The sequence below is a fragment of the Specibacter sp. BI4 genome, assembly GCF_056680095.1.
The window spans coordinates 2,809,812-2,925,154 of the sequence record NZ_CM155265.1; the positions used below are offsets into that span (position 1 = coordinate 2,809,812).

Sequence of the window (115,343 nt, forward strand, 5' to 3'; positions counted from 1 at the left end):
AGCAGCCTCGCCACCAACACGGCCCCGGACGCGCCGTACGGGTGGCCCAACGCCAGCGCCCCGCCGTCGCGGTTGAAAAGCGCTGGATCAAGGTCCAGGAGATCTGCGGTGGCCAGCACCTGGGCGGCAAAAGCCTCGTTGAATTCGATCAGCCCGCCGCGCAGGCGCTCAGATGTGAGCCCCGTTCGCTGCATCAGCCCCCGGGTGGAATGGGCTGCCCCGACACCCAAAAGCGCGGGGTCATTGCCGGCCGTGAAACTGTCCTGGAAGACCAGGCCGTGCGACAGGCCCCCCGCGGCGGCCATGGCCCTGGCCCGGGCCAGGGTGGTCACCACCACGATGGCGGCACCGTCGCTGTAAGGGCAGGAGTTGCCCGCCGTGACGGTCCCACCGGGCACGAACGCTGCCGGGAAACGGGCCATGAGTGCGGGCGTGAGATGTTGACGCGGGCCCTGGTCGGCAGCCAGCCCGGCGAAGGGCACGAGCTCACCGGCGAACCGTCCGCGGCCTGCAGCACTGGCGGCCTTCGCGTGGCTTTCCAGCGCATAGGCGTCCTGCCGCTGCCGGGTGATGCCGTAGTGGGCGGCCACGTTTTCCGCCGCCTCCCCGGCGTCGGGGTCACCTGATGCCAAGGGGGCGAACTGTGCCCGTTCGAAAAACTCCAACGATCCGTCCCGGGCCCGGTGTGCCCGCGCCGGGGCGGTGCTGATGCTCTCCACTCCCCCGGCCAGGTACAGTGCGCCCGCGCCAGCCTGGACGAGGCGGCAGGCCAGCACAACAGCCTCCAGGCCCGAGCCGCACTGCCGGTCGACAGTCAGGCCCGGCACGGAGTTGGGCAGTCCCGCCGTGAGTGCCGCCAGCCGGGCCACATTGCCGCCCCCGCCTGTTGCGTTGCCCAGGACAATATCGCAGATCTCCGCTGGCTGGATCCCGGCTTCGGCAACGACGGCGGCGATGACGGCCGCGGCGAGTTCATGGGCGCGGTGGTTGCGGTAGGGGCCGTTGGCTTTTGCCGTGGGCAGGCGCTTGGCGAGGACGACCACGGGTGTGTTGTCGTGGGCGCGTGATGGTGGACTACTGGATGCGCCGGGCACGGGGGTCTCCTGCCTTGATCCATTGGGCCAGCATGCTGCGGCTGATCTTGCCGCTGCCGGTGAGCGGCAGGGACGCCAGCTCAAAGTATTGGCTGGGTCGTTGAGCCGCCGGCAGCAGGGACGCTGCCCGGCGTATCTCGGGCAGCCGGCCGTCCGGCGAGTGGATCCCGGCAACCACCCGCTGGCCGCGCACTGCATCTGCCACTCCGGCGACGACAACTGTGAGGCCCGCACAGCCCGACGCCTCCGTGAGCAGCTGCTCAACAGGGTGGGGATAAACATTGGTGCCGGAGGTGATGATCATGTCACTGGCCCGGCCGGCGAGGTGCAGGTTGCCGTGGTCGTCCAGCCAGCCCTGATCATGGACAGTGTGCCACGGGGCTGCATCCGCCGGGGCGGAGCCCTCCGGGCCTGTATCGGGCAGGGATGAGTACGCCAGGCCGTCGTCGCCCCACGCATACCCGCTGCAGACATAGGGGCTTTGGACATGGACGCCGCCTTGCTGTCCGGGCGCCGCAGCCAGGCCGTCCGGCTGCCGGATGCTGATGCGAACGCCGGGGAAGGCGGACCCGACCCCGCTGCCCTGTGTGTCCTGCGCGGTTGCTGCCGGCTCCAGGGTGGAGGCGGCCACAAAGCCCAATTCGGCGGCCCCGTAGTACTGCTGAATCCGCGCATTGGGCGCCCACTCGCGGGCCAATTCCGGGGTGCCTGCGTTCAGGGAGGAGCCGGCACAGACGATCGAGCGAAGCTGCCCGCCGGACTGTCCGGTCGCCAGGCCCCGGGAGGCGATGAGCTCCAGAATGGTCGGCACCAGCACCAGCCTGTTGACGGGGTGCGCTCCCATGGCCCGCAGCGCTGCGGCGGGACTGAACCGGGCCAGGCCCACATGGGTGCCCCCGGCAAACCAGGACTCTCCCATGGCATACAGGTTCATGCTTGCAGCCATTGGTCCAGGCGCCAGTGTGACGGATTCCCGGCCAACGTCAAAGTATTCGGTGCTCCGCAGGAACGACTCCCGCCAGGAAGCGGTGTCGCGGGCAAACGCCTTGGGCAGCCCGCTGGTTCCCGATGAGAGGCCCAGGAGAAAGGGTTCGGCCCCAACCCTGCCGTGCGGTTCCCGCTGCCCCTGCCAGAGTGCCGCTGCGTCCGCCAGCTCCTGGCGGATGCTGTCCGGCCAGGCCGCATCCAGAACCATGGCTGTTCGCCCGTGCAGCAGGGCGGCACAAAACTCGACGGCCAGCTGCGTGCTGTCCGGAACATCGATCACCGCCACTCCGGACGCCGCCGGGCCGATGGTTTTGGCGGCAAGGAGCAACTGGGCGTAGCCGAGCCGCTGTTCGCCCACGACGATGGCAGGGCGGCCATCGGCAGCGGCGGCCCAGTATTTGAGTTTGTCGATGAATGGCATTGGCTTCATCGTAGATGAAATCGTCGGCACACCCGTGCGGCTGCAGGAGTTTTGGCCACGAAACCCGGGGTTGCGGTTACTCTATTGTCATGACTTTTAATGAAGGTGCCAGGCTGGACCCGTCGCAGGCCGAAGACCGGAGGGGCCGTGGCGGAATGGGGCGCGGCGGCAAAGTTGGTTTGGGCCTGGGCGGCGGCATCGTGGTGCTCATTGGCGGGCTGCTCGGCATCAACCCGGACCTGCTGACAGCAATCCTGGGTGACGGCGGGGACCAGCCGGCGATTGAGCAGTCGGGGTCAGCCCTGGAGAGCTGCCAGACTGGCCAGGACGCCAACGACCGCCTTGACTGCCGCATCCTCGGCACGGCCAACTCCCTCAACAGTTTCTGGCCCGGCTACCTGGACCAATATGGCGTGCAGTATTCGGTGCCCAAGACAGTGATCTTCTCCGACGGCGTCGACACAGCGTGTGGCGCGGCCACCTCAGCCGTCGGGCCGTTCTACTGCCCGGGCGACAACAAGGCCTATTTTGACCCCGACTTCTTTAGCCAGCTGGAGACCCAGTACGGTTCCTCGGGCGGTCCGTTGGCACAGGAGTACGTGGTTGCACACGAATTTGGCCACCACATCCAAAACCTGACCGGCACCATCGGCAAGGCACAGCAGGACCCCCAGGGCGCCCAGTCGGCCGCCGTCCGCACGGAGCTGCAGGCCGACTGCTATGCGGGCATTTGGATGCGTTATGCCTCATCCCAGCCGGCGCCCGGCAGCAGCGAGCCGTTCCTGAAACCGTTGGTGCAAAGCGACCTCAACGACGCCTTGTCAGCGGCCTCGTCCGTGGGCGATGACAGGATTCAGGAGGCTGCCACCGGCCGGACCAACCCGGAATCGTGGAGCCACGGCTCAAGCGAGCAGCGCCAAAAGTGGCTCTACACGGGCTACGAAAACGCGGACCTTGCCGCCTGCGACACCTTCGCCGTCCCCGAGGTGTAGCCCAGCAGCGCAAGCCGGCATCCCGCCGTCGTCCATTAACCACAACTGGCCCGCACTTGTGGTCGCAAAACGCCGTGAAATCACGTGTTTTACGACCACAAGTGCGGGCCAGTTGTTTAAAGCGGGATGCTTGAGACTAGATGTTGAAGCCGAGGGCCCGCATCTGGTCGCGTCCGTCGTCCGTGATTTTTTCCGGTCCCCACGGCGGCATCCACACCCAGTTGATGCGCCATTCGTCAACGATCGGGCCAAGGGAGTTCTCCACTTGTTCCTCGATGACGTCTTGCAGGGGGCAGGCCGCCGTGGTGAGCGTCATGTCCAACAGCAAGGCGCCGTCCTCGCCGTAGCGCAGGCCGTAGAGCAGGCCCAGGTCAACGATGTTGACGCCGAGCTCGGGGTCAATGACGTCCTTGAGGGCTTCCTCAACGTCTTCGAGGTCAGTTGGGCCGGCAACGACGGCTGCGCTTGTTTCACTGATGTCAGTCATGATTCCTTCTTAGCGGTGGTTGAGTTGTGCAGCTGCTAGGCCGTAGCCGACTCTGCAACCAGGTAGCGGTCGTAGCCTTCGGCTTCCAAGCGGTCAGCCAGCTCCGGGCCGCCCTGTTCGGCGATGGCGCCGTCGACGAACACGTGGACAAACTGGGGCTTGATGTAGCGCAGGATGCGCGTGTAGTGGGTGATGAGCACGGTGCCGAGGCCACCGGCTTCGATGGCGCGGTTTACGCCTTCCGCAACAACCTTCAACGCGTCAACGTCAAGGCCCGAGTCGGTCTCGTCCAGGACGGCGAACTTGGGCTTGAGGAGTTCCAGCTGAAGGATCTCGTGGCGCTTCTTCTCGCCGCCGGAGAAGCCTTCGTTGACGTTGCGCTCAGCGAACTCGGGCTCAATGCGCAGCTGCGCCATGGCAGCCTTGACATCCTTCGTCCAGGTGCGCAATTTGGGAGCTTCGCCGTCAACGGCCGTCTTGGCTGTGCGCAGGAAGTTGGTCATGGTGACGCCGGGGATTTCCACCGGGTACTGCATGGCCAGGAACAGTCCTGCACGGGCACGCTGGTCAACTGTCATGGCCAGGACGTCTTCGCCGTCGAGGGTGATGGAGCCGCTGTCGACCGTGTAGCGCGGGTGGCCGGCAATGGTGGCTGCCAGGGTTGACTTGCCGGAACCGTTGGGGCCCATGATGGCGTGGGTTTCGCCGGTGTTGACTGTCAGGCTGACGCCCTTGAGGATCGGCTTGACGCCCTGCTCGGTCACAATGCTGACGTGCAGGTCCTTGATTTCCAGAGTAGACATACTCTATTTTCTCCTAAAAAGTGTGTTGGCGGTGCTTGCAGGGAACGCTGTTACTGCGTGCTGACACCGTTAAGAATGTTGGTGACGTCCACATAGACGTCGCTGCCTTGAAGGCTCAAGGCAAAGACGGGCACGGGTTCGAATGCCGGCAAGGTCAGCGGCTGGCCTGTTTTCAGGTCAAAGGAGCTGCCATGTGCCCAGCATTCAAGTGTGCCGTCCTCCACGTCGCCTTCGCTCAAGGAGATCTCTGCGTGTGAGCAGGTGTCCCCGATTGCGTGCAGTTCCCCGTAGGAGTCCCGCACGACGGCGATGGGGTAATCGTCGACCTCGACCAGCAAGGCTGACTTCACCTGGACGTCGCTGTCTTGGCAGACAATGACGCCGGCGGGCGTGGAGGATTCGCTCATTGCGGTGTCGCTGCCAATTCGCGTTCCACGGAGTCGCGCAAACGCTCTTCGAGCGCGGGAACCCGGATGCTCTGGATGACCTCGTTCAGGAAGCCGCGCACGACCAGGCGGCGGGCATCTCCCTCTTCAATGCCGCGGGCCTGGAGATAGAACAGCTGCTCATCGTCGAAGCGGCCGGTGGCACTTGCGTGTCCGGCGCCCTCGATCAAGCCTGTCTCAATTTCCAGGTTGGGCACTGAATCGGCACGTGCACCCTGGGTCAGGATCAAGTTGCGGTTCAGCTCGTACGTGTCGGTGCCTTCAGCCTCGGCACGGATCAGCACATCGCCAATCCAGACCGCGTGTGCACCCTCGCCCTGCAGGGCACCCTTGTAGGTGACGCGTGACTTGCAGTGCTTGGTGGAGTGGTCAACGAACAAGCGCTGTTCCAGGTGCTGGCCGGCATCTGCAAAGAACAGGCCGTTCATTTCGACATCGCCGCCGGTGCTGGTGTAACGGGCAGACGGCGTGGTGCGCAGCAGGTTGCCACCGAGGTTGATGACAACGTGCTTGACCTTGGCGTCGCGGCCCACTGAGATGTGTTGGGCGCTTGCGTGCACTGCGTCGTCGTTCCAGTCCTGGATGCTGACAACGGTGAGGTTGGCGCCGTCCTCGACAACGACCTCGACGTTCTCGCTCAACACGGCGGTGCCGCGGTGGTCAAGAACGACAACACCTGTTGCAAACTTTTTCGCCTGCACCACAATGTGGGCTGCGGCCGGGGTGTCGCCCTGGCCTGTCAGCGTCAAGGTCGTGACATTGTCTGCCGTGCCGGCGAACTCGGCAGGCAGAGTCACAATAGTTGCTTCCTTGAAGTTTTCCCATGCGGCGGCAGCCACACGGTCCTCAGGGATGCCTGCCGTGCCAATGCGAGCGTCGTCGCGGCCCACGGTCTCAACCGTCACGCCGTCGGGCTTGGAAACCTCAACGACGGGGGCGGGGCCAGTGAGTTCCTGGCCCTTGATGCCCACCCGGTCCAGACCACGCAGGCGCTTGAGCGGTGTGAAGCGCCAGTCCTCTTCACGGCCGGTGATGGCCGGAAAGTCAGCCAGCTTGTAGGAGGTCAGGCGGCCGGCGCGTGAGCTGTCCGGGACGCCGACGCCGCCACCATGGCTGTCTCCGCCGTGGCTGTGGGCCTTGGCGGCGCTGCCGCCAAGTGGACCCGACTCGGGGTTGATCTCGGAGAGGCTCTCGCCTTCCTCGGTCATGCCCTTGATGAAGTCCTGCGACCAGACCTTTGAATCTGTTTCTTGTTCTTGCGTGAGCTCGGTCATTTAGCCGACGGCCCCTTCCATCTGCAGTTCAATCAGGCGGTTCAGTTCAAGTGCGTATTCCATGGGCAGTTCCTTGGCGATCGGCTCGATGAAGCCGCGCACAATCATGGCCATGGCCTCGTCCTCAGGCATGCCGCGGGACTGCAGGTAGAACAGCTGCTCTTCGCTGACCTTGGAGACGGTGGCCTCGTGGCCCATGGAGACGTCGTCTTCACGAACATCAACATAGGGGTACGTGTCGGACCGTGAAATGGTGTCCACCAGCAGCGCGTCGCAGCGGACGGTGTTGGCCGAGTGGTTTGCACCCTCACGGATCTGCACCAGGCCGCGGTACGCCGCACGTCCGCCACCGCGGGCAACCGACTTGGAGATGATGGACGACTGCGTGTTCGGCGCAATGTGCACCATCTTGGAGCCGGTGTCCTGGTGCTGGCCTGCGCCGGCAAATGCCACCGACAAGGTTTCACCCTTGGCGTGCTCGCCCACAAGGTACACGGCCGGGTACTTCATGGTGACCTTGGAGCCGATGTTGCCGTCGACCCACTCCATGGTGGCGCCTTCGTGGGCAATGGCGCGCTTTGTCACCAGGTTGTACACGTTGTTGGACCAGTTCTGGATGGTGGTGTAGCGAACGCGGGCGTTCTTCTTCACCACAATTTCGACGACGGCGGAGTGCAGCGAGTCCGAGGTGTAGATCGGTGCCGTGCAACCCTCGATGTAGTGCACGTAGCTGCCCTCGTCGGCGATGATCAGCGTGCGCTCAAACTGGCCCATGTTCTCGGTGTTGATGCGGAAGTAGGCCTGGAGCGGGATCTCCACGTGGACGCCCGGGGGGACGTACACAAAGGAACCGCCGGACCAGACAGCCGTGTTCAACGAGGCGAACTTGTTGTCGCCAATGGGGATCATGGTGGCGAAGTATTCCTGGAAGAGCTCCGGGTATTCGCGCAGGCCGGTGTCGGTGTCGGTGAAGATGACACCCTGGGCTTCCAGGTCCTCACGGATCTGGTGGTAGACCACTTCCGACTCGTACTGGGCCGTGACGCCGCCGACGAGGCGGTTGCGCTCAGCCTCCGGGATGCCAAGCTTCTCGTAGGTGTTGCGGATGTCTTCCGGCAGCTCTTCCCACGTGGTCGCCTGCTTCTCCGTGGACCGTACGAAGTACTTGATGTTGTCGAAGTCAATGCCCGACAGGTCCGCACCCCAGGTGGGCATGGGCTTGCGGTCGAAGTACTTCAGGCCCTTCAGGCGCATGTCCAGCATCCACTGGGGTTCACCCTTCTTGGCCGAGATGTCGCGGACAACCTCTTCGTTCACGCCGCGTCGGGCGTTGTCGCTGGTCTCGTTTTTGTCCGACCAGCCGAAGGCGTAGTTTCCCAGGCCTTCAAGCTCGGGGTTTGCTTCGAGGATGTGGTTGATCGTGGTGTCTTCGACAGCAGTCTCCGCGCCTACATCCTGCGCTATTTGATCCGTCATCACGGCCTTTCTTGCTGATGGTTGGAAATTAGGTTCGCCGGGCGTTGGTTGCCCGTCGGAACGATTGATGCCGGCGTGCCGGGGGCTCGCACCAGCTTCGCTGGCAAAACCCTTGGTGGTGGGCTGCCAGCCGGCACGGCACCAAGTTTGCGCACCACGGCACGACCGGTGGGCACATGTGTGGTGCACACATGCCCGCCGCTGGCCATGGTGGAAAGCCGGCGCACGTCGACCCCGATGAGCCGGGCAAACACCTGCGTTTCGGCATCGCAAAATTCTGGGAAGGAACTGGCAAGTTCCTGGATGGGGCAGTGGCCCTGGCACAACTGTTCCGCTGCCATGGCGGTGCCCGGGTTCAGCGAATTCGAGGTGGCCACAAAACGGTCCTTGTTCAGCGCCGCGGCGAGGGCCTTGGACCTGGCGCCAACATCCGTTCCGGCAGCGTCAACCACAGGCTGGTACTTGGCCTCCATTTTGGCAAACCGGCGCTCGGCAAATTCAACAACACCGATGTCGCCACGGGTGCCGGCAATCTCGCCCAGCGCCAACTTGGCGATTTCCAGGTAATCGTCACCGATTTCGGTTTGTCCGCGCCGGGAAACCACGTACCTGCGGGCAGGGCGGCCGGCACCGCTCTTGGCGTTGCTGACAAGCTTGACCTCGATGAGGCCTTCCCGGGTCAAGGTGTCCAGGTGCCTGCGGACGGCTGCCGGGGTCAGGCCCAGCAGGGTGCCCAGTTGCGCTGCACTGACAGGGCCGTGTTCCAGGACGGCGGTCAATACGCGGTCGCGGGTACGCTCGTCAGGTTCAACGGCGGAGTTTATCGCCGGCTCAACATGCTGACTCATTAACACCTCCACGCAATTGAAAGAAGCTACAACAATACACAACACAAGTATGCCGTAATTGGATACCCGGTGCCACTAAGGTGAGCCTACCCACGGTCCTGCCCGTTGCGGCCAAGCACCCAACTCCGTCGCGTACAATAGCCGCGTGACAAAGACACTTTCCCCTGCCCTGGAAATCTCCGGGCTCATCAAGGACGTGGGACCCCTGCCGGCACTTGATGGCCGGATGAAACGCATCGTTTCCAACATTAGCCTGAAGGCGCATTTTGGTGCAGTCACCGCGCTGCTTGGTGCCAACGGAGCAGGCAAAACGACCACCATCGAGTGTGCCCAGGGCCTGCAAACCCGCACCGGTGGCAGTATTTCGCTGCTGGGCCACGACCCGCAAAACGCCGACGCCGGGCTGCGCGCCCGGGTTGGCGTCATGCTCCAGGACGGGGGGCTGCCGCCTGCCGCCCGCCCGGTGGCACTTTTGCGCCACGTTGCGGGCCTCTACGCAAACCCGCTCAGTGTTGATGCGCTGGTCGACAGGCTCGGCATCGGTGAGTTCTCCGACACAAACATCCGCCGTCTCTCGGGAGGCCAAAAGCAGCGGGTCGCACTGGCGGCAAGCCTCCTGGGCAATCCGGAAGTGCTCTTTCTCGACGAGCCCAGCGCGGGTCTCGACCCCCAGTCGCGGCTCATGGTGTTTGAGCTGATTCGGGAACTGCGTGACAGCGGCAAGGCCATCGTCCTCACGACCCACCTGCTGGATGACGCCCAGCGGCTTGCCGACTACGTCTACATCGTGGACAAGGGCGAGTCGGTTGCGCAGGGCACCGTGCAGGAATTGCTGGAGCAGTCGACGGCGGCCCTCAACCGGCGGGTCATGACATTTGAGGCTGTGCCGCAGCTTGACCTGTCGCCACTGGCCCGTTCAGGCTTGTCCTGCACCGAGACCCGCCCCGGCAGCTACGCACTTGCCGGCAAGCTTGAACCGGCGGACCTGGGCCGCTTCGGTTCCTGGTGCGCACAGCACGCCATCATGCCAACCTCTGTCCACCTGGCGTCCCAATCACTTGAGGATGTCTTCCTGGCGATATCCCGCGGGGAACCGGCCGCCGCAATGCCGGAAACCGCCACGAAACCGGAAGCCATGGGGATTTCATGAGCACGCTCTTTCACGATGCACCGGCGGGCCGGGCCGCCACCCTCCCACGCAGAATCATCAATCAAGGCAAGTATGAGGCCGGGACGATGCTGCGCAACGGCGAACAGCTGGTGCTCATGGTTGTCATGCCGCTGCTGGGGCTGCTTGCACTGGTTGTCACTCCCCTGCTTGACGGCATGGGCCATCCCAGGGTCGCCATTGCCACGCCGGGCATCCTTGCCCTGTGTGCGCTGTCAACGGCGTTTACCGGGCAGGGCATCGCCACCGGGTTCGACCGCCGTTACGGCGTGTTGCGCTTTCTCTCCACAACGCCGCTGGGCAAGGGCGGCCTGATTGCCGGCAAGGTCATTGCCGTGTTGGTGGCGTTGGGCCTGCAGGTCGTGCTGATCTCCACCGTGGCAGCGTTCATGGGCTGGCGCCCGCCGCTGGCCGGTGTGCTGCTGGGCATCCCCTTGCTCGTCCTGGGGGCTGCGGCGTTCACCGCGCTTGGCCTGCTCATTGCAGGCACGGTGCGTCCGGAGGCAACCCTTGCCATCACCAACCTGGGCTGGATCTTGTTTGCGGCCGTGGGCGGGATCGTGCTCCCCGCCGGGAAGTTCTCCAGCACGCTGGACGGCTTCGTGCAATGGCTCCCCTCCGGCGCACTGGGCAACCTCATGCGGGCAGCCCTGATCGAAAGCCGGCTGGACGTGTGGGGGCTTGTAGTTTTGCTGGCATGGGCAGTGGTTGCGGCCGTCGCAGCAGTCAAGTGGTTCAAATGGAATTGAAAGGCGTCACAGAAGTGAGTCAAAACAGTGCACGATTGCAAACCACCTTGCGAAACGTTGCCGAGAGGTTGCCCACCAGCATTACCCCCGCGATCAGGCGCCTCGCGGTGGGCTCGCTCATCGGCCAGGGTGTGCTCATCGTTTCCGGCGGCGTCGTGCGTGTCACGGGCTCGGGCCTGGGCTGCCCCACCTGGCCCAAGTGCACGGACGAGTCCCTGACCAACACCGCCGAGATGGGCATCCACGGGTTTATCGAATTCGCCAACCGCACGCTCACCTTCGCCCTGGCCGCCGTCGGCCTTGCCCTGCTCGTGCTGCTGTGGAACCTGCGCAAGGAACGCAAGGAGCTGTTCTGGCTGGCCTTTGGCCTGCTTGCCGTCATTCCCGCACAGGCAGTCATTGGCGGCATCACCGTGCTGACGGGCCTCAACCCCTTTGTGGTGAGCCTGCACTTCCTGGTCTCGGCCGCGTTGGTTGTCGTGTCCATGCTGCTCGTCAACCGGGTTTACGGCAGGACAGGCACGACGGCGCCCACCAACCTTGCGCGCCCCGCCCGCCCGGTCCGGCAGCTCAGTGTTGTCGCCGCCGCCGCCAGCTATCTGGCAGTTGTGCTGGGCACGCTGGTGACCGGGTCCGGTCCGCACTCGGGCGATGCCACGTCCCCCCGCATGGGGCTTGACGGTTACCTGGTGACGCGCATCCATGTGGTGCCCGTGTACGTCCTGGTGGCTGCAGCACTGCTGCTTGTCATCCTTGTGTGGCGCAACGGCAGCGGGGACATGATGCGCCACGCCGCGATCCTGCTCTTTGCCTCGGTGCTTGTGCAGGGCTTCATCGGCTACTGGCAGTACTTCACCGGCATCCCGATCCTGCTGGTCATCGCCCACATGGCCGGTGCCTCATTGATGTTGGCCGTGGGAACGAACATCGTCGACGTGGCGCTGCGCCGCGGCTCGGACACCATCCCGGCCAAGTAGCCACCGCCACCAACCAAGCCCGGTGCGTCCGCCTGAAAGGCCGACGCGCCGGGCATTTCCATTGCTATGCGAGGTGTTGCGGCAAGCGCGTGGTTGTTGCAGGCGGGACCCCGCCGCCGGTGCCGCGGTGCGCTGCCGCAGTCCTTATAGGGACAGTCCTGGTGGGGACAGTGCCGGCTGGGACGGTCTTGGTATGGACCGACCGTGCTGCAAACACTGCACAAAGACACACCGCGGGCATAAGAAAAGCGGCCGGCGGCCTCTCCTGGGAGGGGCGGCCGGCCGCCGCCGTGCATCAAGAACGTGTCAGCCCATCAGGGCCGAACCAACGAACGGATCCACGGCCAGGGAAAGGAACACCAGTGTCAGGTAGGAGATGGAGGCGTGGAAAACCTTCATGGCGTTCTTCTTTGTGACGAGATCCTTCTTGGCATTGTTGTACAGGGTGTGGGCCTCGACCAGGAACCAGGCACCTGCGGCGGCCGTGACCACCGTGTACACGATCCCGGCCCCGCCCAGCGGAACCATCAGCAGTGAACAAACAACCATGGCCCACGTGTACAGCACCACCTGCACGGCAACTGTGCGTGATCCGGCGACCGCACCGAGCATGGGCACGTTGACGGCGTTGTAATCGTCGCTGTAGCGCATCGACAGCGGCCAATAGTGCGGCGGCGTCCACAGGAAAATGATCATGAAGAGTATGACGGCGGGCCACTGCACGGTGTTGGTCACTGCGGCCCAGGCGATCAGCACCGGCATGCAGCCGGCGGCACCGCCCCAGACAATGTTCTGTGAGGTGCGGCGCTTGAGAATGAGCGAGTACACCACCACGTACAGGAAAATGGCGCCGATGCCGAGCATGCCCGTCAACGGATTGATGCTCCACAGCAGGGCCACGGCCAGGACGGTGAGGATCCATGAGAAGACGAGAGCTTCGCGTGGCGTAATGACGCCGGTGACAAGGGGCCGCTTGGACGTGCGGTTCATGATCTTGTCGATGTCGCGGTCAATGTAGCAGTTGAAGGCGCCTGAGGCGCCGGCGGCCAGCGCACCGCCGACCATGGTGGCGACCATGAGCCAGAGACTGGGAACGCCTGACCTGCCGGCGAAACCATGTGCATAAAACATGGTGGGCAAGGTGGTGACCAGCAGCAGTTCCACGACCCGAGGTTTTGTCAGGGCCAGATATCCCTTGGCCTTTTCCGAAAAGCCAATGGAAACTTTTGGCGAAGTTTCAACAGCCGGGGTATGAGTTGCACTCACGTGTAATGTCACCATGTTTTCATTGTTGATTCAGCGCAGGTTATTCATTCTGCGCTGCCGGCCCGGTCCAATGCAGGATTGCCCTTGCGGCATTGCCAACGCACGGGACGGAGCTCCTGCCATCATACCCGTTTATGCCCGCACAGCACTAAATCCGCTTAAGTCAAGGCGCGGTGTTTGTGTACTCAACAAATGAAAATCAATCACGCTTGTGGCGCCAACTCGTGTAACTTTAGAAGCGCCTGGCCTGGTGGGTTCAAGCAGTTCCCCGAACCCACAGGACTAAGCTTGATCCAGAGCTTGACTAAGCTGGAGCAGCACCCTGGGGCAGGGCCCGGGAACCAGCAGTCGCCGCTGGAATATTGAGTTTCGCGCATGTTTACCCTGCACTTGCAGCATTTATGCCCATAACGAGAGGGACCCGTCAGTGTCACATCAGGAATTGCCAACGTTCACCTGGACCGCCAACGATCAGCGTGCGGTGGACACCGCCCGCATTTTGGCCGCCGACGCTGTTGAAAAGGTTGGCAACGGCCACCCCGGCACAGCCATGTCACTGGCTCCGGCCGCGTACCTGCTGTTCCAGAAGGTCATGCGCATCGATCCCAAGAACCCGGACTGGATTGGCCGCGACCGCTTCATCCTCTCCCCCGGCCACACCTCGCTGACACTGTATGTGCAGCTGTTCCTGTCCGGCTACGGCCTGGAAGTGTCGGACCTTGAAGCGCTGCGCACCTGGGGGTCGCTGACCCCCGGCCACCCCGAATACAAGCACACCGCAGGTGTTGAAATCACCACCGGCCCGTTGGGTCAGGGCCTCGCCTCGGCCGTCGGTTTCGCTTACTCACAGCGCCGCATGCGCGGCCTGATGGATCCCGATGCCGCAGCGGGCACCAGCCCCTTCGACCACACCGTCTGGGTCATTGCCTCCGACGGCGACCTGCAGGAAGGCGTGACCAGCGAGGCTTCCAGCCTGGCCGGGCACCAAGAGCTGGGCAACATGGTTGTCATCTACGACTCCAACCACATTTCCATTGAAGACGACACCAACATCGCCTACTCCGAAGATGTACTCAAACGCTACGAGGCCTATGGCTGGCACGTGCAGCGTGTTGACTGGACCAAAACCGGTGAATACGTCGAAGACGTTGCCGAGCTGCACGCAGCCCTGGCCGCCGCCAAGGCTGAGACGGGCAAACCGTCAATCATCTCCCTGCGCACCATCATCGGGTTCCCGGCACCGAAGAAGCAGAACACCGGAGGCATCCACGGCTCCGCACTGGGCGCCGCTGAGGTTGCTGCCGTCAAGGAAGTCCTTGGCTTTGACCCGGAAAAGCACTTCGACGTGGAGCCCGCCGTCCTGGACCACACCCGCCAGCTGGTGGACCGTGGCGCGGCAGCCCGCGAAGAGTGGAACACAGGCTTCGAAGCCTGGAAATCCGCCAACCCGGAAAATGCTGCACTCCTTGAGCGCATCGAAAAGAAGGAACTGCCTGCCGGCTGGGAAGAAAACCTGCCCGTCTTCGAAGGCGGCAAGGACGTTTCCACCCGCGCAGCCTCAGGCAAGGTCCTGAACGCCATTGGCGGAGTGCTCCCGGAACTGTGGGGCGGCTCCTGCGACCTCGCCGGTTCAAACAACACCACGATCGAGGGCTCCGGCTCCTTCGTGCCGGCGTCCAAGCAGACCGACACGTGGTCCGGCGGCCCCTACGGCCGCGTGCTGCACTTCGGCATCCGCGAGCACGCAGCCGCATCCATCGTCAACGGCATCCACCTGGGCGGGCCAACACGCGCCTTCTCTGGCACGTTCCTGATCTTCAGTGACTACCAGCGCCCCGCCATCCGCCTTTCGGCGCTCATGGGTGTGCCGTCCATCTACGTGTGGACGCACGACTCCATCGGCCTGGGCGAGGACGGCCCCACGCACCAGCCCGTTGAGCAGCTCGCCACACTGCGTGCCATTCCCGGACTGGATGTTGTCCGCCCCGGCGATCCCAACGAGGTGTCGGCTTCCTGGAAGAAGATCCTGGAAACCAAGGAAAACCCGGCCGGCATTGTGCTGACCCGCCAGAACATCCCCACCTACCCGCGTGGCACCGGTGCAGCCACGGCAACCGAGTTTGCAACGGCTGACCTGGTCGCCAAGGGTGGATACGTCCTGGCTGAGGCAGTGACCGACGGCGCGGTCGTCACCCCCGCGGTGATCCTGATCGCCACCGGCTCCGAGGTCCAGCTTGCCGTGGAGGCCCGCGAAGCACTGGCAGCCGAAGGCGTCGCAGCCCGCGTGGTCTCAATGCCGTGTGTCGAGTGGTTCAACGCCCAGCCTGCCGAGTACCGCGAGCAGGTCCTGCCGGCTGCAGTCAAGGCCCGAGTCTCCGTGGAGGCGGGCCTGGCCTTGGGCTGGCGTGAATTCGTCGGCGATGCAGGCCGTTCCATCTCGCTGGAACACTTCGGCGCTTCTGCCGACTACAAGGTGTTGTTCAACGAATTCGGCATCACCACCGAAGCCGTCACCGCCGCTGCCAAGGATTCCCTGGCCGCCGCGAACGTCTAACAGCCATTGGCTGCCGGGCAGCCGCACCCGCGGCTGCCCGCATCATTTTTTCATGAACACCTTCCCGCTGCCGCCAGCGGCTGCCACCGGCCACCGGCGGCAGCGGGAATGGAACAGCTCGCCTGCCATGCTGAAACAGGCAGTGCTGAATTTCCCGGCACCGACAGATGCAGGGCCTGAATCCCAAGGAAGTAGCAAAATGACTAATTCAACTCCCACCGCCGCACTCTCCGCCGCAGGCGTCTCCATCTGGCTGGACGACCTTTCCCGCAGCAGGATCAGCAGCGGCAACCTGTCGGCCTTGATCGCCGAGAAAAATATTGTTGGCGTGACCACCAACCCCAGCATTTTCGAGGCCGCCATCACCAAGAGCGATGACTACAAGCCCGAGCTGAAGAAGTTCTCCGCCGCAGGCATCACCGCCGAAGAAGCAGTCTTTGAACTCACCACCGCCGACGTTGCCGACGGTTGCGACCTGTTCGCCCCCATTGCCGAAGCCACCAAGGGCGTCGACGGCCGCGTGTCCATCGAAGTTGACCCGCGCAAGGCCTGGGACACCGACGGCACCTTCGCAGAAGCCAAGCGCCTGTACGCCAAGGTCAACAAGAAGAACGTCTACATCAAGATCCCGGCAACACTTGAGGGCCTTGAAGCCATCACCTCCACCCTGGGTGAGGGCATCAGCGTCAACGTGACCTTGATCTTCTCCCTCGACCGCTACCGGGCCGTCATGAACGCCTTCATCAGCGGCCTTGAACTGGCCAAGGCAAACGGCCACAACCTGGCCGACATCCATTCGGTGGCGTCGTTCTTTGTTTCCCGCGTCGACCTGGAAATTGACGGCCGCCTCGATGCCATCGGCACGCCGGAAGCTGCCGCACTGAAGGGCAAGGCCGGCCTGGCCAACGCCCGACTGGCCTACCAGGCCTTCGAGGAAACCTTCTCCTCCGAGCGCTGGGCCCTGCTGGCCGACGCCGGCGCACTCCCCCAGCGTCCGCTGTGGGCCTCCACCGGCGTCAAGAACCCGGCCTACCCCGACACGCTCTACGTCACTGAGCTCGTCGCCGCCAACGTGGTCAACACCATGCCGGAGAAGACCCTGGATGCCACCTTTGACCACGGTGTCGTCACCGGAGACACCATCACCGGCACGTACGAAGAGTCCAACGCACTGCTGAACACACTTGAAGGCCTGGGCATCTCCTACACGGACGTTGTCGGCCAGTTGGAGACGGAAGGCCTCGACAAGTTCGTGTCCAGCTGGAAGGACCTCCTGAGCCACGTCCAGGACGCACTCGACGCAGCCGGCTCGGAAGGCTGAACCACAATGACATCACTGGCATTTGCGGCCACAGGCGCCGCACAAGCGGCCGGCGCCAAACATCTGATGACGCTCGTTGCAGACCAGGTGGCCTCACGGATCTTCGCCAAGGACGCCACCTTGTGGGGTCCCGACGCTGAAGCCGAGTCGGCCATCCGTCTTGGCTGGGTCGAGGCGCCGGAAGTCTCCGCCCCCCTGGTGGATCAGATCACCGCGTTGCGCGATGAACTGCGCGCCGAAGGCGTCAACCACATCGTGCTGTGCGGCATGGGCGGGTCATCATTGGCCCCCGAAGTCATCGCGGCAACGGCAGGCGTTGAGCTGAGCGTCCTTGACTCCACCAGCCCCGACCAGGTCCGTGCCGCCGTCGGCGACAGGCTGGCCACCACGGCAATCGTCGTATCCTCCAAGTCGGGTTCGACGCTGGAAACAGATTCCCAGCGCCGCATCTTCGAGCAGGAGTTCACGGCTGCGGGCATTGATGCCAAGTCGCGCATCATCATCGTCACCGATCCCGGGTCCCCGCTGGACGGCTCGGCCCGCGAGGCCGGCTACCGCAAGGTCTTCAATGCAGACCCGCACGTCGGCGGCCGCTACTCAGGGCTCACAGCCTTTGGCCTGGTCCCGGCAGGCCTGGCCGGCGTCGACATTGGCGCGCTGCTAGAGTCTGCCGAGGAGGCAGCCGAAATGCTGCGCGACGACGACGTTGACAACGTGGGCCTGCGCCTCGGCGCAGCCCTGGGCGGAACCTCGCCGCTGCGCAACAAGGTTGTCATCGTTGACGAGGGTTCGGGCATCGCCGGATTCCCCGCCTGGGCCGAACAGCTCATCGCCGAATCCACAGGCAAGATCGGCACCGGACTGCTCCCGGTTGTGGCTGACCCCACCTCCCCCGAGGTGACGGGCGGTGCCTCCGACGTGTTGGTGGTGCGGCTTGTCTCAGGAGACGCCGACGTCGAGCTTCGCGAGAACGAACTCAGCATCTCCGGCGACCTTGGCGCCCAGATGATGGTGTGGGAATTCGCCACCGCCGTCGCGGGGCGCCTGCTGGGCATCAACCCCTTCGACCAGCCCGACGTGGAGGCTGCAAAGTCAGCAGCCCGCGGCCTGCTGGACACGACGCCGGCAGCCACCCCTGCACTGTTCACCGACGGTGCCGTTGAGGTCCGCACGGCAAACAACGACGCCGGATGGCTGGCCGGGGCGGCAACGCTCGAGCAGGCCATCACAGCCTTGGCAGGCACCCTGCCCGGCGACGGCTACTTGAGCGTCCAGGTCTACCTCGACAGGCTGGCCAACGCCCCGCTGGAGCAGGTCCGGAACGAGTTGGCACAGCTGACCTCACGTCCCGTCACTTTCGGCTGGGGACCCCGGTTCCTCCACTCGACGGGGCAGTTCCACAAGGGCGGCCCGGCCGTCGGTGTGTTCCTGCAGGTCACGGGTGCGGCAGCGGAAGACCTGGCCATCCCTGACCGCCCCTTCAGCTTTGGGGAGCTGATTGCGGCCCAGGCCGCCGGCGATGCCGCTGTGCTGGCCGACCATGGACGTCCTGTACTGCGCCTGCACTTCACTGACGTGGCTGCCGGCGTTGCCCAACTCCAAACTGCGGTGGCCGCACTTGCCGGCCTCCACTTAGACGCATAAGGCTGCCGCCCAACAGATGCCCACCTCTGACACAACACACACTGAAAACCCGCTTCGGGACAACCGCGACCGGCGGCTGTCCCGGGTGGCGGGCCCGTCTTCCCTGGTGCTCTTTGGAGTGACAGGGGATTTGTCGCGCAAGAAACTCATGCCGGCCGTGTACGACCTGGCCAACCGCGGCTTGCTGCCGCCGAGTTTCGCCCTGGTTGGTTTTGGCCGCCGGGCATGGTCCGACGAGGAGTTTGCGGCAGAGGTCAAGGCCTCTGTGCAGGCCCATTGCCGCACCCCCTTTGATGAGTCCGTGTGGCACCAGCTGCGCGAAGGCATCCGGTTTGTCCAGGGCGAGTTTGATGACGACGACGCCTTTGAACGGTTGAAGTCGACGCTTGCCGAGCTTGACGAAACGCGGGGAACACGCGGAAACCACGCGTTTTACCTGTCCATCCCGCCCAAGGCCTTCGAGCAGGTGTGCCGCCAGCTCTCCGGGCACGGCCTGGCGCAGGCCGTGGAAGGGAGCTGGCGCCGGGTTGTCATCGAGAAGCCCTTTGGCCACGACCTCCAGTCGGCCCGGGACCTCAATGACATTGTGGAATCGGTGTTCCCGCCGGATGCTGTCTTTAGGATTGACCACTACCTGGGCAAGGAAACTGTCCAGAACATTTTGGCGCTGCGCTTTGCCAACCAGCTCTTTGAGCCGCTGTGGAACGCCAACTATGTTGATCATGTCCAGATCACCATGGCTGAGGACATTGGCACTGGCGGGCGTGCCGGCTATTACGACGGCGTCGGGGCTGCCCGCGACGTCATCCAGAACCACCTGTTGCAGCTGCTTGCGCTGACGGCCATGGAGGAGCCCATCTCCTTCAACGCCGAACACCTGCGTGCGGAGAAGGAAAAGGTGCTGGCGGCGGTAAAACTGCCCGAGGACCTGTCAACGCACTCCGCACGCGGCCAGTTTTCCGGCGGGTGGCAGGGCGGGGAGCACGTGCTCGGCTACCTGGAGGAGGAAGGCATTCCTGCCGACTCCACCACGGAGACCTTTGCGGCCGTGCGCCTTGACATCCACACCCGCCGCTGGGCAGGGGCGCCGTTCTACCTGCGCGCCGGAAAGCGGCTTGGCCGCCGCGTCACGGAGATCGCGGTGGTTTTCAAGCGTGCACCAAACCTGTTGTTCACTGACCATTCCGACGACGATTTCGGCCAGAACGCCGTCGTCATCCGGGTCCAGCCCGACGAGGGCGTGACCATCAGGTTCGGCTCCAAGGTGCCGGGCACGCAGATGGAAGTCCGCGATGTCACCATGGACTTCGGCTACGGGCACGCCTTCACCGAGTCCAGTCCCGAAGCCTATGAACGGCTGATCCTGGATGTGTTGCTTGGTGAACCGCCGCTGTTCCCGCGCCATGAAGAAGTCGAACTCTCCTGGAAGATCCTTGACCCGTTCGAGGAATTCTGGGCGGCCGAGGGCATCCAGCCCGAAAGCTACAAACCCGGTAGCTGGGGCCCGGCCTCGGCGGATGAGCTTTTGAAGCGCGACGGAAGGACGTGGCGGCGACCATGATTGTCGAACTGCCCAACACAACCACTTCCAAGATCACCAAAGAGATCGTCAAGATGCGCGAGCAGGGCGGCGTCGTCACCCTGGGCCGAGTCTTGACCCTTGTGGTGATCACCCGGAACGGCCTGGAGGAAGAGGCCATCGCGGCTGCCAACCTGGCCAGCCGGGAACACCCGTGCAGGATCATCGTCCTGGCGGCGGGCTCGGACACCGAGGAAACCCGCCTTGACGGCGAGATCAGGGTGGGCGGCGACGCCGGAGCCTCCGAGGTCATCGTGCTGCGGGGCTACGGGGAGTTGGCCGCTGAGAACGAGTCAGTGGTCTCCGCGCTGCTGCTGCCCGATGCCCCGATCGTGGCCTGGTGGCCCAATGGGGCGCCGGAGACACCGAGCCAGTCGCCGGTGGGCCGCATCGCCCACCGGCGCATCACCGACTCCGCCAACGCGGCCGATCCGCGGGAGGCCCTCAGGCACATTGCTGACACCTACGCGGCCGGGGACACCGACCTGGCCTGGACACGCCTGACCAACTGGCGCATCCAGCTTGCGGCAGCGTTGGAGAAGTACGACGGCGGGGACCCCATCACGGGCCTGGAAGTTGAGGGCGCCAGCGACTCGCCCAGCACGCTGTTGCTGGCGTCGTGGCTGCACAGGGCACTTGACGTTCCCATCACAGTCATCGAGGACCCCCGCGGCACCGGCATCCGCACAGTTGTCATTGAGCGTGAAGATGGCACCGTCAAGCTCACCCGCCCGGGTGCCACCGAGGCCATCCTGACCCAGCCCGGCCAGCCCGATCAGCAAATCTCGCTGCCGCGCCGTTCCCTGCAGGACTGCCTCGCGGAGGAATTGCGCCGTCTTGACCCCGATGAAGTATTTGGTGAAGTTGTCACTGAAGGCTTGAAAAAGCTGTTGGCAGAAGAAAAGGTTGTTCAGTCATGAGCTCCAATGTCCGCATCACACCGCACCCGTCCTTTGACGTCCTGGCTGCCACCACGGCCGCCCGGCTCATCACCCGGCTGCTCGACGTCCAAAGCGAACGTGGCGAGGCCACAGTTGTTTTGACCGGGGGCAGCGTCGGCATCGCCACCCTGCGCGAGGTGGCCCAGTCCCCCGCCCGGCTGGCTGTTGACTGGAGCAAGGTCAACTTCTGGTTTGGCGACGACAGGTTCGTTGCCACGGATTCGCCCGACCGCAATGCCGGCCAGGCCGCCGAGGCGTTGCTGAACCACATTCCTGTAGATCCGCAGCGCGTCCACGCCATGGCCGCCTCGGACACGGTTGCCGATCTTGAGGAGTCGGTGGCGTTGTACGCGGCCGAGCTCGCCGCGGCGGCAAGGGAAGAGTGGGAGAACGACGACGATGCCACCGGCGACGAGGCGCCGGCCGTGCCGCGCTTTGACGTACTGCTCCTGGGCCTTGGCCCGGACGCGCACATTGCCTCGCTGTTCCCTGAAATGGCTGGCATTCGCACCCGCGGGGTCCCCGTCGTGGGGGTCAGGAACTCACCCAAGCCTCCGCCGTTGCGCGTTTCATTGACACTGGAAACGATCAACTCGGCACAGGAGATTTGGATTGTGGCAGCCGGCGCCGACAAGGCGGCTGCAGTTGGCCTCGGCCTGGCCGGTGCCAGCGAAGTCCAAGTGCCGGCGTCCGGCGCCCACGGGCTCAACAAGACGATGTGGCTGCTCGATGAGGCCGCCGCCGCGAAGGTCCCCGCGGAGCTGCTGCGCCGCGAACGCTGATCCGCACTGAACGCCGACACGCACCGAACGCTGCCGTCCAGCAGGATTGCCGCAGTTTGACTGAAATGCCATGGTTGCCACCAGGGCGCTTCAGTCGAACTGCGGCTTTTTTCATGCACTCCGGGATTCGGCCCGGAACCGGTTGTTCACCACGGCAGCAGTGGGGTTAATGATCTGGCCGGGACTGGCCGGGCAACGCAATGGTCCCGCCCGGCGTGTGCCGGACGGGACCATTGCGATGCTGTACTTGCTGTGCCTGTTCTTGCCGTCCAGGGAAAAGCGGGGTGGTGATTAACCGCCGACGTTTCCGTAGGACATGATCAGGCCCAGGCCGATGATCACGACTCCCCAGACAAGGCCGAGGACCACCGTGAAGCGGTTGAGGTTGCGTTCTGCCACACCGGAGGAGCCCAGGTTTGAGCTCATGCCGCCACCAAACATGTCCGACAGACCGCCGCCACGGCCCTTGTGCAGCAGGATCAACAGGGTCAGCAGCAAGCTGGTGACACCCAGAAGGATCTGCAGGGCGATTTGAAGTGTTTCCACGAGGGGCCTTTCAGCATGGTGACGATGCGGCTCAATATTGAGCACCAAAGAGTTTGTGCGTGCCGGACAGTTGCTGCCTGATGGCGTTGACAACGTGTCCGCAGTCAAGTCTAGCCGTGTCCACCCGCACATTGCGAATGGACACGGCCAGCGGGAGGGCGTGGAGACTAGTTCGTGACCAGGTGGCTTTCAAAGCGTGCGATGCTGGCGAATTCGCCGGCATCGAGGCTGGCGCCGCCAACGAGTACACCGTCGACGTCGCGCTCTGCCATGATGGCACCAACGTTGTTGGCCTTCACAGAACCGCCGTAAAGCAGGCGCGTCTTGGCAGCGGTTTCGCCGTCAAAGAGTTCGGTCAGCTCGGCGCGGATGGCGGCACACATTTCCTGTGCGTCTCCCGGGCCGGCAACTTCGCCCGTGCCGATGGCCCAAACGGGCTCGTAGGCAATGACGAGTGTGGCTGCCTGCTCGGCGGTCAGGCCGGCTACGCCGCCACGAACCTGCTCCAGGGTGTGCTCAACGTGGGTCCCGGCCTTGCGGATCTCCAGGCCTTCGCCCGCGCACAGGACAGGTGTCACGTCGTTGCGGAACGCTGCCTTGACCTTGGCGTTGAGCAGTTCGTCGTCCTCGCCATGGATACTGCGGCGTTCGCTGTGGCCGACAAGGACGTAGGCGCAGCCTAGCTTGTTCAGGAACGCGCCGGAAATGTCGCCCGTGTAGGCGCCGGAGTCCTGGTCAGACAGGTCCTGGCCGCCGTAGGCGAGCTTGAGCTTGTCACCCTGGACAAGTGTCTGCACGCCGCGGAGGTCGGTGAACGGCGGGAAGACTGCAACTTCCACCCGGCTAAAGTCGTGGCGCGCGTCGGACAGGGTCCATGCGAGCTTTTGCAGCAACGTGATGCCCTGGACGTGGTCCATGTTCATCTTCCAGTTGCCGGCAATCAGCGGCGTCCGGTCAAAATTACCGTTGGTTGAAGTTGTCATCGTCATCTCGATTCTTGCGTAACTTAAATACAACTGGTTTAAATCAGCGCCAAAGAGTCTTTGGCGAAAGTGTGCCTGCTTTTAAACTGTTTCCGTAAAACCATGCGAAAGGTGGCGGCAGGAGTACCTGCCGCCACCCCTTGCATTTAGCGGTCCAGGGCCAAAAGTCCCGGGAGTTCCTTGCCTTCAAGGTACTCAAGGCTTGCGCCGCCGCCTGTTGAGATGTGGCCGAATGAATCGTCGGCAAATCCCAGCGAACGAACTGCAGAGGCAGAATCGCCTCCGCCCACGACAGTGAAACCACCGTTGCCGGTGTTGGTGCTCAGAGCCTGGGCAACGGCCCGGGTGCCTTCGGCAAACGCCGCAAACTCAAACACGCCCATGGGACCGTTCCAGAAGACTGTCTTCGCGCCCGCAATGGCTTGCGCAAATGCAGCACCGGAAACCGGACCAATGTCCAGGCCGAGACCCTTTTCACCAAAGCTGCTGGCCTCGATGGCATCAGCGGCGACAACCTCGTGGGCGGCGTCGGCTGAGAAGCCTGCGGCCACGACGACGTCGGACGGAAGGACAAAGGTTGTCCCGGCCGCTTCCGCACGTGTCAGGTAATCCTTGACAACGGGAATCTGGTCAACTTCCAGCAGCGAGGCGCCAACCTTGTGGCCCTGTGCCGCGAGGAAGGTGAACAGCATGCCGCCGCCAACCAGGATGGAATCAGCCTTGCCGATCAAGTTGTCAATCACCGCCAACTTGTCAGAGACCTTCGATCCGCCCAGAACAACAACGTAGGGCCGTTCCGACTCGGTGGTGAGCTTGCGCAGCACCTCAAGTTCCGTCCGGACCAGATCGCCCTGGTAGGACGGCAGGACCTTGGCAATGTCAAAGACGCTGGCATGCTTGCGGTGGACGGCGCCGAAGGCGTCATCCACGTAAGCGCCGTTGGTGCCCGTCAACGCGGCGAGCTCGGCAGCGAAAGCCGCCCGTTCGCCGTCGTCCTTGGACGTTTCGCGGGCATCAAAGCGCACGTTTTCCAAGACCAGGACCGAGCCGTCAGCCAGGCCGGCAGCGGCGGCTGTTGCTGCCGGACCGGTGGTGTCGGCGGCCAGGGTTGCGTTCAGGTTCGGGGCCAGTTCGGCCAAACGTGCCACGGCCGGGGCCAGGGAGTATTTGGCTTCCGGGGCACCCTTGGGCCGGCCCAGGTGGGCGCTGACCAGAACACGGGCACCGGCGTTGGCCAGGGCCGTGATTACAGGGATTGACGCCTTGATGCGTCCATCGTCACTGACGTTAGAGCCGTCGAGCGGCACGTTCAGGTCACTTCTGACCAGTACGTACCGCCCGCGGACACCTTCATCGATGAGTTCGCTGAGGGTGTGAAGAGTCATTGGCTTTTGGCCTTAGAGCTTGGAAGCTACGAGCTCGGTCAGGTCGACCAGGCGGTTGGAGTAGCCCCACTCGTTGTCGTACCAGGAAACAACCTTGACCTGGTTGCCGATGACCTTGGTCAGGCCAGAGTCAAAGATCGACGACGACGGGTCGCCAACGATGTCCGAGGACACGATCGGGTCTTCGGTGTACGTCAGGTAGCCGGCGAGCTTGCCTTCGGCAGCTGCAGCCTTGTAGGCGGCGTTGACTTCCTCAACGGTGACCTCGCGGCTCACAGTTGCTGTCAGGTCGGTTGCCGAACCCGTGGGGACAGGTACGCGGATGGCGTAACCATCGAGCTTGCCCTTGAGCTCCGGGAGAACCAGGCCGATGGCCTTGGCGGCACCCGTGGAGGTCGGGATCATGTTGATGGCTGCACCGCGTGCACGACGAAGGTCGTTGTGGGGGCCGTCCTGCAGGTTCTGATCGGCAGTGTAGGCGTGGACGGTGGTCATGAGGCCACGCTCCAAGCCGAAGTTGTCGTTCAGGACCTTGGCCAGCGGGCCGAGGCAGTTGGTGGTGCATGATGCGTTGGAGATGATGTGGTGCGCAGCCGGATCGTAGAGGTCGTCGTTGACGCCCAAAACGATGGTGATGTCTTCATCGGAAGCCGGAGCCGAGATAAGGACCTTCTTGGCGCCTGCATCAATGTGCTTCTGGGCGGCGGCAGCCTTGGTGAAGAAGCCGGTTGATTCGATGACGATGTCAACGCCCAGCTCGCCCCAGGGGAGGTTTGCGGGATCGCGCTCAGCCAAGACGGTGATGGTCTTGCCATCAACAACGAGGTGGCCGTCTACAACCTCAACGGAAACGGACAGGCGGCCGTTTACGGAGTCATACTTGAGCAGGTGTGCCAGGGCCTCGGGGCTGGTGAGGTCGTTGACAGCAACAATCTCAATGTCCGCACCCTGAGCCAAAGCTGCGCGGAAGTAGTTGCGGCCGATGCGGCCGAACCCGTTAATACCAATACGAGTAGTCACTTAGTTCTCTCCTTGGTGTCCTTGCGGACACACGTAGTCAGGCTGAAGGTCTGCTTCAACCATTATTTCCCGCACGACGTTGGGCAGAGATTCTTACTTGGCGCGGATCGACAAGAGCGCGCCGTGATCTATATTACGTTCCATGGCGCCCGCCCCGTTAATCAAGCGGAGCGGGCGTCCACATATTGGTCATGCCTGCCGGCGCAAGCCGGCAGCACGGCTTTGGCGCAGCTTACGGCAGGATCAGTGAGCTGGCGTTCTTGCGGGCAGCTTCGAAACGCTTGGACACGTCGGCCCAGTTCACAATGTTCCAGAAAGCCTTGACGTAGTCAGCCTTGACGTTGACGTAGTCGAGGTAGAAGGCGTGCTCCCACATGTCGAGCATGAGCAGCGGTGTGGTGGCAACGGGAATGTTGCCCTGCTGGTCAAAGAGCTGCTCGATGAGGATGTTGCCGCCGAGGCCTTCGTAGGAAAGCAGTGCCCAGCCGGAACCCTGGATGCCCATGGCTGCGGCCGTGAAGTGTGCACGGAACGCGTCAAAGGAACCAAAGGAGTCGTCGATGGCAGCCGCAAGCTCACCTTCAGGCTTGTCGCCGCCTTCAGGGGAAAGGTTGTTCCAGAAAATGGAGTGGTTGGTGTGGCCACCCAGGTTGAATGCCAGGTCCTTGGAGTACTTGGCCACGTTGGCGAAGTTGTTGCTCTCGCGTGCTTCGGCAAGCTGGTCAAGGGCCAGATTCGCACCTGCAACATAAGCCGCGTGGTGCTTGCTGTGATGCAATTCCATGATGCGGGCGGAAATATTGGGCTCCAGGGCAGCATAGTCATAGCTGAGTTCCGGAAGTGTGTACTTGGTCACGGTTCCTCCATTGCGATTCTTCTGTGGGTTTGCCGGCGGTGGATATCCGGCACGGGAAGGCCGTCCTTGCGGGCGGTCTTGCCCCTCTACTCTTTCATACTAGGCTCGTTAGCCGTCGAGCATGTCGAAAGTGACATTGGACTCAGTGCCCGGAATGCCTAAATCCTTGGCTTTTTTGTCAGCCATGGCGAGCAGCCGCCTGATGCGCCCGGCGATTGCGTCCTTTGTCAGGGGCGGATCGGCCAACCGGCCCAGCTCGTCAAGGCTGGCTTGTTTATGCGCAACGCGCAATGCGCCGGCGTACTTGAGGTGGTCCGGGACGTCGTCGCCAAGGATCTCAAGGGCGCGCTCAACCCGGGCACCGGCTGCGACAGCTGCCTGGGCCGAACGGCGCAGATTGGCGTCGTCGAAGTTGGCAAGGCGGTTTGCGGTGGCCCGCACCTCCTTGCGCATGCGGCGTTCCTCCCACACGAGGAAGGTGTCGTGGGCGCCCATGCGGACAAGCAGTGCACCAATGGTGTCCCCGTCGCGGATGACAACCCTGTCGATCCCCCGCACGTCGCGGGCCTTGGCTGAGATGTCCAAACGGCGGGCGGCCCCGACCAGGGCCAGCGCGGCTTCGGGGCCGGGGCAGGTGACCTCCAGGGCTGATGAGCGGCCCGGCTCGGTCAATGACCCGTGGGCCAGGAACGCCCCGCGCCAGACCGCTTCGGCGTCGGCGGTTGAACCGTTCACGACAGCCGACGGCAGGCCGCGCACGGGGCGGCCACGGCCGTCGAGGAGGCCGCTCTGCCGGGCCAGGGCTTCGCCGTCGCGCACCACGCGCACCACGTAGCGGCTGCCACGGCGCAGTCCCCCGCCGGAGACAACGACGATCTCGCTTTGGTGCCCATACATTTCGGCGATTGCTGCGCGCAGCCGCCTGGCGGTGGCGGCCGTGTCGACCTCGGCCTCAATGACAATGCGTCCGGAGATGATGTGCAGTCCCCCGGCAAAGCGCAGCAGCGTCGAGACTTCAGCCTTGCGCACCGAGGACTTCTTGACATCAAGTCGGGACAATTCCTCTTTTACGGCTGCAGTCAGCGCCATGTTTCAGCCTTCACTTTCACGTACGTTAGTGGTCCCCAAAAATATCCCGATATGCAGCTGCCAGCCGCAAAGGATCATGAACGGGGGTGCCGCTGGAACTACCAACCATACCGAACACCACCTCCGCACCGATCATCGCGGCAGCTTCTGTGAATTCGGCAACATCGGCAATTGACTGCGGATCTGCCAGCACAACATCCACTGTGAACTCGGGTGCGTAGCGGGAGATGACGCGGAGGTGGTCTGCGGCACTCATGCCGGTGGCCTCCAGGTCATTTACATCAAGGTTCATGGTGAGCAGCCGCCTGGCCTGGGTGGTGCACAGGGCCTCCCGCATCTCCGGCAGGAGCAGGTGGGGCAGCACCGAGGTGTACCAGGACCCCGGGCCAAGAACGACCCAGTCGGCGCCGTGAATGGCCGCAACCGCCTCAGCACATGCCGGCGCATTTTGGGGCATCAGGCGCACATTCTCAACTTCACCGGCCTTGGCCAGGAGGGACTGGCCCCGGATCAGCGGGCCGGGGGTGCCATTGTTCTTGACCCGCCCCTCAATGGTCAACGGGACGCTGGCCATGGGCAGGACCTCACCCCGTGCACCGAGCAGGGCCCCGGCCCAGCGCAGGCCGGCAACGGTGTCACCGAGCAGTTCCCACAGGGTGACAATGAGCAGGTTGCCCAGCGCATGGTTGTCAAGGGATCCGGCAACACCCTCACGGGAGGTGAAGCGGTGCTGCATGACGTCCCGCCACGTCCGGCCCCAGTCGGTGTCATCGCACAAGGCCGAAAGGGCCATGCGCAGATCGCCCGGGGGCAGCACACCCAGCTCTTCGCGCAGGCGGCCGGAGGAACCGCCGTCGTCGGCAACCGTGACAACAGCCGTGACGTTGCCGGTGAGCAGGCGCAGTGCTGACAGTGATGCGGCAAGGCCGTGGCCGCCACCCAGTGCGGCAACCCGCACGCCGGCCTCGGGGCTCGACAACTTGGAAGCCGTTGGAACGATCGGCAGAATCCCTGTGTACATGCTTATTCCCGGCCCAGGTCGCGGTGCCGGATGCTCGTGGTGACGCGGGGCAGCTGGCTCAGGCGCTTGGCAAGTTCGATGGCCACGGCAACCGAGCGGTGCTTGCCGCCGGTGCAGCCGATGGCGATGGTTGCGTAGTGCTTGTTTTCCCGCCGGTAGCCGTCCAAAACCGGTTCCAGGGCGTGCACGTAGCGGTCCACGAAGTCTGCGGCACCATTGTCGTTGAGCACAAAGTTGCTCACGGCCTCGTCCTGCCCCGTGAGCGGGCGCAGCTGTGGGATCCAGTGCGGGTTGGGGATGAAGCGCACGTCGGCAACGTAGTTCGCGTCAACCGGCAGCCCGTACTTGAAGCCGAAGCTCATGACTGTCAGGCTCAGAACCACGGGGCCTGATTCAGAGAAAAGCTCGGTGACGGCGGTGCCGAGCTGGTGGACATTCATGACGGAGGTGTCAAGGACCATCTCCGCCTGGGACTTCATTTCAGCCAGCAGCACCCGCTCCGAGGCAATGCCGTCGAGAATGCGGCCGTCCTGCTGCAACGGGTGCGGGCGCCTGCCCTGTTCAAAACGACGCACCAGCGTGTCATCGCTCGCGTCGAGGAAGAGCACACGGTAGGCCACGCCCGCGGCCGAGAGGGCATTGAGCGACTCCCGAATGTCGGCGAACAGGGCCTTGCCCCTGACGTCAACAACAACTGCCAGTTTGGGCAGGGCTGCCGGCATGCGTGAGACCAGGTCGGCCAGCATGCCAAGCATCTGCGGGGGAAGGTTTTCAATGACGTACCAGCCATGGTCTTCCAGGGCGTTGGCGGCGGTGCTGCGGCCGGCTCCGGACATGCCGGTGACGACGAGGAGCTCTGGTTGGACCGGTTTGATCGGGGTCAACGGCCCGGCGCCGGAGGTGGTGATGTCCTGTTGTTCGGTCATTGCTGTTCCCTGTCGGTTGTTGGCTTGGTCACGGGGGTGGTCTTGACCCCCACCACGTCTACCCTCTAAGCCTAGCGGCCGCGGGGCCCCGTGCGCGCGAAGCGCGTATCGGGGAGGGTGCTAGTCAAGAACTTCGCCTGTGGTCATGTTCACTGCCGGTGCGGATTCCGTTCCGGTGGCATCACCGGCATGGACGACGTCGTAAATCGCCTGGGCAAGGACGGGACCGACACCCTTGGCCGCCACGAGGTCCTCGACAGTTGCAGCGCGCACCTTTTTCAGCGAGCCAAAGTGTGCCAGCAACGCCTTTTGCTTGGCCGCGCCCATTCCTGGCACCTGATCCAGCACCGAAGCCGTCATGGCCTTGCCGCGTTTGGCCCGGTGGAAGGTGATGGCAAATCTGTGGGCTTCATCGCGGATGCGCTGCAGCAGGTACAGGCCTTCCGAGGAGCGCGGGAGGATCACGGGGAAATCGCTGTCCGGCACCCACACTTCCTCGAGCCGTTTGGCCAGGCCCACCACAGCCACGTCGACGATGCCCAGGTCGGCAAGCGCCCGGGAGGCGGCGTTGACCTGGGGTATGCCGCCGTCGACCACCACGAGGTTGGGCGGGTAGGCAAACTTGGACTTTGGCAGTTCGCCCTGTTCGTCCACACCCGCCGGCACAACTTCTGCGCGGACGCTGCCATCCGGACCACCGGCGCCGGCTGGAGGGTGCGCCGTGATTTCGCCACTCGCGGACACGGACTGTGCCCTGGTTTCCTTTTCGGACAGATAATTGCGGAACCGCCGGGTGATGACGTCGTACATGGAGGCCGTGTCATCGATGGCCGCTTCGCCAGTGATGGCAAACTTCCTGTACTCGCTCTTTTTGGCCAGCCCATCCTCCACGACGACCATGGAGGCCACGACGTTGGTGCCCTGGACATGGGAGATGTCGTAGCACTCAATGCGCAGCAGGGGCATGGGCAGGTCGAGTGCCTCCTGGAGCTCCTGCAGTGCCAGTGACCTGGTTGTCAGGTCGCCTGCGCGGCGTGACTTGTGCAGGATCATGGACTGCCGGGCGTTCGTCTGGACGGTGTCCATCAGTGCCGCCTTTTCGCCGCGTTGGGGCACCTTGATGGAGACGGGCCCCTGGCGTAGTTTGCCGAGCCACTGGGTCAGGTCCGCATGGTTGGTGGGCAGCTCGGGTAGCAGAATTTGGCGGGGTATGGCGTCCTGTTGCTGTTCCTCGGCACCGTAGACCTGTTGCATCAGGTGTTCCCACAGCTCGGCGTCGGAGGCGTCCTCAACCTTTTCAACAACCCAGCCCCGCTGGCCCCGGATGCGTCCGCCTCGGACGTGAAACACCTGCACCGCTGCTTCCAGGTCATCTTGTTCCACGGCGAAGATGTCGGCGTTGGTGTCTTCCGTCAGGACCACGGAGTTGCGTTCAAAAACCTTGCGCAGCGCGATGATGTCGTCCCGAACCCTGGCGGCCTGCTCATAGTCGAGTTCCGCGACGGCGTCGGCCATCCGCTTTTCCAGCGTGCTGATGAAGCGCTTGGCCTCGCCGCCCATGAAGTCGCAAAAATCCTGGGCAAGGGCCTTGTGTTCCTCGACGCTGACACGTCCCACGCACGGGGCAGCACACTTGTCGATGTAGCCAAGCAGGCAGGGACGGCCGCTGCGTTCGGCGCGCCGCAGCACGCCCACGCTGCAGCTCCGCACGGGAAACACCCGCAGCAAGGTGTCCATGGTTTCCCGGATCGCGCCGGCCGTGTACGGCCCAAAGTACTTGGTCCCCTTGCGCCGCTCCCCCCGCATGACCTGCACCCGCGGGAACTTCTCGCTCATGGAGACGGCAAGGTACGGGTAACTTTTATCGTCCCTGAAGGCGAGGTTGTACCGGGGCGCGAATTCCTTGATCCACGTGTATTCCAGCTGCAGTGCCTCAAGCTCGCTGCCGACAATCGTCCACTGCACACTCGCCGCGTGGTGGACCATCGCGTGGGTTTTAGGCAGCAGTGTTGCGGGGTTGGCGAAATATGAGTTCAGGCGGGAGCGGAGATTCTTCGCCTTGCCCACATAGATGATGCGCCCATGTTCGTCACGGAAGCGGTAAACGCCCGGGTCCGTGGGAATTTCACCCGGCTTGGGCCGGTAACTTGCTGGATCTGCCACTATTCCATTCTAGGCTCGGCCCGCAGGTGCGGAGGACGGTGCTCGCAGGCGGGGACTATTCGATGCTGGGGCTTTGGTTGTATTTGCTGCTGCGTTCCTGACCCGTCAGTTCGGCGATCGCATCCATGATCGTGTCGGTGGCGTGCCGCCTGGCCGGGAGCGAATGGTCAGGTCCGGTCTTGTCAAAGTACAGCGGCTTGCCAAAACGCATGGTGAAGTTTGCCGGTGTGAATGTTTTCTTGCCGGCAGGCTGCAGCTTTTCGGTGCCGATCATGCCGACGGGGACCACGGGCGCCCCTGTCGTGAGGGCCAGCCAGCCAACACCGGTCCGTCCCCGGTAGAGAATGCCGTCGCGGGAACGGGTGCCTTCAGGGTAAATGCCGACGGCCTCGCCGCGGCCCAGGATTTCAAGCAGCGTCTTCAGCGCCTGCACACTGGCTGCCTGTTCACCCCGCTCCACAGGAATCGAATGCACCGACTCGAAAAACGTTTTCATCAGCTTGCCCTTGACGCCCTTGCCGGTGAAATACTCCGCCTTGGCAAAGAACGAAACGGGCCGGGGTGTCAGCGCCTGCACAATCACCGAGTCAAAGAACGACAGGTGGTTGGGCGCCACGATGAACGGCCCGTCCGTCGGAACGTTCTCGAGGCCCTCTACGGTGGGCCTGCACAGGGCGCCGATGGTGCCGCGGGTGAGCACCCGGGTCAGGTCATAGAGCGCCACGGGCTGCCTCTCCGGGCTCGCCAGTAAGGCGTGCGTGGACAGCTGTTGCCATGGCGGATGCCTGGGGGCCGGCCGCTCCGTCAGTTTTGGCCAGTTCGGCGGCAAGCTCGCCGGCTGTATGCACGACGGCGGCAACTCCCGCCGCCGCCAACTCGCCTTCAGCGGCGAATCCCCAGGAGACCCCGATGCAGCCGAGGCCGTTGCTGCGGGCGCCGAGGACGTCCTGGTGCCGGTCCCCCACCATGATGGCGCCCAAAGGTGCGGGTGCGTCGCCGGCAGGGGCTGCGGCAGTGGTGGCTGGAGCCCCGCTGGAAAGTGATGCCAGGGCGGACAGTGCGGCGGCGATGATTTCGGCCTTGCCCGGGCGGTAGCCGGGGTCGCCGGGCATGAGTGTCTCGTCGGCGTGGGAGCCGCGGATCACCTGGAACAGCTCGGCCAGGCCGTGGTGGGCCAGCAGCTTCTTGGCCAGCGGCTCGGGCTTTTGCGTCGCCACGGCCAGCGGGACGCCGTCGGACTTGAGCTGCACAAGCAGCTCTCTGACGCCCGGATAGACAACTGACATCGCCATGCCCTGCTCGCCGTACCACTGCCTGTAGGCTGCGATGACGCCGTCCACCTTGGCCGGCGGAACGCCGATAATGCTGACCAGCCCGTCGGCGAGCTTCGGGCCGATCATGGCGTTGAGGACCTCGTCGGCGGGGATGGGCAACCCCATTGCGCCCAAGGCATGTTCAATGCCGCCGGTGATGCCGCCTGCCGGGTCAACAAGAGTCCCGTCCAGGTCGAAGAGGACAGCGGTACGGGGACCGTCGGAAATGAGGGCAGGGGCAGTAGTCACGTCCATAGTTTCTCACGGCCTGCCCCAACCCCCACTCATCCATGCTGCGAGAGGCATATTTCCGCACCCTGGCAGGGTGCTGCCACCCTGCATCCCAGTCCCGGATCCAGTTTGCTGTTGTTGGCCGGGAGGTCGCTTTCCGGGGCGTTTTTCGTCCAACAACTGCACACTGGATCTTGGGGAGGGGCGCTGGAGGCTTTAGCGGGGGGGGGCTGTCACGGGGCCAGCACCTCACGCAGGAAGTCGGCCGTGTAGCTCTCGCCGCTCTTGGCGACCTTTTCCGGGGTGCCGGTGGCGATCACGCGGCCGCCGCCGGTGCCGCCGTCCGGGCCCAGGTCAACAACCCAGTCGGCGCTCTTGATCACGTCGAGGTTGTGTTCAATCACGATGACGGTGTTGCCCTTCTCGACAAGCCCCTGAAGCACGAGCAGCAGCTTGCGGATGTCCTCAAAGTGCAGGCCGGTGGTCGGCTCGTCGAGCACGTAGATGCTGCGGCCGTTGGAACGCTTCTGCAGTTCGGCGGCAAGCTTCACGCGCTGCGCCTCGCCGCCTGAAAGCGTCGTTGAGGCCTGCCCCAGCCTGACGTAGCCAAGTCCGACGTCGACCAGCGTGCGCAGGTGCCGGGCAATCGGCGTGAAGGCGGCGAAGAAGTCGGCACCTTCCTCGATGGGCATGTTCAGGACGTCGGCAATGGACTTCCCCTTGTAGTGCACCTCAAGGGTTTCGCGGTTGTAGCGGGCGCCGTGGCACACCTCGCAGGGCACGTACACGTCAGGCAGGAAGTTCATCTCGATCTTCAGTGTGCCGTCGCCTGTGCACGCCTCGCAGCGCCCGCCCTTGACGTTGAAGGAGAAGCGGCCCGGCTGGTAGCCGCGCATCTTCGACTCATTCGTCTCCGCGAAGAGCTTGCGGATGTTGTCAAAGACGCCCGTGTACGTGGCCGGGTTGGAGCGCGGAGTGCGGCCGATCGGGCTCTGGTCAACGTGGACCACCTTGTCGAGGTGCTCCAGGCCGTCAACGCGCAGGTGGCGCCCGGCGACCTGCTTGGCCCCGTTGAGCTTGTTGGCGAGAACCTTGTACAGGATCTCGTTGACAAGTGTCGACTTGCCGGAGCCGCTGACACCGGTGACGGCTGTCAGGACCCCCAACGGGAACTTCACATCAATGTTGAGCAGGTTGTTTTCCCTGGCCCCGACGACGACGAGCTCACGCTTTTTGTCGTACTTGCGGCGCTTGGCGGGCAGGGCGATGCTCTTGCGGCCCGACAGGTAGTCGCCGGTCAGCGAGCGGGTGTTGGCCAGCAGCCCGGGCAGGGAGCCTGAGTGCACGACTTCGCCGCCATGCTCACCGGCACCGGGGCCGATGTCAACGATCCAGTCGGCTTCCTTGATGGTGTCCTCGTCGTGCTCAACCACTATCAAGGTGTTGCCCAGGTCGCGCAGCCGGGTCAGCGTCCCGATCAGGCGGCGGTTGTCGCGCTGGTGCAGGCCGATGGACGGCTCGTCCAGGACGTACAGCACGCCCACCAGGCCCGAACCAATCTGGGTTGCCAGGCGGATGCGCTGGGCCTCGCCGCCCGAGAGCGTGGCCGAGGCCCGCTCAAGGTTGAGGTATTCCAGGCCGACGTCCAAAAGGAACTTCAACCTCGCCTGGATCTCCTTCAGGACCTGGCTGGCGATCTGGGCCTCGCGGCCGGTCAGCACCAGGTTGGAGAGAAACTCAAAGCAGTCGCGCATTGACAGCGCACAGACCTCGGCAATGGATTTGCCGTTGATCAGCACCGACAGTGATGCCGGGTTCAGGCGTGCACCGCCGCAGGCGGGGCAGGGAATCTGGCGCATGTACTCTTCGTACCGGTCACGGGCCGAGTCCGACTCGGTTTCCATGTGCTTGCGCTGGATGTACTGGACGGCACCCTCAAAACCGGTGCTGTATTTGCGTTCGCGGCCAAAGCGGTTCTTGTACTGCACCACGACCTTGTGGTCCTTGCCGTACAGGATGGCCGTTCGGGCGTCGGTGTCCAGCTTGTTCCACGGGGTTTCCAGCCTGAAGTCCAGGTCCGCGGAAAGCCCCTCCAGCAGCCTGTTCCAGTACTCCGTGGTCGCCGTGCCCAGCGACCACGGGGCAATGGCGCCCTCACGCAGGGACAGGAACGGGTTGGGGACGACGAGCTCCTCGTCTACCTCAAGTTTGCTGCCGATGCCGCTGCAAGCGGTGCAGGCGCCGAACGGGTTGTTGAAGGAAAATGACCTCGGCTCGATCTCGTCGATGGCCAGCGGGTGCTCGTTGGGGCAGGCGAGGTTCTCCGAGAAGGAACGGATGCGGCCCGGATCGTCGGTCTCCAGGTCAACCAATTCGGCCAGGATGCGGCCGTCGGCCAGGCCCAGCGCGGTTTCCACCGAGTCGGTGAGGCGCTGCTGGATGCCGTCCTTGACCACGAGGCGGTCAACAACAACCTCGATCGTGTGCTTGAACGTCTTCTTCAGCTTGGGCGGATCCGACAGCTGGACCTGTTCGCCGTCGACCTTGGCGCGGGAGTAGCCCTTGGCCGTGAGTTCCTTGAACAGCTCGACAAATTCGCCCTTGCGGTCCCGCACCACGGGTGCCAGGACCTGGAAGCGGGTGCCTTCCGGCATTTCCAGCAGCTGGTCAACGATCTGCTGCGGCGTCTGCTTGGCGATGGGCTCCCCGCACACGGGACAGTGCGGCGTGCCCACGCGCGCCCACAGCAGGCGCATGTAGTCGTAAATTTCGGTGATGGTGCCCACGGTTGAGCGCGGGTTCTTCGACGTCGACTTTTGGTCGATGGACACCGCCGGCGACAGGCCCTCGATGAAGTCAACATCGGGCTTGTCGACCTGGCCAAGGAACTGCCGGGCATAGGCCGACAGAGACTCGACGTAGCGGCGCTGGCCCTCGGCAAAGATGGTGTCGAAGGCCAAGGAGGACTTGCCCGAGCCCGACAGGCCGGTGAACACAATCATGGCGTCGCGGGGCAGGTCAAGATCGACGTTGCGCAAGTTGTGCTCGCGGGCGCCCTTGACAACCAGCCGCGACAGATCGGGGCGTTGGACAATTTCAGGGGTTACAGACTGGGCCATTGTTTCCTTCACATCACTGGCTGCCACACCGCCGGCGGATCATCAATGGCCGTCCGCGGCGTGGCACTGGCACGGCCGCAAGTCCGCCGTGCGTTGCATTCATTCGCTAGTATAATCGAAAGTTCGTTCGAACGTGTGCCCTAAGGGTGCTGACTGTGGATGGCGTCAATTACGTTCAAGGGCTGCCGTGACAATGCGCAGGGCCTGCGTCTGGGGCACACCAAGTTCACGCACGACGGCGGCGAAGGAGTCCGCCGCGGCGGCCACCTGGGCGGCAATCTTGTCCCCTCCCGAGGCGATGGCCGTGCCGCTGCGGCCGGCGGTCACCACGATGCCGGCCTGTTCAAGTTCGCGGTAGGCCCGGGCCACTGTATTTGCGGCCACGCCGAGGTCTGTTGCCAGCGCCCGGACCGAGGGCAGCTTGGTGCCAACAGCCAGTTCACCGGACGAGGCCAGATCCAGCACCCGCAACCTGACCTGTTCGAAAGGCGGCACCGTCGACTCCGTATCGAGATGCCAGCGGCGCATCAATATATCCATGGCATTCATGCCTGACCCACCTCTTCCACCATCGGATCCCCGAATTGGCTCATGTACAGATCGTAGTAGAAACCTTGGCGGGCCAACAGCTCAGCGTGGCTGCCTTGTTCAATGATCCGGCCGTGGTTCATGACGAGGATCAAGTCCGCGTCCCGGATGGTTGAGAGCCTGTGGGCAATGACAAAGCTAGTCCGGTTGGCTCGCAGCCTGTTCATGGCCTGCCGGATCATCACCTCCGTGCGTGTGTCCACCGAGCTGGTGGCTTCATCCAGGATCAAGATGCCCGGGTTTGCGATCCAGGCCCTGGCAATGGTCATGAGCTGGCGCTGCCCCTGGCTCAGCCCGCCGCCGTCGTCAGTCAGGACGGTGTCATAGCCGTCAGGGAGCGAACGCACAAAGTGGTCGACATGCGTGGCTTCGGCGGCCTCGACGATGTCTGCCTCGCTGGCCCCCAGCCGGCCATAGGCCAGGTTGTCCCTGATTGTGCCCCCGAAGAGCCAGGCATCCTGGAGGACCATGCCGAATTGGCTGCGCAGGTCTTCGCGGGTCAGGTGCGCGGTGTTGACGCCATCCACGGTGATGGTGCCGGAGTCAATCTCGTAGAACCGCATGAGCAGGTTCACCAGCGTCGTCTTGCCCGCACCCGTGGGGCCCACGATGGCGACCGTTTCGCCGGGCTCCGCCACAAGTGACAAGTCCTTGATCAGGGGCTCCCCGGGACTGTAGCCAAAGTTGACGTGGTCAAACACGACCCGTCCGGCTGGTTCCCCGAGCCGGGCGGCAGGGCTGTGGTCAGGGGTTTGCTCCCGGGCATCCAGGAGCTCAAAGACGCGCTCGGCCGATGCCACGCCGGACTGCAGCAGGTTGATCATGCCGGCCAGCTGGGCCATGGGCTGGCTGAACTGGCGGGAATACTGGATGAACGCCTGGACGCTGCCAATCGTCAGGGCACCCTGGGCCACCTGGATGCCGCCCAGCACCGCAACCACCACATAGTTGAGGTTGGCGACAAAGTTGGTGCCTGGCATGATGATGCCGGAGATGAACTGCGCCTTGGCGCTTGATTCGTACAGGTAGTCATTGGACTCCCTGAACTTTTCAATGGCTGCGTCCTGTTGGCCGAAGGCCTTGACGATCTCATGTCCCGTGAACATCTCCTCCACGTGCCCGTTCAGGTCCCCGGTGCTCTTCCACTGGGCCGCGAACTGCACCTGCGAACGCTTGGCCACCAAAACCGTCATCACGGCAATGATGGGCACCGCGAGCAGGGAGATGCCGGCCAGGATCGGGGAAATGGAAAACATCATGGCCAGCACGCCGCACACGGTGAGCACGGCGATCAGGATCTGCGTCAGCGTTTGGTTCAGTGTTTGGGAGAAGTTGTCGATGTCATTGGTGACCCGGGACAGGACGTCGCCACGGGATTCCTGCTGGAAGTGCGACATGGGCAGGCGGTTCAGTTTTTCCTCAATGTCCCGGCGCAGCCTGTACATGGCCCGCTGGACAATGCCGGTGGTGATGTACCCCTGGGACCAGTTGAAGAAGAATGCGGCCACGTACAGGCACAACACGATGGTCAGCACGGCACCGAGCGCCTGGAAGTCAAGACCCTGGCCCGGGACCACGTTCATGGCCGAGAGCATGTCGGCCAGCTGGCCCTGGCCGTCGGCGCGCAGTGCCGCCACGGCCTGGTCCTTCGTGGTGCCGGCCGGGAACTGTGCAAGCATTTTGCCCACGACGCCGTCAAAAATGATGTCTGTCGCCCGGCCAAGGACCTTGGGGGCCACGACGGACAGGCCCACGGAGACGGCTGCCATGACAACGACGGCGGCCATGCGCATCTTGTCGGGGGCCATGAGGCGCAGGATCCGTTTGAGGCTGGGGCCGAAGGACAACGCTTTTTGTGGCGGGCCGCCGCGCCCTCTCATCATGCTCATGCGGGGCTCCCCTGGCCTTCGGTGGCGTCCTCTGTGTTCAGTTGGGACGTGACGATCTCCTGGTAGGTCGGGCATGTTTCCAGCAGTTGTTCGTGCGTGCCCTGGCCCACCAGGCGCCCTTCGTCCAGCACCAGGATGTTGTCTGCGTCCTTGATGGTGCTCACGCGCTGGGCGACGACAAGGACGGCTGCGTCGCGGGTGACGGGTTTCAGGGCCGCCCGCAGTTTTGCATCGGTGGCGTAGTCGAGGGCGGAGAAACTGTCATCAAACAAGTACACCGACGGCCGGGCCGCAATGGCGCGGGCTATGCACAGGCGTTGGCGTTGTCCGCCGGAGACGTTCGAGCCGCCTTGTTCGATGGGGGCTTCCAGGCCCTGCGGCATTTCACGCACAAAGTCTGCAGCCTGTGCCGTTTCCAGGGCGTCCCACACCTGTTCATCGCTTGCCTCGGGGTTGCCCATGCGGACATTGCTGGCCACGGTGCCCGTGAACAGGTAAGCCCTTTGCGGCACCAGCCCAATGGAGCCGCGCAAGGTGGCCAGCGTGACTTCCTTGATGTTGTGTCCGCCCAGCTCGATGGCCCCCTCCGTGCTGTCCAGGAGCCTGGGGATGAGGTTCACCAGCGTGGACTTGCCGCTGCCGGTAGAGCCGATGACCGCCGTCGTGGTTCCCGGGCCTGCACTGAAGCTGACGCCGGACAGGACGGGATCCTGGGCGCCCGGGTAGCTGAAGGCGGCGTTGTCGACGCGGAGCCGCCCGCCGAGCCTGTCGAGGGAAAGCGCCCCGGGGGCGTCAACCACGCTGGCCTCGGTGTCCAGGACTTCGGTGATGCGTTCGGCGCTGACGGCAGCACGCGGGATCATCATGAACATGAACATGGCCATCATGACCGACATGAGGATTTGCATGATGTAGCTCAGGAAGGCCGTCAGGGCGCCAATCTGCATCTGCCCGGCGTCGATGCGCTGGCCGCCAAACCACAGCACGCCCACGCTCGTCACGTTGACCACGAAGAAGATGGTGGGGAACATGAGTGACAGGAGCCGGCCGGCCCGCAGTTGGGAGCCGGTCAGCGCGCCGTTGGCGGTGGCGAAGCGGTCGGCCTCATAGTCCTTGCGGCCGAAGGCCCGGATGACGCTGATGCCTGTGATTTGTTCACGCAGCACGCCGTTGATGTCGTCCAGCTGCTTTTGCACCTTGCGGAACGTGGGGACCAGAACCCTGACAATGAGGCCGATGGCGACGATCAGCACGGGCAGGATCACCAGCAGCAGGCCCGAGAGGGGGACATCCTGGGCCATGGCCAGGATGATCCCGCCAACGCACATGATGGGTGCCATGACCATCATCGTGAACGACATCAAGGTGAGCATCTGCACCTGTTGGACGTCATTGGTGGTGCGGGTGATCAGGGAGGGCGCGCCAATGATGCCCACTTCCTGGGAGGAAAATGTTTCCACCTTGTTGAAAAGGTCGCGGCGGATCTGTCGGCCCACGCCCATGGCCAGCCGGGCGCTGAGGTAGGTTGCCGCGATGGCGCACACCACCTGGCCGGCCGTGATCAGCAGCATCCACAGGCCCAGGTTCATGATGACGTCAATTTGGCCCTTGACCACGCCGTCGTCAATGATGTCGGCGTTGAGCGTGGGAAGGTAAAGCGTCCCAAGGGTGGAGAGAAGCTGCAGCACCACAATGGCCAGCAGCGGGCCCTTGTGCGGCGCCAGATTTCGTGCGATTAGTTGGAACAGCACAAATCCTCCTGTAGGTGCCGCCGGACGTGTAGTTCTGTCAGCTATCAACGTACTCCTGACCTGCCTGCATTGTCAGTGAAGTTCGTCCTGTGGATTTTGCGCGCCGCCGGTCGCCGCCTGTCCCCCACGTTCCATGGTCCGCGATTAAGCGCCTGGGCCGCCTTTCAGCTGTTGCCACCCAGCCACGGACCACGATTAAGCGCATGGGCCGCGTTTCAGCTGTTGCCCAACCGCTGATTCGCGGCCCAGACGCTGCCAGGGGCGGAAGTGCGGTGAATCCGGCCCGCAGTTGATGCAGCCTCAGCCGTAAAGTTCAAATGACACGGCGCCGTTGCCAGTAACCATGTCAATTTGTGCCCGGGCCTGGTCCTCCACGGGATCAGCACTCAAGGCCCGCAGATATTCCTTGTGCTCAGCCAGTGAGGCCACGGCCATTTCAATACTGGCCGCCGAAACCTGTTGGGCATGCGTCGGCTGTGGGGAGCTGATGGCCACCCAACGGGTCTTGTGCCGGCCAAGCCCTTCGGCTGCGAGCTCAGGGAAGATCCACTCGTTGTCGGCGTCGCCGACGGCGTCAAGGACAGCCCGGCCCACGGCACGATGGTCGGCGGAATTCCAGCGGCCCGGCCCCCACTCGTCGCGGTGGTTCAGTGTCAGCACGAGGTCCGGGCGTACCCGGCGGATCTCCCGGGCAAAATCCCGGCGCAGGGCGAGCCCCTCCACAATCCGGCCGTCGTGATGGTCCAGGAACACCAGGTCGGTGACGCCGACCCTTGCACACGCGTTTTCCTGTTCCCGGCTGCGCAGCGGAGCGGAGTCCTCCGGTGCCAGGCCGGCAATTCCGGCCTCTCCGCGGGTGGCCATGACATAGCTGACCTGCTTGCCTGCGGCAATCCATTCGGCCACAGCGGCCGCCATGCCGTATTCCGGGTCGTCGGGATGGGCCACAATCACCAGTGCCCGCTGCCAGTCCTGGGGAAAGTCCAAAAGTTCCGTCATCGCTTTTCTCCCACCATGAAGATCCGCCGGAACGGATAAATTGTGCCGAACTCTCCTGCGGGGTATGCCGCCGCCAAAAGGGCTGCGTACTCCTTCTCAAAATCTACGCTCACTTCCGGTCCCAGCGCGGCCAGGACGGGCCTCAACCCGGTCCCGCGGACCCAGTCAAGCACCGGGTCCGGTCCCTGCAGCAGCTGGTTGTATGTTGTCTCCCACACGTCAACCCTGGCCCCGGCGCGCAGGAACAGCTCGTGATACTGGCCCGGCTCCCCCACTGCGTCATCGTGGCGCAGCACCCCCTCCAGGCGGTCGCGCCAGCGCGGGCTGGTCGCCAGTTCTCGCATAATGACGTGCGACGGCGAGCCAAAGTTCCCCGGCACCTGGACTCCCAGCCATGCACCGGGACGCAGGGCAGCCAACCAGCCCGACATGAGTTCCCGGTGCCCGGGCACCCACTGCAGCGCTGCGTTGGACACCACAACGTCGGTGCTTTCATCCGGGGTCCAGCCGGCAATGTCGGCAAGGGCAAAACCCAGTCCCGGCTGCACCTCGTCTGCATCGCCAACCTCCCGCGGAGTGTTTTCGCCTGGGCTGTGGGCGGCCTGGGCTGCTGCGATCATGGTCGCTGAACTGTCGAGCCCCAACACGGACGCGCCGGGCCAGCGCGCGGCCAACGTGGCCGTGAGATTGCCGGGCCCGCAGCCGAGGTCAACCACGCGGGACGGGGCCCGGGCCGTGATGCGGGACGTCAGGTCGAAAAACGGCCTGTCGCGGTAGTCGCTGAACTGCGCGTATTTGGCCGGTTCCCAGAGAAAAGTTTGATCACCCATGGCGTCATCCTCCCACACGCGGTTAACGCTCCACAGTCCTGTTATCCAGTCCACGCAGTTATCAAGCGGCAGCCCCGACCGCCTAAGCTGGGAAGACCATGAATCTTCTTGAACAGCTTGCCACCTTGAATCCGCAAACCGCCACCGACGATGACGTTCTGGACGCGTTTTTGGAGTGGACACTTGACCGGGGGCTGGAGCTGTACCCCGCCCAGGAGGAGGCAGCGCTTGAACTCGTGAGCGGGAACAATGTCATCCTGTCCACACCGACGGGCTCGGGCAAGTCGCTGGTCGCCATTGCTGCGCACTTCAACGCGATGGCCCGGGGCGCCGCCAGCTACTACACGGCACCCATCAAGGCACTCGTGTCGGAGAAGTTCTTTGCGCTGTGCGAGATCTTCGGGGCCGAAAACGTCGGCATGGTCACCGGCGACTCCTCGGTGAACCAGGACGCACCCATCATTTGCTGCACGGCCGAGATCCTGGCAAACATTGCCCTGCGTGAAGGCGAAAACGCCGATGCCGGCGTCGTCATCATGGATGAATTCCATTACTACTCCGACCCGCAGCGCGGCTGGGCATGGCAGCTTCCCCTGCTTGAACTGCCGCAGTCGCAGTTCCTGCTCATGAGCGCCACGCTGGGCGACGTCAGCCGTTTTGAACGTGAGCTGACGGAACTCACCAACCGAACCACCACCACCGTTTCCTCGGGCGAGCGGCCCATCCCCCTGCACTACTACTATGTGCAAACCGGTGTGCACGAGACCCTGGAAGAACTCCTGGCGACCAAGCAGGTCCCCGTGTACGTTGTGCACTTCAGCCAGGCCGAGGCCATTGACCGCGCCCAAAACCTCATGAGCATCAACGTGTGCACCCGTGAGGAAAAGGACAAGATCGGCGAGCTCATCGCCGGCTTCCGTTTCTCCGCAGGCTTCGGCAAAACCCTCAACCGCCTGGTCCGCCACGGCATTGGCGTCCACCACGCAGGCATGCTGCCCAAGTACCGCCGCCTCGTCGAGCAGCTTGCCCAGGCGGGCCTGCTCAAGGTCATCTGCGGCACCGACACGCTCGGAGTGGGCATCAATGTGCCCATCCGCACTGTCCTGATGACCGCCCTGAGCAAGTACGACGGCGTCAAGACCCGTGTGCTGCAGGTGCGCGAATTCCAGCAGATCGCCGGACGCGCCGGCAGGGCAGGCTACGACACCGCAGGAACCGTCATTGTGCAGGCACCCGAACACGTGATTGAAAACGCCAAGTCGATGGCCAAGGCCGTGGCGAAGTTTGGCGACGACCAAAAGAAGCTGCGCCAGGTCGTTAAGAAGAAGCCCATGCAGGGCTTTGTCAGCTGGGGCGAGCCAACGTTCAAGCGGCTGGCGGAATCGGTGCCCGAGCCGCTGACCTCAAGTTTCACCGTCACCCACGCCATGCTGCTGAACCTGCTCGAACGTCCGGGAGACCCCTTCCAGGCGGCCAAGGTGCTGCTCACCCAAAACCACGAATCACCGTCCAAGCAGCGCGTGCTGATCCGCAAGGCGATCGGCATGTACCGCGAGCTCCTGGGCGCCGGCGTCGTGGAGCGGATTCCGGAGGACGAACTCGAGGCCGACGGCCGCACGGTCCGCCTGACGGTCCACCTGCAAATGAACTTTGCGCTGAACCAGCCGCTCTCCCCCTTCGCACTGGCAGCCCTGGACCTGCTCGATGCCGAATCCCCCAGCTACGCACTGGACGTCATCTCCGTCATCGAGGCCACGCTGGAGAAGCCGCGCCAGATCCTGTCAGCCCAGCTCAAGCGCGCCCGCACCGAGAAGATCACGGACATGAAGGCGCAGGGCATCGAGTACGACGAACGCATGGCGATCCTCGACGAGGTCACGTACCCCATGCCGCTCCTGGAGATGCTCTCGGACGCCTTTGAGGTCTACCGCAAGGCAGCCCCGTGGATGGGTGACTTTGAGCTCAGCCCGAAGTCGATCATCCGGGACATGTACGAGCGCGCCATGAACTTTGGCGAGTACGTCCAGTACTATTCGCTGGCCCGTTCCGAGGGCATCGTGCTGCGCTACCTGACCGACGCATACAAGGCGCTGCGCCAGACCGTCCCCCAGGCTGCCCTCCGCGAAGACTTGGAGGACATCATTTCCTGGCTCGGCGAGCTGGTCCGCCAGGTCGACTCCAGCCTGCTTGACGAATGGGAAAAGATGACCAGCGGCGACACCGCCGACATGGTGGAGGAAACCGCGCTGCCGCCCGCCCCGCCACGCCTCACCGACAACTCACGCGCCTTCCGAGTCATGGTCCGCAACGAAATGTTCCGCCGCGTTGAGCTGGCTGCCGATGACAACTTTGAAGCGCTGGGAACGCTCGACGGCGAGCACGGCTGGGATGCCGACCGCTGGGCTGACGCTCTGGATGACTATTGGGACGAACACGAATTCATTGAGTCCGGCCCGGCGGCTCGCGGCCCCTCCCTGCTGCACATCAGTCCGTCCACAGACAGCTGGGCGGTGCGCCAAACAGTTGTTGACCCGGAAGGCAACAACGACTGGTTCATGTCGGCCACGGTGGATCTTGACGCGTCGAACGAGGCCGGGGCCGCCGTCGTAATTTTCAAGGACTTCAGCCGGATGTAAGGTCCGCGATAGGCTCGGTGCATGAGTTTGCTTCGCACTGCGGTGCCCGCCGATGTCCCCGCCATCCTTGGCATGATCCACGACCTGGCCATCTATGAAAAGGAGCCGCACGCCGTCAAGAACACCGCCAGCATGCTCCATGGCGGCCTTTTCGGCGACAACCCGCAGGTTTTCGCGCACGTCGTTGATTCCCACGTTGAGGGCGAGCCGATTGTCGGCTTTGCCCTGTGGTTCCTGAACTATTCCACCTGGGAGGGCACACACGGCATCCACCTCGAGGACCTGTATGTGCGGCCGGAGGCCCGGGGCGGCGGCCACGGCAAGGCGATGCTGCGCGAGCTGGCCCGGATCGCCGTCGAGCGCGGCTACGCCAGGGTTGAGTGGAGCGTGCTGGACTGGAATGAGCCGTCAATCAACTTTTACAAGTCGCTCGGCGCGGCGCCCATGGACGGTTGGCATGTCTACCGCCTCGACGGCACCGCGCTCGACGCGTTTGGGTCTCCCGCAGCGGCCTCGGCCGTTACCGGGGCGGAACAGTAATGCCTGTTGCCGAGTTGGCGTCCGCAGCGGGATCCCCTTACGAGATCCGTGGCCTGCGCCTCCAGGACCACTGGTTTTCCGCTCCCCTGGACCACAGCAACCCCTCCGGCCCCGCCATCAGGATTTTTGCGCGGGAGCTCAGCGACCCCCAGCAGGCGGGCCTGCCGTGGCTGTTGTTCCTGCAGGGCGGCCCCGGCGGGAAGGGCAACAGGCCCGCCGGTGCGAGCGGCTGGCTGAGGGAAGCCATCAAGGACTTTCGCGTCCTGATGCTGGACCAGCGGGGAACGGGACTGTCGACGCCTCTCAACCGGCAGACGCTTCCCCTGCTCGGCGGCACTGCCGAGCAGGCGGACTACCTTTCACACTTCAGGGCGACAGACATCGTGGCCGACGCCGAGCTCATCCGCACCGCGCTCGGCTCCGGCCCGTGGAGCATCTTCGGCCAAAGCTACGGCGGCTTCTGTGCGCTCACCTATCTTTCCTTCGCGCCGGATGGCGTGAAGGAGGCGCTCTTCACCGGCGGCCTCGGCCCCTTGGCCGGACCGGCCGACCAGGTCTACCAGGCAACGTTCAAGCGGCTGCGCCGGCGCAATGCCGAGTATTTTGCCAAGTATCCGCAGGACCGGGACCTCGTCACAAGGCTCATGGGCCACGTGGCAGCGGTCCCCGAATTCCTGCCAACCGGTGAGATGCTCACCCGTGAACGCCTGCAGATGCTGGGCAACTATCTGGGCGGCAACACCCGCTTTGACGGCCTGCACTTTGTGCTGGAGGACGCGTTCATTGGCACGCCCGACGGCGCACGGCTGTCGGATTCGTTCCTGGCCAACGTGTCGGGCTACGTCGGCCGGGCCGCGAATCCCCTGTATGCGCTGATGCACGAGTCAATTTACGTCCAGGGCGAGGCCAGCAACTGGGCCGCGCAACGTGTGCTGGCGGCCAATCCGGACTTCCATGCCGATGCTGCTGAGCCGCTCCTCACGGGCGAGGCCGTCTATCCGTGGTACTTCGAACAGGACCCGGCCCTGGTGCCGCTGCGGGAGCTTGCCGACGTGCTTGCCGCCCGCACGGAGGGATGGGGAGCCCTGTACGACCCGGCGCAACTGGCGCGCAACACCGTCCCGGCGGCGGCTGCGGTGTACGCTGACGACATTTTCGTCGACAGGGGGATTTCACTTGCCACGGCAGCCGCCGTCAAGGGCCTGCAGGTGTGGGAAACCGCCGACTTCCACCATGACGGCATATCCGACGACGGCGAGGGCATCTTCGCGAGGCTGCTGGGCCTGGTCCGCGCTTAGCTGCGCGGGAGCCTATTAGGCATGGCCGGCTTCGCGCATCTGCCGCAGCTCCTTCTTCAGGTCGCCCACCTCGTCACGCAGCCTGGCCGCGAGTTCAAAGTGCAGGTCGGCGGCTGCTCCGTGCATCTGGGCTGTGAGTTCCTCGATGAGTGAGATCAGTTCGGCAGCCGGCCGGGACACTGCGCCGGCGGCCGCCTTCTTCTTGCCGCCCGTCGCCGTGCCTTCGCGTCTCAGCCGGGCCTCTTCCAGCAACGCGGCGGTGTCTGCGTCTTCACGGGCCAGCTGGTCGGTGATGTCGGCGATCTTCTTGCGCAGCGGCTGCGGGTCAATGCCGTGCTGCTTGTTGTAGCTGACCTGGATCTCGCGGCGGCGGTTTGTCTCGTCAATGGCGAATTCCATTGATGCCGTAATCCTGTCCGCATACATGTGCACCTCGCCCGAGACGTTGCGGGCGGCGCGGCCAATGGTCTGGATCAAGGATGTCGAGGACCGCAGGAAGCCCTCCTTGTCGGCGTCCAGGATGCTCACCAGCGACACCTCCGGCAGGTCGAGGCCTTCCCTGAGCAGGTTGATGCCGACGAGCACGTCAAAGACACCCATGCGCAGCTCGCGCAGCAGTTCAACACGGCGCAGCGTGTCCACGTCCGAGTGCAGGTACTGGACCTTGATGCCATTGCCAAGCAGGTAGTCGGTCAAGTCCTCGGACATGCGCTTGGTCAAGGTCGTGACAAGGACGCGTTCGTTCTTTGCCGTCCGCTTCCGGATCTCACCGAGCAGGTCGTTGATCTGGTCCTGCGAGGGTTTGACGATGATTTCGGGGTCAATCAGGCCCGTGGGCCGGATGATCTGCTGGACGTAGCCGTCCGACATGCCCAGTTCGTACTTGCCGGGCGTGGCTGACAGGTACACGGTCTGGCCCACGCGTTCGAGGAACTCATCCCATTTCAGCGGCCTGTTGTCCATGGCCGAGGGAAGCCGGAAGCCGTGGTCCACAAGTGTTCGTTTGCGGGACATGTCGCCCTCATACATGGCGCCAATCTGCGGGACCGTGACATGGGATTCGTCAATGACCAGCAGGAAGTCGTCGGGGAAGTAGTCAATCAGGCAGTGGGGGGCGCTGCCCTGGTCACGGCCGTCAATGTGCCGGGAGTAGTTTTCAATGCCGTTGCAGAACCCCATCTGCTCCATCATTTCAAGGTCATAGGTCGTGCGCATGCGCAGCCGCTGGGCCTCAAGGAGCTTGTTTTGGCTTTCAAGTTCCTTCGTGCGGACCGCCAGTTCGTCTTCGATCTGTTTGACCGCCCGGGCCATGCGGTCGGGACCGGCAACATAGTGGGATGCAGGAAAGACATACATCTCATTTTCTTCCCGAATAATGTCGCCCGTGAGCGGGTGCAGGGTGTAAATGCGCTCCACCTCGTCACCAAAGAACTCCACCCTGAGGGCCTGCTCTTCGTACATCGGGATGATTTCCACCGTGTCGCCGCGCACGCGGAACGTGCCGCGGTGGAAGTCAATGTCGTTGCGGGTGTACTGCATGCTGACGAACTTGCGCAGCAGGTCGTCCCGGTTCATCTGGTCACCGCGCTTGAGCGTGACCATCCCTGCCACATATTCCTCAGGGGTGCCCAAGCCGTAAATGCACGACACGGTGGCCACCACGATCACGTCGCGGCGGGTCAGGAGAGCATTGGTGGCAGAGTGCCGGAGGCGTTCCACCTCCTCGTTGACGGAGGAGTCCTTTTCAATGAAGGTGTCGGACTGCGGAACATAAGCTTCCGGCTGGTAGTAGTCGTAATACGACACAAAATATTCCACCGCATTGTTCGGCAGCAGTTCCCTGAACTCGTTGGCCAGCTGCGCGGCAAGCGTCTTGTTTTGCACCATGACAAGCGTCGGACGCTGCACCTGTTCAATCAGCCACGCCGTGGTGGCCGACTTTCCGGTGCCCGTGGCACCGAGCAGGACCACGTCCTTTTCACCGTTGTTGATGCGCTCGGTGAGTTCCTTGATGGCTGCCGGCTGGTCGCCGGCAGGCTGGAACTCACTGATCACTTCAAAGGGTGCCACAACACGGTTGATCTCCTGCGCAAGACTCATGGGCTTAACGCTACCCCCGATGTGCTGCCACCGGCCACATGAGTCCGATCACCCGGGCCCGGGCCACGGGCAACAAAAGACCCACCGGGTCGACATGGGCAGTACTACCCATGGTTTCAGCGTGTGAATAAGTCCATTGCATGTAAAAATGGAGGCAAGAAGTCATCACAGCAATCCGATAGTCATTCCCTAGAGAGGAAATCATGACCCAGAATCCAGAAAACCAGTACGGCAAGCCTTCCGACGCCCCGCCTTCCTACTCGGAACCGGCAACATATGGCCAGCCTGCCCCCTATGGCCAGCCTGGTCAGGGAGCCGCCTATGGAGCACCGGCTGAAGACCCGGGAAAGACATTGGGCATCGTTGGCCTGGTGCTTTGCTTCGTTTTTGCGCTGGCAGGCCTGATTGTCTCCATCATCGCCAAGAAGAAGTCCCAGGCAGCTGGATTCACGAACAACACCCCGGCAAAGATCGGCGTTATCCTCGGTTGGATCTTCACGATCCTTGGCTTCATCGGTCTCGTCATCTACGTCATCGCGTTCATCGTGTTGCTGAACAGCGGCGAGATGACGCCAACCACGTACTAAAACGCAGCATTTTTGTGGGGCCCGTTCCAAGGGGAACGGGCCCCACAATATTTAAGTACCGGAGCATCTAGCCGGAACATTCAAGGGCCGGTCAATGTCACCGCAAACTCAAGCGGTGACCACCAGGCTGGCCGAAGCACTGGGGTCGGCCGAGTAAAACCGGGGCAGGCCGGGGCCGCCGTTACGGAGGGGAAAGAAGCCGGCCGTTGCCAGCGCCACTTCGATTCGTTCCCGGCGGGCCCCCGGCGCGGGCTGCAGCCGAAGGGTGGTCCAGTCACCACCGGAGTCTTCAATGTCGATGCTCGTGGCCAACTCCCCCACAGCGTGTTCAACCCGGGCCGCCATCCGGGCCGCCTGGGCGGGCCGCGAGGCGTCCGGCTGAACCGCACGCACCTCCTTGCTGGTCCCGGCCGGCACGCCCGCGGCAAGATTGGCTGCGAAGGGGACCAGCCTGTCGTGCCACAGGGCATCCAATTCCTTGACAGCCTGCTCCGGAGTCCCGTCATTGACGATGAGCACATCAGCGGCGGCCGCACGTTCCGCATCCGTGGCCTGGGCGGCAATTCTGGCAAGCGCATCGGACTCGGTCATGCCGCGGTCGCGCACCATCCGGGCCACGCGAACGTCCCGCGGTGCCTGCGCCACAACCACCAGGTGAAAGTTGGCCCCCTGGCCGCTCTCCACGAGCAGCGGAATGTCCTGGACAACAATGCTGCCGGGTCCGGCGTCGTGCTTGAGGGCATCGGCCGCCGTCCTGACAAGTGGGTGGACGATCGCATTGAGCGCCTCCCGGGCATCCTTGTCGGCAAACACGACCGCACCCAGCTGCGCACGGTCAAGCGAGCCGTCGGGAAGCAGGATCCCGGCACCGAACTGCCTGGCGACGGCGGCCAGGCCCGGAGTGCCGGGTGCCACCACCTCGCGGGCCAGCCTGTCGGCGTCAATGACGACGGCGCCCAGTTCGCGGAAACGGTTGGCGAGCAGCGATTTGCCGGCCGCGATGCCGCCGGTCAGTCCAAGTGAAAGCATTCCCCCATCCTAGCCAGCACCCGCACGGGTGCCGGCCAGGAGCCCGGTTCAGCCGGCCGGTGGGATGTTTTGGTTGATGTGGAACACGTTCTGCGGGTCGTACTGTGCCTTCACCCGGGCCAGCCGGGCATAGTTCGCGCCATAGGCGCTGCGCACCCTGGCGTCGCCTTCCTGGCCCAGAAAGTTCACGTACACTCCGCCGGCCGAGGTGGGGTGCAGTTCGTCCCAGTAGTTTCTGGCCCATTCGGTGATGGCGGCCGCATTGGCCGGATCCGGGTCGACGCCGACAATGGTCCCCGCCCAGCCGCCCCCACGGTAGGGGAACGCGGTGGCGGCTGCGTCAACGCGCATGGCCGCCCCGTCGATGGGATACAGGTGCATTGTTGAGTGCCCTGTCGGCAACAAGGCACCATACTTGGCATGGATGTCGATGGCTGCATCGCTGATTTCGGCGAACATGTCGGCTTTCCAGTACCACTGCAGCCCTGCCGGGTACAGCCCGTCGAAGGCCTGCTGCAGCATGGAGAACGGCATGGGTGCCAGCCCCACAAGCAGCGGTGCACCAAACTCCCGGACAGGCGCCGTGACGGCATCGGCCCTGTCGGCGGAACCTGTGTAGCACCAGACAATCGCACAGGACTTTTGCCCCCACAGCTCCTCCGGGAAAGGCGGGGCCGGCGGGATGGTGATCAGCCCAATCCAGCCGCTGAGCTCTTCGGGCAGGGAGGGCAGCAGCTCCCGGTACCAGCGCATGACGCCGGGTGCGTCGGCAAGGTCGTACAGAATGGGCCCGGCCACCACTGTCCCGTTCTCACCAATGTCATGGCAGGCAAACCGGAACGAAACCACAACGCCGAAGTTTCCGCCGCCGCCGCGCAGCGCCCAGAACAGCTCCGGATGGTTGTGTGCATCGGTGCTCACCAGGGTGCCGTCGGCGAGCACCACGTCGGCGCCCAACAGGCTGTCGACCGTGAGCCCGTACCGCCGGGACAGATAGCCGACCCCTCCCCCGAGAGTAAGCCCGCCCACGCCGGTGGACGCCATGAAGCCCGACGGCGTGGCCATGCCAAAGGGCACAGTGGCACTGTCCACATCCCCCCACGTGCACCCGCCGTCAACCCGCACCGTGCGGGCGGCCGGGTCAACTGTCGTGCTGCGCATGCCGGACAAATCGATGACGAGTGCATCGTCCCACACACCGAGCCCGCCGGCATTGTGCCCGCCTCCCCGGACGGCGATCTCCACGCCGTGGGCAGTGGCAAAGCGGACGCAGCTGACAACGTCTGCCGCATGGGCGCAGCGGGCGATGGCAAGCGGGCGCCTGTCGATCATGCCGTTGTAGACGGCGCGGGCGGCGTCATAACCGGCATCCGCTGGGGTGACAAGCGGTCCACGCAGCTGCGCGGCGAGTTCGGCGAGCGGCGCCTCCTGCCGTCCGCTGGTCCGGGCAGGCAAATCCTTGATTGACATGGTGTTGACTCCTTGGCAGGTGGCGGCCGGTGCGGCGCCGTTGTGACCCCAACGCTAGGACGACGGCGTTCGCCCTGCGTTCGCTGCCAGCACGGACCAGGCCCCACCCACAGTTTTGGTGTGCAGTTCCGCAGGGTTGGGCAGGCGCCCACAGTTCCGCAGGGTTGGGCCGCCATGGCCGGAGTTACAACAGGGGAGTGCCGGAGTCTGCCACCCGTGCGGCCAGCATGGTGCTGCGCTGCGCTTGGGCCAGCTGGCGGGCCCTGGCCAGCAGCACCCTCGCGGCAGGGGGGTCTTCCAGCAGCGCCCGCTGCCGCAGGATTTCCGGCAGCCACCACAGGTCGTCGAGCTGGTGGGCGGATGATTCGGCGGCTGCCAGCACAGCCACAGCGTCCTGGTTCCTGCCGGACCCCGCCAGGGTCTCGGCGAGGAGGCTCTGCCAGTAGGGCATCCGGGCAAAGGCGAGCGTGGCACGCAATTGCGCCATGCCTGCCCGAATGGTGTCAGCGCCCTGCCCGCCCCCGGCGGCCCAGCCCCGCAGAATGCTGCCCCAATGCCCGTAGTAGGCAAAGTTGTACCGCCTGCACAGGGCCTCCAACCCAGCTGCCTCACGGGCAAGACTGTCAAGGTCTCCGCCATCCGGCTGCGCTGCATCCGTCCCGGCGGCAGTCCCCTTCATGCCGGTCCCGTAGCGGGGGGCCATGCGCATCTGCCACAGTACTGCCCGGTAGGCCAGCGCGACGGCAAGGCTGTAGGGATGCTCGGCCAGGGTCGCGCGGTCCACAGCTTCGTCAGCCAGGGCCAGGGCCCCGCCGTCGTCCCCGGCAAGCCAATGGGCGTGGGCAGCCCACGCCCTGGCATGCACCTCGATGCGCGTGCCCAGGATGAGGGACTGGGCACCGGCGGCTTGGGCACAGGCCCGGTCAAAGTGCGTGATCGCCTCCTCGATGCGGCCCAGGCTCGTGGCCGCTCCCGCCACCGCGAAATTTGCCTGCCCGGACAGATCCGGCATGGCCTGGGCCAATTCCAGCGCACGGCAGGCAAACGTGTGGGACAGTGTCGTCTCTCCCTGCACAAACGTGGACGCGAACAAGCCGATCAGGGCCGAGGCAAGCACCTGGGATCGGCCGGCGGCCTCGGCGAGGTCAATGATGTGCTCAAGTGTGGCCCGAAGTTGCGGGGAGGAGTAGCCGCGCAGCGCCGTCAATGGCTGGGGCAGGCGGACCAGCACCTCAAGCTCCCGGCCGGGAGTTGCCAGGTCCGGGGCCAGATCCGCGATCAGGTCCAGCGCTGCCTGGTAGTCGGCCACCGCCCGGGCGTTGGCAAAGATGCCTGTCGCTGCGTCGCCTGCCTGGACAAAGTACCCCACGGCGCGGTCGGTGTCCCCGGCGCTGCGGTACTGTTCGGCCAGCTGCGCAGCCACGCCGCCTTTGTCGCCGGGGTGTTGGGCCTCGAGTGCACGGGCCAGGCCCCGGTGAAGCAGCCAGCGCCGGGGCGGCGACACCAGTTCGTAGGCACATTTGCGCAGCAGGTCGTGGCTGAAATCGTAACCGCCATGCTGTTCCCGCAGGATCCGCCGGCGCCACAACTCATCCACTGCGCGGACCAGCGATTGTTCATCATCAGGCCAGGCCAGGGTGAGTGTTTCGAGGCTGAACTCCCGGCCAACCGCAGCTGCAAGGGAGGCCGCGGCGCGGGCCTGCGGGGAACATTGCTCGAAGCGCCGGCGCAGGACGCCTTCCCCGTCGGAGGAACCGGCAAGCACCTCGGCCAGGGTGGCGCCACCCATGCCCCGGGCAGTCTCAACCACATGAAGCGGGTATCCGCCTGTTGCCGCATGCAGCAACGCCGACTCACCGTGGGACAGCGTGCGGTCCAGTATTGATGCGGCCAGTTCGGCGGTGTCGGCTGCGTCCAGGGGTGCCAGCGCCAGTTCCTGAACCCAATGCCCGTTGCGCAGGGCGTCCACGGCTTCGGCGGTTGCCGTGTTGGTGTCAAGCTCTTCGGGCCGTGCAGCGGCAGCGATGAGCAGCTGGGCGGCTGGCGCCAGGCTGAACAACACGGCCAACCAGTCGAGTGTCTCCTCATCGCACCATTGCAGGTCATCCAGGACCAGGAGTGTGGGTTGGCCTGAAGCCAGAACGGCCCGCGCCATGCTTTCCTGGAATGTCCGGCGCCGCCACGCATCGGCCAGGACGGAGCCCGGCCACGGCTGGGGCGCCCGGGACGCGGGCTGCCCGTTGATGCGGGGTTCCGGCATGAGTCGTGCCAGTTCCGCGCCCCACAACGTCCGCCGCCCGCCCGCGAACGGGCGCAGGGCGGGGCTGTCCAGCCAACCCACCACAGGGGCAAGGGCGATGCTGCCTGCGCCGGCGAAGCAGCGGGCGTAGGCCGTCGTGGCGCCTTGGGAATGGGCCGTGGCCAGCAGTGCCGCCAACAGGCGCGTCTTGCCGACGCCGGCGTCGCCCGTCACCAGGACAAGCCCCGGCACGCCTGCGCAGGCACGGGCCCACCGCTTTTGCAGGACGGATTCCTGGCGGTCCCGCCCCACGGGACGGTTCGCCCCGGCACCCTGAACCAGGTTCATCACGGCACGGCCGCCCGCGGGCCGCGGTGCAGGCGTGAACCCCAGCAGCCGGCGGGCCAGTGCGCGGGTGCGCGGCCCGGGTTCAACCCCCAGCTCCTGCTCCAGGATTGCCGAACAGCGGTGGTAGCTTCGCACTGCTGCGGCAGCGTCCCCCGCGGCGAATTGGAGCTCCATGAGTGTTTGGTAGCCGGTCTCTTCAAGGGGTGCCAGCTGAATGCGGCGTTGTGCGGCGGCCAGGGCCCGTTCGGGCATGCCTGCGGCGGCTGCCGCAGCCACCTTGTCACACAGTTCCACGCATTGGCGCTGCAGGGTTTCCCGCTCGGCCAAGACCCATTCGGTGTACAGGCCGGGCAGCAGTTCACCCCCATAGGAGGTGATGGCTGACCAGGCGTGGGCCAGGAGCCCGGCCGGATTGCCCTCATGCTGGCAGCGCAGGGCCTGGGCGCGGTGGGTGTGAAAGTCGCGGAGATCCGAACTGCACCCCGGGCCGTCGTGCCAGACCAGGGCGGTCCCGTCCTGGTGGATGTGGTCCCCGAGGCCGGAAAGCTGCTTCAGCCCGTGCAGTTCACGGCGCAGATTGGTTCTGGCCTGCCTGTCAGTCGACCGGGGCCACAGCAATCCGGCGAGCCGCTCACGTTCCTGGGGCCTGCCGGCGTTCACAACCAGGCAGGCCAATATCTCCAGGGCTCGCCCCACCACGAGAGACGGCGAATCGCCCGCCCCCTGCAAGTTCACTCGCTGCTCCCCCAAAAAGCTGAGCTGCAACATGGCCTGCCGCCCCTCGGCGATGTGGGAAACTGTCCAACCCCACCATTCTGCCACCGGCTGCGGTGCGCAACAAGGAATCCACCTGCCCGCAGCACGGCCGTGTTCAGTGGGCAGCTAGGATTGCCTCGTGACTATCCCCCTCGCGACGCCCGGCCCGAACTCCTACACCACGCTCGCGGCCGGCCCGGACTTCCGCCACGAGATCAGCATCAAGCGTTCGCGTTTCATCACCGTGCTGCGCCGGGTCGGGGATGAGGCCTCCGCACGTGAGCTGCTGGCCGGGCTGCGGCGCGAATTTTACGACGCCAGGCACCATTGTTCGGCCTTCGTGATCGGTGCGGACCGCGGGGTGCAGCGCTCAAACGATGATGGTGAGCCTTCAGGCACCGCCGGGGTGCCCATGCTTGATGCGCTCCTGAAGCGGGAGACCCGTCCGGCCGACTCCCCCGTGGGAGCCGGCGCCGACCTCAGCGACGTGTGCGCCGTCGTCGTCAGGTATTTTGGCGGGATCCTGCTGGGAGCGGGCGGGTTGGTGCGTGCATATTCGGAATCGGTGAGCACCGCCGTGGATCTGGCACCCCTGGTTCGACGTGAGCGGCTGAAGCTCTTCCGGGTGGCCGTCCCGCATGCCGAGGCCGGGCGGCTGGAGAACGAGCTGCGCAGTTCCGGCTACGTGATGACAGGCAACGAGTACGACGCCGTGGACACCCAGATCGGGCTGGCCATGCCCGACGACGAAACGGTGATAGCCGCCGCCGTTGGGCGCCTGGCATCCCTCAGCGCCGGCCGCCACGCCTTGTCGGCAGCCGGCACCGACTGGGTCGACACGCCCCAGCCGGCGCGCTAGCGCAGCCCGTTCCACGGCAGTTGCGTCCGGGCCGCGGCCGCATCGTAACGCGCCCCCGCATCCTTGCCGGGCAAAAGCATCATGACCGCCACAACGAACGCACCAACGGCGGGGACCAGGCACAGGGCCAGGAGACCGCCGCTCAGATTGGCGTCGTGGAGCCGGCGCACGCACAAGGCAAGGTACGGCACGATGCAGGCAATGCAGAACAACATGTACACGGACGCAAGCAGTGACATGTCGGTGAGGCCGCCGATAATGGCTGCGGCAGGGAACAGCAGCACGGACATCAGCTGCACCCACCAGAATTCGCTGCGGCTTGCGCGCCCGCTGAACGTGGCGAACTTCCTGAAGAAACGCCTCACCGCCGCCATCGGGCCGGCGCCGCGAAGCGGCCGCTCCCACTGCCGGGCAGGCGCAACCACGGGCACTGTGAACGCCGGCCGCTGCAGGCCCGCTGGCTCCTGAACCGGCCGCTGTCCGGCTGGCAGGTGCTGCATCCGGGCGGCGGGCGGTGCGGGAGTTTCATATTCCGGAGGAGGTTGCGGAGGGCTGAAATAGCCCGGCGGAACGAACGGGGGTGCCCCGTCGTTGGCCGGCTCACCGTGCTGCAGCATTGGACATCTCCCCACGTTGGCATATCTTCTGCCTTGATCATAGCCAACCGGAGGGACAAAGACACCGGGCCGGGAGCGCAGAGACCGGGACAGCTGCGGCTACGGCTCCCTGCTGAGCGCACCTGCCTGGTCGGGCCAGGGAATGTTGACGCGTTTGCTGTACAGCATTGCCTTGGCCAGCTCGGAAATGCCGTTTCCGGCCAACAGTTCTTCCCCGGCCATGAACCCGGTGGGACCGCCCAGGCTGTGCCCCAGCAGGTTTCGTGGCTGGACGGAGGACCAGTCCTCGGCCAGCGGCTCGAGGTGGCCCACAGTCTCGCCGTCGTCGGGGCGGGCAACTTTCACCCGGTGTGTGGCGGGCATGGGGTTCCTTTTCTGACGAGGCGTGGGGCGTGGGTCTGGGGCGGAGTTGTTGGGGGTCGCGCATCTGGGGTTAAAGGGAACGGGTCCCCCACCCGAAGGTGGAGGACCCGTTCAATTCTGCTCGGTGAAGCTGGTGCGGAAATTAGTTTCCGGTCAGCTTTTCGCGCAGTGCAGCAAGTGCTTCATCAGATGCCAAGGTGCCGGCGCCTGATTCGGTTGCAACGGGCTCGGAGGAGTAGCTCGCCCCTGCGGACTCGCCACCTTCACCGGCGCCGTCGGCAGCTGCATCTTCTGCGGCGTGCTCAGCAACCTGCTTCTTGTGTGCTTCCCAGCGGGTCTGGGCGTCAGCGTACTGCTGCTCCCACACGGCGCGCTGGTCTTCGTAGCCTTCAAGCCACTCGTTGGACTCGGAATCGAAGCCCTCCGGGTACTTGTAGTTGCCCTCTTCGTCGTACTCGGCAACCATGCCGTAGAGTGCGGGATCGAACTCGGTGGAGTCGACGTCGACACCCTCGTTGGCCTGCTTGAGGGACAGCGAGATGCGGCGGCGTTCCAGGTCGATGTCGATGACCTTGACGAACAGTTCGTCACCAACGGAGACAACCTGCTCGGCCAGCTCAACGTGGCGGACTGCCAGCTCGGAGATGTGTACCAGGCCTTCGATGCCGTCTTCAACGCGAACGAACGCGCCGAACGGAACCAGCTTGGTGACCTTACCCGGTACAACCTGCCCGAGGGCGTGCGTACGGGCGAAGGTCTGCCACGGGTCTTCCTGCGTAGCCTTGAGCGAGAGCGATACACGCTCGCGGTCCAGATCCACTTCGAGAACCTCGACGGTGACTTCCTGGCCAACTTCGACAACCTCGGACGGGTGGTCGATGTGCTTCCAGGACAGCTCGGAAACGTGGACGAGGCCGTCTACGCCGCCAAGGTCCACGAATGCACCGAAGTTGACGATGGAGGAAACAACGCCCGGACGAACCTGGCCCTTTTCCAGCTTGTTGAGGAACGTGGAGCGAACCTCGGACTGGGTCTGCTCGAGCCAGGCACGGCGTGACAGGACCACGTTGTTGCGGTTCTTGTCCAGCTCGATGATCTTGGCTTCGATCTGCTGACCGATGTAGGGAGCCAAGTCGCGTACACGGCGCATCTCGACGAGCGATGCGGGCAGGAAGCCGCGCAGGCCGATGTCGAGGATAAGACCACCCTTGACCACTTCGATGACGGTACCGGTAACGACGCCGTCTTCTTCCTTGACCTTCTCGATGTCGCCCCAGGCGCGCTCGTACTGTGCGCGCTTCTTGGAGAGGATCAGGCGGCCTTCTTTATCTTCCTTCGTGAGCACCAGGGCTTCGACCTGATCGCCAACGGAGACAACGTCTCCGGGATCAACGTCGTGCTTGATGGACAGCTCACGGGAGGGGATGACACCTTCGGTCTTGTAACCGATGTCGAGCAGAACTTCGTCGCGATCAACCTTGACAACTACACCTTCGACGAGGTCGCCGTCGTTGAAGTACTTGATGGTTGCGTCTACTGCGGCGAGGAATTCTTCAGCAGTACCGATGTCGTTGATGGCAACAACAGGAGTGGTACTAGTCTTCTCGGGGGTCGTGATGGTCATGTAGTAGGGGCTCCGATGTGGATAGTTGGTTTCGCCGAACCCTAGGCCAGGCCGCGAAATGTCGCGCCCTTGCCGGATTGGGTCCGGAATTATTATGGTTGCAGGGGTTCCTGCGGATTGTTCGTGCATGGCATTCGCGGAGCCGGACCAATGGTGCCGGCCCACTTCACGCATTACATGCCCATTTAGTCTAGTTGTTTGGGCGATGGAGCGCAAAAGTTCATCTATTGGCTGCCACAATGGCGGTTGTGGACAATTCAACACTTCTGAATCTGGGACCCAACGCATGGATCTTGCTGGCAGTCATGCTTGCCCTGGCCGCGTTTCTGTGGCGGGCCGCCCTCGACCGTCCGCCGGTCCAGATGCTCGTTGCCGGGGTTCGGGCGCTGGTCCAGCTGGCCGCCGTCGCGCTTGTCATTGCGTGGTTGTCAGATCAGGGCGCGTGGGCCTTTGCCTTTGTCGCACTCATGTTCCTCGTGGGTGTTTGGACCTCCGGCCGCCGGGTTGCCGGCGCGGGCCGGTGGTGGATGGCAGCCGTGCCAATGGCAGTTGGCGTGGTCCCTGTGGCTGTGATGATGTTTGCGGCCGGGGTGCTCCCGTTCAATGCGCTGGCAATTATCGCCGTCCTGGGCCAGCAGATAGGTGGCGCCATGTCCACCGTGACCCTGAGCGGGCGGCGCATCCGCGACGAACTGGTCCTTCGCCACGGTGAAGTGGAAGCCGCCGCTGCGCTTGGCTTCGAGTGGCCGGCGGCACGGATGCTGGTGGGCAGGCCCGTTGCCGGTGAAGCGGTCCTGCCCACCTTGGACCAAACCCGGACAGCGGGACTCGTCACACTGCCGGGTGCGTTTGTCGGCATGATCCTTGGCGGTGCCGCACCCTTGGATGCCGGGCTCATCCAATTGCTGGTGCTGATCTCACTGCTGCTGGTCAATTCCAGCACGGCCGCCGCCACCTTGTGGCTCAGTTGCCGTGGGGCGTGGACGCGGCCGACCGCCTAGTCCGGGTCGCCCAGCACCACATGGGAGCGGCTGTGGGTGAAATAGTCGTCAGCCCAGGATATGAGCGCACTGACCCGCTGGCGGTTGCCCGAGAGCAACGCCACGTGCACGCCGAGCCAGGCCAGGAAAGCCAACGGGCCCTGCATTTGGATGCGTCGGCGCCCAATCTCGGCCACCGCCGCGCCACGGCCAATCATGGCCATGTAGCCCTTGTCCACATAGGCAAAAGGCGTCCGCGTGCCGCCGCTGAGATCTGCCTGAATGTTGCGGGCCGCCCATTTGCCGGCCTGCTGCGCACAGGAACCGAGCTGTGGAAGCTTGTCGCCGCGCGCATCTGTCATGTTGGCTGCATCGCCGAGCACATAGACGCCAGTGGTTTCCGGTGCCGTCAGGTCAGGGTTGACATCTATGCGGCCCCCGCGCCCTTGCTTCAGGCCGGATTGGGCGACGACGGCGCCTGCCTTCAGCCCGCCTGCCCAGACCACAATTTGGCTGGGCAGGGTGGTTCCGTCGGCGAAGGACACCCCGTCGGAACGGATTTCGGTCACGCCCGAACCCATCTTCAGCTGGACACCTGCCTGCAGCAAACGGCTGCTTGCATAGGCCTTTGACTTGTCCGAAAACGCATTCAAGACGCTGGGCACCATGTCGACCAGGTGGACGCTGGAGCGGGCAGCCAGGCTCTCGGAAAAGTATTTGGGAATGACGTACTTGAAATTCTCTGCGATCGCACCGGCAGTTTCGACACCCGTGGGTCCGCCGCCAACCACCACGATGTGCACCCCCCCGCCGTCGTCATTGGCACGGTGCGCTGCATCGAGGGCACCGACCATCGCATTGCCGAGGCGGACGGCATCCTTCACGGAATACAAGGGGTAGGCGTGTTCCTCGACGCCGGGGGTGTTGAAATAATTCGCTTCGGCGCCGGCAGCAAGAACCAGGATTTCCGCGTGGAAGGTGTCGCCGTCAGCGGTGGTGACGGTGTGGGCCTGAACGTCCACGGCCGTCACCTTGGCGGTGATCACCGAGGCGCTGCGGTAGCGCGCGAACATCCCGCGAAATGTGTGCGTGACGTCTGCAACCCCGATCTGTGCCGTGGCGACCTGATAAAGCAGCGGCTGGAATTGGTGATAATTGTTTTGGTCGATGAGCAGCACATTGATGCCCTTGCGGCCCAGTTCCTTGACGGCGGCCACGCCGGCAAATCCTCCACCCACGACAATCACCTGAAATGACTTCTCCATTGCCCGACCCCTTCATTGGCCCTTGTTTGCGCTGGGCGGCGGCGCCCCAACGTCCTGTCCCCTTGTGGGGCATCCTACTCCCGGCAGTTCGAATGCGGCAGGGGCTGCGGACCGTGCCTCGCACTGTCACCTCACACGCCGTTGAGGGTCATCGTTTCGGATGCCGCTTGACACAACCATTGCTGACACGGCTGCTGCAGGCCAGGCTTACACCAGCCTTCCGGGCTGTGTCTTCGCTGCGATGGGCCTCGTGCTTGGGCTTGCTTGGGGCGTGACAACGATTTCCCGCCGAACCCCACTTCCAAACTGGGCAACCGTGTCACTGTGGGCTGGAATTGTTGCCCTGGGTGCGCCGGCATGCTTCCTCACGTCGTTCGCCAACCTGAACTCAGTGGCCGATACCTACGTCAATTGGAACGCCGAGGCGGCATCCGTATTGGAGGCGCCCCTGTACGTGGCCAGCGGGATCGCGTTTCTTGTCTTCGTTGCAATGGTGGTGACGGCCGTGAACAAGGCAACGACGCGAAAGAAGCCGTCACCGGTGACGTAGCGGACCCATATGACACGCACGTGTTTCCTTGCCCGCGACTGTTGAGTGAGCGTTCGCAATGTCTTGAACGGCCGCCGTCGGGGGTGCCCCCGTTGGGGCACCCAACTTGTACAGTCCATGCTCCTCATCACGTAAGGGATCGGTCGAACCCCTGGACTTTAAAATCGTGTCACATCATTTCTCATGGATGGTCTTGTGGGCGGACGACTACTTGCTGCAGCCGATCTCTCGCTTAGACTCCTTGGATGGCCATGGAACTTGAAAGCGTCTTCCTCAACGGCACAGTTGGTGCCGGCAAGACCACCACGGGCGAAACCCTGCACAGTCTCCTCGCCGCGGACGGCATCAGCAACGCCATGATCGACCTTGACCAACTGCGCCGAAGCTGGCCCGCACCTTCCACTGACCGGTTCAATCACGAACTTGAGCTCAAAAACCTCCAGTCCGTTGCCGCAAACTATCGCGAGGTGGGCGTTCGGAGGTTTATCGTGGCTGGCGTTCTTGAAGACCCCGCGGAGTTGGACCGCTACCGTACAGCCCTTGGTGGAGGGAAGCTGACTGTCATTCGGCTGGATCCGCCGCTCGATGCCATTCACCGGCGACTCAGGAACAGGCACGATGCCGACAGCACCGAGTTGACCTGGCACCTTCATCGCAGTGGAGAGCTCCACGGGATCTTGACCGAAGCGCGGCTCGAAGCGCACGTCATGGCGGTGGGGAGCCTGGGCCCCAATGATGTGGCCCGTAATGTTCGTGCTCTTGTTGGCTGGTAGCCGGAGACAAACGGTGGGCGAAAGACATCACGCCTGCACTCCTCGTGCCCATTTGCCAATCAGATCCATGCCCTCCGCAAATCTTGGGTCCTGCGGACGGTTAAGGAAGGCATGGAAGGCTCCGGGTAGTACGTGGTAGTCCACTGCGATCCCGGCCGCAGAGAGTTCTTGCGCGAATTTACTGCCACATGCGCGCATTGAGTCGTGATCGGCATCAATCATGAGCGTCGGCGGGAAGCCTTGCAAAGGGTGTCCGCCGGGAAATGCGTCGGATTCCAAAAGTGCGGATGGACGGCCTGCGTAGTGGAGGTTCATGAGGTTAAGAACTGTCGGCGTGTGGACAAAACGGCGCGGGCCACGGAGCCGGAGTCGCAATTCGCGTGACCGGTTTGGCAGCGCGGCGTGGAAAAGTCCGTAGGCAAAAAACGCGCCGGCAAGTGCCTCGGCCCCATCGTCCGCCCGACGAAGCGCTGCAGCAGCCGATAAACAGGCACCGGCGCTTGCACCGCCCAGAATAACCCCGTTCGGTGCTTCGCGTTGCACCTCCCGGACTACGGCAACGATTTCGTCAACCGGTAACGGGTAGTGGACGGCCGGGGATCGTCACAATCCACCTTTGGACCAACGAAGTCTCGAGACAGTTGCGAGCTGGTACGCAACGGCGATAACGCAAAATCCCGCTGCGGCCAAGGCCAGGCCGACATCATGCGACTCCGGTTGGTCGAGGTTGCCTTTGAAGAATCCTCCGCCGTGGATCCAAACTATCTGTGTGCTGACGGCGGGTGGTGTCTTGCTCGGCGGCGAATAGTAGCGCACGGGGATGGGCCCATGAGGTCCATCAACTGTGCCGCCAGTCCACCCGACTGGATGCAAGATCTTCTCGATCGCTTTCAGGTTCCCCCCGTATTTTCGCTCTTGTGCGCACGATGCTTAGCTTTTGTGGCGGGTCCGACGGGCATATTCAATAAGCCTGATGAACATTTCGCAGCGACAGGTGGGTTGCAGTCGTTTAGAAGCTGGTCAGGCAGTGCGGGGACTGCGCCGGGGCGAACAAGGCATCAAATGCCGCAGCGGCTCCGGGCTGGAGTTCCTGCACGCGCCCCGCGGCCTTGAGCGTCTGGGCCGAGACTCCGCCCAGATACAGGCTGGAAAGCTCTGCAACGCCCATGTCGAGCCCTGGCACCGCGACCCGGGTGCCGGAAGCCGGGGCGGAATCAGCACCGGCATCGGTGTCAGGCCCGTCAGGGTGAGACAGGTCCTCGGCCAACCGCGTCACGGTGGCCTTGCCATGGACGACGTCGATCCGAAAAATGCCCGAAGCGTGGCCCAGCGGGTCTCCGACATGGATCGTGACGGACCCGTCCTTCAGATAGTCACGGGCGGCCAACGCCGCCGGCACGTCGAGGATGCGCAGCCACAGCAGGTCCTCGGCTTCGACCAGCTTGTAGTTTCGTTTGGACGCCATGGCCCATTCCAGGGGATCAACGACAGGTGCCTGTTTCCATTTGACGACCTCGATCAAGTCCAGGGAGCCCAGAAAATTCCACAGGGCCAGGTATGCATCCTCGGTTGTGGCCAGCAGATCAACGACCTCGACCATGGCCCGGGTCCTGTCCTCGAGGGGCTTGTACGTGACATACCCGTCGACGATACCGGCCGAGTTGTAGTGCAGCGCGGCGCGGATGTTCTTGGTCGGTTCCATCGATTCGTAACTGCCCTGGCCCGAAACCATCAGCCGGTACATGTCATGTCGGCCGATCGAGCCATACGTGGCACCGTGCACCTGTGCGAAAATCTCGTTGTGCAGGTCCCGCACCACAGTGGCGTCGGCGACTTCCACTGTGCCCTGCGCTGCAGCCACCGGGTTATGGAACGCGATGCCGCCCTTGACCAAAACCTCCACGTTGCACTCGTGCGTCGCGACGCCAAAGCCGAACCGGCCATAGATGGTGGCTTCCGAGGCTGTCAACGCTGCGATCGGGATGCCAGCGGCTTTCGCCTGCGCCAGGTCTGAGCCCATCATGGCCCGCAGCAACCCCCGGCGGCGGTGGCTTGGCCGCACAGTCACGGCTGTTATCTGGTGGACGGGGAGCAACGTGCCCGCGCCGACGTTCAAGGTCTTGCGGTGGTACGCATATGTGGCCACGGGGTATTCCACGCCCCACGCGCCTGCCGGCGCCGCGGAGTTCGTCAGGTACGCCCCCGTGGCCATGCGGCTGTCCACTTGTTCGCACTCCACATAGTCCTTGGACATCCCGGAGGTGGGGGCGTTGCCGTAGAAACCCAGGGCAACCGCCTGGATCCAGCTGGCAATCTCGCCAGTGACTTCCCCGGCCTCGAACCTGATGGGGAAGGTGCGCAGTTCGTAGGGGAAGGACCGTGTCTGCCGGTTGCTGCCCGGTTCATAACTCTGCGGCATTGCTAAACCTTTCCAAAGAGGAACAAGAATTAAATTACGGGGCCCACAGCCCTGGGCCCCGAGTTGGGCCCACCGTACTGGGCCCACAGCCCCGAGGGGCCCCAGTGTTGGGTCGCTTGCGACCCAACACTGGGGAGGGGCTGGGGACTAGTGCCCGGCGTCGTTCCAGCTGGTGCCCAGGCCCACCTGCACCTCGAGGGGCACCTGCAGGTCCGCTGCCGCACCCATTTGTTCAATGACAAGCGCCTTGACAGCCTCAAGCTCTCCCGGCCAGATCTCGAGGATCAATTCGTCATGGACCTGCAGAAGCAGCCGGGATTTGAGCTCCTTGGCTGCCAGCTCCGCCGAAACGCCAAGCATTGCGTGCTTGATGATGTCGGCGGCCGAGCCCTGGATGGGTGAGTTCAAGGCGATCCGCTCGGCCAGTTCACGGAGCTGGCGGTCGGCGCTGGAGAGGTCGGGCAGGTAGCGGCGGCGGCCTTCGATGGTCGAGGTGTAGCCGTCGATGCGTGCTTGTTCGACGACGCCGCGCAGGTAATCGCGCACCCCGCCAAACCTGTCGAAGTAGTCCTTGACCAGCGTGCGGGCTTCGTCCACCGAGATTTCAAGCTGCTTGGAGAGGCCGAAGCTGGTCAGCCCGTAGGCCAACCCGTAGGACATGGCCTTGACCTTGGAGCGCATGGCTGAGGTGACCTCTGCTGGTGACACCCCGAACACGTGGGAGCCGACGTACCTGTGCAGGTCCTCCCCCTCGGCGTAGGCCTGGATCAGTCCGGCGTCGCCCGAAAGATGCGCCATGATGCGCATTTCAATCTGGGAGTAGTCGGCGGCCAGCAGGCATTCGTAGCCTTCGCTGACGACGAAGATGTCGCGCACCCTGCGGCCTTCCTCGGTGCGGACGGGGATGTTCTGCAGGTTCGGGTTGTTTGAGGACAACCGGCCTGTTGCCGCAACGTTCTGCGCGTACGTCGTGTGGATGCGGCCATCCTCGGCCACCGACTTCTTCAACGTCTCCACCATCTGCTTCAGCTTCGACGCTTCACGGTGCGCCATGAGCTGGGCCAGGAATTCGTGACCCGTTTTTTCGAGCAGCATCTTCAGGGAGGCGGCATCCGTGGTGAAGCCGGTCTTGATCTTCTTGGTCTTGGGCAGTCCCAACTCCTCGAACAGGACTTCCTGGAGCTGCTTGGGCGAGCCGAGGTTCACCTCGTGCCCGATCGCGGCAAAGGCCGCCTCCTGGGCGGCGTTCATGGCGGCAGTGAAATCAGCCAGAAGCGTGTCCAGCCGTTCCAGCGAAACATCGATGCCAGTCAGTTCCATTTGCGCCAGAACCGCCGCCAACGGCAGCTCCATGTCCCGCAGCAGCGCAGCGGCGCCGCGTTCCTCAAGGAGCGGGGCGAAGTATTGGCTCAGCAGCAGGGCCACATAGCCGCGCTGGACGGAGTCGGCAAATTTCGCGTCGCCTTCCAGCCCCAGGTCCAGCTGCCCCGACTCGGTGGCAGAGCCGGAGTCAAAGCCGGTCTTCAGGTGCACCTGGCTCAGCTCAGCCAATTCGTAGCTGCGCCTGTCGGGCTGGATCAGGTACCCGGACAGCGAGGTGTCATCAACCACGCCGGCCACCGTCAGCCCGCGCAGGGACAAGGCCTTCAGGGCCTCCTTGTACTCGGGCACGACCTTCGGCGCATCGGACGCCAGCCAGGCCGCCAGGGCTGACTCAAGCCCGGCATCCGCGGTGCCCAGGTCAACCACGACGGCGGAATCCTCGCGTACCAGCGCCACCGCCGTCGCCTCATGGGCCAGGCCCGCCTTTTGGCTCAGGACGTCAACAGCGACGGTGCCTGGGGCGGGTGCGGCCGCCAGCCATGCTTCCAGTGCGGGCGCATCGGCGGGCACCTGGTGCGCGGGCACCTGGTGGACTGCTCCGTCGTCGTCCGCTTCCTCGGCACCGAACAAATCAAACAAACGCTTGCGCAGCTGGTTGAATTCAAGGGAATCGAACAATTCCTCCACGGCGTCCCTGTCGGGCGATTGCAGCACGGTGTCCTCGATCGGCACCGGCAGTTCCATGTCGCGCAGCAGGTGGTTCAGGCGCCGGTTGCGCTTGACGTCGTCAACATGGGCGCGCAGTGACTCGCCCACCTTGCCGCCGATCGCGTCAAGGTTCTCAAAAATCCCGGCCAGGCCGCCGTACTGGTTGATCCACTTCGCGGCGGTCTTGGGTCCGACGCCGGGCACGCCGGGCAGGTTGTCAGCGGTTTCGCCCACCAGCGCAGCCAAATCGGAGTAGCGGTTCGGCGGGACAAAGTACTTGGCCTCGACGGCTGCCGCATCCATGGGCGGAATGTCGGAGATGCCCTTTTTGGGATAAAGCACCGAAACCTTCTCGGTGATGAGCTGGAAGGCGTCGCGGTCCCCCGAAACCACGACCACATCCCAGCCTGCAGCCTCGCCTTGGGTGGAGAGCGTGGCAATGATGTCATCTGCCTCGAAGCCGTCCACGGAGATGGTGGGGATGCGCATGGCCGCCATGACCTTGATGATCAGGTCAATCTGACCGTAGAATTCTTCGGGAGTCTTGTTGCGCCCGCCCTTGTATTCGGTGTACTCAAGGGACCTGAACGTTGGTGTGTCCAGGTCAAAGGCGACAACCACGTGGGTGGGCTTTTGCTGCCGGATCATGGTCAGCAGCATGGCGGTGAAACCGTGGACGGCATTGGTGTGCTGGCCCGACTGTGTCACAAACTTGTCCACCGGCATGGCGTAAAACGCACGGAAGGCCATGGAGTGGCCATCGAGCACCAGCATGCGGGGTGTTGCGCCTTCTGGGAGTCCGGTTCCGGGGCTGGCTGTGGCTGTGGACTGGGGGGCCGTTTTGGCAGATTCACTCACAAGTGCCAGCCTAGTCAACATGAGCGATAAATTCACACCCCATCCCCTGTCAGTCGAACTCCTCGCCGCGGGAGTCCCCGTCGAGTACCACGCCATGTTGGGTCGGCACGGTGTAGGCACCCTCGTGGCCAAGATGGGCATCGTTTTCACCCACATGCGCACGGAATCGATGGTTGCCACCATGCCGGTGGCGGGAAACACCCAGGTGGCGGGTCTGTTGCACGGCGGCGCGCACGTGGTCCTGGCAGAGACGCTGGGCTCCTTCGCCGCTGCCTTCCATGCCGGAGCGGGACGTCAGGTGGTGGGCATTGAGATCAATGCCACACACCACCGTGGCATCGCCTCGGGCCTCGTCACCGGCACGGCGACACCCATTCATCTGGGCCGCACCCTTGCTTCCCACGAAGTCGTCATGACGGACGAGGAAGGCCGGCGCCTCTCCACCTGCCGGATCACGAACATGATCCTCGAGGCAGGCAGGAACTAGCCGGCCGGCGCCAGCCACGGCCCCGGGCGCCTCCTGGGTTAAACGACGACGCCGACCACCCGCCTTCACACAGTAAGCGGAAGGTGGGGGCCGGCGTCGGACATTCAAAGGCGGTTCAGAAGATGCTGCCGAAAATCTTTTCCGCTGCCGAGCTGAGCGCGGGCACGATCAAAACGATTCCGGCCGTGACGGCCAGCACGCAGAAGCCGAAGCACACGTAGGCGCCCCACTTGGCGACATGGTTGACGCGACCGTGGTCGTCGCCGCTGACAGCTGTGAAGCGGACGCCCAACGAGTACATGGCGACGACGAAACCGGCGCCAATCAACGTTGTCAGTCCGACTGTGAGAAATCCAAACCAGTCAATCATTTCTGCCCCTTCTCGGCGTCGTCCGTCGATATGTCGTTGGGCGCCACGGTGCCGAGGTCGGCCGGCGCCGGGTCCATGATTGCGCCGTTGGCTGGGTCGTTCCTGCCCGCGCCGTCATCGCCTGCGCCTTTTGCCTTGGCCCTGATTTTGGCGGCCCCCGCGGTTACTGAAGCCTTCGCCTTGGCCTTGTCCTTGGGTGCCCCGGCGTCGGCTGCGGCCTTTGTCATGGCCTTCAACACGGCAGTGTCTGCACGGTCCAGTGCGGTTTGGGCGGTTGCCCTGGCGATGTCCGTTTCGGCCGCGCGCCTGGCTGCCTTCTCGGCCACCTTCCGGGCTGCCCGGGCCTTGGCTGCGAGGCGGTCGCGTTCCTTTTTACTTGGTATGTGCATGGCCTCACCCACCGCGTCGACATCGCTGATGGCGTTGCTGTGGTCAACGGTTTCGCGCTGGGACCGGTAGAACATGAACAGAATGGATCCGAGTCCCAGCACGGCGACAATAACAATGCCGACGGTGCCTGTGCGGATCAACAGGGCGGCGAGGCCGCCAACTATGGCAGCTGCGGGAAGCGTGAACAGCCATGCGATGGCGATCTTGCCGATGGCGCGCCAGCGCACTGTCGAGCCCTTGCGGCCCAACCCCGAACCAATGACGGAGCCGGAGGCGACGTGGGTGGTGGACAGCGCAAAGCCCAAGTGGCTGGAAGCCAAAATGGCGGCGGCGGTGCTTGTCTCGGCGGCGAAGCCCTGGGCGGGCTTGACGTCCGTGAGGCCTGAACCGAGGGTGCGAATAATGCGCCAGCCGCCAGCGTAGGTGCCGCCGGCGATCGCCAGGGCGCAGGCCGTGATGACCCAGATATGCGGGCCGGTCCCTGAGCTCTGGAGGCCCGAGGCGACAAGCACCAGGGTGATGACACCCATCGTCTTCTGGGCGTCGTTGGTGCCGTGTGCGAGGGCAACAAGCGAGGAGCTGAAGACCTGCCCGCGGCGGAAGCCACCACGTTTCTGGGTGAGCTTGTCACCGGAGTCGGGGTCTGAACGCCGGGTGATGCTGTAGGCCATCTTCGTGCAGAGAAAGGCCACCAGCCCCGCAATTGTTGGCGCCAGCAGTGCGGGCAGCAGGACCTTGGACACAACAACCATGAAGTTCACGGCCCCAAAGGACCAGGTGCCAACAATCGCCGCACCGATAAGCCCACCAAAGAGAGCGTGGGACGAACTCGATGGCAGGCCCAAAAGCCAGGTGAACAAGTTCCACAGCACGGCACCCATCAGGCCGGCAAAGATCATTTCCGGTGTGATGGCTACGCCGTTGGGCCCGCCCTCATTGATAATGCCGCCGGAGATGGTCTTTGCCACCTCGGTGGAAAGGAACGCACCAACCAAGTTCAGGATTGCGGCCAGGGCAACAGCTGTCTTGGGCTTGATGGCACCTGTGGCAATGGGGGTTGCCATGGCGTTGGCTGTGTCGTGAAAGCCATTCGTAAAGTCAAAGAATAGGGCCAGCGCTATAACTAGCACGACCATGAAGGTGAGATCCACCCGCGATCCAATCTAAAGGGGGCAATAAGCAATACTGCTGAAACGTCCAGTGGGATGCGCGTGCTGGCTGTGCACCCCGCGACGATGGCGATCATGCACTGGCGTAACCCAACCGCTACGATACTACGACGATTTGCCGCCGTATGTTTGCCTAAAGTTTGCTTTCCCGTTACCTGTCCACCTGACCGGGCGGCCCCGGGCGGCTGCACGTCCCGGAGCACGAAGGGCTAGCATTGCCGGAAGGGCATGGCGTTGTCCGCCACGGGGGCCGAAAATGTCTCCCGGCGGGCGCGAATGGAACACCGCTGCACCGGCGCCAAGCAGCTTTGCCAGTGCCAGGAACGGCCCGTCCGACCGATGGTTCATGCGTACAAACTGTGAAGAGGAAAGCACCCCATGAGCAATGTTGAAGCCAACCCGCAGGAGTTGCTTTGCCCCAGCAGGCCCGCCAATTCACACGACGGTGCCGAGATCCTTGCCGCCCGTTCCGTGCCGCTCGGCGGCCCCCGGGCCATGACGGTCCGGCGGACCCTGCCGCAGCGCAGCCGTTCGTTGATCGGCGCCTGGTGCTTCGTTGACCATTACGGCCCCGACGACGTCAGCGTCTCGGCCGGCATGGAGGTGCCGCCCCATCCACACACCGGCCTGCAGACGATCAGCTGGCTCTTCACGGGTGAGATTGACCATGCCGACAGTGCTGGAAATCACGCCGTCGTGCGTCCGGGCGAACTGAACTTGATGACTGCGGGGCGGGGCATCAGCCACTCCGAGTACTCGCGCACAAACACCACGATCCTGCACGGGGTCCAACTATGGGCCGCGCTCCCCCAGTCGGCCAGGTTCACCGCCCCCGGTTTCACGCACTACCGCCCAACGCCCTTCACCATCCCCGGAGCCCGCCTGAGCGTGTTCATAGGGACTGTGGCTGGGGAACAAGCCCCTGTCGAGACCTTCTCCCCCATGGTCGGTGCCGAGATCATGCTCGACGCCGGGGCAACCGTCGTGCTTGGCCTCACACCGGGCTTTGAGCACGGATTCCTTGTGGACACCGGCTCGCTCAGCGTGGCAGGAACGGCCGTAGAACCCAGTGAGCTTGCCTACCTGGGCACCGGCCGGTCAGCCGTGGAACTCTGCGCCGGGCCGGAACCTGTCCGCCTTCTGTTGATCGGCGGGGAACCGTTGAACGAGTCGATTGTCATGTGGTGGAACTTCGTTGGCCGCAGCCACGAGGAAATAGTTGCCTTCCGCGCCGCATGGCAGGCAGCGATTGGCCTGGAACCAGCCTCGATGCTCGATGAGGTGGCGTCATTCAGCCTGCCTGCCGACCAGGTCGATGCGCCGCTGCCGGCCCCGGTGCTGCCCACTGTGCAGCTGCGTCCGCGGGCCAATCCGAGCTAAGGGGCCCGTGGCCTGTGCGCCTCCAAACGGCTAGTCCTGGCGCAGGTTCTCCCTCACCCGCGGGGCGACCTCGGTGGCGTAAAGTTCAATGCTCTTCATCATGGCCTCATGCGGCAGCGTCCCGTGGCTGTACTTCAAGTCGAAACGGGACAGCCCAAGCGCCTTGGCGACGGTGGTGATCTTCCTGGCCACCGTTTCAGGCGAGCCGACCACAAGGGCCCCCTGCGGACCGGCCGTGACGTCGTACTCGGCGCGTGTCAATGGCGGCCAGCCGCGGTCGCGGCCAATGCGGCGGTGCATCTCGGCATAGTGCGGCCACAGTTCATCCTGGGCCTGCTGGTCCGTCGCGGCAACGTGCCCCGGTGAATGGACACCGATGGGCTGCTCCGGCTGGCCGAATTCCTTCAGTGCCCGGTGGTACAGCTCCGTAAAGGGGGCAAATTGGAGGGGCTCGCCGCCGATGATCGCCAGCATCAGGGGCATGCCGTAATGGGCGGCCCGGACCACTGACTGCGGACTGCCGCCCACAGCAATCCATGATTTCAGGGTGCCGGATTCGGTGTGCGGATACACCATCTGATCCGTCAGGGCAGGACGCGTAGTTCCACTCCAGTTCACCGCTCCCTGCTTGCGCAATTCGCTGAACAGTTCCAGCTTTTCCTCAAACAACTCTTCGTAATTGGCAAGGTCAAAGCCAAACAACGGGAACGACTCGGTGAATGACCCACGGCCAAGGATCACTTCCGCGCGGCCCCGGGAGACGGCGTCGAGGGTGGAAAACCGCTGGAACACCCGGATGGGGTCATCCGAACTCAGCACAGTTACGGCCGAACCCAAGTGGATGCGCTCGGTCTGTGCTGCGATGGCGGCCAGAACCATATCGGGGGCGGAGACGGCAAAGTCATCGCGGTGGTGCTCCCCGACGCCGAAGTAGTCAAGGCCCAGCTTGTCGGCGAGCACTGCTTGTTCGACGACGTCGCGGATCACCTGGGCTGCATGCTTGGGCGCACCGTCAGCATCGACAGTGATGTCGCCAAAGGTGTCCAGGCCCAGTTCAAAGTTGCCATCTGCCAAGGAAGTTCCATCCATTTCTCAATCACGCTGCCGGCAGGTCACCCGCTGGCAGAGAGTATGCGTTTGCATCTAACTGTGGGAACCGGGGCACAGCTGAAACTATTCCCGAGCATGGCAACAGGGCCGGCGGATGGCTTGGGTGCGGCGGTTGGTGGGCCCACGACTGCGAGGGGCCCCGAGAGGAGACGCGCCAGCGGATCCTCTCGGGGAGCAGTCGGGGACTATCCGGCGAGCAGGGAGCTCTTTTGCCTGTAGACGGCCAGAAAGGAACCGATCCGACGCACGGCTTCTTCGATGTCACCGATGGAAGGAAGAATCACGAACCTGAAATGATCCGGCGTTGGCCAGTGGAACGCCGTGCCGTGGGAGACAAGGATCTTTTGGTCCTGGAGCAGGTCGATCACAAATTTCTCATCGGACTCGATGGGGTACATGGCAGGATCGAGCTTGACGAACAGGTACATGGCGCCGGCGGCGGGCACGCAGGACACGCCCGGCAGGGCGTTGATCAGCTCCGAAGCCCTGTCGCGCTGTTCCCGCAGCCGTCCTCCCGGCTTGGTCAGGTCGTTGATGCTTTGGTATCCGCCCAGTGAAGTTTGGATGGCGTGCTGCGCGGGGACATTGGAACACAAACGCAGCGAGGCGATCAGTTCGAGTGCCTCCTTAAAGTCGGCCATGGCGGCGCGGGGACCGGTAAGGGCAACCCAGCCGGCACGGTACCCGGGCATCCGGTAGGCCTTTGAGAGACCGCTGAAGGTCAGGATGCAAACGTCTTCCGCCAACGAGGCCATGTGGATGTGCGTACGGCCGTCATAGAGAATTTTCTCGTAGATTTCATCCGCGAATATGACGAGGTCGTGCTTGCGGGCAAGCGCCACGAACTGTTCCAGAATGGCGCGCGGGTAGACCGCGCCCGTGGGGTTGTTCGGGTTGATGATGACAATCGCGCGTGTCTGCGGGGTGATTTTCGCCTCCACATCGGCCATGTCAGGCCACCACTCGTTCTCCTCGTCACACAGGTAGTGGACGGGGACACCGCCGGTCAAGGTGACCGACGCCGTCCACAGCGGATAGTCGGGGGCAGGAATGAGGACCTCGTCCCCGTTCTCCAGAAATGCCTGGAGTGTCATGGAGATCAGTTCACTGACGCCGTTGCCGACAAAAATATCGTCGACGCCGATTTTCATCAGACCCTGGGTCTGGTAGTACTGCGAAATGGCGGTCCGTGCGGAGAAGATGCCCTTGGAGTCGCTGTAGCCCTGGGCCCCGCGCAGGTGGTGGATCATGTCCACCACGATGGACTCGGGCGCCTCCAAGCCAAAAGGTGCCGTGTCGCCCAGGTTCATGCGCAAAATCCGGTGGCCTTCGGCCTCCATTTTTTGGGCCGCATGCAGGATGGGTCCTCGAAGTTCGTATCGAACGTTGGCTAGTTTGCTTGAATGTTGCATGGGGCGCATACATTCCATCTTCACATATGAGGACCGGCAAACCCCGCTCCGGCCCATATTCCGGACTGCAGGTTTGGTGGGCCCACGCACCCGAGGGGTCACGGCGTGGACCCGTTCCAGCGGACAGCCGGGCTGGATTTGGGGCTGTTGAATTTCGCCGCCAACAGCTACAGCGATGGGACCCGCAAGGAATTCCCGGCACCCAAATGCATCGCAAAGTCCACCACAAACCCGCTCGGCCCCAACGGGAACTTCAACGGCACAAGAAGGGTTCCAGGAATCGGGCGACAGCCCGGATCATGGACGGCAAAAAGACCTTGGGCAGTCGGGCCTGAGTCTGCCCCGACTGCCGCACCCGCCGCTCATCAGCTACAGTCACCACGGACATCCTCGCCCCTCAGGACGAGGAGGTCATTTTTGGGCGAGCAGGCGCTCCACGCGCGGCTTGACCTCGGTGGCCAGCAGCGTAATGGATTCCAGCAGGTGCTCCTGGGGCAGCCCGCCGATGTCGGTTTGCAGGAAGTGCCGCATGTGGCCCATGTATCCGTGCAGGTGGACGATCCGCTGCGCCACCTCGTCAGGGTCGCCCACGTAGTATGCGCCGGGTGCCTCAGCCTGGGACAGGTAGGCGTTCTTGTCGGGCGCGGGCCATCCGCGCAGCCGGCCCATCTCAACGTTGAGGTTGTGCCAGCCAGGGTAAAAACGCTCCAGCGCCTCCTTCTTCGTGGGGGCGACGAGTCCCAGCGCCGCCACCGAAACCTTAATGTCGGCGCCGGTGTGACCGGCCTGCGCGGCGGACTGCCGGTAGAGCTCGGCCAGCGGCCCGAATCGGTGCGGCGCGCCGCCAATGATGCCGTAGGAAACCGGCAGCCCCAGCCGTCCGGCCCGGGCGGACGACGCCGGGCTGCCGCCGGTTGCGATCCAGAGCGGCAGCTTCCCCTGGACCGGTCGGGGGACGACGGCCAGGTTCTCAATATTGGGACGCACGCTGCCTGACCAGGTGACGCTGTCGGTCGCTGAGTTGTTAATGGCCATCAACAGGTCCAGCTTTTCGGAGTAGAGCTGGTCATAGTCGCGCAGTTCGAACCCGAACAGCGGGAAGGTCTCCACCGAGGAGCCTCGTCCGGCCGTAATTTCGATCCGCCCGCCGCCGGAGATCGCGTCGGCCGTGGCCATTTGCTGGAAGATCCGCACGGGATCGTCGGTGCTGATGATGCTGGCGGCGCTGCCGAGCTTGATGGTCTTCGTTGCACCGGCCGCGGCTGCCAACATGGCACCGGGTGACGACGCGGGCATGGACACGGTGTGGTGTTCGCCTACGCCAAAGTAGTCCAGGCCCACCCGGTCGGCGTGCACAATCGCCTCGAAGAGGTTGCGGATGCCCTCGGCTGTGGCACGTGCCGTGCCGTCAGTGTTCAGGGGTGTGTCGCCAAAACTGTATGTGCCGATTTCCATGATGCCTCCACGTTCACCTGTTCCGGAGTCGTGCATCGACCCGGATATGTGTTGTTCAACAGATCATATTGGTAACAGACGATTTCGGCAAATGTGGGGCACATTGACGGCAGCGGCCTAAAAAGACTCCCCCGGCGGCGCCGGATCAGAGCTGCGCCTGCTCCTTCACCTGCTTGCGCAGGATCTTGCCCAGCATTGAGCGTGGCATGTCGGATATTTGAATGATCCGCACGGGCACCTTGTAGCGGGCCATGCGCTCCTTGCAGTAGTCCCGCAGCGCGGTCTCGTCGAGTGTGGCCCCCGGCTCGAGCTGGACGGCCGCAACAACCATTTCGCCGCCACGTTCCGACGCTGTGCCAAAGACTGCAGCGTCAACGACGTCATGGTGCTGGCGCAGAACGGCCTCAACCTCCGACGGCGAGACGTTGAAGCCGCCGGTAATGACGAGTTCCTTCACCCTGTCGACAATGGTTGTGAAACCGTCCTCGCTGACAGTGACAATGTCCCCCGTGTGCAGCCAGCCGTCCTCGGTGAGCGTCTTGGCAGTTTCCTCAGGGTTGTTCCAATAGCCTTGAAAAACCTGCGGACCCTTGATCAGCAACTCACCGCGCTCCCCCTGCGGCACAACCCTGGCGGGATCGTCCATGTCGACAACCTTCATCAGTGTTGAAGGGAACGGCACGCCAATGGTGCCCGTCTGCCGCGTGTCCGCGAACGGGTTGCCAAGTGCCACCGGCGACGACTCAGTCATGCCGTAGCCCTCGACGAGCAAACCGCCGGAAACCGACTCCCACAGTTCAACCACATGGTCGGGCAGGTTCATGGCGCCCGAGATGCAGAACTTGCAAGACCGCAGCGACACACCCTTTTCCTTGGCGGCCAGGGCCGTGCGTTCATAAATTGGCGGCACGGCGCAGTACACGGTGGCCGGGGATTTCTTCATCGCTGCCAGCACCAGATCGGCGTCGAACTTGGGGAACAGCACCAGCAGTCCCTGCTTGCGGATGCCGAAGGTGAGGTACAGGGTCATGCCAAAGGCGTGGAACATGGGGAGCACGGCATACAGAACCTCCCTGCCCTGCTCGGCGCCGTGCATCCAGGCCTCGCCCTGGAGCGCGTTCGAATACAGGTTGAAATGGGTCAGCATGGCACCCTTGGGGTGTCCCGTGGTGCCGGAGGTGTAGCCGATGACAGCCAGGTCCGTGACCGCGGGGCGGGGATGCGCAGGATCAATTGAAGGCCCCGAGAGCAGCTGCTTCCACGGCAGGGTGCCCGGCGCGGGCGTGCTCAGTGCGGCGCGGGTCTCACGCAGTTTCGGCAACGGCAACTTCAGCGCCAGCCGCTTGACGGCCGGAAATTCGGTCAGCAGGTCCACCGAAACGATCCTGTCGATCGTGATGTCGGCAGGGAACTCCTGGATGGCCGGAACCACCTTGTTCAAGGCAATCACGACCCGCGCCTGGTGGTCCTCAAATTGGTGGCGCAGTTCCCTGGAGGTGTACAGCGGGTTGTGTTCAACCACGACGGCGCCCAGCCGCAACACCGCATAAAAGGCCACCACGTGCTGGGGGCAGTTGGGCAGGATCAAGGCAACCCGGTCTCCGGCCCTGACGCCCAGCCGGCGCAGCCCCTCGGCCGCCCTGCCCACCTGCTCCCCCAATTTCCGATAGCTGGTCTGCCGGCCAAAGAACTCCATCGCGGGAGTGTCTCCGGCCTCCCGGACCGAACGTTCGAACATGGCGACCAGCGACTCTGTGGGCAGCTCAATCTCGGCAGCGACGCCGGGCTGGTAGTTCTTCACCCAGGGCCGCTGGACCTGGTCAGGCACAAGGCCGTGCCCGCCGTGGTTGTCCGGGCCGGTATTTTGCAGGTCTGTGTCCTGCGGCTCAATGTTCGACATGCACCCATCTTCGCGTCCAAGCCGTGCCGCTGTCTAATGGCTGCCCACCTGCCGGCCGGCATCGGAAGGCCCAACATTAGCCAAGGAAAATGGTTCGAACAAGATTCCATGGGACCTAGACCCCGCGGCCCGACATAGGTACCGTGGATACACCGGATCCGGCAAGTGTTCGCGGCGTCCGGAAACCATCGAACACAGCACTTTCAGCAACTAGGAGGAGCAATGGGTTTCATCGGTTGGATAGTTTTGGGCCTCATCGTTGGCGTAATTGTCAAGGCAGTCATGCCGGGCCGCGTCGGTGGCGGCTGGGTGACGAGCCTGATTCTCGGCGTCGTCGGAGCCGTCGTTGGCGGCTGGATTGGCGATCTGCTCTTCAACAAGGGTGAGATGAGTTTCTGGAGCCTTGGGTCATGGCTGCTTGCCATTGTTGGTGGGCTGGTTGTCGCCGGGGTGTACGGGGCCATCACCGGACGCAACAAGGCCGTGTCCTGATCCCTGCTGTCCGGGACAGGCTCCGGAACGCCGTCGACGGGACCGGCTGTGCCTGATGCAGCAGCTCCCGTACTGGCAGCACCCGGTACTTCCGTTGACAAGGCCGGCGCGCCGGCACCCGACGATGGGCGCAAACCCCAAAGTCCTGCCGACGTGCCGGCCAAGTCATGGAAGTACGTGGCCAAACGGGCTGTCAACAAGTTCAGCGCCGACGGCTCCACGGACATGGCCGCCTCGCTGACCTACTACGGCGTCTTGTCCTTGTTCCCGGCTATTTTGGCGTTGGTGTCGATCCTGGGGCTTGTGGGCCAAGCCGAGCAAACCTCGAAACTGCTGCTGGACATGGTCGGCAAGCTGGCAGACGCAAAGGTTGCAGCGACCCTCACGCAGCCCGTTGAACAGTTGACCAGGTCCACTGCCGCCGGTTGGACGCTTGTCCTTGGACTGGTCGCGGCCCTGTGGTCTGCCTCTGGCTATGTGGGGGCGTTCAGCCGCGCCATGAACCGGATCTATGGAATCGACGAGGGGCGCCCCGCGTGGAAGCTGCGCCCTGCCCTCCTGCTCATCACGCTGGCGGCTGTGCTGCTGGTGGCGGCCATGGCCCTGATGCTGGTCCTTTCCGGCCCCGTGGCCAAGGCGGTCGGTGAGGCGCTTGGTGTAGGCGATGCTGCAATCGCCGCATGGAACGTCGCGAAATGGCCCGTCGTGGGCATTCTGGCTGTTGTGCTCATTGCGGTTTTGTATTACTTCACGCCCAATGTCCGCCAACCAAAGTTCCGCTGGATCAGCGTGGGGGCCGCCCTTGCCTTGGTGGCCAGCATCGCGGCTTCCGCAGGTTTCGGCGTGTATGTGTCCAACTTCTCCAAATACGACAAGACCTACGGCACCATCGCGGGCATGATCGTGCTGCTGCTCTGGTTGTGGATCATGAACCTGGTGCTGCTTTTTGGTGCCGAGGTCGACGCCGAACTGGAGCGGGCCCGACAGCTGCAGGCCGGGATCAAGGCCGAGGCACAGCTGCAGCTGCCACCCCGGGAAACCACAGCCAGTGCCAAAAAGCGCAATAAGGAATTGCTGCTCATCTCTGAGGGCCGGCACCTTCGCGCCGAGCTGGATGAACCCCGGGAGCAACCCATCAGCGGCTCGCCCGAGGTCCGGGCTTTGTGGTGGATGGCCGGGCTTGGGGCAGGCGTCGCAGCCGCAGCCGCCATTCGCAACCGACGGCGCGCCAAGGGCTAGCAACGGGCTAGCAAAGGGCTAACACCGGGCAAGCCAGTGCCGGCCACGCATCCCATCGTTGTGTCCCGGGAGCCCACTCCCTGGGGTGTCCGCGCGGTGCGGCAATGCAGCCGGCGGCAGGGCCCGGGGTGATCCTTGTATTAGGGTTGGCTTCGACCAGCGGCACGTGCGTTCAACGCCGTCGGACATCCCGAGCACGATAAAGGAACCAGCAATGGCGGTACAAGCCACCGGAACACCCCCTGCCCCCACCCCTGACCAGCTGCAGTCGGTGTGGGGCGCACTCAAATCCCCGCGCAGGCTCAAAACCGAGGTGCTGGGCGGTCTCGTTGTTGCACTGGCGCTGATCCCGGAGGCGATTGCCTTTTCCATCATTGCCGGGGTGGATCCACGGATAGGGTTGTTTGCGGCGTTCACGATGGCCGTCACCATTTCCTTTGTGGGCGGCAGGCCGGCGATGATCTCGGCAGCCACGGGCGCAGTCGCGCTTGTCATTGCACCGCTGATGAAAAGCCATGGCCTCGACTACCTGATCGCCGCGGTGATCCTGGCCGGCCTCTTCCAAGTGCTCCTCGGCCTCGCCGGGGTTGCGAAACTGATGCGTTTCATCCCGCGGTCAGTCATGGTCGGGTTCGTCAACGCCCTGGCCATCCTGATTGTCATCGCCCAGGTCCCCGAACTTCTTGGCGTGCCGTGGCTGGTGTACCCGCTCACCGGCTTTGCCCTGCTGATCATTGTTTTCCTGCCCAAACTGACGAAGGCGGTGCCGGCACCGCTGGTTGCCATCGTTGTCCTGACACTCTTCACGGTCCTTGCCTCAGTGGCCGTGCCAACCGTGGGCGACAAGGGCGAGCTGCCGGACAGCCTCCCCTCGCTCTTCATGCCGAATGTGCCGCTGACGTGGGAGACGTTCCAGATCATTGCCCCCTTCGCCCTGGCCATGGCTTTTGTGGGGCTGCTGGAATCCTTGATGACAGCAAAACTTGTCGACGACATCACCGACACCCGCTCCGTCAAGACGCGCGAAGCACTGGGGCAGGGCATCGCCAACATGGTCACCGGCTTCTTCGGCGGGATGGGTGGTTGTGCCATGATCGGGCAAACCATGATCAACGTGAAGGCATCGGGAGCACGCACCCGCATCTCGACGTTCCTCGCGGGAACCTTCCTGATCGTCTTCGTCGTGGTGCTGGGCGACGTTGTCTCGCTGATCCCGATGGCGGCCCTCGTGGCCGTGATGATCTTCGTTTCATTTTCAACCTTCGACTGGCACAGCATTCGCCCGTCAACGTTGAAGCTGATGCCCAAGAGCGAGACGACTGTCATGGTTGCCACAGTTGTCGTCGTCGTGGCCACACACAACCTGGCCATCGGCGTCGGGGTGGGCGTGTTGGTGGCGATGGCCTTGTTTGCCCGCAGGGTGGCGCACCTTGTCACCGTGGAACGCACGGTGTCGCAGGCCGACGGCCGTGAGACGGCCGTGTATGTGGTGGACGGCGAACTGTTTTTCGCCTCCTCCAATGATCTCTACACGCAGTTTGAGTACGCGCTTGACCCCGACAATGTGGTGATTGACATGCATGCTTCCCACCTGTGGGACGCCTCCACCATTGCCACCCTGGACGCAGTCACTGAGAAGTACCGACGCCACGGCAAGAGCGCCACGATCACGGGGCTCAACCATGCAAGCGCCCAAATGCACGAACGGCTCGCAGGGAAGCTCGGCGCAGACGGATAGATTCACGGCGATCCTCCCCCGACGGACCGCACACAGCGGATTTGCGCTGTTGCATTTCTCACACCTGCCATTTTTGGGATCCCCTTAGCACACCCCCGACAAGCCCGGACACCCGGGAAGATTGATATGCTGGAAAGTCGGACATACCCCTGGTCGGGAAGCTGCCGCACTCACTCGCATTCCTCTAAGGAGAAACTAACCTCAATGACATCCGTGGCCACTGAATCACTGCGTGAACAGCTTTGGAATCGCCGATACGACGAGAACATTGCTCCCGTCACCGAACTGTGCGACACCCTGGCGGAAGCCCGGCCCGAGCAGCAGGTGGCCTATGTGGATCCGGTTCACGACATTGATGAGTGCAAGATCATCAGCTTGTTCTCCAACGTTGGCGAACTGGACGAGTCGGGGTTCATCACTGCCGGTGACGAGCAGGCAGCCACCCGCCTGTTGGGCATTCACTGGCAGATCGGCCTGCGACCCAGCTATGTCATGCCGTGGAACGTCCACCCGTGGTTCACTCCGGGCCAGCCCAACGGCCGCTTGACCGCCCCGCAAATCGAGCAGGGCCTGCGCCCGCTGGTCAAGTTCCTGACCCTCGTCCCCCGCGCATCCGCCTTGATTGCCCATGGCACCGAGGCCCACCGCCTAGCCGACCAGCTCCTGAAGGCCCAGGGCCCCATGCTGTACAAACGCGGTTTCGGCATCTACAAGGTCCGTTCGCTCTCTGGCCGCAGCTTTGCCGGCTCCCCCGAGCGCCAGGAGCAGTGGCTGCTCGAGTCGGCCAAGGCCTATGCCGAGTCGATGACCCGCAGCGGCATCCTGGTCAAGGGCCGCTAGCACTCTCTGTCTTCCTGCAGCTGACCCGCAGTTGTGGTTGTGAAACACCGAGAAATCGCGTGTTTTGCGACCACAACTGCGGGTCAGCTGTGTTTAACGCACGACGGCGGCCGCCCGGCACCTATGCCAAGGACAGTTCGGCCGGTTCGAGGGAGCTGCGCAGCAGCTCCTGCAGCTCCGGTCCGTCCACCTCGCCGTGCACCGCAATCGCGTGGGCGGTCGAAACCGACAACACTTCCTCTTCGGCGCCAGCCACAGCCAGGGTGCAGCCAATCTCGCTGGGAACCTTGCGGCAGTCGATCATCACTCGTGACATTTCTCTTCACCTTCTTCCCTCTACCATCTCTTGTGAATAACAGTAGCGGCCGTGGCGGCGGTAGAATATACGCACATTGCGCACGAAGTTCTGCCTGGAATTTTCAGCCGCATTGCAGCCGTTTTATTGAAGAAATCAGGCGATGGGCACGTACATTTCGCTGCGTCAGCTGGAAACCGTGGTGGACCTGGTGGGGGGCTTGGATTCGCTGACCCGGCCTGCACAATTCCCCGGCTTTGTGGTGCCGGCACTGGCCTCCCTCATCGGTTGCGACGCCGCCACCTACAACGAAATCGGCCCCCAGGGAGTCACCTGCCTGGATTTTCCCCACGGCAGTCGTCGCATTGATACCCGGGAGACCTTTGCCCTGTATGTGCATGAACACCCGCTGGTCAACCACCACAGAAATTCCGCCGACGGAAGACCCGTGAAGATCAGCGACTTCATGGCAGCCCCACAGTTTCACCGCCTGAACATCTACGAGCACTATTTTCGGCCCATCCCGGTGGAGCACCAAATTGCCATTACCGTCTCTGTCCGGGGCCCCACCGTGATAGGGATAGCACTGAACCGCAGCAGGCATGACTTCACCGAGACAGACCGCGAGCTGCTTACGGTCCTGCACGGTCCCTTGGCCGATGCATACACGGGGCTCCTACGGACAGCGGAACTGCGGGAGCAGTTCACCGCCGCGCCCGGGCGGTCGCTGAAGCAGCTGACCCCGGCGGAACATGCCGTGCTGCGGCGTGCCGCATCCGGTGCCACCAACGTCGCCATCGCCCGCCAGCTCGGCTGCAGTCCACGCACGGTGGCCAAGCACCTCGAGCATGTCTACAGGAAGCTGGATGTGGTGGACCGCACCGCAGCTGCGGCACGCTACGCGACGGACAGCGCCGCCTGGAAAGTCGAATTGCCCTGATCAAAGGGCGCAACCACCCGGCACGGACTCTGCTGTCGGATCGCACCCTGCAGTAGGCTCGTCGCATGAGCCACCGCGGAGCCCGGCGTGACCGTTTGCGGCGTCAAGTCCGCCGCCATCACACGATTGCCATCCTGGTGGCCACGGGGCTTCTTTTGTCCGCCTGCCATGCACCTTCCCCGGCGCCGCCCGATGGGACCGGGAATTCCACGGGGGATATTGCCACGGGACTGGAGGCACCCTGGTCCATGGTCTTGCTGGACGACAGGAGCCTGCTGGTCAGCGAACGCGACAGCGGCCAGGTGGTGGAGGTGTCCCCTTTGGGCGCCAAGCATGCGCTCGGGCAGGTGCCCGGCGTCGTGCACCAAGGCGAGGGCGGGAGGCTGGGACTGGCCCTGTACGCCTACCTGGCCACGGCCGAGGACAACCGCGTGGTGCGAATGCCGCTGCTGGGCGAGTCCGGCAGCCGGACCCTTGGACCGGCCACCCCCATCATCACCGGCATCCCCAAGGACAACCCCGTCCCGGACGGCCCGGTCTGGAGCCTTGGCCACCGCAACGTGCAGGGGCTTGCCTAGGATGAAAACGGGCGCATGTGGGCCTCCGAGTTCGGCCAAAACACGTGGGACGAACTGAACCAGATCCGGGCCGGCACCAACTACGGGTGGCCGTCGGTCGAGGGCACAGGCACAGGCACAGGCGCCCAATTCACCGACCCGGTCCTGGCGTGGCCCACGTCGGAGGCCAGCCCGAGCGGCATCGCCATCACGGGGACCACCCTGTACATGGCGTCCCTGCGCAGGGAACGGCTGTGGGAGGTCAAGCTCGACGGCGAACCCTCCGCCCGCGCGCGCCTCACCAACCAGCTCGGCAGGCTCCGTGACGTCGCTTTAACGCCGGACGGCCGTCTGCTTGTCCTGACGAACAATGCAGACGGCCGTGGCGACCCGGCCCCGGGCGATGACAGGATCGTGGAGATTACACGCTGACAGCCGCCAGGTGCGGTGCCACCAGTTCGGCGTAACGTGCCTTGACGGTGTCAACAACCTCGGCGTAGGGCAGGTTCCAGATGTCCGCGTTGAAGATTTCCACCTCAACCACACCGTTGTAGCCGGCCTCGGCAACCCACTGGCCAATCGACGCGAAGTCGATGACGCCGTCGCCCATGAATCCGCGGGACAGCAGCGCATCTGCGGCGATGGGGAGGTTGAAGTCGCACACCTGGTAGGAGGCGATGCGGCCCTCGGCGCCGGCGCGGGCGATCTGCTGCTGCAACGACGGGTCCCACCAGACGTGGAAGGTGTCAACGACGACGCCGACGGCTGCAACCGGGTGCGGCGCCGCCAAGTCCAGGGCCTGACCCAGGGTTGAGAGCACGGCCCGGTCTGCGGCGTACATGGGGTGCAGCGGTTCCAGGACCAGGCGGACGCCGTGCTCGAGGGCGAACGGGACGAGCTCGGCGAGGCGGTCGGCCACGCGCTGCCGGGCCAGCACAAGGTCCTTGCCACCGGCAACGGCGGTTGCCCCGCCGCCGCCGTCAACGGCACCGGGAGCAACGCTGAAGTCGGGCAGCCCGCCCACCACCATGATGATTTCCGTGGTGCCGAGCGCCTTGGCCTCCAGGATCGCTGCCTTGTTGTCCTCGAGCGCGGCGGCCTGGCCTGCTTCATCCGCCGCGGTCAGGAAGCCGCCTCGGCACAGGCTGGACACCTGCAGGCCGGACGCATTGACCATTTCAACAGCTGTTTCCAGACCAACGTCGGCCACCTTGTCGCGCCATAAGCCAATGTGTTTCAGGCCCGCGGTGACGCTGAGGTCGAGGGCTTCTGCCAGTGAGGCCTTCTTGATGGTGGCCGTGTTGATGGAGAGCCTTTCAAAGGCGCTCATGCGTTGGCCCCTTCCAAAACGGCTGACTCCACGCCCTTCGCCACGGAGGAAACTCCCGCCGCGTTGAGGAACACGCACATGCGGTGCGCTGCCAGCCCGGGATTGAGCAGCAGCCCGGCCGTGTTGGCGAGACGGAACAGCTTGACCAGGTGGATCAGGTCCCGCCCGGCGTGCAGGCCGCCGATCATTTGGAAGCCGGCCTGGTAGCCGTTCAGCCAGGCGAGGAAGACGATGCCCGTCTTGTAGTAGTAGGTGGGCGCCTCGAAGATGTGCAGTCCCAGGTCACGGGTGGAATCGAGGATGGCACGGGCTTCGGCGGGGCGGCCGGCGTCGTACTCCTGCAAAGCGGTAGAGGCGGCGGGGGCGATCGCGGCAAAGATGCCCAGCAGCGCATCCGAGTAATGCGTGCCGTCGCCGGCAATCAACTCGGGGTAATTGAAGTCATCGCCCGTGTACAGGCGCACGCCCCCTGGAAGGCTGGCCCGCAGCGCAACCTCGTGTCCGGCGTCGAGCAGGGAAACCTTCACGCCGTCAACCTTCGCGGCGTTCGCCTCGATGAGCTGCTGGAACGTGGCGGTGGCTGCGGCGACATCTTCGCTGCCCCAGTAGCCGGCCAGGGCGGGGTCGAACATGGTGCCCAGCCAATGCAGGACGACCGGCTCCCTGACCTCGGACAACAGCGTGCCGTAGAGCTTCAGGTAGTCCTCGGGGCCGCCGGCGACCTTGGCGAGGGCACGCGAGGCCATGATGATGACCTTCGCGCCGGACGCCTCGACGACGGCGATCTGCTCGCGGTAGGCGGCCAAAACCGCAGCCAACCCAGCCTCGCCGGGTTCGACGTCGGCCGGGTTCAGCTGGTCGGTGCCGGCACCGCAGGCCAGGAGGTCGCGGACAGTGCGCTCCGGCGTCGCAATGAGAGCGGCCTCGGCGGCGGAGCGGTTGATGAGCTGCTGCGTGGCGGCCCAGTCCAGGCCCATGCCGCGCTGTGCGGTGTCCATGGCGTCGGCGATGCCCACGCCCCAGCTCCACAGCTCGCGGCGGAACGCCAGGGTGGCATCCCAGTCGATGTCGGCCGGGGCGCCCGGCACATTGTTGCCCAGCACCTTCGGGGTGACGTGCGCGGCGGCGTACACCTTGCGGGAGGTGAGCAGGTCGGTGGGCTTGCGCCACGGGCCGGTCGCATTCAGCGTCAGGGCTTCGAGCTCACCGGTGGCGAGCGGAAGAGTGATTGAAATGGTCATGGTCAGAGCTCGATTTCCGGGATGTCCAGGGTGCGGCGCTCGGCGGAGGACTGCAGGCCGAGTTCGGCGAGCTGCACACCGCGGGCTGCAGAGAGCAGGCCGAAGCGGTGTTCGCGGCCGGCGACGACGTCACGCAGGAATTCTTCCCACTGCAGCTTGAAGCCGTTGTCGAGGTCGGCGTTGGCGGGAACTTCCTGCCACTGTGCGCGGAAGGACTCGGTGACGGGCAGGTCAGGGTTCCAGACGGGCTTGGGCGTGTGGGCGCGCTGCTGGGCAACGCACTTGTTCAGGCCGGCGACGGCTGAGCCGTGGGTGCCGTCGATCTGGAATTCCACGAGTTCGTCGCGGTAGACGCGCACGGCCCAGGAGGAGTTGATCTGGCCGACAACCTGGTCTCCGGCCGGGGTTTCCAGCTCGAAGATGCCGTAGGCGGCGTCGTCGGCAGTTGCCTTGTACTCGTTGCCTGCCTCGTCCCAGCGTGCCGGGATGTGGGTTGCGGTCTTGGCATTGACGGACTTCACCGTGCCGATGATGCCCTCGAGGACGTAGTTCCAGTGGCAGAACATGTCAGTGGTCATGCCGCCGCCGTCTTCCTTGCGGTAGTTCCAGGAGGGGCGCTGGGTGGCTTGGTGGTCGCCTTCAAACACCCAGTAGCCGAATTCGCCGCGGATGGACAGGATGCGGCCGAAGAAACCTTCATCGACGAGGCGGCGCAGTTTGACCAGGCCGGGCAGGTACAGCTTGTCGTGCACAACGCCTGCGGTGATGCCGGCGGCCTGGCCGATGCGGGCCAACTCGATGGCTTCTTCCAGGGTCTCGGCGGTGGGCTTCTCGGTAAAGATGTGCTTGCCGTTGGCCATGGCCTGCTTCAGGGTGGCCGCGCGCAGACTGGTCATGGATGCGTCAAAGACGACGTCGACAGTGGGGTCGGCGATGATCGCGTCCAGGTCGGTGGTCCAGTGTTCAACGTTGTGCAGCTCGGCCAGTTCCCGGACCTTGTCGGCATTGCGTCCGATGAGGATGGGTTCGATGGCCACCTTGGTGCCGTCTTCAAGGATCAGGCCGGACTCGCGCAACGGCAGGATGGAGCGCAGCAGGTGCTGGCGGTAGCCCATGCGGCCGGTGATGCCGTTCATGGCAATGCGGATGACCTTCTGCTTGCCTTCCTTGATGGCTCCGGCGTCAGCGGCAGACGGAACCGCCTGAGCCTTGGTTGCAGCGGCCTGCCCGTTGGTTGTCGTAAGCGTCACTGATTTCTCCCGGATGTTGTTGTCAGCACGAACCGGAAAGTCCGGCGTGGCCTGAAGTTTGGAAAGCGCTTTCCAATATATGCTGAAGTTATCCCCGGGTCAAGGCACAATTGTTGCCCCGGACACATTTCTTAGACAAGGAACCCCTGTGCCCGTAAAACTCACTGAAGTGGCCCGGCAGGCCGGCGTCTCGCTGGCCACCGCATCTCGTGTGCTCAACGGGTCCAGCAGGACCCCTGCCGCCGACATCGCTGAACGGGTCAAGGCTGCAGCCGAGGAACTCGGATATGTGGCCAACGCCCAGGCCCAGGCTTTGGCACGGTCAACCACGGGATTGGTTGGGCTCGTCGTCCATGACATTGCAGATCCCTATTTTTCCGCGATTGCCCACGGCGTACAGCAGGCGAGCCTCGACACAAACCACCAGGTGCTTTTGGCAGGGACTGACATAGAAGGCGACAACGGCTCACCCGGCGGTGCCGAACTGGCCGCCGTGAAGGCCTTCATCGCCTACCGGACCGATGCCATCATTTTGGCCGCCTCCAGGCTTCTGGACGAAGACCCGCGGTTAATCAAGGCCCTTTCCCAGTACATCCAGAACGGCGGACGGGTTGTCACCCTGGGCGTTTCCAGCATCCCGGAAGCCCAGGTGGTGAATGTTGAAAACCACGGGGGTGCCTCAGCTCTCGCCGGCGCCCTCCTGAAACAGGGAGTCGGCCGCTTCGTGATTTTGGCTGGCCCCCACGAACGCAACACTGCCCGCATCCGCGTTGAAGGCTTCACCGAGCGTCTCGCACAAGCTGGCCTTCAGCCGCTCGCCGTCGTGCATGGGGCATTTACCAGCCAGGGCGGTTACGACTCCACGCTGGAATATCTGGACGCAGCGGGTTCCGCTTCGGAAGTGGAAGCGGCCTTGAAGGCAGGCGGCAGCACCCCAATGTGCATCCTGGCCGCCAACGACGTCATGGCACTTGGTGCCATGACCGCCCTGCGATCACGCGGCCTGCGCATTCCGGAGGACGTTCAGGTTGCCGGTTTTGACGACATACCCACCTTGCGCGACCACTACCCCGGCCTGACAACATACCGCCTGCCGCTTGAAGATATTGGGCGGCTGGCGGCCCACCTGGCACTGGTTCCTGCAGCAACGCAGCCACCTGCTGTCACGGGAAGCGTTGTCCTGCGCGAGAGCGCTGGCGCAACCGCTCCGGAAGTCAGCTAGCCATGCACCGCAACCGTGGCGGTGGCGGGCACTTGTGGGGGATAATCACCACATGACTACAGAAGAGCGGCCCGGCGTCAACATGTCCAACGAGGATGCATGGCGGTTCCTTGAACATACTCGCTTCGGCAGGCTTGCACTCAGTGTTGCCAATGAGCCCGACATTTTCCCCATCAATTATCTTGCCCATGACGGCAAACTGCTCATGCGGACAAATCCGGGGACGAAACTGGCGGAGCTGACGATCAATAGTTCGGTGGCCTTTGAGATCGACGGCCTGGCCGAAGTTGAAGCGTGGAGTGTCGTCCTCAAGGGCACAGCCCGCGTTTTGGAATCCCAGACCGAGATCGACGCAGTGAGCCAGCTGCCGCTCTCCGCATGGCCGCAAACTTACAAATACACCTTTGTGGAAATCGTTCCGACAAGTGTTCGCGGGATGCGTTTCGAGCTGGGCTCGGAACCAGAGCGGTACTAGTCCTCGGCCGCCCTGGTGGCGCTGATGCGGCTCCCCCTGTTTGTGCTGTTCAGTACCCTGTGTCTGGGTTGCTGGTGAGGTAGTCGTTGATGGTTTCTTCGTCGAGGGCGGCTTGTTCTTCGTCGGTGGCGAAGATTCCCGGTGGCGGTTCCGGCAGGGCTTGGGCGTAGGGGTTGTAGTCCTGGTCGGAGCCTGGGATGTCGGCCTCGTCCAGGAACTCAAAGTCCAGGAAGTCCAGAGGATCCTGGGGGTCCTGGGGGTTCTGAGGGTCTTGTAGCTCGGCGGCATTGTCGGGGCCGGCGGTGGGTTGGGGCTCGGGGTGGTCGTGGAGGTCTTGCGTCCCGAGGTTCTTGTTGATGTGTTGCATCAACCATTCCGGGTAGACCGGTGGTTGCGTGTCACCGATCTTCGGCGGGTAGTACCGCCCCGTCGGTGACGTCCACCCGACACCCCCGTTGACCATGACCGGTGTCCAGCCGCGCAGGCGCACCGCTTCGCGTTCCGGGCTTTGATCTGTCCGGCACTCACCGGTACGGGTCCTGTCGTCCTTGAAATGCTTCAGGACGTGGTGGCGATGACACAACGTCTGAAGGTTGTCGTAAATGGACCGGCCACCGTGTTCGAACTTCTTGATGTGGTCGACCTCGCAGTTCGTGGCCTTCACCAAACACCCCGGAAACTGGCAGTACTCATCCCTGATCTGCAGCATCGTACGCATCGCTTTACCAATCCGATACCGCTCCGGGGCCACATCAAGGGGCTCATTACTGATCGGATCAACCAACACCCGCAACAACGACGGGGCCCCTGCCGCCAAGTGCCGGGCGACTTCCATGCTGATCGGCCCCGACCCCTCCAACCACGCAGGCTCATTCGTCGCCCCCAACAACGACAACACAGGAATCAACACCACCGGGGTGACCTGCGGCATCGGCGGCCACACCGGCCCCACCGGACTGTTGCCGGTACTGCTGCTGCTGCTGGTGGCGGCACCGGTGCCGGTGGCTCCGGTGACCGTACTGGTGTTGGTGTTGCTCGCAGTTGTCCCCTCACCACCGGTACTGGGGTCCAGGTCCGCACTGTTACCGCTACCGGAGCCGGTGTTGGTGCTGGTGTTGGTGTTGGTGGGGGCTGGGGTGAGGGTTGGCGGTATCGCTGTCGGGTCCCAGTCGGGACCGTTACGGATATCGGGGTCCCTGAAGCCGGGATTGGAATAGTCTGGGTCGTCAAAGACAGGTATCAGCCCGGCAGGGATCTCCACAGCACCAAGATCCGGGTCCGGGCCAGGGTCCGGGGGCATCCCGCCGGCTGCCGAGTACGGGTCTGTGGGGGCGAACCACGGCCCCTGGCCATCACCAGGCACCACCACGACACCAGCAGCTGTAGAAACCACCACACCTCCAACGCCCTCGGAAGCATCAGTAGCCTCGGCGGTACCGGCGGTACCGGCAGTGGTGGTGTTGGGTTGGGCGGGGGCGTGGATCTGGTTTTCGGCCATGGTCTGGTGCAGTAGCAGGGATGCGGCGATATCGGCGCGGAGCTGGGTCAGGGTGCGGTCTTCGTGGGGGCCCTGGGCTGCTTGGGCGGTTTGGGTGCATTGATCCCAGATACCTTCAATGGTCGGTGCCGGTGCGTACAGGCTCAGCCATGACATCCCGTCCCGGGAATGCCTCACGCCCAGGCGCCGCTGACCATATTCGCGCCGGGTCCGCGGGGTGATCGTTTCCGGGTAAAACCGTTCACGCCGGCGCCGGGCCTTCTCCCTGAAACTGGGCACAGTGCAATCGACGGCCTTGCCCAGCAAGAACTGCTCAAACCCATCAATCGTTTCCTGTGGTGATCCGGTCTCGCGCAGCAAGCTGGTTTCCTCCGCGATGATCACCGCGTAGTCCCAACCCAACCCGCCACTGCTCAAACACGCCATCGTGGCCGGTAAATACTTCACGAGCGTGCCCGCGTGCAGGATCAATTCCCCCGCGACACTCTCGGACACCGAGAGGATCCCCGCCAGATCGGCCCGCATCGACATCTGCGCCAGATCGCCCTGCCACGCATCAACACCAAGAATCCCACCCTCGAGCACCGCCGTGGACTCAAGACGGGCAATCAACACCGCAGCCAACGCCGCGCACTGATTCTGATGCTTATGCAACGCCGCGATCGCATCCGTGCAACCATCCATCAACGCCCGCACACCCTCCAAACGCGACCCCACACCACCAGCACCAGCGGAGTCAACAGATCCAGCAGTGGCAGGAGAGTCAGAAGGGTCAGAAGGGCCAGAAGAGCTGTCAGTCTGGTGGCCAGCACCGGCGGTGGCGGACTCAGCAGTGTCAGGAACCTCGGCAGTGCCGGCAGAGGGGCCACCAGCAGTGCGATCGCGGCGGCTACCACGGCGGGGCTCGGGAAGCGGCAAATCAGGCAACCCGGCCATGGCAGCAATGTCAGAGGCAAGGGGTTCAATAGTAGGAAGAGCAAGCCCGGCAATCAGGTCCGCCACACTCGATGTGGTGGATGAATCATCCCGGCCGACCGGGAAATTCTCTGAACTGCCCATACCACTATTATAGCCTTTATGTCTGGGAAGCAACACGGTTATCCACAACTTCCCAAATATATTTCTGAGGTCGTCACCACGGGCGTTTGGACGCCAGCGGACTCGTTCCAGCCTCCCCGCGACACACTTGCGCGGCACAACTACGCGACGCAACTGACCGCCCCATGCGCCCATGAAGAAGCCCCCGTAGCTGTTGAGAATTTTCAACAGATACGGGGGCATTCACATCAGGCGTGTCAGTCCTAGCACGGCCGACTGCTACCAGCGGTGGGCCACATTAATGACAATGCGGGTGGTCGCCCCGGGCCCGTCGAGAACGAACGTATTGAAAGGCAGTCGGGCCCGCACGCCCAGCCCAAATGTGGTCCTGCCTTCGTAGCTGGCTGCCATCGCCACTTGGCGGAACGTCGAGTAGCCAGCTGTGTTGACAACTTCATGCTTATTGGCCGGCAGGTAGGTAGCTTGCCCCCAGGCGTTGTAGGCCGGCGCCACCACGGTCACTTGAAGGAACGCTCCCCCTCGCAATGGAACGGTTGCGCCGCTGCCGGGATTCGCGACTGAGGTCACATAGCGCACGTTGTAGCCCGTGGCATGGCCTTGGATGTCAACAACCAAGCTGTCGTAACAGGCGTGCTGGCCGGCCCGGACATTCATGATGGTGGCAATCGAACCGGTGCCGGCCGCCTTTGCGAGCGAACCCCACGTGATGCCGCAGAACGGGGCAGCCTGGGCGGGTGCAGGAGCGATCATGATGAAAGCGGCAAGCAACCCCAAAATTGCCAGCCAGGTCTTGACGAACTTCATTGAAAACACCTCTTTGGGAGATATGTGAAACCCAGGTATTGGGTGATTAAACGCTATGCCTGTTGCCGGGTGCGCGCACTTGTTTGAGTGAATTATGGCCGAACCGATGCACCGTGAGAACGTCCGGTGGGAAGTGTTACCCAGATCTCCCTGGGCACCTGTTTGTTACCTTGGACGATAGGCTGGACACAATCCGTTTTCACCTTTGGAGCTCCCCCATGACCCCGCGCAGTTCGTCCAACCCCTCCCCGCAGGGTCTTTCGCCGAACAACAGTAGGGACGACAGCTGCAACAACGTGAACAGCGGCTTCGGCGGTATTGGCACCGACGGCAAGGACAGTGCCTTGGCCGCACGTGCCACCGGCAACTCCTGGAAGTCGACGCTGCTTCGCTACTATTCCCTGGCCAAGCCGCGGGTCCTTTACGGCAACGTCCTGACAGCTGTGGCAGGTTTCCTGTTCGCCAGCCCCGGCCACGTCGACTGCCTGCTCTTCGTCGCGGTCTGCCTGGGCACGACGCTGGTCATCGGCTCCGCCTGCGTGCTCAACAATGTCCTTGACCGTGACATCGACACCCTCATGGCACGCACCAAGAAGCGCGCTTCTGTAACCGGAAGCGTGGTTGCACGCAACGCTGTTATCTACTCAGCAGCTCTGGGCCTGGCCGGCATCGCCACTCTTGCCGCCTGGACCAACGTCCTCGTCGTTGTTGTGGGACTCGCCGGGTTCCTTGCCTACGTGGTGCTGTACGGCATGTTGTCCAAGCGGATGTCCATCCACGGCACACTCGTAGGCAGTATTTCGGGTGCCGCACCGATTCTGGGCGGCTATGTTGGCGCCAGCAATGCCCTCGACGCCGGCGCGGCCATTGCCTTCCTCATGTTGTTCTTTTGGCAGCTCCCCGCCTTCTACTCGATAGCCATCTACCGCAAGGCCGAGTATGCGCGCGCCAACGTGCCTGTCATTTCGGTGGTCCGGGGCATCGCCAACACCAAGGTCCAAATCCTTGTCTACGCAGCGGTTTTTGTGGCTGTGTCACTGCTGCCGCAGCCGTTTGGCTACACCGGCTGGACTTACACGGCCGTCATGACTGTCCTTGGTGCCGGTTGGCTGGTCATGGCGGTGCGGGGGCTCAATTCCTCCGACAACGACGCGTGGGCACGGCTGATGTTCCGCTATGCCCTCATCATGATGTGCGCCATTTCCGTGATGCTCTCGGTGGGGCCCCGCCTGCCATAGCGTCGGAGGGCCTGGCAGCCCTGAGCAGTTTGGTGGGACGGGCAGCCTGACGGGATGTGTTGCCACCAAGCCCTTTGCCTGTCCCTTGACCTGCGGCACAATTAGGCCTGCAATGGAGTAGGGCCACAAATAGCGTTGGCCCGCTCATTGCGTCCGGTCGGCGCCGCCCGGATCTTGCGCCCGGAGGTGCCGGAAATGATTTACTTCGTTCTTGCAGTGCTTGTCACGGTCACGGCCGCGGCAACTGTGTGGCTTGTCCGCACACGCGCCCAACAGGAAAATGATCCCGACTCCGCCTTTTGGTATGCCTTTAGCGGACTGTGCGTGCTGCTGCCGATGATTCTCATTCCTGCCCTGACGAACAACTTGTTGTCCATCAGCCTGTTCACCCTGGCGGTTGCATCTGCAATCGCCACCCACAGGGAGCTCAGGCGCCGTCAGTCCCTTGCAGCCGCCGCCGGTCGTCGTGGGCGGCTCAGTTCAGCGCTGTCCGCGGCCACCGCCCAGCACGACGCCTTGATCACGCAATGGAGCCGCTACGAACTTGATCCCGGTGCCACCATCGAATTCCCCACCATGACCGACGTCCGCATTCCTGAGACGTCGGCCCTGATCCGTGCCGTTGCAGCCGCCGCCCGGCTCCGGCCGGCTGACCTCGTCATCCATGGCCTGGACATCGTCGGCGTCGGCTCCCGCACGTTCGGTTCCCGAGCTTTGGGCTCCCCGGTCTTGGGCACCGACATCGTGGAGACTCGGGCGCTGGACACGGACGACGGCGTTGCCGACTACCAGCGGGCCGTCACCGAGCTGGCTGCCGCCCTGGCGACGGCGGAGCATGCAGCCCACTGCTGCCGCGAACCCTTGCTTGATGAGCGTCCACTCTGAACAGCTGTCCGCCACACCTGCAGCACCGGCTACGGCACGACCAACACCGGGACGGAAGACTGGTTGACGACCGCGGCGCTGACTGAACCAAGCAGCAGGCCCAGCAATGCGCCGTGGCCCCGCCGCCCGACAACCAGCATGCGGGCGCCTTCGGAGAATCCGACGAGGGCACCAGCTGGCTGCCCCTGAATCAGGCGGGCAGAAACGTTGTCCGGAACGCGCTCGCCAAAAGCCTGGAACAAGGCGTCGCTCAGAATCTTGCGGGCTCCCTCTTCGAAGCTGCCAATGCCAAGTACGGCATAGCTGGCATGCTTTGCGGGGAGTTCCCAGACGGCCACGGCTTCCACGAAGCCGCCGAGTTCGACAGCCAGCCTGGCGCCTTCCCTCAGTGCGTTCACGGATGCACTTGAACCATCGACGCCAACGACCATACGGACCTCTGATGCAGTTTCAGACACGAGTTGCTCCTTCGCATGACGGGCCCTTCCCGTTGGGCCTCATTCTCCTGCACAAAACACAAAGGTGGTAACTTGCCGAGCGCAATGACCCATGGGTAAGGCCAGGGGAAGGACGCTACGGCGCTGCGGGAGGCTGAGTTGGAATCTCCTGGCCGGGCGGTTCGGGTGCTGCCGGCTTCTTGGGAACTTCCGGGCGGGTCGGTGGTTCGGGGGCCGGCACTACGGGTGCTGGCTGCTCGGGTGCCGGCTGTTCCGGCGTCGGCTGTGATTCCGGTGCTGGCGCCTCTGTCGGGTCAGGTTCCGGTGCAGCTGGCGGCTCAGGTGCAACAGGCGGTTCGGGGGCCACCGGACGAATCGGGGCGTCTCCCGGTTTCGGGTCGTTCACGCCTGCGTACAGGGCCGCGGTCGGCTGGAGCATTGACGCCGGCGGCGGGGCAAAAGGCACTGCTGCATAGGCTGGATTGGCGGCAGCGGCGTTCATGACAGCTGCCCATTGACCGCCTGCCAGGTCGGCCCCGTCAACCCCGGCGTAGTACCTGCCGTTGATGACAATGTCCTGGTTCACCCATTCGGGGCCATTGCCCTGGTAGCTCCCAAAAAATGAAGCGGTGACGAGCCCCTTGGTGCCGCCGATGGTCCAGGTCTCGATGTTGCCGTCTGTCGTTCCGGTCTTGGCGAACGCGTTCGATTTGTCGTCCAGCGGGATGTTCCAGCCTGATCCACGCGTAAGCACGCTTTGCAGCGCGTAGGTCACGCCGGCCGCAACCTCGGGCGTAACTGCCTGCTTGCAATCAGCCCCGGGGACGGGGAGCTTGTTGCCTGCGGCATCGGTAATTGAGACCAAGGCGATCGGGTTGCAATGCATGCCGCCGCTGGCGAAGGTGGCAAACGCCGTCGCCATGTCAAGCGGGGCCACGTTCTGGGTGCCGATGAGACTGGAAATCTCGGACATGTCGTACGGTTCGTTGGTCCGGCCGTTCTTCACTCCTGCCGCCGTGGCCATCTTTTGGATATTGCAGAAGTCCAGCTGGGTTGCCGTTTGGAAGGTGACGGTGTTGATGGAGCTGTACAGGCCCTGGTAGGCGCTCATCGAGTAGTAGTGGTCGGGATCGTCGTTGGGCAGCAGGAAGGAGGACGGGACAGCCGGGTCGTAGGCGCCGGAAACCGGCCCGCAGCTGTTCTTCCACGGATAGCCGAGGGGGTACCTCTGCACGGCGCCGTTGATGCTCGTCATCATCGAGTGCCCGCTGTTGAGCCATTCAGCAAAAATAAACGGCTTGAACGTCGACCCGATCGGGAAGCCGCCCGCACCGTGCAACGTTTGCCCACCCACGTCGTTGACAGGAAGGGCGAAGTTGCCCATGTAGTTTCCCGGTGCCGTGGCCGGATCGAAGACAGTGTTTTGTGCCATCGCGACAACCTTGCCCGTGCCTGGCTGGACGCTGACGACGGCGGCCCCCCGCTGGAGCGGGTCGGTGGCACTCATGGTGCCATTGGCTTGTTCCTGCGCCACGTTTTGCAGCGACGGTTCAAGCGTTGTTTGGATGGTCAGTCCGCCCTGGTACAGGACCTTGGTCCGCTCTTCAGGCGTTGCCCCATAGGCCTTGTCATTGAGGATCAGCTGCTGGACATAGTCGCAAAAATACGGTGCCGTTGCTGCGGCTGCGCAGCCCTGGGGGGACTTGGTGACTTGCAGTTCAAGGGGCGTGGCGACGGCTGCGTCATAGTCTTTTTGGTTGATCTTGTTGTGTTGGAGCAGCCTTGCCAGCACGTCGTTGCGGCGTTTCACGGCATTCTCCGGCTGGGTGACCGGATCGTAGTAGCTGGGCCTGTTGACGACACCGGCAAGAACCGCAGCCTGCGGGAGGGTCAGATCCTTGGCCGACGTGTTGAAATACAGTTTCGACGCTGCTTCAATGCCATAGGCCCCGTTGCCGAAGTAGATGATGTTCAGGTAGCCGGTGAGAATCTCATCCTTTGACATCTTCTTTTCCAGGCCAATGGCCAGCTTCATTTCCTTGACCTTGTCAACGACCGTCTTTTCCATGCCGAGTTTGGCTTCATCGGTCTTGCCGTCGGCAACCAGCTGTTCGATCAACATGTTGTTGACGTACTGCTGGGTGATGGTTGACGCACCTTGGCGGCCACCCTTGACAGTGGCCACGAGGGCCCGGGCAATGCCGGTGGGATCCACTCCCCCATGTTCGTAGAATCTTGCATCTTCAACGGCAACGATGCTGTTCTTGATGAACGGGGACATGCCCTCCAACGGGACTATTCGCCGGTCCTGGGCGTACAAAGTGGCGATGGTTGAACCGTCTGCCGCCAAGACATTTGTGTTCTGGGCCGGTGCCTTGAAGTCCAATGACTCGGGGACGACCGAGAGGAATTTGTCAGCCCCGCTAAAGGCAGCTGTGGCCAGCGCTCCTGCCGGGAAGAACAAGGCAGCGACGAGCACGCCAACTACTCCACACACGAGGAACAAACGCCCCAGATTGGCCAGGGCACTGCCCGGACCCAGATCCACTCCACGTCCCGCAACCCTGAACGAGCTGGTCTGCCCTGCTGATTTGTTGGCCATTGTGCCGATTATCCCTTAGTTGCCTGTCGTGCTGTTCCCCTGCAGCGTCATGCAGTTTTTCAGCATCCGACACAAGTATTGTCCAGATTCCTCTTAAAAGTTGGGAGATAGCTGGAAATGGACGGCAACTGCCTCCGGGAACCAGCCCTTGGGGATGCCGGCCCCGTGAAATCCCGGCCTTGGGGAAGGCAAAAGAATTTACCCAATCTTTATGATGCCCGCAGGCTCCAGCTAGGGGCCCAAAGCCGCCGACTCCAGCACCAAGGGAGGCGCAGGAGCCGGAGTGGTCGTATGCTCGGGTCATGGCTAAATTCTTCGACATTCATCCCGACGATCCGCAGGCGCGCTCCATCAGCCAGATCGTTGCCATCCTGCAATCCGGCGGACTGATCGCCTATCCCACGGATTCCTGCTACGCGCTGGGGGCCCAGCTGGGCAACCGGGAGGCGCTGGACCGCATCCGCACCATCCGAAAACTGGACAGCAAACACCACTTCACCCTGGTCTGCAAGGACTTTGCGCAGCTCGGACAGTTTGTAATGGTCGACAACGACATCTTCCGCAGCATCAAGGCGGTGACTCCCGGCCCGTACACGTTCATTCTGCCTGCCACCAAGGAGGTGCCCAAGCGGCTTGCCCACCCCAAGAAAAAGACTGTGGGTGTGCGCATCCCTGACAGCCGCCTGATCCACGCCATCCTTGAGGAGCTGGGCGAACCAATGCTCTCCAGCACGCTGCTGCTGCCCGACGAGGAGGAGCCGCTGACCCAAGGCTGGGAAATCAAGGAAGCGCTGGACCACGTGATCGATGCCGTCATCGACTCCGGTGATGTCGGCGCCGAACCGACCACTGTGGTTGATTTCTCAAGTGGTTATGCGGAGGTTGTGCGCCGGGGCATGGGCGACCCCGCCCGCTTCGAGTAAATTCGAGCCGCTTCAGAACATCTGACCCAAAGGAGTTGCCATGGCCGCCAAGAAAACTGCCCACGCAGGATACACAGTTCCCGGTTTGTCATTGCGGGACGGACACCGGGTGGCCGCCTTGCTGCAAGCGAGGCTGCACGCCCTGAACGATCTGCAGCTCACGCTCAAACACGCCCACTGGAACGTTGTGGGCAGGGATTTCATCGGCGTCCACGAAATGCTTGACCCGCAAATCGACCTTGTTCGGGCCATGGTGGATGCAACTGCCGAGCGGATTGCCACGCTTGGTGTGTCCCCGAACGGTCTGCCCGGCGCACTGGTCACTGCCCGCTCGTGGGATGACTACTCGATCGGCCGCGCCCACACCTCGGCCCATCTTGGTGCACTTGACCTCGTCTATACGGGTTTCCTGTCCAGCCACCGGCAATCCCTGGCAGTTGTCCGCAAGCTCGATCCCATCACCGAGGACATGATCATCGCCCAATGCGCGCAGTTGGAACTGTTCCAGTGGTTCATGCGCGCGCATTTGGAGGACGACGCCGGACACCTCGCCACTGACGGCGCCAAGACGGAGCGTGCGGCTGCCGGCAAGACGAAGCCGGGAAAGAAGCAGGAAAAAAAGCAGGGGAAGAAGTAGGGACGCCGAGATGTCTGCCGAACCAGCTGTTCCGAAAGAAATTCCTTATCCCCGCACGGCGATAGTCACCGGGGCCGACAGCGGCATTGGCAAGGCAACCGCCGTCGCGCTTGCCCGGGACGGATTCGACGTCGCCTTTACCTGGCATGACGACGAGGCCGGGGCCGCAGACACCACCGCCACCATTGAAGGCCTCGGGCGGCGCACCTCGTCGCTGTGGCTGGACACCACCGAGCTGCCCAGCTGCGCGCCGGCCGTGAATCGGCTTGCCGCAGAGCTGGGGCCGCTGGGCGTATTTGTGAACAATGTCGGCGTCGGCCTGATCAGCCCGGTCCTCGACACCGCGTACGAGGACTGGCAGCGCATCCTGGACACCAACCTCAACGGTGCGTTCCTCTGCCTGCAGGCTGCCGCGAAACTGCTCGTGGCCGGTCAGTCCGGCGGCCGGATCGTCGTGGTCACAAGCATCCACGCCCACCAGCCACGGTTTGGGTATGGCGCCTATTGCGCGTCCAAGTTCGGACTCGACGGACTCACCAAGACGCTTGCCGTGGAACTGTCCGAGCACGCGATCACCGTCAACGCCGTTGCCCCCGGGGAAATTGCCACCCACCTGGGCCAGGCTGAAACCAGGCACCCGCACGACATTCCCCGTCCCGGGATTCCCCTCGGACACGCCGGCACGGCCGAGGAAGTGGCCGGCGTCATCGCCTTCCTGGCGTCCCCCGCCGCCAGCTATGTCACAGGTGCCAGCTGGGAGGTCGACGGCGGCATGGCAGAGGTGGGTGCCCAGGCAAGCTCGCATCTGGCCGACAACGACTGGCGCCAGGCCACCCGGAAGGGAACCAGCCATGGCGGGTAACCGGGAGGACGATGCCTACATCCTGCTCTTCAGCTTCGCCGTCGCCGGCGCCGTCCACGGGTCTTCGGGCCATGGATGCTTCGGATAGCGGCCCCGCATCTCGGACCGCACCTGCGCGTACGGTCCGCTCCAGAAGGAAGCCAGGTCGTCGGTCACGGCCAGCGGCCGCCTGGCCGGTGACAGCAGGTGGAACAGGACACGCACGCGGCCGTTGACCAGCCGGGGAGTGTCAGCCAGCCCAAAACATTCCTGGAGCTTGACGCCGACAACGGGAGGGCCGCCGTCGGACACGCCAGGGTAGTCGATCCGGATCCGGGACCCGCTGGGCACAGCCAGGGTTTCGGGGACGAGTTCCCCCAGCTTGGCGGCCTCCGGCCAAGGCAACAGCCGCCGCAGGGGATCCGTTAGCGAGAGTGCCTGCAACGACCTGCCGGCAGCAACGCCTTCAAGCTCAGGACCCAACCATTCGGGCAGCCGCCCAAGCAGCGCTGCATCGCTGACATCGGGCCACGGTGCCCCCAACTCGCGGTGCAACAAGGCAAGCCTGCGGCGCAGGGCGTCGGCCGTGCCGGTCCAGGTAAGCATGCCAAGGCCGTCCCGGGCCAGTGCCGCGGCCACTGCATCCCGGCCCTGGGCGACACTCGCCTTCACGGGTGTGGACGACAGCAGCACAGCGCCCAGGCGGCGTTCCCTGCGGGCCGTGACCTTGCCATTGGTGAACTTGGCGGCCACCTCATCCTTGAACATGTGCGCCGCAGCCGATTCAGCGTTCTCTTGGGACAGTGGCGCCGCGGCACGAATGACAGCGCCGGTCCCCGCAGCGTCGCGGCCGTCGGCCCGGGCAACCTCGGCCACGGCCAGCCACTCGTGCCCGGTCAGGGAACTCCCGGATGGCAGCCCGGCCCGCGTGCCGGAAGTCAACAGGTACTGGTTCCCCGCAGCACCGGCCACCAACCTGCCCACCCTGTCGGGGAAGGCAAGCGCGACGACGAAGCCGACCACATCGGCCCTGCCCACATCGGGTGCGGCCGGTTTGGCACGGTCTTGTGCGCCCCCGGTTTGTGCGCCGCTGCCGTCCTTGCGCACCAGCTGTTCCAAGCGGCGCACTTCCTGGCTCCAGCGCCGTGATCCCGGGTCGCGCCCGGAGCGCATCGACGCCAACGAGGCTGTCAGGTCCGCCCCTGGTGCCCGGCTGTCGCCCGACACCAGCGCAACAATCTCGGCTGCAGCCTTGGCTCCCACCACCTTCGCTCCGTCCAGCAGTGCCCTGGCCAGGCGCGGATCGGCGGGAATGTTTGCCAAGGTCTTGCCCAGGTCCGTGGCGTGTCCGCGGCTGTCGACGGCGCCCAATTCGCCCAGGACGGCAACTGCTGCTGACATCGCCTGCGCGGGCGGGGCGTCGGGAAGCAGCAGGCCCTCCCCCGCGGGCGCACCCCAGCAGGCCAGGATCAAGGCGGCCCCGCTGAGCTCGGCCACAGCAATCTCGGGCATCGGGTGGGCCGGAGCAGCGGCGAAAGTTTTTTGGTCATAGCAACGTACAACGGTGCCGGGGCCCAGTCGGGCCGCACGCCCCGCCCGCTGTTCCGCAGAGGCACGGGACGTGGAAACAGTGACCAGCCCCGTCATGCCCCGTGCGGCGTCACGCCGGGGTTCCCGGGACAGCCCGGAATCAACAACCAGCCGCACTCCCGGCACTGTCAGCGACGACTCGGCCAGTGACGTTGAGACGATGATGCGCGGCTGCCCGCCGGGCTCCCGCGCCGAGACGGCCCTGTCCTGTTCCCGTGCTGGCACCTGGCCGTGCAGCTCAAGGACGTCTGTGCCCTTGGCCGTGGACCTCAGGCGGGCGGCAATGTGGCCCACTTCCCAAGCACCCGGGGCAAACACGAGCGCATCAATGTCGGGGTTTCCGGCCACCGCGGCGGCATGGGCTGCCGCAGCCGTGTCGGCCACGTGGTCAAGGAAGGCCCGGGTGATGCCGCGCTGGTCAAAGCGCGCCACGGCCGACGGCGCCCACCGCACCTCAAGGGGGTGCAGCGCCGACGGGCAGTCGACAACGGGGGCCGGCGACCCGCCGTCGGGCTCCCCCAGCAGCCGCGCATAGCGCACCGCGTCAAGGGTCGCCGACATGGCCAAAAGTGTCAGGTCGCCGCGCAACTGCCGGACCTCTGCCAGCATGCCGAGCAGCAGGTCGGTGTCGAGGCCGCGCTCGTGCACTTCGTCAAGCACGACGGCGGCCACCCCTTCCAGCGCAGGGTCGCGGAGCAGGCGGCGCAGGAGGATGCCGGGGGTGAGAAATTCGATGATGGTGCCGGCGCTGGTGTGGCTTTCGCCACGCACCGTGTATCCGACCCTGGCACCCAGGGCCGAGCCGTCGAGGGCGGCCAAACGCCTGGCGGCGGAGCGGACAGCCACGCGCCGGGGCTGGGTGACGATGATTTTTCGCCCTGCCCGGGCGTCGGCGTTGAGCACATTGGCCACAAGCGGCGGCACGAGTGTTGTTTTGCCCGTGCCCGGCGGAGCCTGGACGACAGCCGCGGCACCGCCAAGCGACGTGCCGTCCGTACCGGTGCCGGTGAACACTCTCGCCAGTTCGGGCAGTGACTGGGCAAAAACCAGCCCCTGCCCAAGTCTGGAAAGATTAAAGGGGCCGCCGGGATGCGCCATCTCGGCGGCGTCTGGCATGTTGATCAGCCGATCTTCAGTTCGCCCATTTCGTCCCAGCCGCTGCCGTCAACCTTGCGGGAGACGATCTTCGGCGTCGAAACCAAGGCCGGGCGCATGGACTCCAGGCCGGCGGCGAAGTGTGCGCTGGAGACGTGGGCGCCCGCGGCGTCGTCGTCGAGGAACGCTTCGACGAGGACGTACTCGTTGGCGTCCTCGACGCTGCGTGACCAATCGAACCAGAGGTTGCCGGGCTCGGCGCGGGTTGCCTCGGTGAACGGGGTCACCCGTTCAATGAAAGTGTCGATGAATTCGGGCTTGACCTGGTATTTCACAACAATAAAGTACATAACCCAAGCCTAGCGCCCGCGGGGCCCCATGCGAGCGAAGCGAGTGTTGGGGAGGGCGTGACGGCGCTAGCGCCCGCGGGGCCCCATGCGAGCGAAGCGAGTGTTGGGGAGGGCGTGACGGCGCCAGCGCCCGCGGCTGTTGCCCTACCAGCCGCGCTCGCGCCACTGCGGCAGCGAGTCACGCTCCGCACCGAGCGTTGTCGGGTTCCCGTGGCCCGGCAGCACGACGGCTTCGTCGCCGTAGGCATTGAACAGGCGTTCTTCCACATCGTCGAGCAGCTGGGTGAAGCGTGCCGGGTCCTTCTCGGTGTTGCCCACGCCGCCCGGAAACAGTGAATCACCGCTGAAGATCAGCGTTGTGCCGGAATTTTCGGGCTCGGGGCGCAACACGTACGCCATGGACCCGGGTGTGTGGCCCCGCAGGTGCACCGTGGCCAGCGCAATGCCGTCAACTGCCAGGGTTCCTCCGTGAACGAGCGAGGTGTCTGTCGAGACTCCTGTTTCGGCCAGGATGCCTGCCGTGTCGGCAGCCCCGGCCGCCGTCGCCGTGCCGGACTGGGCCACGAGCCCTGCCAGGGCGCGGACGTGGTCCCAGTGCTGGTGTGTTGTGGCGATCATGGCCAGGGACACGGGGGCTTCGGCATCGTCGGCGGCATCGGCGAAGAGGGCGTTGATGGCCGGCAGGTCGTCGGCTGCGTCGATGAGGATTTGCTTTCCGGTGGCCTTCGCCGTGATCAGGTAGACGTTGTTCTGCATTTCTGAAACAACTGCACGGCGGACGGTGTGGTTGGGAAGATCATGGATCAGCGAAGAATCAGTAATCATTTCTCCACCCTATTCCACAACGCAGCCGCACGGACCGAAGTTCGACGAAGTCTGGCCGGCCGGCGGAGATGGACTGGGCTGTTCGCCGCCGCGCGCCCGCACCACTGCAGCTCAGGAAAGCACGTCTTTTGTGGCAAAGCGGCCGTATGCCAGCGCCCCGAAGACGGCAATCCAGCCCAGCTGCAGCACCACGTTGCCGGCAAAGGAATTCCACACAATCGGGTCCCGCAGAAAATCGGCAAAACCGAGCCAGTAATGCGTGAACAGCCACGGGTGCAGCCACGCCAGCTGAGGCAGCGCATCCAGGACCTGCGACACGATGGACAGCACAACCGTGGCAGCCATCGCCCCCACCGGCATGTCGGTCAGCGTTGAAATGAACAGGCCCACCGCGGAAAGACCCAACAGCGACACCACCACATAGGCGCCAACCAGCAGGATCCTGCCCTCGGCAGCCCATGCGTCGACGGTGTTGCCGGACAGCAGCGGGACCGGCCCCACCGGGAACAAGAGCAGGCCGATGACCGACCCGCCCAGCACGACGGCGGCCGTTGCGGCCAGCGCGAACACGGCGGCTCCCACATATTTCACGACCAGGAGACGGAAGCGGCCGCTGGGTGCCGCAAGCAAGTACCGCAGGGTTCCCATGTTTGCCTCGCCGGCGATCGTGTCGCCTGCCACCACTCCCACCGCCAGCGGCAGGAACAATGGCGTGCACAGCACCAAGGCGGTGAGCACCACAAACAGCCCGTTCTGGGTGATCCTGTCCAGGAAGGCCGGGCCACCGCCGTGGTGTTCCGGCGCGGAGAGCCTGACAGCGACCGCGATGAGCACCGGAACCCCGGCCAGTACAACCAGCATGGCCCAGGTACGGCGGCGCCGGAACATGAGCGACAATTCGCTGCGCAGCAGCGGCCAGGTACTGGAGCGGGTGCTTGCGGCGGCCGAAGTAGGCGCTGGGGGCGGGGTTGAAAGCCCGGAGGATGCGGGCGCCGGTGTGACGGCTGCTGTCTGGGTTGCTTCGGGGGCTGCCTTGCCGGCTGCTGCGCCCGCCGGTTCACTGGCTGGACTATTGGGCAACGTCGAATCCCTCCCCCGTGAGCTCAACAAAGCGCTCTTCCAGGCTGCCGGCATCAACGGCGAATCCCCGCACACGGACTCCGGCGGACACGAGCGCTGCCACGATCTCTTCCGGCGCCCCAATCAGCCCTGAAACCCCAGGCTGCGGGGAGCCGCCCGCTGGCAGCCATGCCGACACCAGCGCGGTTGTTCCATCTGCTTCGGGGACTGAGGATGCGGGCACGCATAATGTGGGCACGGAGGAAGCGGGCCCGGGGGCGGCGATGCCGGACCCATCTGTGCCCGGCACCTGCGCTCCGAAGACATTGTCTGTGGCGGGGACCAGGCCGAGGCGGGCCAGGACGGCAAGGGAGGCCCCGGCGTCGGGCGTCAATAGAGTGACACGGGAACGGCCGGCGGCACGGAGCTCATTGAGCCCGCCTTGGGCGACGAGCCTGCCGGCCTTCATGATGGCGGCGTGGGTGCACACCTGCTCCACCTCGGCCAGGAGGTGGCTGGAGACGAAGACGGTGGTGCCGCCGTGGGCAAGGGAGCTGACGAGTTTGCGGACCTCCCGGGTCCCTTGGGGGTCGAGGCCGTTGGTGGGCTCGTCGAGAATCATGAGCTCGCGCGGGCGCAGCAGGGCGTTGGCCAGGCCCAGCCGTTGTTTCATGCCGAGCGAATAGGCCTTGACCTTCTTCTCGGCCACGGCCTCCAAGCCCACCCGGGCGAGGGCGTATTGCACGCGTGCGCGGCGGGTCGCTGTGGTGGCGTGCCGGTCGGCGCTGTCGAGCCGGTTCAGGTTGGCGCGGCCGGACAGGAACGGGTAGAAGGCGGGGCCCTCCACGAGCGTGCCGATGTGGGGCAGGACGTCGTCCAGCTTTCCGGGCATCTCCCGGCCCAGCACGTCGGCTTCCCCGCCGCTCGGGGTGACAAGGCCCAGGAGCATGCGGATGGTGGTGGTTTTGCCGGAGCCGTTGGGGCCGAGGAAGCCGAAGACCGAGCCGGAGGGGACTGTGAGGTCGAGATCTCCGACGGCTGTTTGCGCACCAAACCGTTTCGTCAGGCCGCGGGTTTCAATGGCGGTTTGGCTCACTTGGCAGCCGGGCCGGGTTGCTGGGCTGCGCCCCGAAGTGCTGCCGTTTGGAGCGCCGCCAAGGGGACGGCGCCCGTGAGCAGCCTGCCGTCCGGGGTGATCAGGGCGGTGACGAGTGTGGTTTCAAGGGCCGTGCCGCCGGAAACCTGGTGCAGGAGTGTAGACAGCGCCGGGTTGTTGGCGAGACCTGCAGGGGCGGTGCCTGCGGGTGTTTCAACAATGGTGGACCATCCGGTGCCGGAGGTGGTTGGTTTCAGGGCTGGCGGGTCGGTTGGCGGTGCCGTTGGTGTTGCTGTGCCGGGTTCTGTCTCGGGTGTTGGCGGCTGAGCCGGAAGCAATTTTTCCGTGACCGTGGCGCCCGCGGGTGGGGTGAAGTCGAACACTGATGGCGGCGGCGCTGCCAGCGTCACCTGGCTGAAGGCGACTTCAAACGCGGTTTTGCCGCTCTGTGTGGACTTGACGGTCACGCTCAGGGGCAATCCCGATTCTGCGTCAACGGCCACGGAGATTCCACCGACCAGCGTCCCCTCGGTGCGCGGTTGCAGCTCCAGGACATAGGCGTTCCGGCCGGCAACGCGGGTGGTGACACCCGCCGTGACCTGTGTGGTGGGATCGATGTTCGCCAGCAGCTTGGTGGCGAGGTCTCCCGGGGTATGGACGGGTGAATCAGGCAGGGCCGGGCTTCCTGCGCCCAGGATTGCGTCGTCCGGGGTTGCCGGACCGCGCGTCGAATCGACCGGCAGCGTCAGTTTCGTGGCCGTGTTTGCGGCCGAGTCGTAACTCCAGACCACGTTTCCCTGGCGGATGAGGTCGCGTTCGGCCAGATTGTCCAGCATCTGAATCCGCTGCTCCGCCGGGCCGCCGGCATACACGCGGGCCGTGTGGGGAGAGCCCAGCATCTCGACGAGTGCACTGATGTTGCCAGGGCTGATGGACGATGGGCTGATGGTTGCCGGGCTCAGGCTCGCGGGGCCGGCTGCTCCGGGCGTGGGCGGTGCCTGCCCAGCCGATCCGCTCCGCGCCCCCGGAGCCAGTCCCCCGTTGGGCAGTTGCGGAAGACCGAGGTCCACTGACTGTTCCACCGTGCCGGACAGGGCAGTGGCTTTGCTGGCGGCAACCATGTCCAGCAGCTGCGCCGCGCTCTTGGCGGGCAGGGTGGGAGGCGCAGCTGCCTGCAGAGGTGCTGCGAGTACAAATCCGGCGATGATTGCCGGCATGGCCGCTGCCGGCATCCACCGCACCCAGCGACGGCTCATGACGGCCGCGCCCTCATTGGCAAACGCATAGTTTCAGGTTACGCCTGCCGGGGCCCGGTTGACCCCCATATGGTGCGGCGTTCGTGAAAACACGCCGGCATGTGGTGCCGGGGTGGGCGTGGCGATTGACAGCACGACGACGGCGGCCCACCCCAGGTGAGCCGCCGTCGTCGTGCTGTTTGGTATTGCAGTTCGGGACTGCTACTCCGCCGGGCCTTCCGGAGCATGGACCATCCCGTTGGTGCTGGGGACGGCTTCCTTGGCGGAACCGCTGGAAGAGCCGGTGTCGCCGCCCACCATGCCCTGCAGCAGGCTGATGATGTCAAGGCCGGTGGAGTCCTTGATCAACTGGGTTGTCTGCTGGACGCCGTTGGAGACGTTTTTGCTCAACTGGCTGGCGCCGTCGTTGGAGATGACTGTCATGTCCTTGATGGCGGACATGGGTGCGGCAATTTCGCGGGCCATGGCCGGCAGGACCTCGAGGACCTTGCTCAGGATGGCGGCCTCGTTGAACTTCTCGTAGGCCTCGGCCTGGGCGGCGATGCCCGCGGCCTCTGCCACGCCCTTCGCCTCGGTGGACCCGGCTTCAGCCTGGCCACGCGACTTGATGACGGCAGCGTCGGCCCGGCCGCGCGCCTCGATCACTGCAGCCTCGGCGTTGCCTCGAGCGGTGTTGGCGGCGGCGTCCGCCTCGGCCGCAACCCTGTCACCCTCGGCCGTGAGCTTGCGCTTGGCGAGTTCAACGGTGGCCTCGATTTCGGCAGCCTCCGAGGCCCGGCGTCGCTCTTCAAGCTTGGCGTCGGCCTGCTGGATGAGCCGGTACTTCTCGGCATCCGCCGGCTTGCGGACCTCGGTGTCGAGCTCCTTTTCACGCAACTCTGCACGGCGCATGGCAACCTGCTGGTCACGAATGATGACCTGCTCGTTCTGTTCGGCAGCGGCCAGCGGACCGGCGGCATCGGCACGTGCCTGGCGGGCGTCGGCCTCTTCCTTGAGTTCAGCCCGCTTGATGATCAGCTGCTGCTGGGCAAGTGCAACCTGCTCATCGGCGATCGCCTTCGCCTGCTCGGCTTCCTGGAGGAACTGGGCTTCGGCTACCTTGGCGTTCTTCTCGGCCTGTGCGGCCTCCGGGCGGCCCAGGTTTTGCAGGTAGCCGGTCTCATCATCCACCGACTGGATCTGGAACGTATCGATCTCCAGGCCCTGGTTGTGCATGGAGTGCTCGGCTTCTTCCTTCACGCTCTTGGCGAAGGTGGCGCGGTCCTTGATGATCGACTCAACTGTCAGGGTGCCCACGATGGAACGCAGCGAACCTGACAGTGTCTCCTGCGTGTAGTGGTCAATGGCGTCCTGCTGGTTGAGGAAACGCTGGGCCGCCTTGCGCACGGACTCCGCATCGCCGCCCACCTTCACCTGGGCCACGCCCGTGAGGTGGAGCTTAATGCCGTTCTTGGAAATGCCCTCAATCTTCAACGACACCTGGCGCGAGGCCAGTGAGAGGGGGTAGGCGCGCTGGGTGAACGGGTTGATGAAGATCCGGCCGAACACAACACGCTGGCTGTTGGGATCCGGCTGGCTCTTGTTGTCCTTGGAGGAGATGACAAGTGCCTGGTCCGGACTGGCGATATGCAGGGCCATGCGCGAGATGATGGCACCAATGATGATGAGCACCACCAGAACGGCAAGCCCTATGAACAAGGGGATGAGGGTCAGAGCTGACAACACGAGACCTTTCAGTTTTGGTGGCGGTCCGCTGGGATTTCATGGCCCGCCTCGTCGTTTCAATCCTACGGACTTTGGGGGCATTCTCCACATGATGGAGAAACAAGCCTGCGATTGGGTTTCCGGCGTGCCGGAAACAGGTACGATGGCTTCCCATTGTTCCTGGAATTGTGTCAGGGACGGAGGCCAGGACACAGCAATCGGCGGAGTTCGGCTGCCACGGTTGCAACGGAGGGTCGTGTGCCCCCGATTGCCGGGCCGTGCCGAACCATCCCTTGCGCGACACGGCCCGCCGGTATTAACTGGGAGCAGCAAAGTTCGTTCCGCAGGACGCGCCACCAAGGTCAGTGACCGGCCGGTAAGCATGGGCGGGGACTGACAGGACGGGCACACGAGCAGGGGCGCCAGGTGGATGATCCAAGTGCGGTGACGATAGTCATTGAGGACGACGGACCGGTGCTCTTGATCATCTTCCTGGTCCTGACACTCATTTCCCTTGGCATCCAGATCCTGGAAAACTCGCGGCAGCGCAGAAAACTGGCCGTCCTTGCCGGCAGCAACCAGGAGACGCGGCAACGCGGCCGCGTGTTCTTTTACACCGTCCTGGTCCTGGGCCTGCTCACGCTTGCCGCCAACTACATCACGGGTATCACCTCAAGTCTGGCGGCATCCCGCATTGACGACGTCAAGGACCCCGTCAGCCTGCTGTCCCTGCCCGGACTGGGATTCACCGTCCTGACGCTGTTGGTGTACGCGGCGGCCATACTGTTCATCGCCGGAATGTTCCTGCGCAACGAGCGCATTGAGCTTCCCGAACTCCTTGCGGACCTCAACGACGCCAGGAAGTTTGGCGCACTGGACAGCCCCCACCAGATTGCGCACTACGCGTCCGAGCTTGAGCAGTTGAGCCAAACACGGAAGGCCGCCCGCGCCAAGCAGTTCACCGACGGGGACTTTGCTGTCTACTTCACGTCCCGGGAGTCGCTGGACCGGCCCCATATTCGCCAGCAGCTGCGGCACCTCAGGACTGATCCGCAGCATCGCGCCCGCACGCGGTATCTCCTCCGGAGGCTGTTGCTGAACTACCGGTTGTCCGCCGGAAAATGGCTGCTGCCGTTCGGCCTGATTGCCGCACTGTCGCTGTACTTCACGGTGCAGGAGGCCATCAACGCGAACGACGGCGAACCCGACTATCTCTTGTCGGTCCTCTGGGTGGTTGCGTGCGTTTTGGGGCTTGCGGCCCTGGCCGGCCAATACCGTTGCGACATGGGGAAGGTCTTGCTGAAAGCCCGCAAGGAGTTCATCTCCGAGCAAACTGAGGCGGAGTGCCGGACCATCCTGGAGCAGGCAGCTGAAGACCTGCCCGCTCCCCCGGGCCCGGCCCCAGCCTTCCCGGCCGGCTCCGGGCACAACTGCGGCCGGGACGACTGGAAGCCGCTGCTGCGGATCGGCCGGTGGGAAGCCGGGCGGCGGCCCAAGGGCGCGGGTTAGACCGCCCTAGGGCTTCATGCCCGCCTGGACCGGGACGTGGTCGACGGCGTTCCGGCGGTGGATCTTCTTGGTGTTGCGGTCAAAGCCCTTGGCATCAAGGTTGTTGCCCAAGCGGTAGGAAGCCAGTGCCTCGTCGTAGATCTCATTCATCCGCCGGCCGGTGTACTCGGCCACGGTGCCATCTGAGAATGTGATGGAAATCAGCGTCTTGGCGGGGAAATGCCGGCTCATGCGCACATATCCGTCGCTGTCTTGCTTCAGTTGGATCATGGGGTTCCGTCTCAAATCATCTGCGCCTCACTACTGGTGAGGCGGGGTTGCCGTCCCCGGCTCCTGCCAGGGACGGACGGGCTGCTTCGTGCGGGCTTATTGCCAGGGCCGAAGCAGGCCGAAAAAACTCATGCTGTTGGTGCAGGCAATTCCTACTGGAGTCGCTTGCGGACCATTTCGGAGACGGCCTTGCCGTCGAAACGGCCGGCGATCTCGGCAGTTATGGGCTTCATGGCCAGGCCCATCTGCTTCATTGAAAGTTTGCCCTGCCCGGCTTCGAGGCCGGTGATGATGCGATCAACCACCGCTGCTGCCTCTTCGGCGTTGAGCGGCTTCGGCAGGTAGGCCTCGATGACTTCCGCCTCGGCAATCTCCGCGCCTGCGCGCTCGGGCTCGCCCGCTTCGCTGTAAATCTTTGCGGTGTCCCGGCGCTTGGCAGCTTCTTTTTGCAACAAGGTGATGACTTGGGCGTCATCGAACTCGACGGGGGTCTTGCCACCCTTTTCACGCGTCTCGATCTCGCCCAGGACGTTGCGAACGGTGGTCAGGGCAATCTTGTTGCCCGCTTTCATGTGCCCGACGACGTCTGTCTTCAGTTGCTGCTTGAGCGTGGACATGTGTTCCCCTAAATCTGCTGAAGGCATCAGCGTGGTGGTCATTGCCCCCAATTATCCTCCCTGGCGGCGGTTGCCTTGCACGCACCCATCTGCCGTTGGCTCCAAACCTCGCGGTCCGGAATCCCGAAAACGGTCGCCGGGCATGGCCGGGCCGGCGTCTCCGGCGTAAAATTCCTTTCATCCCCACTAGCGGAAATCAGGTGGTCCCCGTGCGGATCGAATTGAGCGAAAAATGGGTGCGTGCCATTGTCGGTGACACCGTCGTGGTTGACACCCGGGCGCCGATGCTGTTTTGGGAAGAAAAGTTTCCCGTCCCGTCATACGCCTTCGCCAAGGCCGACGTGCGCATGGATCTTTTACTGCCGCGGGACGATGGTCCCGTCGACGGACCGTTTTTCCATCTGCCCAAGGGGCCGGTTGCCCGATGGTTTGACCTGCACGTGGCCGACAGGGTCATCCCGCACGCAGCCTGGATCCTTGATGACCCTGTGCTGATCGACCGGGTCGTGTTCAATTGGCAGTCGGGCATTGTGGACCGCTGGTTGGAGGAGGATCAAGAGGTCCACGGCCATCCGAGGGATCCCCACAAACGGGTCGAGGCGCTCCCGAGCTCACGCCATGTCAGTGTTGCGCTGGACGGCGTGACACTCGCCGAGACCCCCCACCCGGTTTTGTTGTTTGAAACTTACCTGCCAACCCGCTTCTACTTCCCGCGCAGCGACGTTGACCTGGGCACGCTCAGCATCAGTGCCAATCGCAGCCACTGTCCCTACAAGGGCTACGCGGATGAATATTGGGATGCCCCGGGAGCACCCGGCGTCGCGTGGTCCTACCCGCATCCCTACCCTGCCGTCGGAGCCATCGAGGGCAGGATCGCGTTTTACAACGAATCGGTGGACACCACAGTGGATGGCGTGCTGGTGCCCCGGCCGAGGTCCATTTTTTCGCAAACAAGAAACCGCCCCGACACCGCTTAGACCGGCGACCGCTGCCTGCCAACTAACCAGATCTGTCCCACAGGCCGTGGTCAAGGGCATAGAGGGTGGCCGAGACACGGTTTGTGGCACCAATCTTGGCATAAATGTGCTCCACATGGTTGCGCGCCGTCTTCGGGGCGATGAACAATGCAGCGGCGATGTCCTTGTTGTTCATCCCTTGGCACAGCCGCCTGAGCACCTCCAGTTCCCTTCCGGTCAAACCAGAGGGTGGGCTGCGCCGTCGTGCCGCCCCATGCCCGGCCACGACAAGGACCGCATTGACGGCGTCCTCGCCCAAACGGCCCGCCCGGGCCTCGAACCACAACCGCTGTCCCGCTGCACGCGGCGCCAACACGGCCCGGTGCGGCCGCGGCTCCAGCGACGTCTGGTAGGAGTCGGCGGCGGCGAGAATCCGCTGGCTTTCGTCAAGGCGGCCACCGGCAAGTCCGCGCGGATAGCCCGAGCCGTCGAGCCGTTCGTGATGTGAACCGGCAACCTCAGCCACCCGCTGCAGGCCCGGAACCCTGCCCAGGATGCGCTCGCTCAGGTACGGGTACATCTGCAGGCGCTCAACGTCCATGGCCGACAGTGCCGAGATTTTGTCCCAGATTCCGTTGGAGACGCCCATCCGGCCCAGATCGTGGGCCCACCCCGCGCGCCGGAGCACTGCCACCTCGTCGCTTGGCAGTCCGCGCTCCCCCGCCGCGCCTGCCGCCAGCACAGCCACGGCGCGGGAATGCCCGGCGGTGTAAGGCGACTTCAGGTCTGCAAAATCTCCCATGGCAGACAGAATGGTGTCGATCCCGGCCGCCGACAGGGGTGCCTCGTCCGGGGCGGCCGAGAGGGCTGCCGGCCACGGGTCAAGGTCCAGCAGCCCGGCCGTCAGCTCGACGGCATGCGCACAGAACAAATCCGCCAGCAGGGGGTCGAATTGGGTCCCGCGGCGTTCCTTGACAGTGCCCACCGCCGCTGCCAATCCGGACGTCCGGAGGAAGACTTCGGCCGTGTCTGCGAGTTGGGCGATGCGCATTTCCAGCGGAATTTCAACGCCGGACCGTCCTGCCGGGAGCCCCTTGCCGTCCCAGCGTTCAAAGGTGTGGCTGAGAATGGCAGGCATGCCTTGGTCCAATCCCACGCGCTCGGCCAAGCGGCCCGCTGAGCTGCAATGCGAGCGGATCAAGGCCCTGACAGCCGAGTTTGCCGTTGCTGCGAACTGCGCCTGACGGGCCGCACGCTGCCAGCGAGGGAGCCCGGTTCCCGTGTGGCGCAGCATCAAGGACAGCATGGGGATCCCGTGGGCGTCGATGAGATAGTAGTCGTTCCGGAACGAGATGTCATCGCCAAAGAGGGCCGCCAGTTCAAAGGAGTCGGCGTGGCAGCCAATCCAGGCGAGCTGGTTTGCGTAGTAGATGCGGTCGCGGCCCGCTTGGTCAATGTCGACGAGTTTCGCCATGCGCAGCCCCAGAAGAGTGGCCCGCAGCATGTGTTCCATGGGCTGTCCGAGGCCGAGGTCGATGGCGAGCGACAAGGCTGCCAGAATTTCCGGACGCCGGATGGGCGCCGGACCGCGCTGCAACGGCCCCGCTGGGACGTGCCCAGCTGGAGGCACGTTGGAGCGTTCCGAACCTTGATCCGCCACACGTCAATTCTACGGCCGAAAAGTACCTGACCCCAGTTCTTCAGGCAGCATTGAACTCCCGGCCTGCGGGCGGCACGGCACCGGGCGGGGCGAGCAGGGCGTCCTGCAGTTGCCGGCTCAGTCCGGGCGGGACGTCGACATCTATGGCCAGGGCCTGCAGCGCCTTGCTGAAGTAGTTCCGGGCTGCCGCAGCCAGGGCGATGTCAACGATCTCCCGGTCGCTGAAGCCAACGTCGCGCAGGGACTGCGAGTCGCCGTCGTCCATGGCGGCGGCGTTCGTGCTGAGCTTGTACGCAAAGTCCATCACGGCCACCTCCGCCGCAGAAAGGCCCGCGTCGTGGTGGTCCCGGGCAAGCCGGACGAGGTCCGTTTCGGCCATGAATTTCAGTGACTTTTTCCCGTGGGCCAGCAGGCAGGCGGCGGAGCCAAGGCCGCGCGCGGCGGCCAGGGTCACCAGCTCGTAGCGGCGCATGCCCAATGATCCGGCGATGGCCGACTGCAGCGCCCGCCATGCACCGTAGGCCTCCGGATTCAGGGCCAGGACACTGGTGTGGCTGGGGACGTAGCCCATGGCTTGAATGTCGGTGGCAAAAATTTCCCCGGCGAGTCCCGTGGCTTCGGATTCCTGAATGGCTGCCACGATGCTCATGACGCCCATCCGTTCTGCGTTGCAGCCGGTGCTGCTGCGGATGTTGCTGCTGTTGACGGGAATCTGAGGGCCAGCTCGGCCACGAACAATCCCCGTTGCGGAAGCCAAAAGTCGGCCAGGTGGTCCTGCACGGGGAGCGGCCGGGGGGATCCGACGTCGACCCCTGCAACGGTTGCCCGGCTGGTGCCAATGCTCCACACGCGCAGGGGCCTCGCCTGAAACGACTGGCCGTTGGGGACACGGCCGCTGAAGGTCAGCTTCCCAGCGCCCAGTGCGGGACCCATCATCCTGCCCATGGCGTGCAATGCGACATCCCTTCGCCACAGCGCCGGGGGCATGTGCCGGGCCATCGCCGTGGCCGCCGCAGTCGTCCAGCCCGCCTTCATGCCCAGCTCCCAACGCACAACCCCGGGCACAATCACGGTCAGATCCCAAGGGCTCGTCCATTCAGCCGTGACGGTTGACTGGCTGGTTTCCTGCACGGCTGTGCCAAAGTACCTGGCGCAGCTGACTTCCGGAGGGGCATCTGCATGGATGCTCCACTGCCCGTCGGGGGTGCGGAGCCACACGGCGTGGTAGCCGGGGCCAACAGAGCTTGCCGGGAAACGCCTGAACGCCAGGTAGTGGCCGG

The 115,343-nt window shown here is 64.1% G+C and carries 97 protein-coding genes and 2 pseudogenes (2 of these 99 cut by a window edge); 36 read left to right on the top strand and 63 right to left on the bottom strand.

Going from position 1 to position 115,343, the window contains the following annotated elements; translation table 11 throughout:
- Both AC1L6K_RS12945 and AC1L6K_RS12950 read right to left on the bottom strand, forming a co-directional pair.
- Window positions 1–1,094 carry the 5' portion of a thiolase family protein gene (locus AC1L6K_RS12945; RefSeq protein ID WP_480949274.1) on the bottom strand. It extends 130 nt beyond the left edge of the window, so only the first 1,094 of its 1,224 coding nucleotides appear in the window; the start codon lies at window positions 1,092–1,094; its stop codon lies beyond the left edge, outside the window.
- Window positions 1,075–2,502, bottom strand: a complete 1,428-nt coding sequence (locus tag AC1L6K_RS12950) for a class I adenylate-forming enzyme family protein (RefSeq protein WP_480949275.1) — start codon at window positions 2,500–2,502, stop codon at window positions 1,075–1,077. Before AC1L6K_RS12950 ends, AC1L6K_RS12945 begins: the two co-directional genes overlap by 20 nt.
- Before the next feature lie 89 nt (window positions 2,503–2,591).
- Here AC1L6K_RS12950 and ypfJ point away from each other — a divergent pair, with 89 nt between their 5' ends.
- Window positions 2,592–3,494 carry a KPN_02809 family neutral zinc metallopeptidase gene (ypfJ, locus tag AC1L6K_RS12955; protein WP_480949276.1) on the top strand — a complete coding sequence of 301 codons (903 nt, stop codon included), beginning with the start codon at window positions 2,592–2,594 and terminating at the stop codon, window positions 3,492–3,494.
- 136 nt (window positions 3,495–3,630) lie between these two features.
- On the opposite strand, the gene AC1L6K_RS12960 is transcribed toward ypfJ, so the two are convergent.
- Genes AC1L6K_RS12960 through AC1L6K_RS12985 form a run of 6 tightly spaced genes read right to left on the bottom strand, consistent with a single transcriptional unit; the run spans window position 3,631 to window position 8,828 of the window.
- On the bottom strand, window positions 3,631–3,981 hold the full coding sequence (locus tag AC1L6K_RS12960; RefSeq protein ID WP_480949277.1) for a metal-sulfur cluster assembly factor: 351 nt from the start codon (window positions 3,979–3,981) through the stop codon (window positions 3,631–3,633).
- A gap of 35 nt (window positions 3,982–4,016) precedes the next feature.
- Window positions 4,017–4,784 carry a Fe-S cluster assembly ATPase SufC gene (sufC, locus tag AC1L6K_RS12965; RefSeq protein ID WP_480949278.1) on the bottom strand — a complete coding sequence of 256 codons (768 nt, stop codon included), beginning with the start codon at window positions 4,782–4,784 and terminating at the stop codon, window positions 4,017–4,019.
- A gap of 50 nt (window positions 4,785–4,834) precedes the next feature.
- Window positions 4,835–5,191, bottom strand: coding sequence for a non-heme iron oxygenase ferredoxin subunit (locus tag AC1L6K_RS12970; protein WP_480949279.1), 357 nt, complete (start codon window positions 5,189–5,191; stop codon window positions 4,835–4,837).
- Window positions 5,188–6,504, bottom strand: a complete 1,317-nt coding sequence (gene sufD, locus AC1L6K_RS12975; RefSeq protein ID WP_480949280.1) for a Fe-S cluster assembly protein SufD — start codon at window positions 6,502–6,504, stop codon at window positions 5,188–5,190. Before sufD ends, AC1L6K_RS12970 begins: the two co-directional genes overlap by 4 nt.
- On the bottom strand, window positions 6,505–7,980 hold the full coding sequence (sufB, locus tag AC1L6K_RS12980; protein ID WP_480949281.1) for a Fe-S cluster assembly protein SufB: 1,476 nt from the start codon (window positions 7,978–7,980) through the stop codon (window positions 6,505–6,507).
- Complete coding sequence (locus AC1L6K_RS12985) at window positions 7,980–8,828, bottom strand: helix-turn-helix transcriptional regulator (RefSeq protein WP_480949282.1); 849 nt, start codon at window positions 8,826–8,828, stop codon at window positions 7,980–7,982. Before AC1L6K_RS12985 ends, sufB begins: the two co-directional genes overlap by 1 nt.
- A 145-nt stretch (window positions 8,829–8,973) precedes the next feature.
- Here AC1L6K_RS12985 and AC1L6K_RS12990 point away from each other — a divergent pair, with 145 nt between their 5' ends.
- Genes AC1L6K_RS12990 through AC1L6K_RS13000 form a run of 3 tightly spaced genes read left to right on the top strand, consistent with a single transcriptional unit; the run spans window position 8,974 to window position 11,722 of the window.
- Window positions 8,974–9,978 carry an ABC transporter ATP-binding protein gene (locus AC1L6K_RS12990; RefSeq protein ID WP_480949283.1) on the top strand — a complete coding sequence of 335 codons (1,005 nt, stop codon included), beginning with the start codon at window positions 8,974–8,976 and terminating at the stop codon, window positions 9,976–9,978.
- Window positions 9,975–10,745 (top strand): ABC transporter permease, encoded by a 771-nt coding sequence (locus AC1L6K_RS12995; protein WP_480949284.1) that lies wholly within the window; start codon window positions 9,975–9,977, stop codon window positions 10,743–10,745. The genes AC1L6K_RS12990 and AC1L6K_RS12995 overlap by 4 nt, the downstream gene beginning before the upstream one ends.
- A gap of 35 nt (window positions 10,746–10,780) precedes the next feature.
- A complete protein-coding gene (locus AC1L6K_RS13000) occupies window positions 10,781–11,722 on the top strand; it encodes a COX15/CtaA family protein (RefSeq protein WP_480952769.1) in 942 nt (313 codons plus the stop codon).
- 306 nt (window positions 11,723–12,028) lie between these two features.
- Here the strand turns inward: AC1L6K_RS13000 and AC1L6K_RS13005 are convergent, their stop codons facing one another.
- On the bottom strand, window positions 12,029–13,000 hold the full coding sequence (locus AC1L6K_RS13005; protein ID WP_480952770.1) for a heme o synthase: 972 nt from the start codon (window positions 12,998–13,000) through the stop codon (window positions 12,029–12,031).
- A 415-nt stretch (window positions 13,001–13,415) separates the two neighbouring features.
- Here AC1L6K_RS13005 and tkt point away from each other — a divergent pair, with 415 nt between their 5' ends.
- From tkt to pgl, 6 genes are all read left to right on the top strand, one after another.
- The gene (gene tkt / locus AC1L6K_RS13010) at window positions 13,416–15,542 is read left to right on the top strand and encodes a transketolase (RefSeq protein ID WP_480949285.1); all 2,127 of its coding nucleotides are present in this window, start codon (window positions 13,416–13,418) and stop codon (window positions 15,540–15,542) included.
- A gap of 199 nt (window positions 15,543–15,741) precedes the next feature.
- Complete coding sequence (gene tal, locus AC1L6K_RS13015; RefSeq protein WP_480949286.1) at window positions 15,742–16,863, top strand: transaldolase; 1,122 nt, start codon at window positions 15,742–15,744, stop codon at window positions 16,861–16,863.
- Between the two features lie 6 nt (window positions 16,864–16,869).
- Window positions 16,870–18,507 (top strand): glucose-6-phosphate isomerase, encoded by a 1,638-nt coding sequence (locus tag AC1L6K_RS13020; RefSeq protein ID WP_480949287.1) that lies wholly within the window; start codon window positions 16,870–16,872, stop codon window positions 18,505–18,507.
- A gap of 16 nt (window positions 18,508–18,523) precedes the next feature.
- A complete protein-coding gene (zwf, locus tag AC1L6K_RS13025; RefSeq protein WP_480949288.1) occupies window positions 18,524–20,068 on the top strand; it encodes a glucose-6-phosphate dehydrogenase in 1,545 nt (514 codons plus the stop codon).
- Window positions 20,065–21,006, top strand: a complete 942-nt coding sequence (locus AC1L6K_RS13030; RefSeq protein WP_480949289.1) for a glucose-6-phosphate dehydrogenase assembly protein OpcA — start codon at window positions 20,065–20,067, stop codon at window positions 21,004–21,006. Before zwf ends, AC1L6K_RS13030 begins: the two co-directional genes overlap by 4 nt.
- Complete coding sequence (pgl, locus tag AC1L6K_RS13035) at window positions 21,003–21,809, top strand: 6-phosphogluconolactonase (RefSeq protein ID WP_480949290.1); 807 nt, start codon at window positions 21,003–21,005, stop codon at window positions 21,807–21,809. Before AC1L6K_RS13030 ends, pgl begins: the two co-directional genes overlap by 4 nt.
- A gap of 291 nt (window positions 21,810–22,100) precedes the next feature.
- Here the strand turns inward: pgl and secG are convergent, their stop codons facing one another.
- The 17 genes from secG to AC1L6K_RS13120 form a co-directional block, all read right to left on the bottom strand.
- On the bottom strand, window positions 22,101–22,355 hold the full coding sequence (gene secG, locus AC1L6K_RS13040) for a preprotein translocase subunit SecG (RefSeq protein ID WP_480949291.1): 255 nt from the start codon (window positions 22,353–22,355) through the stop codon (window positions 22,101–22,103).
- Between the two features lie 167 nt (window positions 22,356–22,522).
- Window positions 22,523–23,338 carry a triose-phosphate isomerase gene (gene tpiA, locus AC1L6K_RS13045; RefSeq protein WP_480949292.1) on the bottom strand — a complete coding sequence of 272 codons (816 nt, stop codon included), beginning with the start codon at window positions 23,336–23,338 and terminating at the stop codon, window positions 22,523–22,525.
- 146 nt (window positions 23,339–23,484) lie between these two features.
- Complete coding sequence (locus AC1L6K_RS13050) at window positions 23,485–24,723, bottom strand: phosphoglycerate kinase (protein WP_480949293.1); 1,239 nt, start codon at window positions 24,721–24,723, stop codon at window positions 23,485–23,487.
- A 12-nt stretch (window positions 24,724–24,735) separates the two neighbouring features.
- The gene (gap, locus tag AC1L6K_RS13055) at window positions 24,736–25,743 is read right to left on the bottom strand and encodes a type I glyceraldehyde-3-phosphate dehydrogenase (protein ID WP_480949294.1); all 1,008 of its coding nucleotides are present in this window, start codon (window positions 25,741–25,743) and stop codon (window positions 24,736–24,738) included.
- 232 nt (window positions 25,744–25,975) lie between these two features.
- On the bottom strand, window positions 25,976–26,599 hold the full coding sequence (locus tag AC1L6K_RS13060; protein ID WP_480949295.1) for a superoxide dismutase: 624 nt from the start codon (window positions 26,597–26,599) through the stop codon (window positions 25,976–25,978).
- 108 nt (window positions 26,600–26,707) lie between these two features.
- Window positions 26,708–27,688 (bottom strand): DNA-binding protein WhiA, encoded by a 981-nt coding sequence (gene whiA / locus AC1L6K_RS13065; RefSeq protein WP_480949296.1) that lies wholly within the window; start codon window positions 27,686–27,688, stop codon window positions 26,708–26,710.
- A 25-nt stretch (window positions 27,689–27,713) separates the two neighbouring features.
- Window positions 27,714–28,715 carry a gluconeogenesis factor YvcK family protein gene (locus tag AC1L6K_RS13070; protein WP_480952771.1) on the bottom strand — a complete coding sequence of 334 codons (1,002 nt, stop codon included), beginning with the start codon at window positions 28,713–28,715 and terminating at the stop codon, window positions 27,714–27,716.
- Window positions 28,712–29,635: an RNase adapter RapZ gene (gene rapZ / locus AC1L6K_RS13075; protein ID WP_480949297.1), complete on the bottom strand. Its 924-nt coding sequence runs from the start codon at window positions 29,633–29,635 to the stop codon at window positions 28,712–28,714. The genes AC1L6K_RS13070 and rapZ overlap by 4 nt, the downstream gene beginning before the upstream one ends.
- 120 nt (window positions 29,636–29,755) lie before the next feature.
- Window positions 29,756–31,798, bottom strand: a complete 2,043-nt coding sequence (gene uvrC / locus AC1L6K_RS13080; protein WP_480949298.1) for an excinuclease ABC subunit UvrC — start codon at window positions 31,796–31,798, stop codon at window positions 29,756–29,758.
- Between the two features lie 55 nt (window positions 31,799–31,853).
- Window positions 31,854–32,522, bottom strand: a complete 669-nt coding sequence (locus tag AC1L6K_RS13085; protein ID WP_480949299.1) for a lysophospholipid acyltransferase family protein — start codon at window positions 32,520–32,522, stop codon at window positions 31,854–31,856.
- Complete coding sequence (locus AC1L6K_RS13090; RefSeq protein WP_480949300.1) at window positions 32,509–33,366, bottom strand: HAD hydrolase-like protein; 858 nt, start codon at window positions 33,364–33,366, stop codon at window positions 32,509–32,511. Before AC1L6K_RS13090 ends, AC1L6K_RS13085 begins: the two co-directional genes overlap by 14 nt.
- 209 nt (window positions 33,367–33,575) lie before the next feature.
- Window positions 33,576–36,461 carry an excinuclease ABC subunit UvrA gene (uvrA, locus tag AC1L6K_RS13095; RefSeq protein WP_480949301.1) on the bottom strand — a complete coding sequence of 962 codons (2,886 nt, stop codon included), beginning with the start codon at window positions 36,459–36,461 and terminating at the stop codon, window positions 33,576–33,578.
- A 165-nt stretch (window positions 36,462–36,626) separates the two neighbouring features.
- Window positions 36,627–37,010 (bottom strand): GntR family transcriptional regulator, encoded by a 384-nt coding sequence (locus tag AC1L6K_RS13100; RefSeq protein WP_480949302.1) that lies wholly within the window; start codon window positions 37,008–37,010, stop codon window positions 36,627–36,629.
- The gene (locus AC1L6K_RS13105; RefSeq protein ID WP_480949303.1) at window positions 37,007–38,938 is read right to left on the bottom strand and encodes an ABC transporter ATP-binding protein; all 1,932 of its coding nucleotides are present in this window, start codon (window positions 38,936–38,938) and stop codon (window positions 37,007–37,009) included. Before AC1L6K_RS13105 ends, AC1L6K_RS13100 begins: the two co-directional genes overlap by 4 nt.
- On the bottom strand, window positions 38,935–40,689 hold the full coding sequence (locus AC1L6K_RS13110) for an ABC transporter ATP-binding protein (RefSeq protein ID WP_480949304.1): 1,755 nt from the start codon (window positions 40,687–40,689) through the stop codon (window positions 38,935–38,937). The genes AC1L6K_RS13105 and AC1L6K_RS13110 overlap by 4 nt, the downstream gene beginning before the upstream one ends.
- 300 nt (window positions 40,690–40,989) lie before the next feature.
- Window positions 40,990–41,688: a PIG-L deacetylase family protein gene (locus AC1L6K_RS13115; RefSeq protein WP_480949305.1), complete on the bottom strand. Its 699-nt coding sequence runs from the start codon at window positions 41,686–41,688 to the stop codon at window positions 40,990–40,992.
- A complete protein-coding gene (locus AC1L6K_RS13120; protein ID WP_480949306.1) occupies window positions 41,685–42,518 on the bottom strand; it encodes a trans-aconitate 2-methyltransferase in 834 nt (277 codons plus the stop codon). Before AC1L6K_RS13120 ends, AC1L6K_RS13115 begins: the two co-directional genes overlap by 4 nt.
- A gap of 98 nt (window positions 42,519–42,616) precedes the next feature.
- On the opposite strand from AC1L6K_RS13120, the gene AC1L6K_RS13125 reads away from it, so the two are divergent.
- The 3 genes from AC1L6K_RS13125 to AC1L6K_RS13135 are packed head-to-tail and all read left to right on the top strand — an operon-like array spanning window position 42,617 to window position 46,992.
- Entirely contained in the window at window positions 42,617–45,154 is a 2,538-nt protein-coding gene (locus AC1L6K_RS13125) for a DEAD/DEAH box helicase (protein ID WP_480949307.1), read from the top strand.
- A 21-nt stretch (window positions 45,155–45,175) separates the two neighbouring features.
- Window positions 45,176–45,694 carry an N-acetyltransferase family protein gene (locus AC1L6K_RS13130; RefSeq protein ID WP_480949308.1) on the top strand — a complete coding sequence of 173 codons (519 nt, stop codon included), beginning with the start codon at window positions 45,176–45,178 and terminating at the stop codon, window positions 45,692–45,694.
- A complete protein-coding gene (locus AC1L6K_RS13135) occupies window positions 45,694–46,992 on the top strand; it encodes an alpha/beta fold hydrolase (RefSeq protein ID WP_480949309.1) in 1,299 nt (432 codons plus the stop codon). The genes AC1L6K_RS13130 and AC1L6K_RS13135 overlap by 1 nt, the downstream gene beginning before the upstream one ends.
- A 15-nt stretch (window positions 46,993–47,007) precedes the next feature.
- Here the strand turns inward: AC1L6K_RS13135 and uvrB are convergent, their stop codons facing one another.
- Window positions 47,008–49,092 (bottom strand): excinuclease ABC subunit UvrB, encoded by a 2,085-nt coding sequence (gene uvrB / locus AC1L6K_RS13140; protein WP_480949310.1) that lies wholly within the window; start codon window positions 49,090–49,092, stop codon window positions 47,008–47,010.
- 203 nt (window positions 49,093–49,295) lie between these two features.
- Between uvrB and AC1L6K_RS13145 the strand changes: the two genes are divergently transcribed.
- Window positions 49,296–49,679, top strand: coding sequence for a DUF4190 domain-containing protein (locus AC1L6K_RS13145; protein WP_480949311.1), 384 nt, complete (start codon window positions 49,296–49,298; stop codon window positions 49,677–49,679).
- A gap of 108 nt (window positions 49,680–49,787) precedes the next feature.
- Here AC1L6K_RS13145 and coaE read toward each other — a convergent pair whose 3' ends face one another.
- From coaE to AC1L6K_RS13160, 3 genes are all read right to left on the bottom strand, one after another.
- Window positions 49,788–50,708, bottom strand: coding sequence for a dephospho-CoA kinase (gene coaE, locus AC1L6K_RS13150; protein ID WP_480949312.1), 921 nt, complete (start codon window positions 50,706–50,708; stop codon window positions 49,788–49,790).
- Between the two features lie 48 nt (window positions 50,709–50,756).
- On the bottom strand, window positions 50,757–52,178 hold the full coding sequence (locus AC1L6K_RS13155; RefSeq protein WP_480949313.1) for an FAD-binding oxidoreductase: 1,422 nt from the start codon (window positions 52,176–52,178) through the stop codon (window positions 50,757–50,759).
- A 184-nt stretch (window positions 52,179–52,362) separates the two neighbouring features.
- A complete protein-coding gene (locus AC1L6K_RS13160; protein ID WP_480949314.1) occupies window positions 52,363–55,533 on the bottom strand; it encodes an AfsR/SARP family transcriptional regulator in 3,171 nt (1,056 codons plus the stop codon).
- Window positions 55,534–55,660: 127 nt separating this feature from the next.
- Here AC1L6K_RS13160 and AC1L6K_RS13165 point away from each other — a divergent pair, with 127 nt between their 5' ends.
- A complete protein-coding gene (locus AC1L6K_RS13165; protein WP_480949315.1) occupies window positions 55,661–56,380 on the top strand; it encodes an IMPACT family protein in 720 nt (239 codons plus the stop codon).
- On the opposite strand, the gene AC1L6K_RS13170 is transcribed toward AC1L6K_RS13165, so the two are convergent.
- From AC1L6K_RS13170 to rpsA, 3 genes are all read right to left on the bottom strand, one after another.
- Window positions 56,377–56,997, bottom strand: a complete 621-nt coding sequence (locus AC1L6K_RS13170; protein WP_480949316.1) for a DUF805 domain-containing protein — start codon at window positions 56,995–56,997, stop codon at window positions 56,377–56,379. The two genes, AC1L6K_RS13165 and AC1L6K_RS13170, sit on opposite strands and share 4 nt — an antisense overlap.
- A 99-nt stretch (window positions 56,998–57,096) precedes the next feature.
- On the bottom strand, window positions 57,097–57,360 hold the full coding sequence (locus AC1L6K_RS13175) for a hypothetical protein (RefSeq protein WP_480949317.1): 264 nt from the start codon (window positions 57,358–57,360) through the stop codon (window positions 57,097–57,099).
- 142 nt (window positions 57,361–57,502) lie between these two features.
- Window positions 57,503–58,984 (bottom strand): 30S ribosomal protein S1, encoded by a 1,482-nt coding sequence (gene rpsA, locus AC1L6K_RS13180; protein WP_444531089.1) that lies wholly within the window; start codon window positions 58,982–58,984, stop codon window positions 57,503–57,505.
- 248 nt (window positions 58,985–59,232) lie between these two features.
- On the opposite strand from rpsA, the gene AC1L6K_RS13185 reads away from it, so the two are divergent.
- Window positions 59,233–59,985, top strand: coding sequence for an ABC transporter permease (locus AC1L6K_RS13185; protein ID WP_480949318.1), 753 nt, complete (start codon window positions 59,233–59,235; stop codon window positions 59,983–59,985).
- On the opposite strand, the gene AC1L6K_RS13190 is transcribed toward AC1L6K_RS13185, so the two are convergent.
- Window positions 59,982–61,229 carry an NAD(P)/FAD-dependent oxidoreductase gene (locus tag AC1L6K_RS13190; RefSeq protein ID WP_480949319.1) on the bottom strand — a complete coding sequence of 416 codons (1,248 nt, stop codon included), beginning with the start codon at window positions 61,227–61,229 and terminating at the stop codon, window positions 59,982–59,984. The two genes, AC1L6K_RS13185 and AC1L6K_RS13190, sit on opposite strands and share 4 nt — an antisense overlap.
- A 316-nt stretch (window positions 61,230–61,545) precedes the next feature.
- Here AC1L6K_RS13190 and AC1L6K_RS13195 point away from each other — a divergent pair, with 316 nt between their 5' ends.
- Both AC1L6K_RS13195 and AC1L6K_RS13200 read left to right on the top strand, forming a co-directional pair.
- The gene (locus AC1L6K_RS13195) at window positions 61,546–61,779 is read left to right on the top strand and encodes a hypothetical protein (protein WP_480949320.1); all 234 of its coding nucleotides are present in this window, start codon (window positions 61,546–61,548) and stop codon (window positions 61,777–61,779) included.
- Window positions 61,780–62,024: 245 nt separating this feature from the next.
- Window positions 62,025–62,552, top strand: a complete 528-nt coding sequence (locus AC1L6K_RS13200) for an AAA family ATPase (RefSeq protein WP_480949321.1) — start codon at window positions 62,025–62,027, stop codon at window positions 62,550–62,552.
- 27 nt (window positions 62,553–62,579) lie between these two features.
- On the opposite strand, the pseudogene AC1L6K_RS13205 reads toward AC1L6K_RS13200, so the two are convergent.
- The 3 genes and pseudogenes from AC1L6K_RS13205 to polA all read right to left on the bottom strand — a co-directional run.
- Window positions 62,580–63,140, bottom strand: a pseudogene (locus tag AC1L6K_RS13205) (alpha/beta hydrolase fold domain-containing protein); the annotation flags it as partial.
- A gap of 421 nt (window positions 63,141–63,561) precedes the next feature.
- Window positions 63,562–64,971: a GNAT family N-acetyltransferase gene (locus AC1L6K_RS13210; protein WP_480949322.1), complete on the bottom strand. Its 1,410-nt coding sequence runs from the start codon at window positions 64,969–64,971 to the stop codon at window positions 63,562–63,564.
- Window positions 64,972–65,118: 147 nt separating this feature from the next.
- Complete coding sequence (gene polA, locus AC1L6K_RS13215; protein ID WP_480949323.1) at window positions 65,119–67,860, bottom strand: DNA polymerase I; 2,742 nt, start codon at window positions 67,858–67,860, stop codon at window positions 65,119–65,121.
- 19 nt (window positions 67,861–67,879) lie between these two features.
- Here polA and AC1L6K_RS13220 point away from each other — a divergent pair, with 19 nt between their 5' ends.
- Window positions 67,880–68,347 (top strand): hotdog fold thioesterase, encoded by a 468-nt coding sequence (locus AC1L6K_RS13220; RefSeq protein ID WP_480949324.1) that lies wholly within the window; start codon window positions 67,880–67,882, stop codon window positions 68,345–68,347.
- A 115-nt stretch (window positions 68,348–68,462) separates the two neighbouring features.
- Here AC1L6K_RS13220 and AC1L6K_RS13225 read toward each other — a convergent pair whose 3' ends face one another.
- Window positions 68,463–68,717 (bottom strand): hypothetical protein, encoded by a 255-nt coding sequence (locus tag AC1L6K_RS13225; protein ID WP_480949325.1) that lies wholly within the window; start codon window positions 68,715–68,717, stop codon window positions 68,463–68,465.
- A 365-nt stretch (window positions 68,718–69,082) separates the two neighbouring features.
- Window positions 69,083–70,258: pseudogene (locus tag AC1L6K_RS13230) on the bottom strand (inorganic phosphate transporter); the annotation flags it as partial.
- Between the two features lie 396 nt (window positions 70,259–70,654).
- On the opposite strand from AC1L6K_RS13230, the gene AC1L6K_RS13235 reads away from it, so the two are divergent.
- Window positions 70,655–71,656: a pirin family protein gene (locus AC1L6K_RS13235; RefSeq protein ID WP_480949326.1), complete on the top strand. Its 1,002-nt coding sequence runs from the start codon at window positions 70,655–70,657 to the stop codon at window positions 71,654–71,656.
- A 30-nt stretch (window positions 71,657–71,686) separates the two neighbouring features.
- On the opposite strand, the gene AC1L6K_RS13240 is transcribed toward AC1L6K_RS13235, so the two are convergent.
- From AC1L6K_RS13240 to AC1L6K_RS13255, 4 genes are all read right to left on the bottom strand, one after another.
- Entirely contained in the window at window positions 71,687–72,730 is a 1,044-nt protein-coding gene (locus tag AC1L6K_RS13240; RefSeq protein WP_480949327.1) for an LLM class flavin-dependent oxidoreductase, read from the bottom strand.
- Window positions 72,731–72,951: 221 nt separating this feature from the next.
- Window positions 72,952–74,187, bottom strand: coding sequence for a pyridoxal phosphate-dependent aminotransferase (locus AC1L6K_RS13245; protein WP_480949328.1), 1,236 nt, complete (start codon window positions 74,185–74,187; stop codon window positions 72,952–72,954).
- Window positions 74,188–74,589: 402 nt separating this feature from the next.
- Window positions 74,590–75,633 (bottom strand): LLM class flavin-dependent oxidoreductase, encoded by a 1,044-nt coding sequence (locus AC1L6K_RS13250; protein WP_480949329.1) that lies wholly within the window; start codon window positions 75,631–75,633, stop codon window positions 74,590–74,592.
- Window positions 75,634–75,778: 145 nt separating this feature from the next.
- Complete coding sequence (locus AC1L6K_RS13255) at window positions 75,779–77,533, bottom strand: long-chain-fatty-acid--CoA ligase (RefSeq protein ID WP_480949330.1); 1,755 nt, start codon at window positions 77,531–77,533, stop codon at window positions 75,779–75,781.
- Window positions 77,534–77,755: 222 nt separating this feature from the next.
- Here AC1L6K_RS13255 and AC1L6K_RS13260 point away from each other — a divergent pair, with 222 nt between their 5' ends.
- The 4 genes from AC1L6K_RS13260 to AC1L6K_RS13275 all read left to right on the top strand — a co-directional run bounded on the left by AC1L6K_RS13260 (window position 77,756) and on the right by AC1L6K_RS13275 (window position 81,842).
- Window positions 77,756–78,025, top strand: a complete 270-nt coding sequence (locus tag AC1L6K_RS13260) for a GlsB/YeaQ/YmgE family stress response membrane protein (RefSeq protein WP_480949331.1) — start codon at window positions 77,756–77,758, stop codon at window positions 78,023–78,025.
- A 48-nt stretch (window positions 78,026–78,073) separates the two neighbouring features.
- Window positions 78,074–79,264: a YihY/virulence factor BrkB family protein gene (locus AC1L6K_RS13265; protein WP_480949332.1), complete on the top strand. Its 1,191-nt coding sequence runs from the start codon at window positions 78,074–78,076 to the stop codon at window positions 79,262–79,264.
- A 214-nt stretch (window positions 79,265–79,478) separates the two neighbouring features.
- The gene (locus AC1L6K_RS13270) at window positions 79,479–81,002 is read left to right on the top strand and encodes a SulP family inorganic anion transporter (RefSeq protein WP_480949333.1); all 1,524 of its coding nucleotides are present in this window, start codon (window positions 79,479–79,481) and stop codon (window positions 81,000–81,002) included.
- Between the two features lie 204 nt (window positions 81,003–81,206).
- Window positions 81,207–81,842: a uracil-DNA glycosylase family protein gene (locus AC1L6K_RS13275; RefSeq protein ID WP_444532207.1), complete on the top strand. Its 636-nt coding sequence runs from the start codon at window positions 81,207–81,209 to the stop codon at window positions 81,840–81,842.
- A gap of 121 nt (window positions 81,843–81,963) precedes the next feature.
- Here the strand turns inward: AC1L6K_RS13275 and AC1L6K_RS13280 are convergent, their stop codons facing one another.
- Entirely contained in the window at window positions 81,964–82,158 is a 195-nt protein-coding gene (locus tag AC1L6K_RS13280; protein WP_480949334.1) for a DUF1059 domain-containing protein, read from the bottom strand.
- Window positions 82,159–82,300: 142 nt separating this feature from the next.
- Between AC1L6K_RS13280 and AC1L6K_RS13285 the strand changes: the two genes are divergently transcribed.
- From AC1L6K_RS13285 to AC1L6K_RS13295, 3 genes are all read left to right on the top strand, one after another.
- The gene (locus AC1L6K_RS13285; protein ID WP_480949335.1) at window positions 82,301–83,077 is read left to right on the top strand and encodes a helix-turn-helix transcriptional regulator; all 777 of its coding nucleotides are present in this window, start codon (window positions 82,301–82,303) and stop codon (window positions 83,075–83,077) included.
- Window positions 83,078–83,142: 65 nt separating this feature from the next.
- Window positions 83,143–83,655: a PQQ-dependent sugar dehydrogenase gene (locus AC1L6K_RS13290; RefSeq protein ID WP_480949336.1), complete on the top strand. Its 513-nt coding sequence runs from the start codon at window positions 83,143–83,145 to the stop codon at window positions 83,653–83,655.
- Window positions 83,656–83,670: 15 nt separating this feature from the next.
- Window positions 83,671–84,066 carry a PQQ-dependent sugar dehydrogenase gene (locus tag AC1L6K_RS13295; protein WP_480949337.1) on the top strand — a complete coding sequence of 132 codons (396 nt, stop codon included), beginning with the start codon at window positions 83,671–83,673 and terminating at the stop codon, window positions 84,064–84,066.
- Here the strand turns inward: AC1L6K_RS13295 and AC1L6K_RS13300 are convergent.
- The 3 genes from AC1L6K_RS13300 to AC1L6K_RS13310 are packed head-to-tail and all read right to left on the bottom strand — an operon-like array spanning window position 84,056 to window position 87,341.
- The gene (locus AC1L6K_RS13300; protein ID WP_480949338.1) at window positions 84,056–84,964 is read right to left on the bottom strand and encodes a sugar phosphate isomerase/epimerase family protein; all 909 of its coding nucleotides are present in this window, start codon (window positions 84,962–84,964) and stop codon (window positions 84,056–84,058) included. The genes AC1L6K_RS13295 and AC1L6K_RS13300 overlap by 11 nt on opposite strands.
- Window positions 84,961–86,205 (bottom strand): dihydrodipicolinate synthase family protein, encoded by a 1,245-nt coding sequence (locus AC1L6K_RS13305; RefSeq protein ID WP_480949339.1) that lies wholly within the window; start codon window positions 86,203–86,205, stop codon window positions 84,961–84,963. The genes AC1L6K_RS13300 and AC1L6K_RS13305 overlap by 4 nt, the downstream gene beginning before the upstream one ends.
- Before the next feature lie 2 nt (window positions 86,206–86,207).
- On the bottom strand, window positions 86,208–87,341 hold the full coding sequence (locus tag AC1L6K_RS13310) for a Gfo/Idh/MocA family protein (protein ID WP_480952772.1): 1,134 nt from the start codon (window positions 87,339–87,341) through the stop codon (window positions 86,208–86,210).
- 262 nt (window positions 87,342–87,603) lie between these two features.
- Between AC1L6K_RS13310 and AC1L6K_RS13315 the strand changes: the two genes are divergently transcribed.
- Together AC1L6K_RS13315 and AC1L6K_RS13320 are read left to right on the top strand one after the other, a co-directional pair.
- The gene (locus AC1L6K_RS13315; RefSeq protein WP_480949340.1) at window positions 87,604–88,677 is read left to right on the top strand and encodes a LacI family DNA-binding transcriptional regulator; all 1,074 of its coding nucleotides are present in this window, start codon (window positions 87,604–87,606) and stop codon (window positions 88,675–88,677) included.
- A 52-nt stretch (window positions 88,678–88,729) separates the two neighbouring features.
- Complete coding sequence (locus tag AC1L6K_RS13320) at window positions 88,730–89,152, top strand: pyridoxamine 5'-phosphate oxidase family protein (RefSeq protein ID WP_480949341.1); 423 nt, start codon at window positions 88,730–88,732, stop codon at window positions 89,150–89,152.
- A 49-nt stretch (window positions 89,153–89,201) separates the two neighbouring features.
- Here the strand turns inward: AC1L6K_RS13320 and AC1L6K_RS13325 are convergent, their stop codons facing one another.
- Together AC1L6K_RS13325 and AC1L6K_RS13330 are read right to left on the bottom strand one after the other, a co-directional pair.
- On the bottom strand, window positions 89,202–91,931 hold the full coding sequence (locus AC1L6K_RS13325) for an HNH endonuclease signature motif containing protein (RefSeq protein ID WP_480949342.1): 2,730 nt from the start codon (window positions 91,929–91,931) through the stop codon (window positions 89,202–89,204).
- Between the two features lie 36 nt (window positions 91,932–91,967).
- Window positions 91,968–92,513 (bottom strand): AMIN-like domain-containing (lipo)protein, encoded by a 546-nt coding sequence (locus tag AC1L6K_RS13330; RefSeq protein WP_480949343.1) that lies wholly within the window; start codon window positions 92,511–92,513, stop codon window positions 91,968–91,970.
- Between the two features lie 218 nt (window positions 92,514–92,731).
- Here AC1L6K_RS13330 and cyoE point away from each other — a divergent pair, with 218 nt between their 5' ends.
- Together cyoE and AC1L6K_RS13340 are read left to right on the top strand one after the other, a co-directional pair.
- Entirely contained in the window at window positions 92,732–93,751 is a 1,020-nt protein-coding gene (gene cyoE / locus AC1L6K_RS13335; protein WP_480949344.1) for a heme o synthase, read from the top strand.
- A gap of 195 nt (window positions 93,752–93,946) precedes the next feature.
- Window positions 93,947–94,636 carry a hypothetical protein gene (locus AC1L6K_RS13340; protein WP_480949345.1) on the top strand — a complete coding sequence of 230 codons (690 nt, stop codon included), beginning with the start codon at window positions 93,947–93,949 and terminating at the stop codon, window positions 94,634–94,636.
- Between the two features lie 29 nt (window positions 94,637–94,665).
- Here the strand turns inward: AC1L6K_RS13340 and AC1L6K_RS13345 are convergent, their stop codons facing one another.
- Entirely contained in the window at window positions 94,666–95,094 is a 429-nt protein-coding gene (locus tag AC1L6K_RS13345) for a universal stress protein (protein ID WP_480949346.1), read from the bottom strand.
- A gap of 115 nt (window positions 95,095–95,209) precedes the next feature.
- Window positions 95,210–97,675: a transglycosylase domain-containing protein gene (locus tag AC1L6K_RS13350; protein ID WP_480949347.1), complete on the bottom strand. Its 2,466-nt coding sequence runs from the start codon at window positions 97,673–97,675 to the stop codon at window positions 95,210–95,212.
- Between the two features lie 302 nt (window positions 97,676–97,977).
- On the opposite strand from AC1L6K_RS13350, the gene AC1L6K_RS13355 reads away from it, so the two are divergent.
- The 3 genes from AC1L6K_RS13355 to AC1L6K_RS13365 are packed head-to-tail and all read left to right on the top strand — an operon-like array spanning window position 97,978 to window position 100,097.
- On the top strand, window positions 97,978–98,598 hold the full coding sequence (locus AC1L6K_RS13355; protein WP_480949348.1) for an L-threonylcarbamoyladenylate synthase: 621 nt from the start codon (window positions 97,978–97,980) through the stop codon (window positions 98,596–98,598).
- A 40-nt stretch (window positions 98,599–98,638) separates the two neighbouring features.
- On the top strand, window positions 98,639–99,235 hold the full coding sequence (locus AC1L6K_RS13360; protein ID WP_480949349.1) for a Dps family protein: 597 nt from the start codon (window positions 98,639–98,641) through the stop codon (window positions 99,233–99,235).
- 10 nt (window positions 99,236–99,245) lie between these two features.
- On the top strand, window positions 99,246–100,097 hold the full coding sequence (locus AC1L6K_RS13365; protein ID WP_480949350.1) for an SDR family oxidoreductase: 852 nt from the start codon (window positions 99,246–99,248) through the stop codon (window positions 100,095–100,097).
- A gap of 15 nt (window positions 100,098–100,112) precedes the next feature.
- Here the strand turns inward: AC1L6K_RS13365 and hrpB are convergent, their stop codons facing one another.
- The 7 genes from hrpB to AC1L6K_RS13400 all read right to left on the bottom strand — a co-directional run bounded on the left by hrpB (window position 100,113) and on the right by AC1L6K_RS13400 (window position 109,072).
- Complete coding sequence (gene hrpB, locus AC1L6K_RS13370; RefSeq protein WP_480949351.1) at window positions 100,113–102,782, bottom strand: ATP-dependent helicase HrpB; 2,670 nt, start codon at window positions 102,780–102,782, stop codon at window positions 100,113–100,115.
- 5 nt (window positions 102,783–102,787) lie between these two features.
- Entirely contained in the window at window positions 102,788–103,111 is a 324-nt protein-coding gene (locus AC1L6K_RS13375; protein ID WP_480949352.1) for a putative quinol monooxygenase, read from the bottom strand.
- A 144-nt stretch (window positions 103,112–103,255) separates the two neighbouring features.
- Entirely contained in the window at window positions 103,256–103,936 is a 681-nt protein-coding gene (locus AC1L6K_RS13380; protein WP_480949353.1) for an MBL fold metallo-hydrolase, read from the bottom strand.
- A 111-nt stretch (window positions 103,937–104,047) separates the two neighbouring features.
- Window positions 104,048–105,016, bottom strand: a complete 969-nt coding sequence (locus AC1L6K_RS13385) for an ABC transporter permease (RefSeq protein WP_480949354.1) — start codon at window positions 105,014–105,016, stop codon at window positions 104,048–104,050.
- Entirely contained in the window at window positions 105,006–106,091 is a 1,086-nt protein-coding gene (locus tag AC1L6K_RS13390) for an ABC transporter ATP-binding protein (RefSeq protein ID WP_480949355.1), read from the bottom strand. The genes AC1L6K_RS13385 and AC1L6K_RS13390 overlap by 11 nt, the downstream gene beginning before the upstream one ends.
- A complete protein-coding gene (locus AC1L6K_RS13395; protein ID WP_480949356.1) occupies window positions 106,088–107,347 on the bottom strand; it encodes a LolA family protein in 1,260 nt (419 codons plus the stop codon). Before AC1L6K_RS13395 ends, AC1L6K_RS13390 begins: the two co-directional genes overlap by 4 nt.
- Window positions 107,348–107,548: 201 nt before the next feature.
- Entirely contained in the window at window positions 107,549–109,072 is a 1,524-nt protein-coding gene (locus AC1L6K_RS13400; protein WP_480949357.1) for a flotillin family protein, read from the bottom strand.
- A gap of 405 nt (window positions 109,073–109,477) precedes the next feature.
- On the opposite strand from AC1L6K_RS13400, the gene AC1L6K_RS13405 reads away from it, so the two are divergent.
- Complete coding sequence (locus AC1L6K_RS13405) at window positions 109,478–110,560, top strand: hypothetical protein (protein ID WP_480949358.1); 1,083 nt, start codon at window positions 109,478–109,480, stop codon at window positions 110,558–110,560.
- Between the two features lie 6 nt (window positions 110,561–110,566).
- Here the strand turns inward: AC1L6K_RS13405 and AC1L6K_RS13410 are convergent, their stop codons facing one another.
- Both AC1L6K_RS13410 and AC1L6K_RS13415 read right to left on the bottom strand, forming a co-directional pair.
- Entirely contained in the window at window positions 110,567–110,830 is a 264-nt protein-coding gene (locus AC1L6K_RS13410; protein ID WP_480949359.1) for a hypothetical protein, read from the bottom strand.
- 152 nt (window positions 110,831–110,982) lie between these two features.
- Window positions 110,983–111,447: a GatB/YqeY domain-containing protein gene (locus AC1L6K_RS13415; RefSeq protein WP_480952773.1), complete on the bottom strand. Its 465-nt coding sequence runs from the start codon at window positions 111,445–111,447 to the stop codon at window positions 110,983–110,985.
- Window positions 111,448–111,656: 209 nt separating this feature from the next.
- Between AC1L6K_RS13415 and AC1L6K_RS13420 the strand changes: the two genes are divergently transcribed.
- On the top strand, window positions 111,657–112,424 hold the full coding sequence (locus AC1L6K_RS13420; protein ID WP_480949360.1) for a DUF427 domain-containing protein: 768 nt from the start codon (window positions 111,657–111,659) through the stop codon (window positions 112,422–112,424).
- Between the two features lie 22 nt (window positions 112,425–112,446).
- On the opposite strand, the gene AC1L6K_RS13425 is transcribed toward AC1L6K_RS13420, so the two are convergent.
- The 3 genes in view from AC1L6K_RS13425 to AC1L6K_RS13435 are tightly spaced (at most 40 nt apart) and all read right to left on the bottom strand, a layout consistent with a single transcriptional unit that may run on beyond the window.
- Entirely contained in the window at window positions 112,447–114,063 is a 1,617-nt protein-coding gene (locus AC1L6K_RS13425) for an HD domain-containing phosphohydrolase (RefSeq protein ID WP_480949361.1), read from the bottom strand.
- A 40-nt stretch (window positions 114,064–114,103) separates the two neighbouring features.
- The gene (locus tag AC1L6K_RS13430; RefSeq protein ID WP_480949362.1) at window positions 114,104–114,712 is read right to left on the bottom strand and encodes a carboxymuconolactone decarboxylase family protein; all 609 of its coding nucleotides are present in this window, start codon (window positions 114,710–114,712) and stop codon (window positions 114,104–114,106) included.
- Window positions 114,709–115,343 carry the 3' portion of a hypothetical protein gene (locus AC1L6K_RS13435; RefSeq protein ID WP_480949363.1) on the bottom strand. 115 nt of this gene lie beyond the right edge of the window, so the window shows 635 of its 750 coding nt (coding positions 116–750); its start codon lies off the right edge, out of view; the stop codon is at window positions 114,709–114,711. The genes AC1L6K_RS13430 and AC1L6K_RS13435 overlap by 4 nt, the downstream gene beginning before the upstream one ends.

Bases quoted from the DNA above. Each gene is read 5' to 3' on its own strand.
- AC1L6K_RS13090 (WP_480949300.1), bottom strand. From the start codon at position 33,366: ATGGACGTGACTACTGCCCCTGCCCTCATTTCCGACGGTCCCCGTACC.
- AC1L6K_RS12950 (WP_480949275.1), bottom strand. From the start codon at position 2,502: ATGCCATTCATCGACAAACTCAAATACTGGGCCGCCGCTGCCGATGGC.
- AC1L6K_RS13325 (WP_480949342.1), bottom strand. From the start codon at position 91,931: ATGCCCCCGTATCTGTTGAAAATTCTCAACAGCTACGGGGGCTTCTTC.
- AC1L6K_RS12960 (WP_480949277.1), bottom strand. From the start codon at position 3,981: ATGACTGACATCAGTGAAACAAGCGCAGCCGTCGTTGCCGGCCCAACT.
- whiA (WP_480949296.1), bottom strand. From the start codon at position 27,688: ATGGCGCTGACTGCAGCCGTAAAAGAGGAATTGTCCCGACTTGATGTC.
- AC1L6K_RS13365 (WP_480949350.1), top strand. From the start codon at position 99,246: ATGTCTGCCGAACCAGCTGTTCCGAAAGAAATTCCTTATCCCCGCACG.
- AC1L6K_RS13255 (WP_480949330.1), bottom strand. From the start codon at position 77,533: ATGTCGAACATTGAGCCGCAGGACACAGACCTGCAAAATACCGGCCCG.
- pgl (WP_480949290.1), top strand. From the start codon at position 21,003: ATGAGCTCCAATGTCCGCATCACACCGCACCCGTCCTTTGACGTCCTG.
- AC1L6K_RS13410 (WP_480949359.1), bottom strand. From the start codon at position 110,830: ATGATCCAACTGAAGCAAGACAGCGACGGATATGTGCGCATGAGCCGG.
- AC1L6K_RS12985 (WP_480949282.1), bottom strand. From the start codon at position 8,828: ATGAGTCAGCATGTTGAGCCGGCGATAAACTCCGCCGTTGAACCTGAC.
- AC1L6K_RS13415 (WP_480952773.1), bottom strand. From the start codon at position 111,447: ATGTCCACGCTCAAGCAGCAACTGAAGACAGACGTCGTCGGGCACATG.
- rapZ (WP_480949297.1), bottom strand. From the start codon at position 29,635: ATGACCGAACAACAGGACATCACCACCTCCGGCGCCGGGCCGTTGACC.
- AC1L6K_RS13160 (WP_480949314.1), bottom strand. From the start codon at position 55,533: ATGTTGCAGCTCAGCTTTTTGGGGGAGCAGCGAGTGAACTTGCAGGGG.
- AC1L6K_RS13225 (WP_480949325.1), bottom strand. From the start codon at position 68,717: ATGATTGACTGGTTTGGATTTCTCACAGTCGGACTGACAACGTTGATT.
- uvrA (WP_480949301.1), bottom strand. From the start codon at position 36,461: ATGGCCCAGTCTGTAACCCCTGAAATTGTCCAACGCCCCGATCTGTCG.
- AC1L6K_RS13155 (WP_480949313.1), bottom strand. From the start codon at position 52,178: ATGTCAATCAAGGATTTGCCTGCCCGGACCAGCGGACGGCAGGAGGCG.
- AC1L6K_RS13285 (WP_480949335.1), top strand. From the start codon at position 82,301: ATGGGCACGTACATTTCGCTGCGTCAGCTGGAAACCGTGGTGGACCTG.
- AC1L6K_RS13270 (WP_480949333.1), top strand. From the start codon at position 79,479: ATGGCGGTACAAGCCACCGGAACACCCCCTGCCCCCACCCCTGACCAG.
- sufD (WP_480949280.1), bottom strand. From the start codon at position 6,504: ATGACCGAGCTCACGCAAGAACAAGAAACAGATTCAAAGGTCTGGTCG.
- AC1L6K_RS13260 (WP_480949331.1), top strand. From the start codon at position 77,756: ATGGGTTTCATCGGTTGGATAGTTTTGGGCCTCATCGTTGGCGTAATT.
- AC1L6K_RS13300 (WP_480949338.1), bottom strand. From the start codon at position 84,964: ATGAGCGCCTTTGAAAGGCTCTCCATCAACACGGCCACCATCAAGAAG.
- AC1L6K_RS13220 (WP_480949324.1), top strand. From the start codon at position 67,880: ATGAGCGATAAATTCACACCCCATCCCCTGTCAGTCGAACTCCTCGCC.
- coaE (WP_480949312.1), bottom strand. From the start codon at position 50,708: ATGCTTTCACTTGGACTGACCGGCGGCATCGCGGCCGGCAAATCGCTG.
- AC1L6K_RS13105 (WP_480949303.1), bottom strand. From the start codon at position 38,938: ATGAGCATGATGAGAGGGCGCGGCGGCCCGCCACAAAAAGCGTTGTCC.
- AC1L6K_RS13330 (WP_480949343.1), bottom strand. From the start codon at position 92,513: ATGAAGTTCGTCAAGACCTGGCTGGCAATTTTGGGGTTGCTTGCCGCT.
- AC1L6K_RS13100 (WP_480949302.1), bottom strand. From the start codon at position 37,010: ATGAATGCCATGGATATATTGATGCGCCGCTGGCATCTCGATACGGAG.
- AC1L6K_RS13310 (WP_480952772.1), bottom strand. From the start codon at position 87,341: ATGAACGGCATCACCGGCCGCATGGGCTACCGCCAGCACCTGCTGCGC.
- hrpB (WP_480949351.1), bottom strand. From the start codon at position 102,782: ATGCCAGACGCCGCCGAGATGGCGCATCCCGGCGGCCCCTTTAATCTT.
- AC1L6K_RS13395 (WP_480949356.1), bottom strand. From the start codon at position 107,347: ATGAGCCGTCGCTGGGTGCGGTGGATGCCGGCAGCGGCCATGCCGGCA.
- AC1L6K_RS13245 (WP_480949328.1), bottom strand. From the start codon at position 74,187: ATGCGCCCCATGCAACATTCAAGCAAACTAGCCAACGTTCGATACGAA.
- sufB (WP_480949281.1), bottom strand. From the start codon at position 7,980: ATGACGGATCAAATAGCGCAGGATGTAGGCGCGGAGACTGCTGTCGAA.
- AC1L6K_RS13210 (WP_480949322.1), bottom strand. From the start codon at position 64,971: ATGCCGCAGAGTTATGAACCGGGCAGCAACCGGCAGACACGGTCCTTC.
- AC1L6K_RS13280 (WP_480949334.1), bottom strand. From the start codon at position 82,158: ATGTCACGAGTGATGATCGACTGCCGCAAGGTTCCCAGCGAGATTGGC.
- AC1L6K_RS13295 (WP_480949337.1), top strand. From the start codon at position 83,671: ATGTGGGCCTCCGAGTTCGGCCAAAACACGTGGGACGAACTGAACCAG.
- AC1L6K_RS13235 (WP_480949326.1), top strand. From the start codon at position 70,655: ATGAGCAATGTTGAAGCCAACCCGCAGGAGTTGCTTTGCCCCAGCAGG.
- uvrB (WP_480949310.1), bottom strand. From the start codon at position 49,092: ATGAGTCTTGCGCAGGAGATCAACCGTGTTGTGGCACCCTTTGAAGTG.
- AC1L6K_RS12970 (WP_480949279.1), bottom strand. From the start codon at position 5,191: ATGAGCGAATCCTCCACGCCCGCCGGCGTCATTGTCTGCCAAGACAGC.
- AC1L6K_RS13275 (WP_444532207.1), top strand. From the start codon at position 81,207: ATGACATCCGTGGCCACTGAATCACTGCGTGAACAGCTTTGGAATCGC.
- AC1L6K_RS13115 (WP_480949305.1), bottom strand. From the start codon at position 41,688: ATGACGGAACTTTTGGACTTTCCCCAGGACTGGCAGCGGGCACTGGTG.
- sufC (WP_480949278.1), bottom strand. From the start codon at position 4,784: ATGTCTACTCTGGAAATCAAGGACCTGCACGTCAGCATTGTGACCGAG.
- AC1L6K_RS13120 (WP_480949306.1), bottom strand. From the start codon at position 42,518: ATGGGTGATCAAACTTTTCTCTGGGAACCGGCCAAATACGCGCAGTTC.
- AC1L6K_RS12995 (WP_480949284.1), top strand. From the start codon at position 9,975: ATGAGCACGCTCTTTCACGATGCACCGGCGGGCCGGGCCGCCACCCTC.
- AC1L6K_RS13350 (WP_480949347.1), bottom strand. From the start codon at position 97,675: ATGGCCAACAAATCAGCAGGGCAGACCAGCTCGTTCAGGGTTGCGGGA.
- AC1L6K_RS13125 (WP_480949307.1), top strand. From the start codon at position 42,617: ATGAATCTTCTTGAACAGCTTGCCACCTTGAATCCGCAAACCGCCACC.
- AC1L6K_RS13320 (WP_480949341.1), top strand. From the start codon at position 88,730: ATGACTACAGAAGAGCGGCCCGGCGTCAACATGTCCAACGAGGATGCA.
- AC1L6K_RS13250 (WP_480949329.1), bottom strand. From the start codon at position 75,633: ATGGAAATCGGCACATACAGTTTTGGCGACACACCCCTGAACACTGAC.
- rpsA (WP_444531089.1), bottom strand. From the start codon at position 58,984: ATGACCATCACGACCCCCGAGAAGACTAGTACCACTCCTGTTGTTGCC.
- tal (WP_480949286.1), top strand. From the start codon at position 15,742: ATGACTAATTCAACTCCCACCGCCGCACTCTCCGCCGCAGGCGTCTCC.
- ypfJ (WP_480949276.1), top strand. From the start codon at position 2,592: ATGACTTTTAATGAAGGTGCCAGGCTGGACCCGTCGCAGGCCGAAGAC.
- AC1L6K_RS13200 (WP_480949321.1), top strand. From the start codon at position 62,025: ATGGCCATGGAACTTGAAAGCGTCTTCCTCAACGGCACAGTTGGTGCC.
- AC1L6K_RS13290 (WP_480949336.1), top strand. From the start codon at position 83,143: ATGAGCCACCGCGGAGCCCGGCGTGACCGTTTGCGGCGTCAAGTCCGC.
- AC1L6K_RS13380 (WP_480949353.1), bottom strand. From the start codon at position 103,936: ATGATTACTGATTCTTCGCTGATCCATGATCTTCCCAACCACACCGTC.
- AC1L6K_RS13145 (WP_480949311.1), top strand. From the start codon at position 49,296: ATGACCCAGAATCCAGAAAACCAGTACGGCAAGCCTTCCGACGCCCCG.
- cyoE (WP_480949344.1), top strand. From the start codon at position 92,732: ATGACCCCGCGCAGTTCGTCCAACCCCTCCCCGCAGGGTCTTTCGCCG.
- zwf (WP_480949288.1), top strand. From the start codon at position 18,524: ATGCCCACCTCTGACACAACACACACTGAAAACCCGCTTCGGGACAAC.
- AC1L6K_RS13030 (WP_480949289.1), top strand. From the start codon at position 20,065: ATGATTGTCGAACTGCCCAACACAACCACTTCCAAGATCACCAAAGAG.
- AC1L6K_RS13305 (WP_480949339.1), bottom strand. From the start codon at position 86,205: ATGACCATTTCAATCACTCTTCCGCTCGCCACCGGTGAGCTCGAAGCC.
- AC1L6K_RS13135 (WP_480949309.1), top strand. From the start codon at position 45,694: ATGCCTGTTGCCGAGTTGGCGTCCGCAGCGGGATCCCCTTACGAGATC.
- AC1L6K_RS13375 (WP_480949352.1), bottom strand. From the start codon at position 103,111: ATGTACTTTATTGTTGTGAAATACCAGGTCAAGCCCGAATTCATCGAC.
- AC1L6K_RS13175 (WP_480949317.1), bottom strand. From the start codon at position 57,360: ATGCCCGCCACACACCGGGTGAAAGTTGCCCGCCCCGACGACGGCGAG.
- AC1L6K_RS13340 (WP_480949345.1), top strand. From the start codon at position 93,947: ATGATTTACTTCGTTCTTGCAGTGCTTGTCACGGTCACGGCCGCGGCA.
- AC1L6K_RS13190 (WP_480949319.1), bottom strand. From the start codon at position 61,229: ATGGAGAAGTCATTTCAGGTGATTGTCGTGGGTGGAGGATTTGCCGGC.
- AC1L6K_RS13020 (WP_480949287.1), top strand. From the start codon at position 16,870: ATGACATCACTGGCATTTGCGGCCACAGGCGCCGCACAAGCGGCCGGC.
- AC1L6K_RS13360 (WP_480949349.1), top strand. From the start codon at position 98,639: ATGGCCGCCAAGAAAACTGCCCACGCAGGATACACAGTTCCCGGTTTG.
- AC1L6K_RS13430 (WP_480949362.1), bottom strand. From the start codon at position 114,712: ATGAGCATCGTGGCAGCCATTCAGGAATCCGAAGCCACGGGACTCGCC.
- AC1L6K_RS13170 (WP_480949316.1), bottom strand. From the start codon at position 56,997: ATGCTGCAGCACGGTGAGCCGGCCAACGACGGGGCACCCCCGTTCGTT.
- AC1L6K_RS13355 (WP_480949348.1), top strand. From the start codon at position 97,978: ATGGCTAAATTCTTCGACATTCATCCCGACGATCCGCAGGCGCGCTCC.
- tpiA (WP_480949292.1), bottom strand. From the start codon at position 23,338: ATGACAACTTCAACCAACGGTAATTTTGACCGGACGCCGCTGATTGCC.
- AC1L6K_RS13050 (WP_480949293.1), bottom strand. From the start codon at position 24,723: ATGACTCTTCACACCCTCAGCGAACTCATCGATGAAGGTGTCCGCGGG.
- AC1L6K_RS13130 (WP_480949308.1), top strand. From the start codon at position 45,176: ATGAGTTTGCTTCGCACTGCGGTGCCCGCCGATGTCCCCGCCATCCTT.